Below are 112,227 nucleotides of genomic sequence, written 5' to 3'. Positions count from 1 at the left end.
CGTCAGCACCTCCCGCGCGGACGCCCGCGCGGCGACCACCACCACCTCGTGAGGTCGCAGCCATGACCACGCACCGTCTCACCGCGTCCAGCCCGGCCACCCGGCGCACCGTCGGGGACCTGCTGACCGCCCACCGGGCCGAGACCGCGACCGCCCACCGGGCGAGCGCCGACACGATCGAGTGGTGCCGGTCCGGCCGGTTCGCGGGTGACCTGCTCGCCGACACCCCGACCCGACCGGTCCCGGCCGCCCCGGCGCCCGCCGACACCGCGCCCATCGACACCGCGCCCATCGACACCGCCGACCTCGCGCCCGTCGCCCCCACACCCGTCGTCCCCACGCCCGCCGACACCGCCGATCCCGCGGCCGCTGACGACACCGAAGCGGCCGAACCCGTGGTGCGGTCCCGGCGCGGCCTGCGGCGCGTGCTCTCCGGCGTCGCGCTCGCCGTGGTCACCGCCGCGGCGATCGCGACCGGGGTCGGCGTGGTGGTGTTCAAGGTCGGCTTCGCCACCGTCCTGTCCCCCAGCATGGAACCGGGCCTGCACCCCGGCGACCTGCTGCTCACCCGCGCCGAGCCCACCGCCGACCTGGAGGTGGGCGACGTCGTCGTGCTGCCCAGGCCGGACGCGCCGGGCGAGCGCTACTCCCACCGGGTGGTCGCGGTGCGCTGGAGCGACGGCGACCCCGTGGTGACCACCAAGGGCGACAACAACACCGCCGCCGACCCGCAGCCGCTGCGCATCACCTCCGACACCGTGCCGGTCGCCTTCGGGCACGTGCCGCGGGTGGGCGGGGTGGCGCTCGCCGGGCAGCGGCCGTGGGTGCGCGTCGCGCTCATCGTCCTGGTCGGGCTGGCCCTGTTCGAGGCGCTGCGGCGCGCGATCCTGCGGAGGGCGGCGTGAACCTCGGGACCCAGGTCGAGACCACCGCGCTCTCGGTGGCGGACCCGGCGCGCACCGGCACAATGTGCAGGGTGAGCGGGACGGCGAAGGTGCTGGTCGTCGAGGACACCCCCGACATCAGCGAGGTGATCGAGCTGGCGCTGACCGGGGCGCGGCTCGACGTGCTGGCGGTCGACGACGGCCACCGCGCGCTCGCCGCCGCGCTCGACTGGTCACCCGACGTGGTGGTGCTCGACCTCAACATCCCCGGCCCGGACGGGTTCGAGGTCTGCCGCAGGCTGCGCCAGTTCTCCGCCGCGTACGTGCTCATGCTCACCGCCCGCGCGGACGAGGTGGACAAGCTGGTGGGCCTGTCGGTGGGCGCCGACGACTACCTGACCAAGCCGTTCTCCCCGCGCGAGCTGGTGGCGCGGGTGCAGGCGATGCTGCGCAGGCCGCGCGCGCTCGCGGGCACCGCCCCCGCCGAGCCGCTGCCCGCCACCACCCGCGACGTCGGGCCGGTGCGCCTGGACCTCGACGCCCGCGAGGTCACCGTCTCCGGCCGCCCGGTCGCGCTGACCAGGATCGAGTACGACCTGCTGGTGGCGCTGACCGAGAACACCCGCCAGGTGCGCACCCGCGACCAGCTGCGCGAGCGGGTCTGGGGCGGGTCGTGGCTGGCCGACGACCACGCCGTCGACGTGCACATGTCGAACCTGCGGCGCAAGCTGACCGCGGCGGGCGCCACCGGCGTCATCGCCACCGTGCGCGGCGTCGGCTACCGCGTGAGCCCGGGGAGGCCCGCGTGACGAGGGTGCTGGTGGTCGACGACGACGAGGACGTGGTGGAGGTGCTGTCGCTGAGCCTGAGCGCCTGCCGCGGCTGGACCGTGCGCACCGAGACGTCCGGGAGCGCGGCGCTGGCGGCGTGCGCGGCCTTCGCCCCGCACGCGGTGCTGCTGGACGTGGAGATGCCGGTGCTCGACGGGCCCGCGGTGCTGGCCAGGCTGCGCGCCGACCCGCTGACCCGGGAGCTGCCGGTCGTGTTCGTCACCGGCGCCGTCGAACCGGGCCTGGCGGTGCGGCTGCGCGCGCTGGGCGCCGCGGCGGTGCTGCCCAAGCCGTTCGACCCGCTGCGCATCGGTGACGAGGTGGCGCTGGCCCTGGGCTGGTAGCCGCTCACCACCAGGGCTTGTCCTGCTCGGGCCCGCGCACCGGGAGCACGACCACGAACTCCGTGCCGCCCCCGGCGGCGGGCGCGGCCACCACGCTGCCGCCGTGCGCGTCGACGATGCCGCGGGTGATCGCCAGGCCGAGGCCCGCGCCGCCGCGGGTGCGCTGCTCGGGCACGTCGTACTGCACGAACGGCTCGAAGATCTCCTGCAACCGCTCCAGCGGCACGCCCGGCCCCTGGTCGCGCACCACCACCACGGCGTGCTCGCCCTCCAGGCGGCACGACAGGTCGACCCGCCCGCCCGCCGGGGACACCTTCACCGCGTTCGCCAGCAGGTTCGTGACCACCTGCACCAGCCGGTCGGCGTCGCCGCGGACCGCCAGCTCCGCGGGCCAGTCCCGGGTGAGCCGCACGTCGGCGGCGCGCGACACCTGCTCGACGGCGTGCACCGCCTGCTCCAGCACCTCCGGCAGGGCCACCTCGGCCACCTTGAGCCGCATCGTGCCGCGCTGCATCAGGTGCACGTCGAGCACGTCGTCGGCCAGCCGGATCAGCCGGTCGGTGTTCTTGGCCGCGATGCCCACCAACCGCTCCAGCTGCGGCGGCAGCTCCCCGAACCGGCGCGACATGGCCAGCTCCAGCGACCCGTGGATGGAGGTGAGCGGGGTGCGCAGCTCGTGGCTGACCACGGAGACGAAGTCCCGGCGGCTGCGCGCGGTGTCGCGCTCCCACCGGGTCGCCTGCACGACCGTGCACTCCAGCTCCACCCACGCGGCCAGGTCGCGCAGCTGCGCGCGCTGGGCCACGGTCAGCTCCCGGGGCCTGCGGTCGACCACGCACAGCGTCCCGATGAGGTGCCCGGACGGCGCCGCGACCGGCTGGCCCGCGTAGAACCGGATGTGCGGCTCGCCCACCACCTGCGGGTTGTCGGCGAAGCGCGGGTCGCGCGTGGCGTCGGGCACCTCGAACAGGGTGTGGTCGGCCGCGGCGATGGCGTGCGAGCAGAAGGACACGCTGCGGTGGGTCTCGGTGGCGTCGAGGCCGATGCACGACTTGAACCACTGCCGGTCCACGTCGACCAGCGACACCAGCGCGATCGGCACGTCCATCAACCGCTGCGCCACCCGGGTGATGCGGTCGAACCGCTCCTCGCGCGGCGTGTCCAGCAGCCGCAGCGCGCGCACCGCGGCGACCCGCTGGATCTCCGAGTCCCAGCCCTCGCTGCCCACGTCCCCGTACCCCCGACCCTGCGCCCAGCCCCTCCTGCCCCGAGTATTGACCGCGTTGACCTGCGCTTACGTGCGCGGGACCGGAGAAATCCCCGATCGGGTGACCCCGCCGGGGCGGGCGGCGCGGGGCCCCGGCCGACACGCCGCGCCCGCCGACCCGGTGATCGCGGGCGGGTGAACTAGTGTTCTAATGCGCGTTCACCACGTGTCCTTGAGAGGGAGTCGATCGTGTCCACCGAGACCGGTGTCGAGACCGTGACCACCACCGCAGCGCCCGCCCCCGCGGCGGCGCCCGCGCCCGCCGCCGAGGCCACCCCCGCGCCCGCCGCGACCCCCGCCGCCGCGCCCGCGCCCGCCGACCAGGCCGAGGACAAGCCCGCCCCGGCCAAGAAGAAGGCGCCGCGCGCGGCGAGCACCGCGAAGAAGACCCGCACGGTCGAGCTGACCCTGACCGTCACCGGCACCGCCGAGGGCGAGTGGCAGGCCGAGCTGACCCAGGGCGGCAAGCGCGTCCTGCAGGGCATCGAGGTGCCCGCGGCCGCGGTGTCGCGCGCCGCCGCCGAGCTGCACGAGGACATCTCCAAGGCCATCGAGTCGGTGCTCGACACCGCCCGCGAGCAGCACCGCGCGCGGATGGCCGAGCTGGAGGCGGAGCTGGCCAAGGTGAAGGCCGCCCTGTCGGACCTGCAGGAGGGCTGAGCCCCGCCCCGCCGCCCGCCCCCGCGGGGTGGGCGGCGGGTCCGCCCGGTCAGCGGCCGGAGAAGGTGGCCTTGCCCGGTCCGTCGGTGAGGAACGAGCGCACGCCGCCGCGCAGGTCCTCGGTGTCGAACAGGGCGCTGGCGATCCGGGTGACGTGCGCGTTGGCCTCGGCCACCCCGCCCGCCTCGTAGTGCCGCAGGACCTCCTTCGTGGCCGCGTGCGCCTTGGTCGGCCCGTCGGCCAGCCGCTCGGCGTAGGCGAGCGCGGCGCCCGCGAAGCCCTCGTCGGGCAGCACCCGGTTCACCACGCCCCAGCGCTCCAGCTCGGCGGCCGGGTAGCGGTCGCCGGTCATGACGAACTCCTTGGCCCGCCCCACCCCGGCGCGCGCGGCGAGCCGCTGGGTGCCGCCCATCGTGGGGGTGAGCCCGATGACGTTCTCCACCAGCCCGAACTTCGCCCGCTCGGCGGCGAGCAGGATGTCGCAGGCGACGGCGATCTCGAAGCCCCAGGTGAGGCAGAGCGCGTGCGCGGCGAACACCGTCGGGCAGGGCAGCGCGGCGATCCGCTCCGGCAGGTCCAGCATCTCGTCGAACAGCCGCTGGGCCTGCTCCCGGCTGCCCTGGGCGTCGAACAGCGACACGTCCACCCCGCCGGTGACGACCTTGCCGCGGGCCTGCAGCAGCACCGCCCGGGGCAGGTCGCGCTCGACCTCGGTGAGCACGGCGGCGATCTCGTCCTGCAGGGCGGCGGTGTAGAGGTTCAGCGGCGGCGAGTCCACCGTCACCACCGCGACCGCGCCGACCCGCTCCAGCTCAACACCCACGTCGCACTCCCAGCCTCGTCGCCATCGGGACCAGGCCATTCTGCTGCCCGCGCCCGCCGGTCGCCGGGGCGGCCCGCCGCACTCCAGGCGTCCGCCTAGGTGTGCTCGGCCACCACGTCCGCCTGCCCCGCGCGCGGCGACCCGGCACCGCGGAGCCTGCGGCCACCGGCCCGGGACCGCCGCCTAGACTGCTGAGCCGCGTGACGACCAGGGGACGGGAATGGCAGCGATCAGTGGCGGGGCGGTCCAGGACGACCCGACCGGGGGGCTCCCCGGCATCGATCCGCAGCGGTTGGCCGCGTGCCTGGCCGTGCTCGCGGAGGTCGACGGGCTGCCCACCGAGCACCCGGACGCGGTGGCGGTGCGGCGGGCGACCGCGGGGATCTACAAGTCCGTGCGCAAGCGCCGCAAGGCCGCCAAGCGCGCCGCGGTGACCGAGGCGGACCGGCAGGTCACCGAGGCGACCGCCACCGGGTCGCCGCAGCGCATCGACGACGAGACCCAGGGCATCCCGCTGGTCTCCTCGGTGCCGGGCGCCACCGCGGGCACCCTGCTGCGCGCCCGCTCCTGCTACACCTGCAAGCGCCGCTTCCACGTCGTCGACGCCTTCTACCACCAGCTCTGCCCGGAGTGCGCGGAGCTGAACCGGTCGCGCCGCGACGCCAGCACCGACCTCACCGGCAGGCGCGCCCTGCTGACCGGCGGCCGGGCCAAGATCGGCATGTACATCGCGCTGCGCCTGCTGCGCGACGGCGCGCACACCACCATCACCACCCGCTTCCCCAACGACGCCGTGCGCCGGTTCGCGGGCATGCCGGACGCGCACGAGTGGCTGCACCGGCTGCGGGTGGTCGGCGTCGACCTGCGCGACCCGGCCCAGGTCGTCGACCTGGCCGACGCAGTGGCCGCGGCGGGGCCGCTGGACATCCTGGTCAACAACGCCGCGCAGACCGTGCGCCGCTCCCCCGGCGCCTACGCCCTGCTCGCCGAGGCGGAGTCCGCCCCGCTGCCCGCGGGCCCGCGCCCGGAGGTCACCAGCCTGGGCCGCACCTCCGACGCCCACCCGAAGGCGCTCGCGGGCGCCTTCCACCTCGACGCGGACGCGGCCACGGCGCTGGCGCTCACGGCGGGCTCCGCCTCGCCGGAGCGGGTCGCGGCGGGCACGGCGATCGACGCGGGCGGGCTGGTGCCGGACCTGCACGACAGCAACAGCTGGGTGCAGCGGGTGCACGAGGTGGACCCGGTGGAGCTGCTGGAGGTCCAGCTGTGCAACCAGACCGCGCCGTTCATCCTCATCTCCCGGCTGCGCCGGTCGATGGCCTCGGCCGCCGCCCGCCGCAAGTACGTGGTGAACGTCTCGGCCATGGAGGGCCAGTTCTCCCGCGCCTACAAGGGACCCGGCCACCCGCACACCAACATGGCCAAGGCCGCGCTGAACATGCTCACCCGCACCAGCGCCGCGGAGATGCTCTCCGACGGCATCCTGATGACCGCCGTCGACACCGGGTGGATCACCGACGAGCGCCCGCACCCCACCAAGGTCCGGCTGGCGGCGGAGGGCTTCCACGCCCCGCTGGACCTGGTCGACGGCGCGGCCAGGGTGTACGACCCGATCGTGCGCGGTGAGGCGGGCGAGGACCTGCACGGCGTCTTCCTGAAGGACTACGCACCGTCACCCTGGTGAGCCGGGGGAACCAACCCGTCACGCGTGCGTCTCTCTGCTCGACAGCTCAGCAGGAGCACGGCAGACAGGGGTGGGTTCGATGGGCAGCAGCGCCTTACGCAGATGGTTGGTGGTCCCGGCGGGTGCGGTCCTCGCCCTGAGCGCGACGGCGTGCACCACCGTGCAAGCGAGCCAGGGGCAACCCGCCCCACCCAGCCAGGCACCGAGCGTGACCACCTCGGCACCCGTCGCGTCGACGGCGCCCACCGAGCGGACCGCCGAACCGGACGACTCCAAGCCCACCACGACCACCACCAAGAAGGCGGGCGGCGGTGGCGGCGGCGCCACCACGACGACGACCGCCAAGCAGGCGACCCCCGCGGCCAAGGTGGAGAGCCTGTCGGTGGTGAAGAAGCCCTCCTGCCCCGTCCAGGGCACCCAGGACGCCCCGTTCTCCTCCCCCGGCGAGCCCGTCGTGATCGCCTGGAAGGTCACCGGCGCACCGGGCGCGGCCATCGCCGTCGACAACCCCTCGGTCTACGGCGGCTACGGCAGCGACTACCCCGCCTCCGGCCAGCTGGAGCTGTCCTTCCCCTGCGAGGGGACCTCCGGCAGCACCACGCACACCTACACCGTGTGGCCGCAGGGCGCGAAGTCCTCCCCCAAGACCATCACCGTCTCCGCCCGGAACAACCCCTGAGCAGGAGTGAACCCCGCCCCACCGGGTACCTCCCGGGGGCGAGGGAAGGAACGAACATGCGCGGTTACGTCGTCGAGGGAGTGCTGACCGGGGCTGGGGCCGTCTGCACCCTCTCCCTCGGCCTGCAGAACGACACGACCCTGTGGCTGGTCGTGGGGATGCTCCTGGCCGGGGTCTCCCTGGCCTGCTTCCTGGCCACCATCCGCAACCACTTCCGCCGCCCCGCCGCGGCGCCCCCCGAACCCACTCCCCTGCGGCCGCGGCGCAAGCTCGGCACCCGCCGGGGCCTGCGCCTGGACCCCGACACCCCGCACCGGCCGCTGCACCGCCGCCTGGCGCACTTCCGCAAGGCGGGCTGACCCGGCCCGGGTCCCGCGCGCCCGCGTCAGCGGGGCAGCTTCACCACGGTCACGAAGAACTCGTCGATCTTGCGGATGACCTCGATGAACCGGTCGAAGTCCACCGGCTTGGTGACGTAGGCGTTGGCGTGCAGCTCGTAGCTGCGCAGGATGTCCTCCTCGGCCTCCGAGGTGGTCAGGACCACGACGGGGATGCTGCGGAGGGTGGCGTCGGCCTTGACGTCGGCCAGCACCTGCCTGCCGTCGAAGCGGGGCAGGTTGAGGTCGAGCAGGATCAGGTCCGGGCGGGGCGCGTCGCTGTACTGGCCCTCGCGGCGCAGGAACTGCACGGCCTGCTCGCCGTCGCGCACCACGTGCAGGGTGTTGCGGATCTTGTAGTGCTCGAACGCCTCGCGGGTCATCAGCACGTCGCCGTCGTCGTCCTCCACCAGGAGCACGTCGATGATCTTCATACCGGTGGGGTCGGTCACGGCGTCTCGGCTTCCTGTGGTGGCGGGGTGGTCCAGCGCGGTCCGCGGGCCAGCGTAGCGCCCGGGCCCGCTCAGCCGCGGGGCGCGGCGGCGCCCGGCGCGTCGCCGTCGACGCGGCTGACCAGCAGGGCGGCCACGTCGTCGACGAGGTCGCCCTGGTTGAGCGCGCGGGCCCGCTGGATCAGGTCGTCGAGCAGGGTGGCGCGCCAGTCCGGGCCCCCCTCGGCCAGTTCCCCCACCAGCTCGACCAGCCGGTCGACGCCCAGCCGCTCGGCCGTCTCGCCCATCCGGCCCTCGATCAGGCCGTCGGTGTAGAGCACCACCGACCACCGCTCCCCCAGCTCCACCGTCGCCGAGGCCCACGTCGCCGTCGCCCGCACGCCCAGCGGCACGCCCGTGGGGGCCGACAGCAGCCCGGGGCCCGCGGGGGTGAGCACGACCGGCGGCGGGTGCCCGGCCAGGCGCAGCTCGGCCGTGCGCCGGTCGGGGGCCACCGACAGCACGCACACCGTGGCGAACAGGCCGTCGAGGTGGCGCTCGTGCAGCAGGACGCGCTGCATGGTGGAGAGCACCTCGTCCAGCGGCCTGCCGGCCAGCACCAGGGCGCGCCAGGCCACGCGCAGGTGGACCCCCAGCGCCGCCTCGTCCGGGCCGTGCCCGCAGACGTCGCCGATCATCACGTGCACGGTGCCGTCCTCGACCTGGACGACGTCGTAGAAGTCCCCGCCGAGCTGCATCCGCTGCCTGCCCGGCCGGTACTGCGGCACCACCCGCAACCGGTCGTCGGACAGCACCGGCGAGGGCAGCAGGCCGCGCTCCAGGCGGGCCTTCTCCGCGGCGTAGACGCGCTCCTCGTGCAGCTGGCGCTGGATCTCCTCGGAGCGCACGCGCTCGACGGCGTAGCGGATCACCCTGGTGAGCAGGTCGCCGTCGACCTGGCCCTTGACCAGGTAGTCCTGGGCGCCCGCGGCCACCGCGGCGATGCCCTGCTGCTCGTCGGCCAGCCCGGTGAGCACGACCACCGCCACCTCGCCTCCGCCCGCGGCCTCCAGCTGCCGGACCGCCTCCAGCCCGCTGGCGTCGGGCAGGCCCAGGTCGAGCAGCACGCAATCCTGGCCCGCCAGCAGCCGCACGGCCTCGCGCACGGTCTGCGCCCTGGTCAGCCGGATGGGCGCCGCGACCTCGGCCAGCAGGGCCTCCACCAGCAGGGCGTCCCCGGCGTCGTCCTCGACCAGGAGCACCCTGACCAGGTCCTGGGTGGCCAGGACAGCATCCATATCCACCTGCTCCAGCCGGGCGACGCCGTGGTCCTGGCGTCTGCGTGCCCGCGATCGTAACGGGACCACCACCGCCGCACGGTGACCACTCCGCGCGCCGGAACAGCGCGCGTGGTCCGCGTCGGGATTGGGTACCTCCGAACACGGGTACCGTGAGAGAAGCGGACAAAAAGGAGGCTGCCGATGGCAGGCGTGCTGAACCGGATCAAGGCGTGGGTGCGCAGCCCGCAGGGCCGCACGATGGTCGACAAGGCGAAGCGGGCCGCCAGCGACCCGCGCAACCAGGCGAAGGCCAAGGCGGCCGTCGCGAAGCTGCGCGGGCGCGGTCGCGCCCACTGACCCAAGACCCCGACAGCGGTGGGCGCCCAGTGGCGCCCACCGCTGTCGTCGTTGCGGGACAAGGCCGTTCGGCCGCGCCGCGCGGCGGGCATCGGGCCCAGCCCCCGCTGGGCCCGATGGCCCACCGCCCGGCATGGGTTGGCGGACAGCGGAAGCCGGTCCGGGGAACCCGACCCCGAACCGGCTTCTCGTGCTGTTCCAGCGCTGTCAGTCTGTTCCAGCCCTGTCAATCCTCTGGGCTGTGTCAGTCCCCTGGGCCGTCAGTCTCCTGCGCCGTCAGTCTCAAGGATGCGGCGCACGTGGTCGAGCGTGGCGTCGAGCCCCTGCTCCACCTCGTCGCCGCCGTGCGGCGTGGTCAGTTCCAGCCGCACCAGCGAGCGGTCCTGCTGGGCGGTGACGTCGAGCCTGCCGCGGTAGTCGCTGTCGTCCTCCGAACCCCACTCGACGCGGTTGGCGGTGCGGTCGACGCGGAACCACGCCTCCCCCGCCACCTCCTTGCCGTTGACGTCCGCGCTGACCTGCACGGCGTCCGGGTTCGCCTGCCCGCCGACTGGCCGGGCGGAGTCCAGGCGGTCGAAGTACTCGGGCAGGTTCCCGACGTCGGACAGGTAGTTGAAGACGCGGTCGGCACCCGCCTTGAGCGTGATGGACCTGGTGTACGTGGGCATGCGTCGTCCCTCCGTGCCTCGCGGGCGGTCGTCTCCTGCAAGCCCGCGGTCGCGCGTGGTCGCCCGGTGGCGGAGCGCGGCCGCGGTGGGCTCAGCCGTCGACGTCCGCCGGGGTCTTCTCGTGGTGGGCCTTGCCGTGCGTGCGGCGCTCCTCCTTCATCCCCGCCTCGTGCAGGTGCCTGCGACCGCCGGTGAGCCGGTCGCGCACCTCGCGCTCCAGGGAGCGGAACGGCTCGTAGTACTCGTCGTCGTAGTCCTCGACGACCTGGAACGTCCACCGTCCCGGAAGGACGTTGCGGCCGACCAGCTCCTCGCGCAGCCGCTTCGCCACGTCCTCGTGGCCCGCCGCGGCCAGCTCGTCGACCGCCTCGCCCAGCGCGAGGTCGGCCGAGCCGGTGAGCTGGTGGAAGGAGTAGAGGTGGCCGCGGGCGCGCTCCACCGTCTCCAGGGCTTCGGTCACCTTGCCCACGGCGCTGATCGTGCGCTCGTCGGGCTCGTTCCGCTCAAGGGGTTGTGCGCTCACCGCCGCTGGTTACCCGCGCGGGCCGCGCGCACACACTCAGGCGCGGCGGTCGAGCAGGCCCCGGGCGCGCAGCAGCGCGGCGGACGCGCCGTCGACGTCGGCGGCCGCGATCCGGGCGCGCGCGTCGGCCACGGCCTCGGCGGCAGGCAGCACCAGGCAGGTGTCCCCGGTGGCGGCCGTCCTGGCGAGCGCGCCGAGCAGGTCGTCGGCCACCCGCGCGTCGGCGGGGTCGAGGGCCAGGGCGGTGAGCGCCGCCTCGACCGCGCGGCGCAGGTCGAGCCCCGGCGAGGGGAGGCCGGGCAGGGGGATCCGGTCCAGCTGACGTGTCATGGGTCACTCCTCGGGTTTCCCTGAGCCTGCCCGGTCGGCCCGGCGAAACCGAGTGTTCACAACGCCTACCACCCAAGAGGGTGACACATCGCGGCGCTGTCCGGAAAGCGCGAACGCCTCCTGCCCCGACCCTGAGGTGATCGGGACAGGAGGCGTTCGCCCCCGGGGTCGCCCCCGGGTCAGCAGGCGTCGCCGCCGCGCGGCACGGGCAGCAGCGCGGGGGCGTCGTGCAGGCCGTCGTCGGCGGCGGTCAGCGCGGCCTTGGCGGCCACGAGGTCGCCGCGGTCGAGGGCGTCGACCGCGCGCCGCACGGCGGTCACCTGCGGGACGAGCATGCAGGTCTCCCCCGCGGCGGCGGTCCAGGCGAGGCCCACCACGAGCGCGGTGCGGGCGTCACCGTCCAGGTCGGACAGCGCGGCGCGCACCGCCGCGCGCAGCCTGCGGCCGGGCGGGGTGGGGGCCACGCGCGGCAGCGGGGCGCGGCGCACGGGGGTGATGCCGGGCTGCACGGCCAGGTTCGGGCTGGTGGGGGTCGCGGGCAAGGGGGCGCCAGTGGTGAGCACGGTGACCTCGATTCTCCGGCGGGCGGTTCCGGGCAGGCGCGAGTACCACGTCTCTCGACAAGTGAAACACGGATTTTCCCGGGCTGTCCGCGCGGGTGAACACGTGTTCGACCGCGGTGTAACATCCCGGACATGCCCCAGGCGCTCCAGGCCTCCCTCTGGGACGGTGTCGACCCCCCGGCCCTGGGCCCGCTCGTCCCCGACCGCGCGCACTTGGACGCGACCGCGTGGGTGGACGTGCTCCCCGGCTGGCTCACCGGCGCCGACGACCTCTACCAGCAGCTCGCCGACGAGGTGCCGTGGCGGGCCGAGCGCAGGCAGATGTACGACTCGGTGGTCGACGTGCCGCGCCTGCTCAGCTTCTACCGCGCGGGCGCGGCGCTGCCGCACCCCGTCCTGGCCGAGGCCAAGCAGCGCCTGTCGGCGCACTACGGCGAGGAGTTCACCACCGCGGGCTTCTGCTTCTACCGCGACGGCGGCGACAGCGTGGCCTGGCACGGCGACGACAAGGGCCGGGGCTCGCACACCGACACCCACGTGGCGATCCTGTCGCTGGGCTCCCCCCGCCCGCTGCTGCTGCGCCCCCGCGGCGGCGGTCCCACCACCCGCTACCCCCTCGGCCACGGCGACCTGCTGGTGATGGGCGGCGCCTGCCAGCGCACCTGGGAGCACGCCATCCCCAAGACCGCCAGACCGGTCGGCGGCCGCATCAGCATCCAGTTCCGCCCGCACGACGTCCTCTGACGCGCAGGCGGTTCCGCCGGTCCACCGATCAGAGCAGGCTCACCGACCCCGCGGCCCCCTCGGCGTGGTGGACCGCTCGGCGGGTCCGCGCGGCACCTGCGGAACGCGCCCGGGACCGCGCCCTCGACACCCGCCACCTCTGTCGCTATCTTGATACCGGATAGCGACTTGCGAACTCCAAGAGCAGGAGCACACGTGGACGCCGGTGATGTGGGTCGACTCCTCTTCGGCCGCCCCAGCAGGTTGCGGCTGGCCCTCTGGATCCACCAGCACGCCGGGCCGCGGTTCTTCCAGTCCGAGCCGCCCAAGACGGTGATCGCGCAGAGCGCCTGCGGGGTGGAGCTGACCAGGTTGGTCGACCTCGGGATGCTCACCGAGCACCGCGAGCCCGCCAACCGGCGCGTCTACTACGAGCGCACCCGCAGCCCGCTGTGGTCGATCATCACCGCGGCCTCAAAGGTCGTCGACCCCGTCGACAAGTAGTCGACGGGGTCGAGCGAGCGCCGGGTCACCGGGTGGGCGGGGCGCTCCCGTCGCCCGGGCCCGCGCCACCGGGACCACCCGCCCCGGGACCGCCCGCGCCGCCGGGGCCACCCGCCCCGGGGCCACCCGCCCCGGGGCCACCCGCGCCGCCGGGGCCGCCCTGCCGGGTGAGGCGGTCGCCCTCGGTGATCGACTCCGCGGTGGCGGTGTCCCCCTTCTCGGTGGCGATGATGGTGACCCGCTTGCCGGTCTCCACGGCGGACTTCACCGTGGCCGCGTCGATCGCGTAGGTCTTGGTGTAGCCGTCCGCGCTCTTGGCGGTGATCGAGGTGTCGCTGACCGCGGTGACCTCGCCGGTCTGCACCAGCTTCGTCTCGTAGCCGCCGCTGCCGTCCGAGGTCACGAACTCGCCGTGCAGCGCGCCCATCAGCCCGCCCATCGCACCACCGCGGGCGCCGCCCGGGAAGCCGCCGGGCCCGCCCGCCATGCCGCCGCGACCACCCTGGCCGTCGGCGCTGGCGTTGCCCGCCGCGTACACCGCGAAGCCACCGGCGGTGGCCACGCCCACGGCGACGGCGGTGGCCGCGGCCGTCTTCTTCCACGACCAGCGGGGAGCGCTGCGCTGCTCCGGGGCGGGCGCGCCCCAGGTCGCGGTCTGCTCCGGCGCGGCCTGCGCCGCGGCGGGCTGGGCCGTGGTGGGCTGCTCCGGCGCGGGCTGGCCGGGCTGTCCGGACTGGTCCGACATCGTTCCTCCTGGATCCACCGCAGGGCCCCGTGCCCTCGGTTCCGCCCAGCGTGGCCGCGTTCCCTGTGCGCAGGCTGTGCGGAGCACCAGAGGTCGCTATGTCCGGTGCCGTCGCGGGCCGCCCGCGCGCACAGGTGCTACACAGGGACCGCACAGCGCAGTCCGAACCGCCCGCCCGAGGATGGGAGCATGTCCGTGAACGCCGCCTCCCGCCCCGACCTCCGCAGGCCCGACGGCCTGCCCGTGCGCGTGCTGGTCGTCGACGACGAGCCCACGCTGGCCGAGCTGGTGACCCTCGCCCTGCGCTACGAGGGCTGGGACGTGCGCAGCGCCCTCGACGGCGCCACCGCGGTGCGCACCGCCCGGGAGTTCAAGCCGGACGCGGTGGTGCTCGACGTCATGCTGCCCGACTTCGACGGCCTGGAGGTGCTGCGCAGGCTGCGGGCGGAGTCCGACGCGCTGCCGGTGCTGTTCCTCACCGCCAAGGACTCAGTGGAGGACCGGATCGCGGGCCTGACCGCGGGCGGCGACGACTACGTGACCAAGCCGTTCAGCGTCGAGGAGGTCGTGCTGCGGCTGCGGGCGTTGATGCGGCGCACCGGGGTGACCGAGACCGGCAGCGACGCCACCCTGGTCGTCGGTGACCTCACGCTGGACGAGGACACCCGCGAGGTGCACCGGGGCGGGCAGGAGATCACCCTGACCGCCACCGAGTTCGAGCTGCTGCGCTTCCTCATGCGCAACCCGCGCCGGGTGCTGAGCAAGACCCAGATCCTCGACCGGGTGTGGAACTACGACTTCGGCGGCCAGGCCAACATCGTCGAGCTCTACATCTCCTACCTGCGCAAGAAGGTCGACGCGGGCCGCGAACCGATGATCCACACCATGCGGGGGGCCGGCTATGTCCTCAAGCCCGCCGGATGAGCCCATCGTCGGCGAGCTGAGCCCGCGCAGGCGGGCGGAGCTGCGCGAGCGGCTGCGCGCCCGCCCGGTGTCGCTGCGCACCCGGCTCATCGCCGAGCAACTGGTGCTGCTGGCCCTGGTGTGCCTGGTGATCGGCGTGGTGACCCTGCTGGGCCTGCGCGCCTACCTGGTGCGCAACCTGGAGGAGCAGCTGCGCGACGCGAGCGCGCGGGCGACCATGTTCGTCCAGCGCGGCAACCCCGCCAACCCGCTGCCGCTGCCGCCGGGCCCGCGCGAGCACCCCGGCACCGACGCCCCCGGCCAGGGCCCCGACACCCTCAACGCCACCATCCAGGACGGCGACGTCGCCATCGCCCGCAGGCTCACCAGCACCGGCGACAGCGAGGCGCTGCCCACCGACCTCGACGCGGTGCTGCTGGGGCTGCCGGTCGACGGCACCGCCCACGACCGCGAGCTGGGCGGGCTGGGCGACTACCTGCTCCTCGCCTCCCGCACCGAGCGCGGCGACCTCACGGTGATCACCGGCCTGCCCCTGCGCGGGCTCGACAACACCCTGTGGACCACCGCCCTGCTGCTGGGCGGCATCGCCCTCATCGGCCTCACCACCGCGGGCGTGGCGGGCACCCTCATCGTCCGCCGCACCCTGCGCCCCCTCGACCGCATGGCCGCCACCGCCCAGCGCGTCTCGGAGCTGGAGCTCGACCGCGGCGAGGTCGCCCTCTCCGTCCGCGTCCCCCGCGCCGACACCGACGAGCACACCGAGGTCGGCCAGGTGGGCGCCGCCCTCAACCGGATGCTGGGCCACATCGGCAACGCCCTGGCCGTCCGCCACGCCAGCGAGACCCGCGTCCGCCAGTTCGTCGCCGACGCCAGCCACGAGCTGCGCACCCCCCTGGCCGCCATCTCCGGCTACGCCGAACTCGCCCGCCGCCGCCAGGACGACCTCCCCCCGGACGTCGCCCACGCCCTGAGCCGCGTCGGCTCGGAGTCCCAGCGCATGACCACCCTCGTCGAGGACCTCCTCCTCCTCGCCCGCCTCGACTCGGGCCGTCCCCTGCTCCTGGAGACGGTCGACCTGTCCCTGCTGGTCATCAACGCCGTCAGCGACGCCAAGGCGGCGGGCCCCGACCACCGCTGGCACCTGGACCTGCCCGCCGAACCCGTCCACGCCGTGGGCGACCAGGCCCGGCTGCACCAGGTCCTGACCAACCTCCTGGCCAACGGGCGCACCCACACCCCGCCGGGGACGACGGTGACCGCGGGGGTGCGCCAAGAGGGGGATTCCGCGGTGCTGACCGTGGTGGACGACGGACCTGGGATCCCCGCGGAGCTGCTGCCGGAGGTGTTCGAGCGGTTCGCGCGGGGGGATGGGTCCCGGAACCGGGCCGCGGGGAGCACGGGGCTGGGGTTGGCGATCGTGGCCGCTGTGGTGCAGGCGCACTCGGGGACGGTGCGGGTGGAGAGCGTGCCCGGGCGGACGGAGTTCACGGTCCGGCTGCCGGCCGCTGCCGGGTGAGTGCGCTCGGCTCCGTGCTTGTTCGCGGCATTCTGGCGGGTGTGAAAAGCCTTTGGGGAAGTAGTGGCGTCGGGGGGACTATGGGTGAACCGCATCAGCGAGCCATCAGGTCATTCAAGCGAGGTTTGGCGCGATGGCGCAGCCTGCCCGAGCAGAGCTACTACTCGCCCATGGTGCTCGAACCTCACGAACGCACGGCCCTCAGCGACGTAGTTCACGCCACTGCTGTCGAAACTCTGCTTTGGATTCGCGGCTTTGATCGGGCTGCACGGGGACAGGACGGCATCGACCCTCTGTCCGGCTATGTGCGACCGGATTGGATGCGGGCCGCAACTTATGTCGCAAGCAAAGGTGTGCACCGCTTGGTCGACCTGTCGATGGTTGAACAAATTGCTACACCCTTCGCACCGCTGGGTGTCCGCCCCTATGCGGGGGTTGTCATGATCGCGCAATATCGCTGGTTGGATGACCCCGCCCAACTCCCCACCCCACGACCCCAAGACATATCCGAGCAAACAGCATTCTTAACATTTTGGGCCGGTCGATTCCTGTCGCAAACTCTTGCTGAAGTGGAACAGTGGATTGAGCAGTGGATCGAATAGTTGCACCCGGACTCCGCTCTCGCTTCTATAGCGTGAGCCCCTAAGGAAGGACTGTGATGACCACACGACAGCGTGCCGGGGCCACCGGCAAACCGCCCGCCACTGGCGCGACCGGGCTGGCCGTCACCTGGCGCAACAAGCGCTTCACGCTCCCCACCGCCGAGGCGTTCCCCTTGGAGGCGCTGGAGGCTGAGGAAGAGGGCAAGCATCTGACCGCGCTGCGGTACATCCTCGGTGATGAGCAGTACGCGGCGTGGCGGGTGCTGGCGTCCACCACGGCCGACGCCGAGGAATTCTCCACCCGCGTCATGAAGGAGCTGGGGGAAACCGCTGACCGTCGCCCAGCTATTGGGCGACGACATCACCGCCGAGGCCCTGGAGGTCGACCTGCTCGCAGGTGGGGTGGACCTGCTCGACCTGTACCGGGGCGGACTGTCCTACCGGCGACTGTGCGCCCTGGTGACCCACCTGCCCGATGACGCTGCCGTGTGGAGCGCCCACCGGCCCGGTGGCAGGTACAGCACCGTCGAGCTGCTGCTGGTCGCGTTGGAGCGGCGGATCACGGTCTTGTAGGCCACCGTGGCTGCTGCGCTCGGACAGCCGGTTCCCGATGAGCATCTGGCCGGGCCGCTCGACCATGGCAGGGCGGACGAGGAACCCGAGTTCCAGGTGCGGTCGCTGCGGGAGATCGCAGCGTGGATGCGTGGTTAGGGTTCCTCGGAGACGACGGACGGGCGGGTGCCGGTGGCCAGGAACTCGTGCAGGCCCCGGCGCACGGTCTCGATGGGGACCTCGGAGTCGGCGGGGACGTCGCTGAGACTGCCCATGTAGACGTACTCGACGGTGGTGGCCGGATCGCCATCACCGATGGTGCGCCCCGCGTCGTGTGCGTGGTAGTGGATGAAGCCCTTGTCCTGTCCGAGCCCCACTTCGAGCACAGGGTAGCCCTCGTTGCCCAGGATGCCGACCTGGATCATGGCCGGACAGCGGTGGGCGACGGTGTCGGCGCGCACCCGCTCGATGAGCGCGTCGAGTTCGGCGGCGGTCCGCATGGGGATCACCGGGTCGCCCTCGTCGTAGGCGTCACGGCTGTCCTGGTCGTACCAGACGCCTAGCTCGGCCACTTCTTCCCTCCAGTGAAGACCTCGTGGTAGCCGGGACCGTATACGGTCAGGGTGCACCCGGCGGGCAGGATGACCGGCAGTAGCTTCCGGCAGCCCATGAACCCCTCGCACGCCCGATTGTTGATCACCAGGGTGACCTCGCGGGTGCCGGTCTTGGCCATGCGCTTGGCAACCTTCATCTCGACGTGGTGGATGGTGACCAGCGTCCCGCGCGGGTTCAGCCCGGCCTGCGTCAGCAGCTCTGTGACCTCGGCCGACTCGGCGTCGTCCCCGCTGATGACCACCTCGCCGGTCGGGTCACCCAGGATTCTGCCGTGGGTCTAGCGACCCTCCGGATTCGGCTTGGGGACCTTCGGCGGCAAATCGTCCAGCACATCCTGCACCTGCGGCGGCGGGGGCGGACGCCCTGGCTCGCGCCGCGCCGCGGCGGGTGACCTCGCGCCGCTGGCTCGGCGCTGTTCGATCGCAGTCGGGGGCGGTTGAGGCCCGCCCACAACGCGGGCCAAGTAGTCCTCCACGAGCGCCCGCGCCCGCTGGAGCAGCCCGTGCACCTCGGTCAGGGTCCGCGCCGCGTTGCTCAACTGGGCGACCGCCTGGCCTGCTTCAGCCTGGGTCGACCCCGCCACCGCCGCTGACAAAGCCTGGTGGGCTTCATCCAGCCGACCCGCTGCCTCGACCAGCGCGGCCGGCGGCACTCGGTCGAGCACCGCGCGCACGGCGGCGGCCGCGACCCGCCATCAGGGCTGGTGCCCCGTGGCGACTGTCGGGCATGCCTACCTCAAAGTGCTCCGCAGCCTCAAAGGGCTCGGGCAGCACCTGCGCGACCAGATCCGCGCCGCCGAGGCTGGCGCCCCAGCGGTGTCGCTGACCACGCAGGTGCAGACCGCGCTGCTGCGCGAGCAGTTGCGTGCTGCCGCCCGTGAGGGTGACCAGACCACGCCGGGGGTCCGGCGGCAGCCAGAAAGGCGAGCGCAGCGGTGAGGATGAATGCGTTTAGGCGCCGCGCCCGGTCTTCTGCTGAAGGGCGTCGATGCGCTCGCTGGCCTGCGCCTTGGTGAGGTCGTCGGGGACCTCCTCACCCGCCTCCTGGGCGAGGGTGTGCAGGTAGGAGCGCTGGGGACCGGTCATGGGTTCGTCGCCGGTGACCCAGTCTTCGGTGGGCTTGTCCGGGGTCGGGTCGGTCATCGGTGCTCCTCGTCTCGAACGCCTGTTCGTCCAGGTGGGACAACGCTAGCCCGGGTGGCGGTGGGGCGCACGACGAGCAGCGGGGGCCGAGGGGGCGAATACTGGCGCCAATGGAGACGATCCCGCCCCACGTGTTCGTGATCTTCGGTGCCACCGGGGACCTCGCCAAGCGCAAGCTGTTCCCCGGGCTGTTGCGGTTGCACCGGGAGGGGCTGCTGCCCGAGTTCGCCGTCGTCGGGTCGGGGCGGCACTCGCCGGGCACGGACGAGGAGTTCCGGGCGAAGCTGGGGTTGGCGGACGAGCCGGGGTGGGCGGAGTTCGCCCAGCGGGTCACGTTCCAGACCTCGTCGGCGGAGGACGGCGCGGACCTGGCCGAGGTGGTGGCCCGCAAGCGCAAGGAGTTGGGTGAGGACTCGCGCACCCTGCTCTACCTGTCGGTGCCGCCGGGGACGATGCAGCCGATGGTGGCCATGCTGGGCCACACCGGGTTGGCCCAGGACGCGCGGTTGGTGCTGGAGAAGCCGTTCGGCAGCGACCTGGGGTCCGCGCGCGAGCTGAACGCCGCCCTGCACGAGGTGTTCGACGAGGACGACCTGTTCCGCATCGACCACTTCCTCGGCAAGGAGGCGGTGCAGAACATCCTGGTGTTCCGCTTCGCCAACGGCCTGCTGGAGCCGGTGTGGCGGCAGGGGCACATCGCCTACGTGCAGATCGACGTGCCGGAGGAGATCGGCATCGAGGGCCGGGCGAGCTTCATGGAGGCCACCGGCACCTTCCGGGACATGGTGTCCACGCACCTGTGCCAGCTGCTGGGGTTCCTGGCGCTGGAGCCGCCCACGGAGATCTCCGCCGAGGCGCTGCGCGCGGAGAAGCTCAAGCTCTACCGGTCGCTGCGGCCGCTGGACCCCGGCAAGGTCGTCTTCGGCCAGTACGAGGGCTACCGGGACGAGGAGGGCGTGGCCGACGACTCCGACGTGGAGACGTTCGTGGCGCTGGAGGCCCGGGTCGACAACTGGCGGTGGAAGGGCGTGCCGTTCTACCTGCGCACCGGCAAGGCGATGGCGCAGAGCCGCCGGGTGATCACCGTCGGGTTCACCGAGCCGCCGCTGTCGATGTTCCCCGGCGAGGTCGCGGGCTGCCCGAGCGAGCTGGTGTTCGAGCTGACCGAGGAGCCGCAGCTGGCGCTGCGCATCCGGGCGAAGGTGCCCGGCCCGACGATGGAGATCGGCTCGGCGCGGATGGACCTGGACTTCGGTGAGGCGTTCGAGGGCAGCCGACCGCTGGAGGCCTACGAGCGGCTGCTGCTGGACGTGCTGCGCGGGGACCAGACCCTGTTCTCCGGTGCCGCGGAGATCGAGCGGTTGTGGGAGGTGTGCGAGCCGGTGCTGGCGGACAGGCCCGCCCCGCACCCCTACGCCAAGGGCGGGTGGGGGCCGCAGGAGGCGCTGGACCTGCCCGGGGAGCTGGGCTGGCGGGTCCAGCGCGGATGAGCCGCTCCCCCATCGCCGAGCACGGGATCATCGGGGACCTGCGCACGGCGGCCCTGGTGAGCACCCGGGGCGTGGTGGACTGGTTCTGCGCCCCGCGCTTCGACTCCCCCAGCGTCTTCGCCGCCCTGCTCGACGACGAGCGGGGCGGCGGCTGGGCGATCGAGCCGACGTGCGAGGTGGTGACCAGGCACCAGTTCTACTTCCCCGACACCAACATCCTCATCACCCGGTTCCTCACCGAGGACGGCATCGTCGAGGTGCAGGACTACATGCCGATCCTGCGCCCGCACGACCCCGACCACCGCCAGCGCCTGGTGCGCCGGGTGGTGAACGTGCGCGGGGACGTGCGGGTGCGGGTCCGGGTGCAGCCGCGGCCGGACTACGGGCGCACCACGCCGCGGGCCACCGGGGACCGCAGGCGGGTGCGGTTCGACTCCGCGGGCCTGCGGCTGGAGCTGAACTCCACCGTCGACCTCGACGTCGACGACGGCGTGGCCACCGCGGAGTTCTCCCTCGCCGGGCAGGACGCGGCGCTGTTCGTGCTGACCGTGGGCGACGGCGAGGACGGGTGCTCGCAGGACTGGTTCGACGCTACTGTGCGGTTCTGGCGGGACTGGCTGTCGCAGTCGCGGTACACCGGGCGGTGGCGGGAGATGGTGCACCGCTCGGCGCTGACGCTCAAGCTGCTCACCCACGAGCCCACCGGCGCGGTGATCGCCGCGCCGACCCTGGGCTTGCCCGAGCAGCTGGGCGGCGAGCGCAACTGGGACTACCGGTACGTGTGGCTGCGCGACGCGGCGTTCACCCTGTACGCGCTGCTGCGGCTGGGGTTCACCGACGAGGCGGAGGCGTTCACCGGCTGGCTCACCGACCGGGTGACCGACGACCACGACGGGTCGCTGGGCCCGCTGCGGGTGATGTACACGATCGATGGGGACAGCGACCTCGACGAGGTGGAGCTGGACCACCTGTCCGGTTACGGCGGGTCGCGGCCGGTGCGGGTGGGCAACGCCGCCGCCGGCCAGCTCCAGCTCGACGTCTACGGCGAGATCATCGACTCGATCTACCTGTTCGACAAGTACGGCGAGGGCATCTCGCACGACTCGTGGTCGAGCCTGTGCGTGCTGCTGGACTGGCTGATGGACAACTGGGACCGCCCCGACCACGGCATCTGGGAGTCGCGCGGCGGCCCGAAGCAGCACACCTTCTCCCGGGTGATGTGCTGGGTCGCCGTCGAGCGCATGGTCCGCGTCGCCCGCCGCCGCGGCCTGCCCGCCGACCTCACCCGCTGGACCACCGTCCGCGACGAGATCTACGCGCAGGTCATGGACCGCGCCTGGACCGGCGAGGCCTTCGCGGGCGTCCTCGACGACGGCGAGCTCGACGCCGCGGTGCTGCTCATGCCGATGGTCAAGTTCTGCTCCCCCACCGACCCCCGCTTCCTGTCCACCCTGGACACCATCGACGCGAACCTCGTCGTCGACGACAGCCTGGTCTTCCGCTACGACCGCGCCGACGGCCTCGACGGCGACGAGGGCACCTTCTCCCTGTGCTCCTTCTGGTGGGTCGAGGCCCTCGCCCGCACCGGCCAGCACGACCGCGCCCGCCTGGCCATGGAGAAGATGTTCACCTACGCCAACCACCTCGGCCTCTACGCCGAGGAGATCGCCCTCACCGGTGAGCAGCTGGGCAACTTCCCCCAGGCCTTCACCCACCTGTCCCTCATCAGCGCCGCCACCAACCTCGACCGCTTCTACTCCTGACCCGGGTCGGGCACGGTGTGGAGCAGGTCCTCGGGGGCGGAGAGCCGCCAGGCCTCGAAGACCAGTTCGGTGAGCTCGTCCTCCTCGACGCCGTCGAGGAGGACGACGACCCAGCCGAAGCCGCCCCAGGTGAACTGCTCCTCGAAGACGTGGGGGCGTTCGGCGACGAGGGCCTTCTGCTCGGAGATGAGCTGCTTGAGCCCAACGGTCTGGGTGCGGGGCCAGTAGTAGGCGAAGCGGTTGCCGCGGACGGTGAGGGTGCTGTGCCGCTCGCCGTCGGAGCGCGTGACCTCCGCCAGCGACTCGGTGATCCGGAAGAACTGCTCGTTGGTCGCCATCCCGCCCCCTGTCTTCGGGGGGCAGCTTAGAGGTCGGGGGCTCAGTCCTCGGCCGCACCCGCAGGGCGGCGTCGGGGGCGCAGGCGTGCAGGGCCCGGCCGGGGGAATCCCGGCCGGGCCGCACCCGGTCCTGGCTTACGGCACGGCGACGCGGCCGGGGGCAGCGGCGTTGTCGGCGGCCGCCTGGCTGCGCTGCGCGGTGGTCACGCACACGTCGTCACCGGGGAACGCCTCGCGCCACACGTACCCGGAGACGCAGGTGTGCGGACCGTAGGCGCCGTTGGTCCACCGGCTGGCCGCGGCGCTGTTGTCCGCGGAGACCTGGCTGCGGGTGGCGGGGGTGACGCAGACGTAGTCGCTGAGGTCCGCCTCCCGCCACGTGTAGCCGCTGACGCAGGTGTTGGGGCCGAAGACCAGGCGCGCCGGGTTCACCCGGGAGGCGTGCGCGGCGTTGTCGCTGGACGCCTGGGTGCGCTGCGCGGTGGTCACGCACACGTCGTCACCGGAGAAGGCCTCGCGCCACACGTACCCGGAGACGCAGGTGTGCGGGCCGTAGGCGCCGTTGGTCCACCGGCTCGCCGCGACGCTGTTGTCGTAGGCGACCTGGCTGCGGGTCGCGGGGGTGACGCAGACCTTGTCGGTGGAGCGGGCCTCGCGCCAGACGTAGCCGGACACGCAGCGGGTGGTGATGTCGGAGGTGATGGTCACCGCGGCACCGGTGGCGGTCTTCGCGCCGAGGGTGATGGTGACCCCGTTGGCGCTCAACGACTGCACGGGCGCGCGGCCCGCGGCCGGGGTGGCGCGCAGCAGGTACGGGGTGCCGCCGCGGACCTCGTGGATCAGCACGATGTCGGCCGGGATGCCCGCGCTCCAGCCGGTCTTCCGGCGGTACTCGACGGTGTAGTAGTTGTGCAGGTCGTTGGGGTTGAACGGGATCCGCACGACCAGCGGCCCGGAGCCCGCACCGGGGGTCTCCAGCGGGGCCAGGGTCACCGTGCGCGACCCGACGCCGTCGGCGCCGAGGGTCAGCACCCGGTTCGAGGGCAGCCAGCCGAGCTTGTCGCGGAAGTAGCCGTTGAGGCCGACCGCGCTGGTGCCGAAGTTGGTGGTGCCGAAGGCGTGGATGTTCATCGCAGACATCTGGTCCCACGGGTCGTCGTACTCGCCGGGCTGCGACCACGAGGCGTTCTGGTAGGTGGTGTCGTTGGAGAACGAGTGCCCGAGGCCGTAGCCGTGCAGCATCTCGTGCGCGGCGAACCCGACGTTCCAGGCGCCCGGGTCGAGCAGGACGCGCCCGCCCGCGGCACCGGAGTCGACGTAGTCGTTGAGGATCGCGACGGTGCGGTGGCCCGAGGGCACGGCGTAGCCGTTCGCGGCCGCGGTGTCCACGCAGTCCTGGATGCGCTGGCCGCGGCTCTTGCCCTGCTCCTGGGCCAGGGTGAACGCCATGGTGTACCAGCCGCGCACCACCGACCCGGTGAGGGTGACCTTGCCCGCGGACTGGTCGGCGAAGTAGTCGGCGACGCCGCCGAGCCCGGCGCCGTCCTGGGTGAGGAAGTTGCGGAAGAACGCCGGGGCCTGCGGTTCGGCGGCGCGGTCGGAGAACTTGCAGAGCAGCACCGACCAGCCGGTCTGGCCGCGCACCGGCACGGCTTGCGCGGGCGGGGTCAGCACGCCGAACGCCAGCAGGGCGGCGAAGAGCGCGATGAGCGCGGCGCGGGTTCTGGGCACGGGGAAACCTTTCTGCGGCAGGGTGAATACCGCGTCGACGGGGGACGCGGTGCGGTGGTCCGGGGGTGGCCCACCTCGCCTCGTCCACCGGTCAGGGGCCGGTGCGGGCGGGTGTTCCGATTTCCACGAGGTAGGTCGGCGCTTTCCCCGCGGACGTTTCGGGGCGGTTTCCGGGCCGAAGGTCCCGAGTCCGGATAAGCCGATAATCTCCTTTCCCCCCGCGATGCCGGTGACCTGCGGTCTCCGCCGGGGCGCCGGAGCGGGCGCGGCGGGCAGGACCACCCGATCGGCGGTGCGCGGTGCGTCACACCCCGTTCACGGATCGCACAGCTCGCTCACAGGCAACCCACACCGACCACCCAGCGCGGCCCAGCACCGTCATCGCCATGACCCTCGTCGCCGACCGCACCGCGCCCACCGACGACCCCGGTGGCGCCCCCGAGAGACCCGCCCGACCCCGGCCCGGGCTCCACCGGGTCGGGCTCGCGGTGCTGCTGGTCGGCACCGGCGTGCTCTACCTGTGGGACCTGGGCGCCTCCGGGTGGGCGAACGCCTACTACTCGGCCGCCGCGCAGGCGGGCGGGCAGAGCTGGTCCGCCTGGTTCTTCGGCGCCACCGACGCCGCGGGCGGCATCACCGTGGACAAGACCCCCGCCGCCACCTGGCTCATGGGCCTGTCCGTGCGCGTGTTCGGGCTCAGCTCGTGGAGCGTGCTGGTGCCGCAGGCGCTGTGCGGGGTCGCCGCCGTGGCCGTCCTGCACGCCGCCGTCAAGCGCACCTCCGGCCCGGCGGCGGGCCTGGTGGCGGGCGCGGTGCTGGCGCTGACGCCGGTGGCGGCGCTGATGTTCCGGTTCAACAACCCCGACGCGCTGCTGGTGCTGCTGCTGACCGCGGCCGCCTACTGCGTGCTGCGTGCGCTGGAGGGCGCGAGCCCGGCGTGGCTGGCGTTGGCCGGGGCCGCGGTCGGGTTCGCGTTCCTGGCGAAGATGCTGCAGGCGTTCCTGGTGCTTCCCGCGTTCGGGCTGGTCTACCTGGTCGCGGCGCCGACCGGGCTGGGCAAGCGGCTCGCGCACCTGGGCGGGGCGCTGGGCGCGGTGGTCGTCGCGGGCGGCTGGTGGGTGGCCGTCGTCGAGCTGGTGCCCGCGAGCGCCCGCCCCTACATCGGCGGCTCGCAGGAGAACTCGGTGCTGGAGCTGGCCCTGGGCTACAACGGGATCGGGCGGCTCAACGGCGACGAGGTGGGCAGCGTCGGCGGTGGCGCCGGCTGGGGCACCCCGGGCCTGACCCGCCTGTTCGGCACCGAGATGGGCTCGGAGATCGCCTGGCTGCTGCCCGCCGCGCTGCTGGCGCTGGTGGGCGGGCTGTGGCTGACCCGGCGGGCCCCGCGCACCGACCGCACCCGCGCGGCGCTGGTCGTCTGGGGCGGCTGGCTGGTCGTCACCGGCCTGGTCTTCAGCCTGATGAGCGGCATCATCCACCCGTACTACGCGGTGGCGCTGGCCCCGGCGGTGGCCGCGCTGGTGGGCATCGGCGCGGTGGGGTGCTGGCGCAACCGGCACGACCACGCCTCGGTGGGCCTGCTCGCGGCCGGGGTGGCGATCACCGCCGTGGAGTGCTCGCTGCTGCTGGCCAGGGAGCCGGACTGGCTGCCGTGGCTGCGGCCGGTAGTGCTGTTCGGCGGGCTGCTGGCGGCGGCGCTGATCGTGCTGCTGCCGGTGCTGCCCCGGCTCGCCGCCCGGGGGGTAGGGGTGCTGGCCCTCGTGCTGGCCCTGGCCGCCCCCGGCGCCTACTCCGTCGCCACGGCCGCGGTGGCGCACTCCGGCGCGCTGCCCTCGGTGGGCCCGGCCGGGCAGGGCTTCGGCGGTGGTCCCGGCGGCGGGTTCGGCGGGGGCCGCGGCGGCGGCATGGGCGGCCTGCTCGGCGCGCCCACCCCCAGCGAGGCGGTGGTGACCGCCCTGCGCACCGGCTCCGAGGGCTACGAGTGGGCCGCGGCGGTGATCGGCTCCAACAACGCCGCCGGGTACCAGCTCGCCGTGGACCTGCCCGTGTTCGCCCTCGGCGGCTTCAACGGCACCGACCCCGCCCCCACCTTGGAGCAGTTCCAGCGGATGGTGGCCGACGGGCGGGTGCACTACTACATCGCGGCCACCTTCATGCAGGGCAGCTCCGGCAGCGACGACGCCCACGAGATCGCCGACTGGGTGCAGCGCAGCTTCACCGCCACCGACGTCGACGGCGTCACCCTCTACGACCTGTCGGCCGGGGCGTGATCCCGGTCATGACGGGCGAGGACACAGGTTCCGCACAGCTTCGGCACACCGACCACCCAGCGGCCCACCGGAGGCTCCCCACCATGAGCGCGACCACCACCCCCATCCCGCAGCAGGGCGCGGGCCGCGGGCCCGTGCGGGTCCAGGGCCCCGCCCCCGTCCTCGACGTCGTCGTGCCCGTGTTCAACGAGGAGGTCGACCTGGAGCCCTGCGTCCGCAGGCTGCACGCGCACCTGGGCGCGCAGTTCCCGTACCCGTTCCGGATCACCGTGGCCGACAACGCCTCCACCGACCGGACCCCCGAGGTGGCCGCCGCGCTGGCCGCGGAGCTGCCCGAGGTGCGGTCGGTGCGGCTGGAGCAGAAGGGCCGGGGCCTGGCGCTGCACACCACCTGGCTCGGCTCCGACGCCGAGGTGCTGGCCTACATGGACGTGGACCTGTCCACCGACCTGGCCGCGCTGCACCCGCTGGTGGCGCCGCTGATCTCCGGGCACTCCGACGTGGCCATCGGCTCCCGGCTGGCCCGCGGCGCCAGGGTGGTGCGCGGGCCCAAGCGCGAGTTCATCTCCCGCTCCTACAACGTGCTGCTGCGCTCGACGCTGCGCGTGCGGTTCTCCGACGCCCAGTGCGGGTTCAAGGCCATCCGCGCCGACGTGGCCAGGGCGCTGCTGCCGCACGTGGCCGACACCGGCTGGTTCTTCGACACCGAGCTGCTGGTGCTGGCCCAGCGCGCCGGGCTGCGCATCCACGAGGTGCCGGTGGACTGGGTGGACGACCCGGACAGCCGGGTCGACATCGTCGCCACCGCCCTGGCCGACCTGCGCGGCATCGTGCGGGTGGGCCGCGGGCTGGCCACCGGCGCCATCCCCATCACCCGGCTGCGCGAGCAGCTCTCCCGCGGCGCGATCGACCTCGACCCACCGGGCGTGCCGCCGCGGCTGCTGCGCCAGCTGGTGCGCTTCGCCGCGATCGGCGTGCTCAGCACCGCCGCCTACCTGGTGCTCTACGTGCTGCTGCGCGGCGGGATCGGCCCGCAGCCCGCCAACTTCATCGCCCTGCTGGTCACCGCCGTGGCCAACACCGCGGCGAACCGGCGGCTCACCTTCGGCGTGCGCGGGACCGAGGGCGCCGCCCGCCACCAGTTCCAGGGCCTGCTCGTCTTCGCCCTGGGCCTGGGCCTGACCAGCGGGTCGCTGGCGCTGCTGCACGGGCTCACCGAACCGGGCCGCGGCCTGGAGGTCGTCGTCCTGGTGGCGGCGAACCTCACCGCGACTATCCTGCGGTTCCTGCTGCTGCGCGGCTGGGTCTTCCGCCGCACCGACCAGTCCGCCCTCGAGGAGACCGGCACCGCGGTGCCGAGTGTGGAGAGCGCTCGATGACCACCTCGACGGCCTCGACGACCCCGGCCGCCGCCCCGGTGGCGGGCTCCCCCACCGCCCCGGTCGCGCCCACCGCCACCACCGCCGCGGTGGCGGGCCGGGCCCGGTGGGAGCGGCCCGCGCTGGCCGCCCTGCTGGTGGTCACCGGCGCGCTGTACCTGTGGGACCTCAGCGCCTCGGGCTGGGCCAACGACTTCTACGCCGCCGCCGCGCAAGCGGGCACCCAGTCGTGGAAGGCGCTGTTCTTCGGTTCGCTGGACGCGGGCAACGTCATCACCGTCGACAAGCCGCCCGCCGCGCTGTGGCTGATGGCTTTGTCCGGGCGGCTGCTCGGGTTCTCCTCGTTCAGCATGCTGCTGCCGCAGGCGCTGCTGGGCATCGGCTCGGTGTGGCTGGTGCACAGCGCGGTGCGCCGCTGGTCGGGTCCGGTGGCCGGGCTGCTGGCCGGGGCCGCGCTGGCGCTGACGCCGGTGGCCGCGCTGATGTTCAAGTTCAACAACCCCGACGCGCTGCTGGTGTTCCTGATGGTGCTGGGCGCGTACTCCACCGTGCGCGCCACGGAGGCGGCGAGCTGGAGGTGGCTGGCGCTGGCGGGGGTGGCCATCGGCTTCGCCTTCCTCGCCAAGACGCTCCAGGCGTTCCTGGTGCTGCCCGCGTTCGGGCTGGTGTACCTGTTCGCGGCGCCCGCGGCGCTGGGGAAGCGGGTGGTGCACCTGCTGGGCGCGGTGGTGGCGCTGGTGGTCTCGGCGGGCTGGTTCGTCGTGGTGACCGACCTGTGGCCGGTCTCGTCGCGGCCCTACATCGGCGGGTCCACCGACAACAGCGAGCTGGACCTCGCACTGGGCTACAACGGCCTGGGCCGGATCTTCGGCGGCGACGGCAACCGCGCGGGGGGCGGCGTGGGCGGTGGCGCCTTCGGCGGGGAGGCGGGCCTGGGCCGCATGTTCGGCAGCGCCTTCGGCTCCGAGGTGTCCTGGCTGCTGCCCGGCGCCCTCGTGGTGCTGGTGGCCGGGTTGTGGTTCACCCGGCGCGCGCCGCGCACCGACCGCACCCGCGCGGGCCTGGTCCTCTGGGGCGGGTGGACGGTGGTGACGGCGCTGGTGTTCAGCTACATGCAAGGCACCATCCACCCGTACTACACCGTGGCGTTGGCACCGGGCATCGCCGCACTGGTGGGCATCGGCGGCCGCGAGCTGTGGCGGGGCCGGGAGAACCTGGGCGCCCGCGTGGTGCTGGGGCTGGCCGTCGCGGTGACCGCGGGGTGGGGCTTCGTGCTGCTCGACCGGGTGCCGGACTGGCTGCCGTGGCTGCGCTGGGTGGTCGCAGTGCTCGGCGTGCTGACCGCGACCGCGCTCATCATGGGCGTGCACCGGTTCCGCCGGGCCGCGCTGCCGGTCGCGGTGGCCGCGCTGCTGGCCACCCTCGGCGCCACCTCGGCCTACGCGGTGGCCACGGCGACCACCGGGCACAGCGGGTCCATCCCGACCTCCGGCCCGACCGGGGCGGGCGGCACCGGCCGGGGCTTCGGCGGCCCCGGCGGCGGCCTGCAGGTCGACCCGGAGCTGGTGGCGGCCCTGCGGGCCACCACGGGCACGTGGGCCGCGGCCAGCACCGGGTCGATGGGGGCGGGCAGCCTGCAGCTGGCCAGCGGGCGGCCGGTGATCGCCATCGGCGGCTTCAACGGCGGCGACCCCGCCCCCACCCTGGCGCAGTTCCAGCGGTACGTGGCCGAGGGCCAGGTGCGCTACTACGTGCCGGGCGGCCGCGGTGGTGGCCCCGGCGGTGGCGGCGGCGACGTCGGCACCTGGGTGGAGGCCAACTTCGAGCAGGTCACGATCGGCGGGGAGCTGGTCTACGACCTCAGCAGGCCGCTGGGGTGAGGACTTTGGACCCCTGGGACAGCGGCGCCGGGCCCGCGTAGGCTCCGGGCATCTCGGTTCCGACGCCGCTGGGAGGGTGCCCGCCATGCGCACAGGCCTCCTCGCGCGGGGTGGTGGCGGCCATCGCTGAGCCGCACCAGCCGCACCAGCCGCCCGACGCGCTCCTCCCCGACCGGCCCACCCGTCCCCGGCTGCCCGGCCACGCCGACCTCACCACGCGCCCGGACTTCGAGGCGCTGCTGTCGGTGCTGTGCTCCCGGGCGGCCGGGGACGTCCACCTGGACCTGGGCGAGCTGGACTTCATCGACGTGTCCGGGGTGATCTCGCTGCTGCGCGCGGCGGCGACCCTGCCCGAGGGCAGCCACCTGGTGCTCAGCAACCCGCCAGAGGCCATGCGGCGCATCCTGGAGGTGCTCAACCCCGGCCCGGACCCCGGCATCCGGCTGGCCTAGGGCCTGTCCCCGGGAACCCAGTTGCCGTGGAAGCCCTCGGGCACCCGGACCGGCAGGTGCACGGTGGCCACCGGCTCCAGGGTGGCGGCGTCGAGCAGGGCCAGGTCGGTGCGGTCGGCGGCGGGGTCGGTCACGAACCCCATGAGCACGCCGTCGTCCTCGGCCGCGCCGGGGGTGCGCGGCTGGAAGGTGAACTCCCCGATGGCCGCGCCGGGGAAGTGCCTGCGGAGCTGGCTCCCGGACTGGAAGTCGTGCTTGAGCAGGGTGTCGGCGCGCCCGCCGGAGCCGAAGGAGATGCTGTAGCCGTAGCGGTGCCTGCGCCCGGTCAGCCGCTCGTCGACCCGGGGGAACTCCTGCGGCCGGTCGTCCACGGTGGACTGGGTGACCTTGCCGGAGGCGGTGTCGAACGTCCACTGGTCGAGCACCGGCGGGCCCTCGGTCGGGCCGTGGCGGTCGGTGTCGAAGGTGCGGTCGTGGCGCACGACGTCGAGCACCACCGAGTCGCCGGAGTCGTAGGCGTTCAGCGCGTGGTACACGTAGGACGGTGCGACGTCGAACCAGCGCACGTCCGACGCCCCGCCCTCGCGCGGCAGCAGCCCCACGCGCGCCGGGTAGCGCGGGTTCCACCGGTAGGGCAGGCCCGCGTTGCCCGCGGCCGCGCCGGACATCGCCATGGCGACCGGGTTGGGCAGCCGGACGCGGCCGATGAGGGCGGAGAGCACGAGCCGGGCGGGGGCGCGCAGCGCCCGGGGCACGCTGGCCTGGACCGCCGTCGCCGGGTCGAAGGTGACCGGCAGGTCGTAGAGGACCACGTACTTCTCGGTGAGGGAGAAGTTGTGCATCATCGGGCTGCCGCCGACGGGGATGTCCAGCTCGCGGCGGACGCGGCCGTCGGCGCCGACGACGGTGTAGCGCACCCGGTCGCCCCAGCCGAAGAAGTACGACACCGCGTGCAGCTCGCCCGTGGCGGGGTCGCGCAGCGGGTGCGCGGTGTAGCCGCCGCGCAGGGTGCCGTCGAAGTCGCAGATGCCGGTGGTGGCCAGCTCGTCGTCCAGCTCGTAGTTGGCCACACCGCCCTCGACCAGGGCGAGGGTGCGGCCGCGGTGGCCGATGACGTTGGTGTTGGCGCCGAGCCCGCCGAGGGTGCCGCGGGCCGGGCGCGGGCCGCCGTCGGCCTCGGTGCGCACCCAGCGGTTGCGGTACCACTCGGCCTTGCCGCCGCGCAGCCGCACGCCGTGCACCATGCCGTCGCCCATGAACCAGTGGTAGGCCTCCGGGTCGACCTCGGCGGCGGGGTTGGGGCCGTTGCGCAGGTAGCGGCCGTCGAGGTGGTCGGGGATGGTGCCGGTGACCGCGAGGTCGACCTCGGTGCGCTCGGTGTGCACGGGCGCGTAGGTGCCCTGCAGGTAGGGGTTGCCCACGGCGTCTCCTCTCCAGGGGCATAACCTTGTTATCCCCTCCTGTATAACCGAGTTATGCCACACTGGCAAGCATGGCGGAGGCACGGGAGAGGTTGGTGGCCGCGGCGCTGCGCCTGCTGGCCGACGGCGGGCCGGACGCGGTGCAGGCGCGCAAGGTGGCCGCGGAGGTGGGCGCGTCGACCATGGCCGTCTACACCCACTTCGGCAACATGGGCAGGCTGGTCGACGCCATCGCCGCGGCCGGGTTCGGCCTGCTCGGCGACCGGCTCGCGGCCGTGCCGCGCACCGAAGACCCGGTGGCGGACCTGGCCGCGCTCGGCCTGGCCTACCGGGCGCACGCCCAGGAGAACCCCGACCTCTACCGGGTGATGTTCGGCGTCACCGCCATCGGCGGGCACCGCCCGCGCACCGCCGACCCCACCGCGGGCGGCGACCCCGGCGGCGTCGCGCTGCGCGCCTTCACCCACCTCGTCGACGCGGTGGCGGCGGTGGTCGATGCGGGGCTGGTGCGGCGGGTGGACCCTGCGCAGCTGGCCGCGCAGCTGTGGAGCGCGCTGCACGGGTTCGTGCTGCTGGAGATCGCGGGCTTCCACGGCGACGACGGCGTGGAGCGGGTGCTCGCGCCGATGACGGTCAACCTGCTGGCGGGCGCGGGCTACGACGCGGCGGCGGGCGGCGGGTGGCCGGGGGTCAGCGGGCCCCCAGCATCGCCATGACCAGCTCGGCGTAGCGCTCGCCCAGCGTGCCGGGGTCCGGTTTGGACTCCGGGGTGTACCAGCGCGCCACGTCCACGCACAGCGACAGGATCGCGCGCGCCGCGGTCGGGGTGTCCGGCGCGGTGAACACCCCCGCCGCGGCGCCCTCAGCGATGAGGTCGCGCACCGCCCGCTCGGTGCGGCGGCGCAGGTCGGCCACCACGTCGAAGTCCGCGGGGCGCAGGGCGTGCAGCTCGTACTGCACGATCCGCGCGACCCGGTGCCGGGTGGCGTGCCAGGTGGTGAACCGGGCGACGAGCACGCGCATCCTGGCCGCGGCGTCGCCGGGGCCCGCCGCGGCGGTCTCCACCATCGCCAGCGCGCGCTCGTGCCCGGTGCGGCTGATCGCGAACAGCACCGCGGCCTTGGACGGGAAGTGCACGTAGAGCGCGGCGGGCGACATGCCCGCCGCGGTGGCGATGTCGCGGGTGGTGGTGGCGTGGAAGCCGCGGTCGGCGAAGGCGTCGACCGCGGCCGCCATCAGCCGCTTGGCCGCGTCCGGGCGGACGTCGGGCCACAGGTCCTGCGGATCGGTCATCACCCCGCCAAGCCGACCAGCGCGGCGAGCCTGGTCCGGTGCGCGCCGGGCGCGCCCAGGGCGATCTCGTCGGCCTTGGCGCGCTTGAGGAACAGGTGCACGGGGTGCTCCCAGGTCATGCCGATGCCGCCGTGCAGCTGCACGGCCTCCTCGGCGGCGTGCACGGCCACGCCCGCGCACAGCGCCTGCGCGGTCAGCACCAGCACCTCCAGGTCCTCGGCACCGGTGGCCAGCGCGTCCGCGGCGGCGCGGGCGGCCGCGCGGGCGAGCGCGATCTCCTGCCACAGGTCGGCCAGGCGGTGCTTGAGCGCCTGGAACGACCCGAGCGGGCGGCCGAACTGGTAGCGCTCCTTGAGGTAGGCCACGGTGGTGTCCAGGCACCACTCCGCGACGCCGACCTGCTCGGAGGCCAGGATCCCGGCGCCCGCGAGCAGCGCCGCCCTGGTGGCCGCGGCCCCCGACCCGGCGAGCCGGACCCCGGGCGCGGCGGACAGCTCCACATCGGACAGCGGGCGGGTCAGGTCCAGCGGCACCACCGGGCGCACGACCGCGTCGGACGCCTCCACCGCGTACAAGGCGTCCCCGGCGGGCACCAGCAGCACCTCCGCCGCGCCCGCGTCGGCCACCGAGCGCACCGAGCCGGTGAGCGCGTCGCCGTCCGCGGCCACCGCGGGCAGCGGGCCGTCGTGGAACGCCGAGAGCGGCACCACCAGCGCGGCGGTGGCGCCCTCGGCGAGCCTGGTCAGCAGGGCCGCGGTGCGCGGGTCGTCCTGCTGGTCGCGCAGGTGCAGCAGCGCGGCGGTCGCGAGCACGGCCGAGCCCAGGAACGGCACCGGCGCGACCGCCCGGCCCAGCTCCTCGGCCACCACGGCCACCTCGCGGAAGCCCGCGCCCTGGCCGCCGACGTCCTCGGGCACCGGCAGCGAGGCGGCGCCGACGTCCACGGCGAGCGTGCGCCACAGGTCCAGGTCCAGCGGCCGCTCGCCCACCACCCGGGCGAGCACCGCGGCCGGGTCGGCGCGGTCGGCCAGCAGCGCGCGCACCGAGGCGCGCAGGTCGACCTCGACGTCGCTGTAGAGCAGGTCGGGGTCGCTCATCGGGGCAGGTCCTTCCACGGCAGGTCCTTGTCGACCCTGGGCTCGGACGGCAGGCCCAGGACGCGCTCGGCGATGATGTTGCGCAGCACCTCCGAGGTGCCGCCCTCGATGGAGTTGCCCTTGGCGCGCAGGTACCGGTAGCCGGCGTCGCGGCCGAGGAAGTCGACCAGCTCCGGGCGGACCATCGTCCAGTCCCCGTAGCGCAGCCCGTCCTCGGCCAGGAACTCCACCTCGAAGCCCGACAGCGCCTGGCTGAGCCGGGCGAAGGCGAGCTTCATGGCCGAGCCCTCCGGCCCCGGCGCGCCGTGCGCGAGCTGCTGGCGCAGCCGGATGCCCGCCAGCCGCAGCGCCTCGGACTCCACCCACAGCCGGGTGAGCCGGTCCCGGGCCTCGGCGGTGTGCCGCTCGGGGTGCGCGCGCCAGGTGTCCGCGACCACGCCGATCATGCCGCCCTCGCGGGGCACAGCGCGGCTGCCGATGGCGACGCGCTCGTTCATCAGCGTGGTCTGGGCGACCTTCCAGCCGTCGCCGACCGCGCCGAGCCGGTGCGCGTCGGGGATCCGGGCGTCGGTGAGGAAGACCTCGTTGAACTCGGCCTCGCCGGTGATCTGGCGCAGCGGGCGCACCTCGACCCCGGGGTCGGTCATGTCGCACAGGAAGTAGGTCATGCCCCGGTGCTTGGGCACGTCCGGGTCGGTGCGGGCGACCAGGATGGCCCAGCGCGCGGTGTGCGCGGTGGAGGTCCACACCTTCTGCCCGGTGACCACCCAGTCGTCGCCGTCGCGGCGGGCGCGGGTGCCCAGCGCGGCGAGGTCGGAGCCCGCGCCGGGCTCGGAGAACAGCTGGCACCACACCTCCTCGCCGGTCCACAGCGGGCGCAGGAAGCGCTGCTTCTGCTCGTCGGTGCCGAAGGCGAGGATGGTCGGGGCGGCCATGCCCAGGCCGATGCCGATCCGTCGCGGGTTGTTGTCCGGGGCGCCCGCCTCGGCCAGCTCCTCGTCCACGACCGCCTGCAGCGCCCGGGGCGCGCCGAGCCCGCCGAGGCCGACGGGGAAGTTCACCCACGCCAACCCCGCCGCCCAGCGGGCCTCCAGGAAGGCCCGCCGGTCGGTGGTGGCGGGGTCGTGCTCCCGGAGCAGGTCGGCGACGAGGTCGCGGACCTGCCCCGGGGTGGTCGGTGCGCTCACGGCGCCCCCTCCGGCTTCGGGACGAGCAGGACGACGGCCTCCGCGACGCACGCGGGCTTGTCCTGCCCCTCGATCTCGACGGTGTTGCGCAGCACGACCTGGATGCCCTGCTTGCCCGGGGTCACCTCGGCGACCTCCGAGCCCATCCGCACGCGCGACCCCACCCGCACCGGCTGGGGGAAGCGCACCTTGTTCAGGCCGTAGTTGACGCCCATGAGGAAGCCCTCGAACCGGTACACGGTGGCGCCGAGCATCGGCAGCAGCGACAGGGTGAGGTACCCGTGCGCCACCGTCCCGCCGAAGGGCCCGCGGGCGGCGCGCTCGGCGTCGATGTGGATCCACTGGTGGTCGCCGGTGGCGTCGGCGAACTCGTCCACCCGCGCCTGGGTGATCTCCACCCACTCGCCGTGCCCGAGGTGCGTGCCGACCGCGCCCGCGAGGGAGTCCGGACCGCTGAAGACGTGCATCGTCAGTCCCTCGGTCCGCCCGCGACGTAGATGACCTGGCCGGAGACGAAGCCCGCCTCCTCCGAGCACAGGAACGACGCGGTGGCGGCGATGTCGTCGGGGTTGCCCACCCGGCCGACCGGGATCATCGCCGCGGCGCCCTTCTTGAAGTCCTCGAACGGCACGCCGACGCGGGCGGCGGTGGCGGCGGTCATCTCGGTCTCGATGAACCCGGGGGCGATCGCGTTGGCGGTGACCCCGTAGCGGCCCAGCTCGATCGCGACGGTCTTGGTGAAGCCCTGCAGGCCCGCCTTGGCCGTGGCGTAGTTGGCCTGGCCGCGGTTGCCCAGCGCGGAGGTGCTGGACAGGTTCACGATCCGGCCGTACTTCTGCTCGGTCTGGTGCTTCTGCACCTCGCGGGTCATGAGGAACGTGCCGCGCAGGTGCACGGCCATCACGGTGTCCCAGTCGCTGTCGGTCATCTTGAACAGCAGGTTGTCGCGCAGCACCCCGGCGTTGTTCACCAGCACGGTCGGCGGCCCCAGCTTCTCGGCCACCTCCGCGACCGCGGCCTTGACCTGCTCGGCGTCGCTGACGTCGGCCCCGACCCCCAGCGCCGTGCCGCCCGCGGCCTCGATCGCCGAGACGGTCGCCTCGGTGCTCGCCGCGTCCAGGTCGATGACGCCGACGGCGAACCCGTCCCGGGCGAGGCGCTGGGCGACGGCGGCCCCGATCCCTCGGGCGGCGCCGGTCACGATGGCGGTGCGGGACTGCGACACAGGAGTCCTCCAGGTGGTTGCGCGACAGCGACTAAGCAAGCGCTTAGGAAGCTACTCGCGCGCCGCCCGGCTGTCCACAGCTCGGAGGACCGGACACCGCTCCCCCACCGCCCGGCCTACAGTCGGGGGGTGGCGACCTTCGGCGAACTGATCCCCGGCTCCAAGCTGCGCAAGGTGACCGACGAGGACGCGGGCACCGGCGAGCGGGCCGACCCCGGTGGACCGCTCGACCTCGATTCCGGCGTGGTGTTCCTGCGACCACGCGCGGATCGACCCACGGAATCGGACGAAACCGACTCGGCGGGATCGGATTAGGAGATTATCCGACATCCGGCGAACTAGGCGTCGGTTTTTGTCACGCCGTCATCACCGGGCTGGGGCGGGTTTTTGGTGGGCACGCCGAAAACGCGCAGGGTGGCCTCGACGAAGGAGTCCTCCAGCTGCGGCAGGGCCGCGGCGCCGCGCTGGCGCAGGCAGGTCCTGATCGCGTCGGCGATGCCGCCGATGAGCACGTCGAGCACCGCGTCGTCCACGTCGGCGACGGGGGTGCCCTGCGCGCGGGCGTAGGCGTGGGTGGCCCGGAAGAGCAGGGCGAACTGGTCGCGGCCCTGCATGACCTTGTCCACCATGTCCCCGCCCGCGCGCAGGGTCTCGATGTGCACCGCCCAGCTCGCCTCCGGCGCCGAGGCCAGGACCTTGAGGTAGGCGCGGATGCCCGAGCGCAGCCGGACCCGCCAGTCCTGGCCGGACACGGCCGTCTCCGCCGCCCCGATGGCCTTGACCACGTCGGCGACACCGTGGTCGATGGCGGCCAGGAAGCACTCCACCTTGCCGGAGAAGTGCTCGTAGAAGGTGCGCCGGGAGACGCTGGCGCGCTCGACGAGGTCGCCGATCGTCATCTCCGGGTAGCCCTTGTGCGCCGCGGTCCACAGCGCCGCGTTGAGCAGCCTGCCCCGCTGCGAGGCCCTGACCTGCTCCGGGTCGAGGCGGTGCCTGCCGCTGGGCAGCGGACCGCCCCCGTCGGGCAGGTCGTCGAACGTCGGCGGCGAGGGTGGCGAGCTCACCGGTCCAGCCTACCGGTAGTGCCGTTGTCACCAGGCGCGCAAACCGCGACAGCCCGTTTGGGAAGCGGTGACGAAGCCATTCACCGCTCAATTCCGGCCTTGTGCGCGCGAAGATCGGTACCGTAGCGTTTCAGACGTCAAGGCCCCTTTTTTCGATGCCGCGACAACTCCCGTTGGCGCGTTGTGTCGATTCCCACGAAAACGGAGGACAACGAATGTCCGAAGTCCAACGACGACGGCCGGGGCGGCTGCGCACGGCCGTCGCCGCCGTCGCCGTCGCGGCGGGCGCTGCCGCGGGCACCTGGGCCGTGGTGCCCGCGGCCGAGGCCCTGCCGGTGGAGACGGTCCCGCCCATCGGGGCGGACTCCGGCCGCTTCGCGCTGCCGATCAACTGCGAGATCACCCTGCCCGACTTCGGCGGCATCAAGGTCCTCGACCTGCCGACCACCGTCGACATCCAGGGCGTCGCACCCACCCAGCTGCGCCCCGGCCAGCAGTTCTACCTCACCGAGGGCAAGGGCGGGATGGTCTTCCCCTCCTGGCTGCCCAGCCTGGCGGGCGTGGTCGGCATCACCAAGGTCGACGCCAACCTGGTCGAGATGAACATCGGCGCGAAGGGCGCCAGCCCCTCGAAGATCAACATCTCGCCCGCGGGCGGCCTGCTGCTGCGCGACATCCCGTTGCAGTTCGGCAAGGACCTCGACGTCCGGGTGCCGGTCGACGGCGGCACCTTCCCCGACATCGGCCCCTACACCGCGCCCGCGGACGGCGTGGTGACCCTCCAGTTCGACAGCGCGCTGGTCGACATCACCCTCAAGGCCGACTGGGGCCTGCGCCTGGCGGTCAAGGCCAAGTGCCTGCCGGTGGCGGGCAACGCCCTGCTGTCGATGGCCGTCGGCGGCGAGCCCGGCGGCGAGCCGGTGGCCTTCCACGGCGTGCCGATGGACCAGTTCCAGCCGGTCGCGGCCAACAACCAGGTCGGCATCATCAACTCCCCCTACAAGTGCACCGTCCTGGGCGCCCCGTTCGACGTGGGCATCGCGGTCGGCGCCAACACCCCGCTGTCGGTGAAGAACGGCGGGTCGATCACCTTCACCAACGCCTCCGGCGCCCTGGTGGTGCCCAAGGCCACGGTGGACCAGCTCATCGCGGCGGGCTTCCGGAAGGTCTCCGGCAAGGTCAACGCCCTCAACCTCCAGGCGACCGGCGGCTCCCCGAAGCAGCTCAACGTGCTCGGCCAGGGCTTCCCCATCCCGGAGACCGCGCTGGTGGCGGGCAAGGACATCATCGTCCCGCTCCCGCCGAGCGGCACCCTGACCGCGGGCCCGTGGAAGCCGGACCTGCTGTCGTCCCACGTGAAGATCTCGCTCGGCACCGCCGACGCCGACCTGGTCTTCGACGGCGGCCAGCCCACCAAGGCCAGCTGCGCCGTCCCCTCCCCCGAGGTCATCCTCCTCGACGCCCCGGTCACGAACTGACCCGGCGCTGACGTCCCCGCCCGCCACCGGCACCCGGTGGCGGGCGGGTCCCCTCGTCCCACATCGTGGACGGGGATTAACCGCGGCGCGCCCCGGTGTTGGCAGGGGTGACCGGCGGGCCCACCCGCCCGCCTCATCCGAGGAGCGTGTTGGACGTGAAGATCGGCATCATCGGCGCCGGGAACATCGGTGGGGCCCTGACCAGGGGGCTGACCCGGCTGGGCCACGAGGTCCGGATCGCCAACTCCCGCGGGCCCGAGACCCTGGCGGACCTGGCGGCCGAGACCGGCGCCACCGCCGTGCCCGCCACCGAGGCGGCCGAGGGCGCGGAGGTCGTCGTCGTGACGATCCCCCAGAAGAGCATCCCGGACCTGCCCGCGGGCATCCTCGACGGCGCCGCGCCCGGCGCGGTCGTCATCGACACCGGCAACTACTACCCCCAGCAGCGCGACGGCCGCATCGACGCGATCGAGGCGGGCACCACCGAGAGCCGCTGGGTCGCCGACCACCTCGGCGCCCCGAACCTGGTCAAGGCGTTCAACGGCATCGCCGCCCTGCACCTGCAGGACAACGGGACCCCCAAGGGCACCGCCGACCGCATCGCCCTGCCCATCGCAGGCGACGACCCCGCCGCCAAGCAGAAGGTCGCCGACCTCATCGACGCCCTCGGCTTCGACCCGGTGGACGCGGGCACCCTGGACGAGTCCTGGCGCCAGCAGCCCGGGACCCCCGGCTACGGCCAGGACTTCCCGGCCGACCGCCTCAAGGCGGCCCTGGAGGAGGCCTCCCCGGAGCGCACCGCGGAGTGGAAGGCCTGACCCCGCGCCCGAACCCCGGTGTCCACGTCGGACTCGTCCGCTGTGGACACCGGGGGCGCGCGCCGCACGATCCCCGCGTTTCGCGGTCCGTCACCCTCGTTCCCATCACCGGCGTCCAGCGCCCCTCGACTGAGCGCTCGGCAGGGCATCAGCCGTAGGCCAGGTGGCGGATGTCGTACCGGGTGGTCCGCGTGTCGCCCTCCACGGTCAGCCAGACCGGGTCGTCGAAGGGGACACTGGCGACCACCACGATCACCGGGTCGCCGTCGGGGACCGTGCGGGGGTCGATGGCGCGGGAGCCGCCCGCGGTGTCGATGGTGATGCGCTCGGCGTGGTCGTCGGACTCCTCCCGGACCACCCGGATGACGACGAGCTCGTGGCCCTCCGGCGCGATGACGTCCCAGTCGGTCTCCATGTCGAGCTGGGCGGCGGCCTCCGCGGGCAACGTCCGCACCACCGCCACCGACGTGACCCTGCCCTCGACCGGCGGCGCGGTGAACCGGCCCCGGTCGGCCGGGACCGGGTCACCCACCTGACCGAGGCCGACGACCGTGTTGACGCGCAGCAGCGAGGCCGACGCCTCGTAGCTCTGCCTGCACCCCGCCAACGCCGACAGCGCCAGCAGCACGGCCGACCACGCCGGCGCGCGTTCACCCCCGAGCTTGAGCTTCATGGCACGAGCATCCCGCACGCCCGGCGGGAAGGGGCCCGATCCCGCGAGCAGGCGCCGAGGTCGGGGACGGACACGCGCCGTGGCGGCTCAGCCCAGGACGAGCTGGGCGTGCATCTCCCACACCAGGATCTCCGCGCCCTCGGGCCCCGCGGTCACCCGCTGCCCGCCGGTGGCGGTCATCCGCGCCGCGTCGCCGGTCGACAGGGGGCCGGAGCCCTCCAGCGACACCGAGCCCACGGGCACGAACAGGTGCAGGAACGGCGCCTCGGGCAGGGTGACCTCCCCACCGGGGGCGAGCCGCGCCGCGTAGAGGGCGGCGTGCTTCTGCCCGATGCGGATCGCCGCCTCACCCTCGTGCCGCGCCATCCCCGACGCGACGGGGACGAGGTTGCCCGCGAGCAGCTCGGCGTCGATCTCCAGCTGCTCGTACCCCGGCTTGGTGCCGGACTCGTCGGGCACCACCCACATCTGGATGAAGTGCACGGGCTCCCGGTGCTCGGGCTCGCCGGACAGCCGCCAGGAGTCGTTCTTCTCCGAGTGCAGGATCCCGGTGCCCGCGCTCATCCGCTGGGCCAGGCCCGGGTAGATGATGCCGTTGTGCCCCTCGGAGTCCTGGTGGACCAGGGCGCCGCGCAGCACCCAGGTGACGATCTCCATGTCCCGGTGCGGGTGGGTCTCGAACCCCGCCCCCGGCGTCACCACGTCGTCGTTGTTCACCAGCAGCAGCCCGTGGTGGGTGTTGGCCGGGTCGTGGTGGTGGCCGAAGGAGAACGAGTGCTTGGAGTCCAGCCAGCTGATCTTCGTCGCGTACCGGTCCCCCGCCGTGCGGATGTCCACGCCCGTGCTCATCGCGCCCACTCCCCTGGATCCATATCGTCAAGCTCTCAACTACCTGACGGCAACACTAGCCCCATGTAGTTGCAGTGTCAACGACAGGGGTCCTCCGCCGGGTGCCCGCCAGGCGGTCAGACCGCCTCGACCGGGACGCCCGCGGCGGTGAAGCCCGCGAGGGTGGTGGGGTCGGCGCCGGTGTCGGTGATGAGGAGGTCGACGGCGGTCGGCGGGCAGATGCGGGCGAAGGCGTTGGCGCCGATCTTGGTGCTGTCGGCGGTGATGACCACGCGGCGGGAGCGGGCGGCCATGAGGCGGTTGACGGTGGCCTCGCCCTCGTGGTGGGCGTAGGCGCCGAGGCGGGGGTCGATGGCGTCGACGCCGAGGAACAGCAGGTCGAGGGTCAGCTCCTCGATGATGAAGGCCGAGAGCGGGCCGGTGAGCTCGAAGGACTGGGGGCGGGCGACGCCGCCGGTGACGACGATCTTGACGTGCGGGCGGACGGCGAGCTCGTTGGCGATGTTGAGCGCGTTGGTGACGACGGTGAAGGCCGGTTCGCCCGGGGTGGTGGCGGCCGGGCGGACGGCCAGCGCCCTGGCGATCTCGGTGGTGGTGGTGCCGCCGTTGAGGCCGACCACCATGCCCTTGGCCACCAGGGCGGCCGCGGCCTTGCCGATGCGCTCCTTCTGCGAGGTGTTGCGCGCGGTCTTGTAGCGCAGGGGCAGGTCGTAGGCGGTGTTGTTGGCCACCGCCCCGCCCCGGGTCCTGGTGAGCAGCTGCTGCTCGGCCAGGTGGTCGAGGTCGCGGCGGATGGTGGCGGCGGAGACGGCGAGCTCGGCGGCGAGGTCGTCGACGTCGACCTTGCCGCGGGTGCCGAGCAGGTCGAGCAGGGTGCTCAGGCGCTCGTAGCGGTCCACCGACGCTCCCCTCCGTGGTCGTGGCGACCGGGGCAGTATCGCGCACTCTTGGCTTCGCGTGCGAGATCACGCAGTATTCACCGCGTCCACGAACACGTTCACGCGATCGCGGGAGGCCGGATGGACCAGCGGGCGGTGGTGGCGGTCGACATCGGCGGCACGGCGGTGAAGGCCGCGCTGGTGTCGGCCGAGCTGGTGGCGCTGCGCGAGCTGCGCAGGCCCAGCGAGCGCGCGGGCGGGGCGGTGGCCCTGGCGCCGGTGGCCGCGATGATCACCGAACTGGCCGCCGACGCCGAGGTCGTCGGGGTCGGGGTGGTGGTGCCGGGCATCGTCGACGACGCCGCGGGGGTGGTCCGGGCGGCGGTCAACCTGGGCTGGGTGGACCTGCCGCTGCGCGCCGAGCTGGCCGCGGCGGTGGGGCTGCCGCTGCGGGTGGGCCACGACGTGCGCGCGGGCGGGCTGGCGGAGTTCACCGTGGGCGCCGCGGCCGGGGTGGCCAACGCCTTCTTCACCGCCATCGGCACCGGCATCGCCGCCGCGGCCAAGGTCGACGGGCACCTGCTGGCGGGCGGCGGGTACGCGGGCGAGTTCGGGCACATCGTCGTGGACCAGGCGGGGGACGTGTGCGGGTGCGGCACGGTGGGCTGCCTGGAGACCCTGGCCGCCGCCCCGGCGCTGCCCCGCCGCTACCGGGCGCTGACCGGCGTCGAGCGCACCGCGCAGGAGATCGCGGGCTTGGTGGGCGCCGACCCGGCGGCCACCCTGGTGTGGGAGGACGCCGTGCGGGCGCTGGGCACGGCACTGCACACCGCGGTGACCCTGTTCGGCCCCGAGGTCGTCGTCCTCGGCGGCGGGCTGTCGGAGGCGGGCGCGGCGCTGGTCGACCCGGTGGCCGCCGACCTGGACCGGCGGCTGTCCTTCCAGCGCAGGCCGCGGGTGGTGCGCGCGGCGCTGGGCCAGCAGGCGGGCCGGGCGGGCGCGGCGCTGATGGCGTGGGAGGCGGCGGGCATCACGCCAGCGGCCGCACTGTGAGCACCTGCTCGGCGCGGCCCACCGGCCCGCGCAGGTCGTGCAGGGTCGTGCTGGTCAGCCCCTGCCCGGTCGCGCCGAACACGACCGAGGTGTCGAACCCGACCCACTCCCCCTCCGGCTGGCGGAACAGGTGGACGGTGAGGTCGAGGTTCGGGAACGCCCACTTGGCCGGGTGCTCCCGCACGGCGATCCCGTTGGCCGTGTCCACCAGCCCGAGGAACCGGGCCACCGGGCTGACCCGCTCGCCCCGCACGAGCGCGGTCGGGGTGCGCAGCCAGGCGACCACGCGCCCCGGCTCGGGCCCGGACACCACGCGCAGGTCGACGCCCTCGATGTAGCCGCCGGGCCACAGCTCGGTGATCGGGTGCGGGGGCAGGTCGTGCGGGGGCGGCAGGGCCGGGCCCGCCCCACCCGCGACCGCCGCCGTGTCCGAGGTGGACAACCGCCAGACGCGGGCCACCGCCACCGACCGCCCCGCGGCGGAGGCCGTCGCCTCCACCAGCTCCACCGTGCGGCCCGGCCGCAGCACGCGGACCGCCACCTCGAACTCGGCCATCCCGATGACCCCGAGGATGTCCACCGACACCCGCGAGACGACCTTGTCCGACGGCGCGCCCCGGTCGACCGCGTGCGCCAGCAGGCCGATCAGCGGGCTGATGTGCTGCTCGGCGGTGTTCCACGCCCCTCCCGTGTGGACGGTGGGGAGGAACGTGGTGTCACCCGTTCGCACGAAGTAGGAGTCCGCTGCGGTCATGCGGCCACCCTAACCCCGGCGCGGGTGCGCCCCCCGGCTCACACCAGGGGGAGCATCGACGGCCGCCACACGCCGTCGTGGGCCAGGGCGGCGTCCCGGCGCTCGACCGGGACCTCGCCGTAGGTCGTCGTCCGCTGGCGCGCGGGGCGCCCCGCGGCGGCGGCCAGGGCTTCGAGGTCGGCGATGGTCTTGTAGCTGCCGTTGTCGCTGCCCGCCATGCGGCTGATGGTCTCCTCCATGAGCGTGCCGCCGAGGTCGTTGACGCCGCCGTTGAGCACGTCCACGACGCCCTCGTCGCCCAGCTTCACCCAGCTGGTCTGGATGTTGTCGATGCGCCCGTGCAGCAGGACGCGGGCGAGGGCGTGGACGGCGCGGTTCTCCAGCTGGGTGGGCCCCGGGCGGGCGATGCCCGCCAGGTAGAGGGGGGCGTTGGTGTGGACGAAGGGCAGCAGGACGAACTCGGTGAAGCCGCCGGTGCGGTCCTGCAAGCGGGCCAGCAGCTTGAGGTGGGCGACCCAGTGGGCGGGGGTGTCGACGTGGCCGTACATCATCGTGGAGGTGGTGGGGATGCCGAGGTCGTGCGCGGTGGTCACCACGTCGACCCACGCGGCGGTGGGCAGCTTGCCCTTGGTCAGCACCCAGCGGACCTCGTCGTCGAGGATCTCCGCGGCGGTGCCGGGCAGCGAGTCCACCCCGGACTCCTTGGCCGCGGTGAGCCAGTCCCGGGTGGACAGGTTCGCCCGGCCCGCGCCGTTGACGACCTCCATCGGGGAGAAGGCGTGCACGTGCAGGCCGGGCGCGCGCTTCTTCACCTCGGCGGCGATGTCGAAGTAGGCGGTGCCGGGCAGGTCGGGGTGGATGCCGCCCTGCATGCACACCTCGGTGGCGCCGACCGACCAGGCCTGGTCGGCGCGCTGGCCCACCTGCTCCAGCGACAGGGTGTAGGCGTCGGCGTCGGTGCGGCGCTGGGCGAAGGCGCAGAAGCGGCAGCCGGTGTAGCAGACGTTGGTGAAGTTGATGTTGCGGGTGACCACGTAGGTGACCTCGTCGCCGACCGCGTCGCGGCGCAGGCCGTCGGCCAGGGCGGCCAGGGCGGTGATCTCCGCGCCGGGCCCCGCCGAGAGCAGCACCAGGGCGTCGGCGTCGGACAGCCCCGCCGGGTCGGCCTCGGCGTGGCGCAGGGCGGTCAGGAACTCCGGGCGGGCCGCGCCACCGGTGCCCCGGAGCGGGCCGGTGCCGGTGGGCACCTGGGTGCGCAGCTCGTCCCAGTCGCCGTAGACGGAGTCGAAGTCGTCGCGCCGGTCGCCGGTGCGGCCGTCGGTGTCGATGGTGGTGTTGAGGTCGGTGCGGCCGCTGGCCACCAGCGGCACCTCGGGCTCCTGCCACGGGCGGCCCACCACGGGCGCGTCCGCGACCGCGAGGCCGGTGGCCGGGTCGGCCAGGGCGTCGACGTGCGGGCGCAGCCGGGGGTCGAGCCACGGCTCGCCCTTGAGCACGTACTCGGGGTAGATCGTCAGCCGCTCGGCCAACCGGTAGCCCGCGGCTGCGGTCTGCTCGGCCAGCGCGTCGAGCTGCGGCCAGGGGCGCTCGGGGTTGACGTGGTCGGGGGTCAGCGGCGACACCCCGCCCCAGTCGTCGATGCCTGCGCGCACCAGCAGGTCGAACTCGCCGCCGATGAGGTTCGGCGGGGCCTGGATGCGCACCTTCGGCCCGAGCAGCACCCGCGCCACCGCCACGGTCGCGGCCAGTTCCTCGGCCTCGGCGTCGGGCGTGGCGCGCATCGCGGTGTCCGGCTTCGCGCGGAAGTTCTGCACGATGACCTCCTGGACGCCGCCGTACTGGCGCGCCACCCCCCGGATGGCGAACAGCGACTCCACCCGGTCGGCCACCGTCTCCCCGATGCCGATGAGGATGCCGGTGGTGAACGGCACCGCCGAGCGGCCCGCGTCCTCCAGCACCCGCAGCCGCACCGCGGGTTCCTTGTCCGGGGAGCCGTAGTGCGGGCCGCCCGGCTTGGCCCAGAGGTCGGTGGCGGTGGTCTCCAGCATCATCCCCATCGACGGCGCGACGGGCTTGAGCCGCTGGAGGTCCGACCAGGACAGCACGCCGGGGTTGAGGTGCGGCAGCAGCCCGGTCTCCTCCAGCACGCGGATCGCCATGGCGCGAACGTAGGACAGGGTGTCCGGGTAGCCCGCGGCCTCCAGCCAGTCGCGCGCGGCCTCCCAGCGGTCCTCGGGCCGGTCCCCGAGGGTGAACAGCGCTTCCTTGCACCCCGCTGCGGCGCCCTGCCTGGCGATCTCCAGCACCTCGTCCGGGCTGAGGAACGGGGCGGGCAGCCTGCCGGGGACGGTGGCGAACGTGCAGTAGTGGCAGCGGTCGCGGCACAGCCGGGTGAGCGGGATGAACACCTTCTTGGAGTAGGTGATCACCCCGGGGCGGCCCGCGGCCTCCAGCCCGGCGTCGCGCACCCGGCCCGCGGTGGCCAGCAGGTCGTCGAGGTGGGCGCCGCGGGCGTGCAGCAGCACCTCGGCCTCGGTGCGGTCGACGCTCACCCCGTCCCGGGCGCGGCGCAGGGCTCGGCGGAGCGCGGACTCGCTGGGGGTGGTGGTGCTCATCCCCCCAGGCTAGTCATGGCGGAGGGTGGGGCCGCGCGGCCGCGGTGGTGATCTCGTCCACCGGGAGGTGCCCTCGGGTTGGGAATAAGCAGGGGCCCCGGTGGCGGTCCACCGGGGCCCCGACGTCGAACAGGTGCTCAGCCGGGCAGGGTCTCCGCGAGCGCCTTGCGGGCCCGCTTCTGCGCCTTGGCCGCGGCCTTCGCCGCAGACTTCTGCGCCTGGCCGACCGCCTTCTGGGCCTTGTCCGCCGCGCTGCCGACCTGGCTGCCGACCTGCTTGGGCGCCCGGGTCACCGCCTCGGTCACCGACTCGGTGGTGTCCGCGGTCCACGCGCCGAAGTCCTGGGCCGTGCGGCCGAGCTTGCGGCCCGCCCGCTTGGCCCGCCACGCCACCGAGGGCTTGCCCGCGGTGTCGGCGGAGGCGAGCAGCAGCCCGCCCAGCAGGCTGATGTTCTTGAAGAAGTGGATCTGCTGCTCCTGGCGCCGCTGCGGGTCCTTCTCCTCCCAGAACCGGTGGCCCGCCACCGTGGTGGGGACCAGGCTGCCGGACAGCAGCAGCGCCGCCAGCCGGGGGAACTTGCCCAGCGCGAGCAGCACGCCCGCGCCCACCTTGACCGCCCCGTCCACCTTGACCAGGGTCAGCGCGTCGGTCGGCACCTGCTCGGGCAGCTTGGGGCCGACCTTGTCCAGCGCGTCGGTCAGCAGCGGCTTGGTCATCTCCACGTGCGCCTCGGGGTGGCGCAGCGCGGCGATGCCCCCGCTGATGAAGATGCCCGCCAGCATCGGCCGCGCGATCCTGCGCAGGATCATCGGAGCCGCCTCCTCTCTGTCGTCGGTCCAGGTCTGTCGTCGGTCCAGGTCTGTCGTCGGTCCGGGTCTGTCGGTCGTCCGTCCCGGTCGATCGCCACTTCCCGGCCGGTTTCCCCGGTCGACCGTCGCCGGTCGACCGGGGCTGGTCGATCGGCTAGTCGATCCGGTCCTTGGTCCGCTCGACCAGCTCCTGGACGTGCTCCAGGCTCCCGCACCCGGCCTCGATGCGCTCGTCGCGCACGGTCGCGAACCGCTCCCCCAGCTCCGCGCGCCGCTGGTCGGGCACCGACTCCCTGGCGTCGTTGAGGATCGTCCGCTCCTCCTCGTCGACGTGGTGGTTGATGTCCTTGACCAGCTCCTCGAGCTTGTCCTCCCACTCGTCGGAGGCGGTGTCGGACACCCGCATCAGCGCCAGCAGCGCCACGTGCCCCTCGGCGTGCTCCTCGGCCCCGTGCTCGACCTCGTGGTCGTCGACCCCCTTGAACCGCCGCAGCGCGGGGTACACCTCGGACTCCTCGGCCTCGGCGTGCCCGACCAGCAGGTGCGCCAGCTCCGCCAGCAGCGCCCCCCGGTCGTTGCCGCGGTCCCGCAGGCCCCGGAACAGGTCCTCGAACCGCCGGTGGTCAGCGAGGATCAGGTCGACGACGTCGGTGTTGGTGGTGGTCGGCATGTGGTGGGCCTTCCGTGCTCGGGTTACGCCCCGGGAACTACCCCGGCGCACCCCAGGTCAACCCTGACCGGTACACCGGACGGGCGTACCCGTCCCCAGCAGCGGAGCGGAGGTGGCGGGGCAGGTCAGGTGCCGATCCCGACGCGGTCGGTCCTCCCCGACGAAGACGACCAGAGCCTCGGGCTGCCCGGACCCGGTCGGGTCCGGGCAGCCCGGGGTCACTCGGAGCCTGCCTCGATGTCGCCCTCGACCTCCAGGTAGAGCTGCTGGAGCTGGGCGAGGGTGGCGGGGTCGGGTTCGGCCCACATCTTGCGTTCGGCGGCTTCCAGGAGGCGTTCGGCGATGCCGTGCAGGGCCCAGGGGTTGGACTCGGTGAGGAACTTGCGGTTCTCCGGGTCCAGGGCGTAGGTCTGGGCGAGCTTGTCGTACATCCAGTCCGCGACGACGCCGGTGGTGGCGTCGTAGCCGAACAGGTAGTCGACGGTGGCGGCGAGCTCGAAGGCGCCCTTGTAGCCGTGCCTGCGCATGGCCTCGATCCAGCGGGGGTTGACCACGCGGGAGCGGAAGACGCGGTTGGTCTCCTCCGACAGCGAGCGGGTGCGCACGGCCTCGGGGCGGGTGCTGTCCCCGATGTAGGCGGCCGGGGCCTTGCCGGTGAGCGCGCGCACCGTGGCGATCATGCCGCCGTGGTACTGGAAGTAGTCGTCGGAGTCGGCGATGTCGTGCTCGCGGGTGTCGACGTTCTTGGCCGCCACGGTGATCCGCTTGTAGGCCGACTCCATGTCCTCGCGGGCGGCGACGCCGTCGAGGTCGCGGCCGTAGGCGAACCCGCCCCACACCGCGTAGACCTCAGCCAGGTCCTTGTCGTCGCGCCAGTTGTGCGAGTCGATCAGCGGCAGCAGGCCCGCGCCGTACGCGCCGGGCTTGGAGCCGAAGATGCGGGCGGTGGCCCGGCGCTCGCCCTTGGTGGACTCGGCGCGGACGTGGGCGCGCACGTAGTTGTCCTCGTCGGCCTCGTCCAGCCCGGCGATGAGCCGCACCGCGTCGTCGAGCAGGTACACCACGTGCGGGAAGGCGTCGCGGAAGAACCCGGAGATGCGCACGGTGACGTCGATGCGCGGGCGGCCCAGCTCCGCCAGCGGGATGACCTCCAGGGCGCTGACCCGCCGCGAGGCCTCGTCCCACACCGGGCGGGCGCCCATCAGGGCCAGCACCTCGGCGATGTCGTCGCCCGCGGTGCGCATGGCCGAGGTGCCCCACACCGACAGCCCGACCGAGCGCGGCCACTCGCCGGTGTCCTTGCGGTAGCGCTCGACCAGCGAGTCGGCCATCGCGGACCCGGTCTCCCAGGCCAGCCTGCTCGGCACCGCCTTGGGGTCGACGGAGTAGAAGTTGCGGCCCGTGGGCAGCACGTTGACCAGGCCGCGCAGCGGCGACCCGCTCGGGCCTGCCGGGACGTACCCGCCCGCCAGCGCGTGCAGCACGTTGTCGATCTCGTCGGTGGTCTTGGCCAGCCGGGGCACCACCTCCACGCAGGCGAAGGTCAACACCTCGGCCACCGCCGGGTCGTCGGTGACCTCGGTGACCCGCGCGGCGTCCCAGCCGCGCTCCTCCATGGCCTGCACCAGGGCGAGGGCGCGCGCGTCGATCTCGTCGGTGCGGGTGCGGGACGCGGAGCCGTCCTCGGCCAGGCCCAGCGCCTCGCGCAGGCCGGGCAGCGCGGCGGCCTGCCCGCCCCACATCTGCCGGGCGCGCAGCATCGAGTTGACCAGGTTGACCCTGGCCTCGCCCTCGGGCGCCAGGCCCAGGGTGTGCAGGCCGTCGCGGATCTGCACGTCCTTGATCTCGCACAGCCAGCCGTCGACGTGCAGCAGGAAGTCGTCGAACTCCGCGTCGTGCGGGCGGTCGTCGAGGCCGAGGTCGTGGTCGAGCTTGGCGGCCTGGATGAGCGTCCAGATCTGCGCGCGGATGGCGGGCAGCTTGGCCGGGTCCATCGCGGCGATGTTGGAGTGCTCGTCGAGCAGCTGCTCCAGCCGGGCGATGTCGCCGTAGCTCTCCGCGCGGGCCATCGGCGGGACCAGGTGGTCGACGAGGGTGGCGTGCGCGCGGCGCTTGGCCTGGGTGCCCTCGCCCGGGTCGTTGACCAGGAACGGGTACACCAGCGGCAGGTCGCCCAGGGCGGCGTCGGGCCCGCAGGAGGCGGACAGGCCCAGGTTCTTGCCCGGCAGCCACTCCATGTTGCCGTGCTTGCCCAGGTGCACCACCGCGTGGGCGCCGAAGGTGCGCCGGACCCACTGGTAGGCGGCGAGGTAGTGGTGGCTGGGCGGCAGGTCCGGGTCGTGGTAGATCGCGACCGGGTTCTCCCCGAAGCCGCGCGGCGGCTGGACGATCAGCACGACGTTGCCCGCGCGCAGGGCGGCGAGCACGATCTCGCCCTCGGGGTCGGCGGAGCGGTCGACGAACAGCGACCCGGGGGCCGGGCCCCAGTGCTCCTCCATCGCCTCCCGCAGGTCGGCGGGCAGGGTGTCGAAGAACTCCCGGTACTGGGCGGCGGAGATGCGCACGGGGTTGCCCGCCAGCTTCTCCTCGGTGAGCCAGTCCTCGTCCTGGCCGCCCGCCTCGATCAGGGCGTGGATGAGCGCGTCGCCGTCGCCCGCGGCGATGCCGGGCAGGGCGTCGGGGCCCTCGGCGGGGCCGACGTCGTAGCCGCTGTCGCGCAGGGCGGTGAGCAGCCGGATGGCCGAGGCGGGCGAGTCGAGGCCGACGGCGTTGCCGATGCGCGCGTGCTTGGTCGGGTACGCCGAGAGCATCAGCGCGACCTTCTTCTCCGCCGGGGGCACGTGCCGCAGCCGGGCGTGCGCGACGGCGATCCCGGCCACCCGCAGGGCGCGCTCGGGGTCGGGCACGTACACCGACAGGCCGTCGGCGTCGAGCTCCTTGAACGAGAACGGCACGGTGATCAGGCGCCCGTCGAACTCCGGCACCGCGACCTGGGTGGCGGTGTCCAGCGGGGACAGGCCGTCGTCGGACTCCGCCCAGGCCTCCCGCGACCAGGTGAGCGCGAGGCCCTGCAGGATCGGGATGTCCAGGTCGGCCAGCGCGCCGACGTCCCAGGCGCCGTCGTCGCCCCCGGCGGAGGCGGCGGCGGGCAGCGTGCCGCCCGCCGCGAGCACGGTGACGACCAGGGCGTCGAGGGAGCCCAGCACCTCCAGCAGCTCGGCCGGGGCGGTGCGCAGCGAGGCGCAGTAGACCGGCACGGCCTGCCCGCCCCGCGCCTCCACGGCGTCGGCGAGGGCGGCGATGAAGCCGGTGTTGCCCGCGAGGTGGTGGGCCCGGTAGTAGAGGATGCCGACCCGCGGGCCCTCGGTGCGGGTGGGGGTCCAGTCCAGGCGGCCCCACGCCGACAGCTCGGCCGGGGGCTGGAAGCCGTGGCCGGTCAGCAGCAGCGTGTCGGACAGGAAGTGGGCCAGCTCACGCAGGTTGTCCGGGCCGCCGAAGGCCAGGTAGCGGTGCGCCTCGGAGACCACGCCGCCGGGGGCGGTGGAGCACTCCATCAGCTCGGCGTCGGGGGCCTGCTCGCCGCCGAGCACCACCACCGGGCGCCTGCCCGCGAGCAGCGCGTCGAGGCCCTGCTCCCAGGCGCGGCGGCCGCCGAGCAGCCGCACGACGACGACGTCGACGCCGTCGAGCAGGCCGGGCAGGTCGTCGACGTGCAGGCGGGCCGGGTTGGCCAGCCGGTAGTCCGCGCCGGACGCGCGGGCGGAGAGCAGGTCGGTGTCCGAGGTGGACAGCAGCAGGATCATGGGTCCCTTCCTGGGGTCCGCGCCCCGGGGTCGGTGGGCGACGGCCGGAGTTCCTGGCTCCCCGGGTCCGCGCGGCGGCCCGGGTGACAGTGGCGGGACCGCGCCGGTCTCGCACCGGCTTCCTCCACCTGCCATCGCTGTGTCCCGCTCACCTTATATTCGACGGGTGGCCATCCCCCAGCGCCGATCGGGCGCCGACGCCTGCCCCGGTGCGCTCGACACGCACGCGGCGGCCGACGGCGGCCTGGCCAGGGTGCGCGTGCCCGGCGGCCTGCTGCGCCCGCGGCAGCTGCGCGCGGTGGCCGCGGCGGCCGCGGAGCTGGGCACCCCGGTGCTGGAGCTGACCTCGCGGGCGAACCTGCAGGTGCGCGGCCTGGGGCCGGGCGGGGCGGCGGAGCTGGGCGAGCGGCTGGCCGCGGTGGGGCTGCTGCCCTCGGCCACGCACGAGAAGGTGCGCAACGTGCTGGCCTCGCCGCTGGGCGACCGGCGCGGGGTGGCGGAGCTGGACGCGGCGCTGTGCGCCGACCCGGCCCTGGCCGAGCTGCCGGGGCGCTTCCTCGTGGCCGTCGACGACGGCTCGGGCGACGTGGCGTGGGCGGGCGCGGACGTGGCCGCGCTGCCGGTCGACGGGCGGGTGGCGCTGCTGCTCGGCGGGGCCGACCACGGCGTGCGGGTGGCCCCCGACCAGGTCGTCCCCGCGATCCTGACGGCGGCTCGGGCGTTCCTGGAGCTGCGCGGGCAGCAGTGGCGGATCGCGGAGCTGGGGCCCGGGGTGGCCGAGATCGCGGCGCGCCTGGGCGCTGGTCCGGAGCGGGTTCCGCGCGGCGCCGCGCGCACGGCCGGTCCGATCGGCGCCGTGCGGCTGGGCGGCGGGGCACCCGGGTTCGGCGTGGCCGTGCCGCTGGGCAGGCTGACCCCCGAGCAGGCCGAGCAGCTGGCCCGTCGCGAGTACGCGGTGCTGACGCCGTGGCGCGGCGTGGTCGTGCCGGGCGGCGCCGAGGGCCTGGCGGACGTGGGCCTCATCACCACCGCCGACGACCCCGGGCTGGGCGTGACCTCGTGCACCGGGCTGCCCGGGTGTGGGAAAGCGCACGCGGACGTGCAGTCGCAGGCCCGGCGGCTGAGGGTGGGTGGGCGCGCCGTGCACTGGTCGGGCTGCGACCGGCGGTGCGGGCGGCCCGCGGGCGGCGCGGTCGACGTCGTGGCCGGGCCCGGCGGGTACCTGGTGGACGGCGTGGCCGTGGCCGCCGAGGACGTCGTCGGCGCCGTGGCGGCGGTGCGGTGACCCCGGTGGACCCGGTGGCGGTGGACCCGGTGGCGGTGAACGCGGTGGCAATGACGCTGAGCGCAGTGGGAAGGACGCGGTGAGCGAGTACATCAAGGACGGGGCGGAGATCTACCGGCGGTCGTTCGCGACCATCCGGGCCGAGGCGGACCTGGGCGGGCTGCCCGAGGACGTGGCCAGGGTGGTGGTCCGGATGATCCACGCCTGCGGCATGACCGACCTGGTGGGCGACGTCGCCTACCACCCCGAGGTGGTCTCGTCGGCCCGCGCGGCGCTGCTGGCCGGGCACCCGGTCCTCTGCGACGCCCACATGGTCGCCTCCGGCATCACCCGCCGCAGGCTGCCCGCCGACAACGACGTGCTGTGCACCCTGTCGGACCCGCGCGTGCCCGGCTTGGCCGAGGAGATCGGCAACACCCGCAGCGCGGCGGCGCTGGAGCTGTGGCGCGACCACCTCAACGGGGCCGTGGTGGCCATCGGCAACGCGCCGACCGCGCTGTTCCGGCTGCTGGAGCTGATCGACGCGGGCGCGGGCCGCCCGGCGGCCGTGCTGGGCCTGCCGGTCGGGTTCATCGGCGCCGCGGAGTCCAAGGACGCGCTGGCCGAGCACGGCGGCGGCATCCCGTACCTGGTGGTGCGCGGGCGGCGCGGCGGCTCGGCGATGGCCGTGGCCGCGGTCAACGCGATCGCGAGCGAGCAGGAATGAGCGGCACCCTCTACGGCGTCGGGCTGGGCCCCGGCGACCCCGAGCTGGTCACGGTCAAGGCCGCCCGGCTGATCTCCGGCGCCGACGTCATCGCCTACCACTCCGCCCGCCACGGCCGCTCCATCGCGCGCGGGGTCGCCGAGCCCTACCTGCGCGCGGGCCAGATCGAGGAGCAGCTGGTCTACCCGCTGACGGTCGAGTCCACCGACCACCCCGGCGGGTACGCGGGCGCGATGGCCGACTTCTACGAGTCCGCCGCCGCCCGGCTGGCCGCGCACCTGGACGCGGGCCGCGACGTGGTCGTGCTCGCCGAGGGCGACCCGCTGTTCTACGGCTCCTACATGCACATGCACAAGCGCCTCTGCGGCCGCTACCCCACCGAGGTCGTGCCGGGGGTGACCTCGATCAGCGGCGCCGCCGCGGTGCTGGGCGTGCCGCTGGTCGAGGGCGAGGAGGTGCTGACGGTGCTGCCGGGCACCCTCTCCGCCGAGGCGCTGACCGCCCAGCTCGCGGCGACGGACTCGGCGGCGGTGCTCAAGCTCGGGCGCAACTTCGAGAAGGTGCGCGGGGCGCTGGAGGCCGCGGGCAAGCTCGACCGGGCCCTCTACGTCGAGCGCGCCACCTGGGAGCAGGGCCGCACCGCGCCGCTGGCCGAGGTGGACCCCGGGTCGGTGCCGTACTTCTCGCTGGCGCTGCTGCCCAGCCCGGTCAACGACGGCGTGGCGGCGGGGGTGTCCCCGCACGTGGCCGCGGAGGTGGCCGAGGGGGCGGTGACCGTGGTGGGCACGGGCCCGGCGGGCAGGCCGTGGCTCACCCCGGAGGTGCAGGAGGCGCTGGCCGTCGCCGACGACCTGGTGGGCTACAAGACCTACCTGGCGCGGGTGCCGGTCAACCCCCGCCAGCGCAGGCACGCCTCGGACAACCAGGTGGAGGCCGAGCGCGCCGCGTTCGCCCTCGACCTGGCCAAGCGCGGGCGGCGGGTGGTCGTGGTGTCCTCCGGCGACCCGGGGGTGTTCGCCATGGCCGCGGCGGTGGTGGAGGTCGCCGCCGACCCGCAGTGGAAGGACGTGCCGGTGCGGGTGCTGCCGGGGGTGACCGCGGCGCAGGCGGTGGCCAGCCGGGTCGGGGCGCCGCTGGGGCACGACTTCGCCACCCTCTCGCTGTCCGACCGGCTCAAGCCGTGGGAGGTCATCGTCCGGCGGTTGGCCGCGGTGGCGGGCGCCGACCTGGCGATCGCGATCTACAACCCCAAGTCCAAGGCCCGGCCCTGGCAGTTGGGCGAGGCGCGCGAGGTGCTGCTGCGCCACCGCTCCCCCGACACCCCGGTGGTCGTCGGCCGCGACGTGGGCGGGCCGGAGGAGTCCGTGCGGGTGGTGCGCCTGGCCGACCTGGACCCGGAGACCGTGGACATGCGGTGCCTGCTGCTGGTCGGCTCGTCGCAGACCCGCGTCGTCGAGCGCGGCGACGGCACCACCGCCGTCTACACCCCGCGCACCTACCCGGGGGCCTGACCGGTCAGCGAACGAGGCCGTCGACCAGCCGGTCGAGGCCCCAGAGGTACTGCTCGACGGTGTTGTAGGTGGCGATGACGGCCGCCGAGGCGGCGGTGCGCGGGAAGTGCTCGGCCGGGATGGCCGCGGCCGCCGCGCGCCGCGCGCCGGGGTCGGCGCCCTGGTCGGCCGCCTCCAGGGCGATGGCGCCGAGCAGGTAGACCATGACCGCGTAGCTGGCCCTGGCCGCGTCCGGGCCGGTCACGCCCGCCTCGGCCAGGGCGTCGAGCAGCAGTTCGCCGAAGCGCAGGGCCTCGGGCCCGTCCAGCGGCGCCGACATGATCATCGCGGCCGCCCCGGGGTGGGCGAGCAGCCCCGCGCGCACGGCGACGGCCATCGCGCGCACCCGGTCGCGCCAGGGCGCGTCGCCGGTGAGCGCCGGGTTCGCGTGCCTGCCCACCAGCCGGTCGACCACCGCCCGCAGCACGGCGGCCTTGTCCGGGAAGTACGTGTAGAGCGCGTTCGGCGCCACCCCCGCCGCCGCCGCGATGCGCCGCATCGACAGCGCCTCGGCCCCGCCGTCGTCGAGCAGGCCCAGCGCGGCGTCGGTGATCACCTCCGCGGACAGCGTGCGGCGCGGCCCGGGTCGTCCCGGCATCCAGCGGCTCCTCGTTCGGTTCCCGGCCCAGGGGGCTTGACGGTGGACAGCGTACAGGATTAACTCTGCACACCGTACAGATTGTACGGCGTTCAGAGATGGAGCGAGACCATGCGCGACCGCGCCCTCGGGGTCCTGATGATCGGCGGGGCGGTGGCGGCCAACGCCGCCTTCGCCGTCCTCGGCCCGCTGTTCGACTACCCGGACGTCCTCGGCAGACCGGCGCCGGAGGTGCTGGACCGGTTCCACGGGCGGCCGGTGCCGATCGCCGCCGCGTTCCTGCTCCTGGCCGCGGGCGCCGGGCTGCTCGCCCCGATCGCGCTGCGCCTGCGCGCCCACGCGCGCCGGGGGCGGGCGGTGGCGGCGGTCGGGGTGGCCGCCGCGGCGGTGCAGGTGGTCGGGCTGCTGCGGTGGCCGCTGGTGGTGCCGTTCCTCGACCGCGACGACGTGGGCACCTTCCGCGCCCTGCACGCCGCGCTCGGCACGGCGCTGGGCGAGACGGCCGGGTACCTGCTGACGGCGGCGTGGACCGCGCTCGTCGTCGCCGGGCTCGGGTCGCGGATGCCGGGCGGACCGCTCACCCGGGCGCTCGCGGTCGCGTCCGCGCCGATGGTCGCCGCGGGCGCGCTGGCGCCGCTGGGGGTCCCCGGCGTCGACGAGGTCAATTTCGCCGGATACGTCCTGTGGAGCCTGTGGCTCATTGCGTGCGGGACGTTTTTCATCATCGGCGCACGAAAATCGAATCAGGAACAAGCCGGTTCCCACACCCCCCGGACACCCGCCGCGACAGCGCATCCGAGCATGTAAACCGCCCTGTCCGGTGGGCTGGCAACCAACCGTGGGAACTTTCGGGAAACACCCACCACCACTTGCCCCACCCCGGTCGGACGTGGTTTTGTTTCGCCTGCGGAACTCTCGGAACAGCGAATCCGGCCGGGCGGGTCGGAATAGCGCATCCGGCGTATCACCGCCGATACCCAGGAAGGTCGTTCCCCCATGAAGGTCAACAAGAAGGTGTTGGCGGGCGCCTCCGCCGCCACCGCGGGCGCGCTGGTCGCGACCGGTCTGCTGCTCGGCGGCGGGACCAGCTCGGCGACCCCGGTGTCGCTCACGCTGAACTACAGCTGCCCGTTCCCGCTGATCGGCAACCAGACGATCAAGACGGTCATCAACACCGACCTGCCCACCACCATCGCCGTGGGCCAGCCGACCGGCACCTTCGACATCAAGGCGATCACGACGGTGCCCGACACCGCCACCCAGGGCCTGGTCCTGGTCGGCGCCGCCACCGTCGAGGGCAGCGCGAAGGCCGCCGCGACCGTGGCCGCCCCCGGCATCACCCTGCCGGTGCAGGTGCCGATCTCCGTGCCGAAGTCGCCGGTCCCGGCCTCGGGCGCGTTCGACCTCACCGCCACCGGCTCCACCCCGTCGCTGACCTTCAGCAACCCGGGCACGGCCACCATCACCATCGGTGCGCTGAACCTGACCCTGTCGCCGAAGCGCGCCGACGGCACCGAGACCGGCCTGGGCACCTTCGACTCGGCCTGCACCCTGCTGCCGAACCAGAACACCACCCTGGCGACGTTCACCATCACGACGCCGGAGACGACGACCACCACCACCACGACCACCACCACCGAGCCCACCACCACGACGACGGAACCGACGACCACCACGACGGAACCGACGACGACCACCACCGAGCCCACGACCACCACCACCGAGCCCACCACGACGACGACGGAACCGACGACCACCACGACGGAACCGACGACGACGACCACGGAGCCGACGACCACCACGACGGAGCCGACCACCACCACCACGGAGCCGACGACCACCACCACGGTCCCGACCACCACCACCACGGAGCCGACGACCACCACCACGGTCCCGACCACCACCACGACCGAGCCCACGACCACCACCACGGTCCCGACGACCACGACCACGACGCCCAACCCGGGCACCAAGGTCGACTTCAAGGTCTCCGGCTCGTCGAAGCTGGTCCAGCTCAACGGCACCGTCCCGCTGCAGGGCTCGTTCGCGGCGACCGCCGACCTGGCGAAGGGCACCTACACCGGTGACCTCTCGCTGAAGTCCACCAGCGGCAAGTTCCGCATCTTCGGCTTCATCCCGGTGGGCGCCACGGTCGCCTTCGACCCGGTGGGCCAGTCCTCGGGCACGGTGTCGCAGACCGCGGTGACCTTCAACAGCAAGCTCAACGTCAAGCTGACCAAGGTCTCGATCTTCGGCTTCCCGGTCTACCAGGGCGACAGCTGCAAGACCAAGACCCCCTCGGACATCCAGCTCAAGTCCAGCGGCAAGTTCGACGTGACCAAGGGCGGCAAGCTCAAGGGCAAGTACGCCCTGTCCGAGACCGTCAAGTGCGGCCCGCTGAGCCCCATCATCGGCGCCTTCGTCGAGAGCTCGGGCAACACCATCGACATCGACCTGACCCCGGCCAAGAAGTAACGCCGCTCAGCGACGGTCGACCGCTCGGCAGAGCGCAGCACCACCGGCAGGCCCCTCCCGCACCGGGAGGGGCCTGCCTGCCGTTCACGGCCTGCGCGCCGCGGCGGGCACCGGGACGCCCCTGCTCACCAGGTCGGCGGTGAACCGCCTGGCCAGTGCGTCGCTGGGCGCCGGGTCGAGCACCACGACCTGCCGGGTGAGCCGGGGGCGCAGCGGCCGCACGGCGACGCGCGCGGCGGGCGGCAGCGCCGTGGTCGGGACGAGCGCGACGCCCAGGCCCGCGTGCGCGAGGTGCACCGCCGTGGTGGCCGAGCGGGTGCGGGTGACGGCGGTGAGAGTGGTGCCGTGCGCGGCCGCCGCCTCGTCCAGCCACGCCGCCAGCCCGTTGTCGGGGTGGAAGTGCACGACGTCGAGCCCGTCGAGGTCCGCCCAGGCCAGCGCCGGGCCGGGGTCGAGGTCGGGTGGCAGCACCGCGACGACCTCCTCCTCCCCCACCACCGTGACGCGGCCGTCGAAGCGCTCCGGCCGCGGCGCCAGCCCCAGGTCGGCCTCCTGGGCGGTGAGCAGGTCGGCCACCGCCCGCGCGCCCCGGCACTCCACCACCGACAGCGCCACGCCCGGCCGCGCGAGCCGCCACGCGCGCAGGACCGGCGCCAGCAGCGGGGCGACCATCGTCTCCGCGCACGCCACCCGCAGCCCGCCGCCCGCGCCCTCGGCCACCGCGCGGCCCAGGGCCACCGAGCGCCGCGCCGCGGCCAGGGCGACCCGGGCTTGCTCGACGACGGCCACGCCCGCCGCGGTGGCCCGCACCCCGCGCGGCAGCCGCTCCACCAGCGGCGCGCCCACCTCCCGCTCCAGCGCCGCCAACTGGTGCGACAAGGCGGGCTGCGACAGGTGCAGCGCCGCCGCGGCGGCGGTCACCGACCCCCGGTCCACCGCTTCGACCAGGCATTCCAGCGCGCGCAACGTCGGCATTCGCAGAACTTATCGCAATCCGAGAAAGCATGGATCTCATGGAGGGATGATCCCGGGCTCCCCCGGCGCTGCACGGGAAGAGCGGCAACCGCCGCGCACAGTGAACTCCGAACAGCGGACAGAGGAACAACGGACATGGGCACCCTGGTGGACAAGCACATCCTGATCGTGGGCGGCAGCTCCGGCATCGCGGCGCGGGTCGCCGAGGACGCCGCGGCGGCGGGTGCGCACGTGGTCGTGGCGGGCCGCGACCCGTCGCGCATCAGCGCGGGCGGGGTCACCACGGCCCGGGTGGACCTGACCGACGAGGCGTCGATCGCGGCGCTGGCCGCCACCCTGGAGCGGGTCGACCACCTGGTCGTCGCGGGCGCCGCGCACGCCAACGGGCCGGTCGCGGGCCTCGACCGCGACGCCGTGCACCGCGCGTTCGACGTCAAGGTCATCGGGCCGGTGCTGCTGGTCAAGCACCTGGGCGCGAAGCTGGCCGCGGGCGGGTCGGTGGTGCTGTTCTCCGGTGTCGCCGCGAGCCGCCCGGCACCGGGGCTGTCGATGATGGCGGTGACGAACGCGGCCGTGTCGACCCTGGTCGCCGCGCTGGCGCTGGAACTGGCGCCGGTGCGGGTGAACGCGGTGTCCCCGGGCATCGTCGACTCCGGCGCCTGGGACGCACGGCCGGACAAGGACGACTTCCTGGCGGGCGTGGCGGGGTCGCTGCCCGCGGGCAGGGTGGGCACCACCGCCGACGTGTCGGCCGCGGTGCTCGCGCTGCTCACCAACGGGTTCATCACCGGGACGACCGTGCACGTCGACGGCGGCGGCTCGCTCGTCTGAGCCCGGTTCGGCGCCGCTCGGAGTGGCGGGGCCCCGGTGTGGGTACAGGGGACTCGTGCGATCGTTCTCCTGCCCCGAGTGCGGCAACGTCCTGTTCTTCGAGAACTCCTCCTGCGTGGTGTGCGGGACCGAGGTGGGGTACCTGCGGTCGGCCCGCGCCATGGTCCGCGCCGCGGCCCGGTGCGCCAACGCCGAGCTCGCCGGGTGCAACTGGGTGCCCGCCGCCGACGGCGAGCTGTGCGGGTGCTGCGCGCTGACCAGGACCAGGCCCGCCGACAGCGACCCGGCGGGCCTGGCCACCTTCGCCACCGCCGAGGCGGCCAAGCGGCGGCTGCTGCACCAGCTCGACGACCTCGGGCTCGACAGCGGCGGGGTCACCTTCGACCTGCTGTCGAGCTCGGAGTCGCCGGTGACCACCGGCCACGCGACCGGGGTGATCACCCTGGACGTGGCCGAGGGCGACGACGCCCACCGCGAGCAGCTGCGCGCCCAGCTCGACGAGCCGTACCGGACCGTGCTCGGCCACTTCCGGCACGAGATCGGGCACTACTTCTGGGAGCAGCTGGTGCGCGACGACCCGGACGCCTTCCGCGAGCTGTTCGGCGACGAGCGCGCCGACTACCAGGAGGCGCTCAAGGAGCACTACGCGGGCCCGCCGCCGGAGGGCTGGCAGGAGGACTACGTCAGCACCTACGCCACCGCGCACCCGTGGGAGGACTGGGCGGAGACCTTCGCCCACCTGCTGCACATCCGCGACACCGTGCAGACGGCCGCGGCGTTCGGCGTGCTGGTGGCGGGCACGCCGATCGCCCCGCACCCCGACACCCCGGTCGACGCGCTGCCCCGCGACCACCTGCCGTTCACCGAGCTGATCGACACCTGGGTGCCGCTGTCGCGGGCGGCCAACCAGCTCAACCGCAGCATGGGCAAGGACGACCTGTACCCGTTCGTGCTCTCCCCCGCGGTGCTCACCAAGCTGTCCTTCGTCGACGGCCTGGTGCGCTCAGGGCAGGACCGAGAGCAGGGCTGACGCCGGGTCGCGGTGCGGCGGGCCTGCGGGCCACCACGTGCCCGCCCGGTCGCGGTAGGGGTGCCAGCGGCCGTCGCGGTCCAGGCGCAGCTGGTGCGGGCCCGCCGTCCACCGGTTGTGCCGCACCAGGGCTTCGGGCGCTTCGCCCTCGTCCCAGGTGGCGGCCAGGGCTTCGCGCGCGTGGGCCAGCACGGCCGGGTCCGGGGTCCACGGCTCGGCCAGCACGGCCAGCCCGGCGGGCCCGCCCGCCCGCCACGCGGCCACGGCCCGGTCGAGCCCGGGGCGGTCGGGGACGCGCGCCCGCGGGTGGGTGGCGGCGAAGCGCACCGCGTCGGCCCACTCGTCGAGCACCGGGGTGTCGGGGTCGGCCAGCAGCTCGCGGGCGCGCAGGGCGGCGTCGAGGGCCAGCATCTCCAGCACCTGCGGCTCCACCCCGGGGGCGGGCGGGATCGAGGGCACCTCGGGTGGGCCGTCGGGCAGCGGCGGCGGGTCGGGCAGGGGCACCGGGGCCGCGGCGAACGCCGCCGCGGCCGGGTCGCCCGCGGCCTCCCGCGCGGGGGCGCGCAGGGGCTCCAGCAGCTCGTCCCGGTCGCGGCCGCGCAGGAGCAGCAGCACGAACGGGTCGGCGTCGAGCAGCCAGGCGGTCTGGTAGGCCAGCGCGGCGGCGTGCCTGCACGGCAGCTCGAAGCCGGGGCACGGGCAGTCCGGGTCGAGGTCGCCGACCTCGGGCAGCAGCCGCACGCCCGCGTCCGCCGCGGCGGCCACCAGCGCGGGGGGCACGTCGCCGTCGAGCAGCGCGGCCAGGTGCCCGACCTCGGCGCCGACCTGCCGGAGGAACCGGTCCCACTCCGCGCCCGACAGCGGTTCCAGCAGCACGGCGGTGTGGTAGGAGGTGTCGTCCTCGTAGTCGCGCACCACCGCGGACAGCCGCCCGCGCGAGGCGGTGATGGCGCCGACGTAGCCCGCGCGGGCGTAGCGGCGGCCCTGCCGCAGCTGCGCCTCGTCGAGCGCGGTGTCCTCCAGCGCCTTCACCCACGCCCGGCCCCACCAGGAGCGGGCGAAGGACCCGGCGCCGCGGGCGGGCGGGAACGCCGGGAAGCCGCGGGCGGCCGGGGTCACCGACCGCCCCGCAGCTCGACCAGGTCGGCCAGCTCCGCGTCGGTCAGCTCGGTCAGCGCGGCCTCCCCGCCGCTGAGCACGGCGTCGGCGAGGTCGCGCTTGCCCCGCAGCAGCTGCGCGATCCGGTCCTCCACCGTGCCCTCGGCCACCAGCCGGTGCACCTGCACCGGGCGGGTCTGCCCGATCCGGTAGGCCCGGTCGGTCGCCTGGTCCTCCACAGCCGGGTTCCACCACCGGTCGTAGTGCACGACGTGGTCGGCGCGGGTGAGGTTGAGCCCGGTGCCCGCGGCTTTCAGCGAGAGCAGGAAGACCGGGAACTCCCCCGCGTCGAAGGCGCGCACCAGCTCCTCGCGCCGCGGCACGGGCGTGCCGCCGTGCAGGAAGCCGGTGCGCACGCCCCGGTCGGCCAGGTGCCGCTCCAGCAGCCTGCCCATCCGCACGTACTGGGTGAACACCAGCACGGCGCCGTCCTCGGCCAGGATGGTGCCCAGCAGCTCGTCGAGCAGCTCCAGCTTCCCCGAGCGGCCCGCCAGCGCGCCCTGCGGCTCGCGCAGGTACTGCGCCGGGTGGTTGCACACCTGCTTGAGCGCGGTGAGCAGCCGCATCACCAGGCCGCGGCGGGCCATGCCGTCGGCGACGCGGATGCGGTCCATCGCCTCGCCCACCGCGGCCCGGTAGAGCGCCGCCTGCTCGTGGGTCAGCGCCACCGGCCGGTCGGTCTCGGTCTTGGGCGGCAACTCGGGGGCGATGCCCGGGTCGGACTTGCGGCGGCGCAGCAGGAACGGGCGGACCAGGGCGGCCAGCCGCGCGGCGGCGGCCTCGTCGCGGTCGGCCTCGATCGGCTTGGCCCAGCGGGCGCGGAAGCCCGCGGCCGTCCCCAGCAGGCCGGGGGTGGTCCAGTCCAGCACCGCCCACAGCTCGGACAGGGTGTTCTCCACCGGGGTGCCGGTGAGCGCGACGCGCGCGCCGGAGCGGATCGCGCGCAGCGCCTTGGCGGTGCCCGACGCCGGGTTCTTCACGTGCTGGGCCTCGTCCGCGACCACCAGCCCCCACGCGTGCCCGGCCAGCCGGTCGGCGTCCTGGCGCAGGGTGCCGTAGGTGGTGAGCACGAAGCCGTCGTCCGCGCCGTCGAGGGTGCGGCCGGGGCCGTGGAAGCGGCGCACGGGGGTGCCGGGGGCGAAGCAGGTGACCTCGCGCTTCCAGTTGCCCAGCAGCGACGCCGGGCACACCACCAGCGTCGGCCCCGGGTGGGTGGGCGCGCGGTGCAGGTGCAGGGCGATGAGCGTGACGGTCTTGCCCAGGCCCATGTCGTCGGCCAGGCACGCGCCCAACCCCAGCCCGGTCATCCTGGCCAGCCAGCGCAGCCCGCGCAGCTGGTAGTCGCGCAGGGTCGCCGCCAGCGCCCGCGGCGCCTCGACGACCTCGGTGCCGGAGTCCGGGTCCTGGATGCGGGCGCGCAGCCCGGCCAACCAGTCGTCGGCCTCCACCTCGACCCGCTCGCCGCCGACCTCGGCGGTGCCGGTCAGCGCCGCGCCCAGCGCCTCGATCGCGCTCAGCGGCTCGCGCCCGCGCGCCCGGCGGGCCAGGTCCGGGTCGACCAGCACCCACTCGTCGCGCAGCCGCACCACCGGCCGCCGCGCCTCGGCCAGCCGGTCCAGCTCGGCCGGGGTGAGCGGGTCGCCGCCGAGGGCCAGCCGCCAGTCCACGGCGAACAGCCCGCCGCCCGCGAACACCGACCCCGCCGCGGTGGTCGGCCCGGCCCGGCCGACGACGGCCCGCGCGCCCAGCGACCGCACCAGCTCGCGCGGCCAGTGCACCGGCACGCCCGCGGCGGCCAGCCGGGGCGCGGCGGCGAACAGCTCGGTGACCTCCCCGTCGTCGAGCACCAGCCGGTCGGGCGCGGACCGGGCGAGCAGCCGCTCCAGCGCGGGCCAGGCGCGCGCCGCCCGGCGCAGCGCCCGGACCAGCTCCAGGCGGGCGTCGGCGCCCAGCCGGTGCCCCGCGCCCGCCCACAGCTGCTCGGCGTCGACGACCACCGCCGGGTCCGCGAGCGAGTGGGCCTGCACGACGGCGTGGAAGGCCGCGCCCGCGTAGTCGCCGCCGGGCACCTCCACCCGCAGCGACGCGCGCACCCCCGAGTCCAGGCCCGCGGACAGCTCGTCGGACCACGGCCGCAGCTGGGGCACCCGGTTCGGCGCGCGGGAGGCGAACAGCGGGCCACCGGCGGCCAGCGGGGCGGCGGCGGAGCGCGGGGCACCGTCGGCGACGGCGTCGACGAACGCGCGCACCAGCCCGAGCGGGTCGGCCAGCGTTCCGGGGGCACCCGGGACGGGCTCGGCGCGGGCGGTGGCGGGCATCGCCGCGGCCAGCTCGCGCAGCCGGGCGGCGTCCGCGGCGTCGAGCGGCCCGGCCCGCCAGGTGTCGAACCCGCCCGGGGAGACCCCCGGCACGACGCGGCCGCGGGCGACCAGCTGGAGGGCGACGACGACCACCGCGCCCCAGAACGCGGCGGCGGGGTCGCTGCCCGGGGTGCGGCGGGCCCGGCTGAGCACCGGGACGGCCTCGGCCACCGGCAGGGTCAGCACCGGCACCGCGCGCTCGACGACGACGCCGTCGACCGGGGTCAGGATGGTCAGCTCACCGGTGGGGTCCGCGGGCAGGTCGCCGTGGAAGGCGACGGTCCCCTCCCGGTGCGGGTCGGCGGGCCGGAAGACCGGTGTGCACCGGGCCAGACCAGCGGCGGTGCCGGGTGCGATCGTGCCCATGCTCTCCCTGGGACAACCCCGGGTGCCCGGGGCGCGGTGCAGAGGAGGACCACCCTACCCGCGGGTCATCGGCTGAACTCCACCTCGTCGTCCACCGGGCCGTAGCGCAGCGTGCGCACGTCGGCGGGGTAGTTCTGGCGCAGCCGCCACGGGGCGCGGGCGGCCTGGGCGGGCAGCCGGGACTCGGCGCGCTTGACGTACCCGGCCTGCAGGTCGAGGAACGGCACGCGCTCGACCGAGGCGTCGGGCTCCTTGGGCGTGACCACCCGCAGGCCCTCGGCGTCCATGTGCGCGAGGAGCCTGCACACGTACTGGGCGGTGAGGTCGACCTTGAGCGTCCAGGAGGCGTTGGTGTAGCCGATCGCCAGCGCCGCGTTGGGCACGCCGCCGAGCATCATGCCCTTGTAGGCGACGTGGTCGGCCGGGTCGACCTTCTCCCCGTCCACCGACAGCGCCATCCCGCCGAGCATGAGCACGTCCAGGCCGGTGGCGGTGACCACGACGTCGGCGTCGAGGGTCGCGCCGGACTCCAGCTCGATGCCGGTCTCGGTGAAGGTGGCGATCCGGTCGGTGGCGATGGAGGCGGTGCCCTTGCGCAGCGCGCGGAACAGGTCGCCGTCGGGGACGAAGCACACGCGCTGGTCCCACGGGTCGTACTTGGGCTTGAAGTGCTTGTCGACCTCGTAGCCCGCGGGCAGCCTGCGCACGGCGTCCTTGCGCAGCAGGTCCTTCACCAGCTCGGGGCGACGCCTGCTGAGCTGGTAGAACAGGGTCGCGGTGAGCACGTTCTTCCAGCGGATCACCGGGTAGGCCACGCGCGCGGGCAGCCACTTGCGCAGCGCGTCGGCGATGGGGTCGCGGGCGCCCAGGGTGAGCACGTAGCTCGGGGAGCGCTGGAGCATGGTGACGTGCTCGGCGGTGCCCGCCATGGACGGCACCAGCGTCACGGCGGTGGCGCCGCTGCCGATCACCACGACCTTCTTGCCGGTGTAGTCCAGGTCCTCCGGCCACAGCTGCGGGTGCACCACGGTGCCGCCGAAGCGCTCGATGCCGGGGAACTCGGGGGTGTAGCCGTGCTCGTAGCGGTAGTAGCCGGTGCAGGCGAGCAGGAACGAGCAGGTGAAGACGGCGACCTCGCCGGTGTCGGAGCGCTCGGCGGTGACCGTCCAGCGGGCGTCGGGGGTCGACCACTCCGCGCTGACGACGCGGTGGTGGAAGCGGATCCGCTCGGTGATGCCCTCCTCGCGCGCGGTCTCGGCGATGTAGTCGCGGATGGCGGCGCCGTCGGAGATCGACTTGGGCCGCGTCCAGGGCTTGTGGGCGTAGCCGAGGGTGAACATGTCCGAGTCCGAGCGCACGCCGGGGTAGCGGAACAGGTCCCAGGTGCCGCCGAGGGCGCCGCGGGCCTCCAGGATGGTGAACGTCTTGCCCGGCAGCCGCCTGCGCAGGTGGCTCGCGACCCCGACACCGGACAACCCGGCGCCGACGATCAGGACGTCAACGTGCTCGGCGGCCATGGCCGGTCCCCTTCCGCGCGGATCACTGGGGCCAACCTACCACCGTTAACTTACCGGGAGTAGGGTCAGGCCCCGCCCGCGTCCCGCCACCGCGCGGCGTAGCGGGCCTCGCGCTCGGGGTCGCGGGCCTCCTTGCGCTCCTCGCGCAGCCTGGCCGCGGTGCCGGGGGCGAAGCCGTAGCGGGCGACCAACCCCTCCACGCTCTCGATCGAGTAGGACAGCGCGTAGTACATGCCGACGATCAGGCCGAGGGCGCCGCAGGCCAGGGCGAGGCCGATCGGGGCGTCGAGCGCCAGCAGCAGCACCAGGGTGATCAGGACCGTGGCGGGCAGGACGGCGCGCAGCAGCACGCGCAGGGCGAACCGCGCGAGCCAGGTGCGGTCGGTGGCGGTGCGCAGCACGTAGTCGGCGTGGCGCCGCGGCATCCGGCCGCCCACCGCGTACCAGAGGCGCGCGCCCAGACCGGGCTGGGCGGGCTGATCAGACTGGGTGGGTTGGGCGGGCTGGGTCATGACGGCTCCTGTCTCGCGGCGGCGATGACGCGGGTGAGGGCGGCGTGCAGGGATTCGAGGTCCGCGACGGGCATGCCGAGGGTGGCCACGACCTGCGGGGGGATCTCCAGCGCGCGCTCGCGCAGCGCCCGCCCCGCGTCGGTGAGGGTGACCGCCAGCGCCCGCTCGTCGTCGCGGTCGCGGTCGCGGCGCAGGTACCCGGCCGCCTCCAGCCGCTTGAGCAGCGGGGTGAGGGTGCCGGGGTCGAGGGCGAGCATCCCGGACAGCTCCTTGCCGGTGAGCGGGGAGCGCCCCCACAGCGCCAGCATGACCAGGTACTGCGGGTGGGTCAGCCCCATCGGTTCCAGCAGCGGCCGGTAGATCGCGACCACGCTGCGCGCCGCGATGGACAGCGCGAAGCAGACCTGCCGCTCCAGCGCCAGGGGGTCCTCGCCCAGGTCCGGTTCGCCCACGACCACTCCTTTGGTATGCCAATGATTAGCGTACCAAGTATCGGGGCGGACCCGGGCTCCGTGTGACGGACGTCCAAGGGGGACGGGTCAGTGCTCGGTGAGCTCCGTGCGCGAGCGGACCTCGTCGTCGCGGAAGATGTGGAAGGCGTGCTCGTCCTCGGTGAGGACCTTGAGGAAGCCGGGGCTGACGTCGAAGACGTAGTAGTCCCGGGTGCCCTCGGTGGTGGTCTCGATCCGCTCCAGCGGCACCCACGGCGTCGACACGGCCGCGGCGCAGGCGAGGGCGGCGGTGGCCGCGAGCAGGCGGGAGCGCTGGAGGACGAACTCCACGGCCTTGCCCACGCGCGGGTGCGAGCGACCGCGCTGGACCAGCGGGATGAGCACGGCCAGCACGGCGATGCCGATGAGCAGGCCCCAGCTGTGGAAGGTCCGCACGTGCGCGACGATCAGCGACACGAGCACCACCGACAGCAGCGCCGAGCCCACCCACTGCGCCCGCTCCTCAGGGTGAGCCCGTCCGGTGAGCTTGGCGAACACCGTGAACGGCAGGATCGCCACCAGCAGCACGCTGCTGACGACCTCGTTGGCCATGAACGTGCCGAGGAAGATCGCCGGGGCGTCCTCGAAGTCGAGGGTGTGCAGCAGCGCGAACGCCGTGTGCCAGTCGTAGTGGGCCACCGCCAGGAGGCGGAGCAGGACGAACAGCGCGGCGACGCCGGTCAGCGTGCCCGCCCAGCCGCGGACGGACCGCTGACCGACCTCGTCGCCCTGCTCGCCCTGCCCCACCCCTGCGTGCCCGTGCACCGCGCCCCTCCCCGCCCTGGCGCCCGCGGGTCGGCGGGCGCTCGCGGGTCAGCAAAGCAGACGGGCGCGGGGTCAGCTCGCCCGGACCTCGTAGGCGCAGCCGGGCTGGCCCGCGCTGTGCAGCAGCCTGCGCCCGTACGAGAACTCCGGGCACAGGCAGGCGCCGAAGACCTCGTCGTCGGCGGTCTCGAACTCGGCGGCGCGCTGGGTGGGGATGGTGGGGATGGAGTCATCCATCGGGGGACCTCCTACCGGGGTGCTGGTCCGCCAGCATGGCGTCTTGTCCGGTTAGGTGCCCCGTGCGCGGGGTGGTCAACCACCCCGGTCGGCGGAATTGCGGCACGCCCGCGCGGCCGCGCCGGGTGTGAAGGTCCCCACGAACGCGCCCGGGGGGCGCACACCCGGCCGTACCGGTGGTACGTCCCTCTGAACCGATCAACGAGAGGAGCGTCCCGGTGTCGGATGCTTGGCTGAGGGTGCTGTCTGCCGCAGGGGTGGCAGTCGTCGTCTTCGCTGTCTTCCTGGTCGCGGAACGCTTGTTGCGCAAGGGCTTCCGCCGGATCGGCGGGCGTTCGCCGCTGCTGGCGGAGCTGGCCGAGCACGCCTCGCGGCCGCTGCGGGTGTTCGCGGCGCTGGTGATCCTGCGCGCCACCGTGTTCGTGGCGCTGCCCCGGGGGGCGTGGACCGACCCCGCGGAGCACGCGATGACCCTGGCGCTGATCGCGAGCGGGGCGTGGTTGCTCACGGGTGTCCTGCTGTCGGTGGAGCAGACGGTGCTCTCGCGGCTGCGGGTGGACGAGCGCGACAACCGGCACGCGCGCCGCGTGCAGACCCAGATCACCCTGGTGCGCCGGGTGACGGTCGCGGGCGTCGCCGTGCTCGCCCTGGGCGCGATGCTGATGACCTTCCCGGGCGCGCGGGCCGCAGGGGCGAGCCTGCTCGCGTCGGCGGGCGTCATCGGCGCGATCGCCGCGCTGGCCGCGCAGTCGCTGCTGGGCAACGTCTTCGCCGGGTTGCAGATCGCGTTCAGCGACGCCATCCGGCTCGACGACGTGGTGATCGTCGAGGGCGAGTGGGGCCGCATCGAGGACATCACGCTGACCTACCTGGTGGTGCACATCTGGGACGACCGCAGGCTGGTCATCCCGACCTCGCACTTCATGTCCAACCCGTTCGAGAACTGGACCCGCCGGGAGGCCGCGCTGCTGGGCACGGTGGAGGTCGACGTGGACTGGGCGATGCCGGTGGAGGAGATGCGCGCGGAGCTGCGGGCCATCCTCGACAGCACCGACCTGTGGGACGGCCGCACCTGCGTGCTCCAGGTGACCGACGCGGTGAACACCCTGGTGCGGGTGCGCGCGCTGGTCAGCGCCGCCGACGCGCCCACCCTGTTCGACCTGCGCTGCCTGGTGCGCGAGCGGCTGGTGGCCTGGGCGCGCTCGCAGCACCCGTACGCGCTGCCCCGGCTGCGCTCGGAGCGGGTGAGCAGCGGCCACCGCCCCCGGCAGGAGGGCGCCGTGGCCACCGAGCACACCGAGCCCGACCAGGACGCGCGCCTGTTCGGCGACAGCCCGGACGGCCGCGTCCGAGAGCACGCCTTCACCGGCCGGGAGCGCTGACCCGGCCGTTACCCACCCGTTGTCGACTTCCGCGGCCCGGCGGTGTCGGATCCCCGGTGGGGGCTCCGACCTGCTGGCGACGGAGGAACGGAACGGGAGGACCCGGATGCGTGTCGACAAGCTCTCGGTGCCGGGCGCGGTGCTGCACCACGAGGTGCGCGGCAGCGGCCCGCTGGTGCTGCTGATCTGCGGCGGGATCTACGACGCGGCCGGGTTCGCCCCGCTCGCGGACGCGCTGGCGCGGCGGTACGCGGTGGTGACCTACGACCGGCGGGGCAACTCGCGCAGCCCGCTCGACGGGCCGCCCGCCGTGCAGGACGTGGCCGAGCACGCCGCGGACGCGCACCGGCTGATCAGCCACTTCGGCGGGCCGGCGTTCGTGTTCGGCAACAGCAGCGGGGCGCAGATCGGGCTGGCGCTGGCCGCCCGGCACCCCGAGGCCGTGCGGGTGCTGGCCGCGCACGAGCCGCCGCTGTTCTCGCTGCTGCCGGACGCGGCGAAGTGGCGGTCGGTGATCGACGACGTGGGCGAGGCGTACCGGGCGGGCGGTGCCGGGGCGGCGATGGGCGTGCTCGGCGCGGCCCTCGGCGGTGGCGAGGAGGACCCCGGGCCGCAGGACCCGGAGATGCTCGCCCGCATCCCCGCCAACCTCGACACCTTCGCCGGGTACGAGGTGCCCGGCTTCGGCCGCGCCCCGGTCGACCTGGACCTGGGCGTCCCGGTCGTGCCCCTGGTGGGCGCGGCCTCGGCCGGGGAGCCCGCGCACGAGGCCACCCTCGCGCTCGCCCGCCACCTGGGCGTCGAGCCCAGGACCGTGCCCGGCGGCCACGGCGGCTTCGGGCCGCACGCCGCCGCCTTCGCCACCGCGCTCACCCAGGCCTTCGAGGAGTCCCGATGACCGTCACCGCCCGCCTCGCGATCTCCCTCGACGGCTTCGCCGCGGGCTTGGAGCAGGGCATCGACAACCCGATGGGCATCGGGGGCCTGCGCAACCACACCTGGGCCTTCGGCGACGTGCACCCGGTGGACGCCGCCGTCCTCGCGGAGGCGAAGGCGGGCATCGGCGCCTACGTCATGGGGCGCAACATGTTCGACGGCCACCGCGGCCCGTGGGACCTGTCGTGGCGCGGCTGGTGGGGCGAGGAGCCGCCCTACCACTGCCCGGTCTTCGTGCTCACCCACCACGCCCGCGACCCGCTGCCGATGGCGGGCGGGACCACCTTCCACTTCGTCACCGAGGGGCCGGAGGTGGCGCTGGAGCTGGCCAAGGAGGCCGCGGGCGACCAGCGGGTCGACATCGCGGGCGGGCCGTCGACCGTGCGCCACTACCTCGCCGCCGGGGAGATCGACGAACTGCTGGTGCACCAGGCCCCCGTCGTCCTGGGCGCGGGCGAACCGCTGTTCGCCGGGGTGGACGTGGAACTGGTGCCGCTGCGGGTCGCCCAGTCGCCCAAGGTCACCCACATCACCTACAGGGCCAGGTAGCACCACGGCGCGCGGCCCCGGGGGCCCGTCCCGGGGCCGCGCGCTCACAGACGCCGCACAGCCGCGCCACACCCCGCGTCCAGGCGTGAGCCCCAGAGTTCACGCCATGACAGCGACAACCGCGGCCCGGACCGGGGCCGACCCCATCGACACCCAGGCCCGCACCGTGGTGCTGGACGTCGTCATCCCCGTCCACAACGAGGAGCGCGACCTGGAGCGCAGCGTGCGCGCGCTGCACCGCCACCTCGCGCGCACCCTCCCCTACGACTTCCGCGTCACCATCGCGGACAACGCCTCCACCGACGCCACCCCGCTGGTCGCCCGTCGGCTGGCCGCCGAGTTCGCGGAGGTCGAGGTCGCGACGCTGCGGGAGAAGGGCCGGGGCCGCGCGCTCAAGGCGGTCTGGACCGCCTCCGACGCGCCCGTGCTCGCCTACATGGACGTCGACCTGTCCACCGACCTGGCCGCGCTGGACGCGCTCATCGCCCCGCTGCTGTCCGGGCACTCGGAGCTGTCCACCGGCTCCCGCCTCGCCCGCGGCGCGCGGGTGGTGCGCGGCGCCAAGCGCGAGTTCCTCTCCCGCTCGTACAACCGGCTCCTGCGGGTGGCGCTGCACGCGGAGTTCTCCGACGCGCAGTGCGGGTTCAAGGCCATCCGCGCCGACGCCGCCGCCCGCCTGCTGCCGGTGGTGGAGGACACCGCCTGGTTCTTCGACACCGAACTGCTGATCCTCGCCCAGCGCTCTGGCATGCGCGTCTACGAGGTGCCCGTCGACTGGACCGAGGACCCCGACTCCAGCGTCGACGTCCTCGCCACCGCGCTGGCCGACCTGCGCGGGGTGGCCAGGATGCGCCGCTCGCACCGCCACGGCGTGCCGCGGGTCGCCGACCCGACCGCCCTGCCCGCCGTCCACGCGGCCTGACCCCACCCCTTCCCGAGAGGAACGAGCACCGACATGACCACCCTGCTGTCCCGGCTGGAGCCGGGGGCCCGCCACCGCGCGGCCGACCACGCTCCCCCGGTGCCGCGCCGGCGGCGCGTGCTGCGCGGACCGGCCTCGGACCCCTCCTGGGCCCGCCCCGCGCTGCTGGTCCTGCTGGCGATGACCGCCGTGCTCTACACCTGGAACCTCACCGCGTCCGGTTACGGCAACGAGTTCTACGCCGCCGCGGTGCAGGCGGGCACGCAGAGCTGGAAGGCGTGGCTGTTCGGCTCGCTCGACTCCGGCAACGCCATCACCGTCGACAAGCCGCCCGCCGCGCTGTGGGTGGCCACGGCGTTCGCCAGGGTTCTCGGCTTCTCCAGCTTCTCGGTGCTGCTCCCCCAGGCGCTGATGGGCGTGGCCGCCGTCGGCCTGCTGCACGCCACCGTCAAGCGGGTCAGCGGCCCGGCGGCGGGGCTGGTGGCGGGCGCCGCCCTGGCGCTCACCCCGGTGGCGGTGCTGATGTTCCGCTTCAACAACCCGGACGCGCTGCTGGTCCTGCTGATGGTCGCCGCGGCCTACTGCGTCACCCGCGCCACGGAGAAGGCAAGCGGCACGTGGCTGGCGCTCGCCGGGGTGGCGATCGGGTTCGCCTTCCTCACCAAGATGATGCAGGGCTTCCTCGTGCTGCCCGCCTTCGCGCTGGTCTACCTGGTCGCCGCCCCCACCTCGGTCGGCAAGCGCTTGGCACACCTGGCCGGGGCGCTGGCCGCCGTGATCGCCGCCGCGGGCTGGTACATCGCCCTGGTGGAGCTGTGGCCCGCGAGCAGCCGCCCGTACATCGGCGGGTCCACGACGAACAGCCTGCTGGAACTGGCGCTGGGCTACAACGGCCTCGGCCGCATCCTCGGCGGTGAGGGCAACGGGGGCGGTGGGGGCGGCACCGGCTTCGGCGGCAGCACCGGCCTGTTCCGGATGTTCGGCTCCGCCTTCGGCAGCGAGGTCTCCTGGCTGCTCCCGGCCGCCCTGGTCGGCCTCGTGGCGGGCCTGTGGCTGACCCGCCGCGCGCCCCGCACCGACCGCACCCGCGCCGCGCTGCTGCTGTGGGGTGGCTGGCTGCTGGTCACCGCGCTGGTCTTCAGCTTCATGAGCGGCACCACCCACCCCTACTACGCCGTCGCCCTGGCGCCGGCCATCGCCGCCCTCGTCGGCATCGCGGGCCGCGAGCTCTGGCGCGGCCGCGGGTCGGCCACCGCCCGCCACTGGCTGGCGGGCATGGTCGCGGTGACCGCGGTGTGGAGCTACGTGCTCCTGGCCCGCGACGCCGACTACCTGCCGTGGCTCAAGTTCGTGGTCGTCGCGGTGGGCCTGGTGGTCACCACGGTCCTGGTGGTCGGCTTCGCCACCACCCGCCGCGCGGCGGTGGTCCTGGTCGCCGCCTCGGTGCTGACCGCGGGGCTGGGCACGGCCGCCTACGCGGTCACCACGTCCTCGGTCGCCCACGGCGGCTCCATCCCCACCTCCGGCCCGTCCTCGGCGGGCGGCACGGGCCCGGGAGCGGGCGGGTCCACCCAGGGCGACCCGCTCAGCGCGCTGCTGGCCACGACCACGACGAGGTGGGCGGCGGCGGTGTCGGGGTCGCAGACCGCCGCGGGCCTGGAGATCGCCGGCGGCAGGGCCGTGATCGCGATCGGCGGGTGGAGCGGCACCGACGACGCCCCCACGCTCGCGCAGTTCCAGGCGGCCGTGGCGAACGGCGAGATCACCTACTACGTCGCGGGCGGCGGCAGGGGCGGGGGTGGCCTGGGCGGGGGCTCCACCGGCACCGAGATCGCCACCTGGGTGCAGGAGAACTTCACCGCCTCGACCGTCGGCAACTACACCGTGTACGACCTGACCGCCTGACAGCCTGACCACCTGATAGGGCGGACGGCGGGGCGCCCGGCACCGAGCCGGGCGCCCCGCTCCTCGTCCTGCCCGGTGGGCGTTCAGGCCCGGCGCCGGGCCAACCCACCGGTCACACACCATCGTGTGGATGAGCGCGCGCCCGGGTCCGCCGCGGTGGTAGCTGTTGTCCCGCCAGGACAGTGGGAGGCTCGGGGTGACGATGGACATCCGCGGTGGGGACATCCGCGTGTGCGGGATCGGAGACGAGGCAGCGGATTCCGCGGCCCAGCAGGTCGCCGCGCACAAGCAGCTCGGCCTGGACGGCATCGAGCTGCGGTCGGTGGGCGGCAGGCGGGTGCACGAGCTGTCCGACCCCGAGGTCGACCGGCTCGTCGACCTCCTCGACGGCCTGCGCGTGCCGGTGGTCGACACCCCGCTCGGGGACTGGTCCACCAGCATCGGCACCGACGCGGCCGCCGACGCGCACGTCCTGGGCCGGTCCGCGCGGGTCGCGCGCAGGCTGGGCTGCCGGTACCTGCGGATCATGTCCTACCCCAACGACGGGCGCTCGGAGCACGACTGGCGGGCGGCCGTCGTCACCCGCGTGCGGTTGCTGGCGGGCATCGCCGAGGGCCTGGGGGTGACCCTGCTGCACGAGAACTGCGCGGGCTGGGCGGGCCGGAGCGCGCGGCGCGCGCTCGACCTGCTCGCCGAGGTGGACAGCCCGGCGCTGCGGCTGCTGTTCGACACCGGCAACGGCGTGGCGCACGGGTACCCGGGCCTGCCGTTCCTGCGCGAGGTGCTGCCCCACGTCGAGCACGTGCACGTCAAGGACGGGCGGCGGCAGGCGGGCGCGGCCGTGTTCTGCGCGCCGGGGTCCGGCACCGCGCAGGTGGCCGAGTGCGTGGGGCTGCTGCTCGACTCCGGCTACCGGGGGTGGTTCAGCCTGGAGCCGCACGTCGGGGTGGCCCCGCACCTCGGCGTGGCCGACGACCCGGTGCGCCGGGCGCGGGCCTACGCGGACTGCGTGCACTCCTTCCGGTCGCTGGTGGCCGGTGTCCCCGCGGCGGCGGGGTGACGGCGCGGTGACGGTGCTGCGGCGGGTGGACCTGGACTGGCTGCTGGAGCTGGTGTCGATCCCGACGGTCTCGCCGCTGGAGGGCGGGGACCTGGCGGGGTTCGAGCGGGCGCAGAGCGCGTTCGCGGGCGGCGCGGCCGAGCGGGGCTTCGGGCTGCGGCGGTGGGACAGCCCGCCGGTGGCGGAGCTGGACCGGCCGGACGTGCCCGGGGCGGTGCGGGAGGTGGCCGCGGGCGACCCGGCCGGGTTCCTCGCCGCGCAGCCGTGCCTGGTCGTGGGGCTGGGGCGGCCGCGGCCCACCGAGCGGCGGCTGGTGCTGAACTTCCACATGGACACCGTCGGCCCGCACGTGCCGCCGCGGCTGGAGGGCCGGGTGCTGCACGGGCGCGGGGCGGTGGACGACAAGGGGCCCGGGGTCGCGGCGCTGGTGGGGGTGCGGCGCGCGTTCGACGAGGACCCCGGGCTGGCCGACTGGATCGAGGTGCTGGTGGCGTCGGTGCCCGGCGAGGAGGGCGGCGCGGCCGGGGTGCTGGGCACGCGGTGGCTGGTGGAGACCGGGTGCGTCGGCAGGCTGATGGTGTTCGCGGAACCGACCGGTGGCCGGGTGCTCGACGCGTGCAGCGCCACCATGACCCCGGTCGTCACCGTCGCGGGCACCGGCAGCACCGACGACCGGCCCGCGGACGGGCACAACGCCACCATCGCGCTCGGGCTGCTGGCCACCCTGCTCGCGGAGCGGCTGGGGCCGCGGGCCGAGCGCGCGGGGGCGAGGGTGTGCGTGGCGGGCGTGCACACCGGCCGGGCGCACAACCGCGTCTACGGCACGGGCGCGCTCAAGCTCAACATCGCCTACCACGACCACGCCACCGCCGCGGCCCTCGCCGAGCAGGTGGAGCGGGTGGTGGCCGGGGCGGGGGCGGAGCTGGCCGACCGCTTCGGCGACAACCCGCTGGTGGCCAGGCTGGTGGCGGACTGGTCGCGGGTGGTGCGGCTGAGCTGGGTCAAGCGCGGGCTGCCGCCGCTGGCCAACCGCGACCCGGTGATGGAGGCGGTGCTGGCCGAGGCCGGGCTGGTCCGCCACGACGGGGTGGCCGACGGGACGGCGTTCACCTGCGACGCCATCTGGGCGCCGGGCCGCGACCGGTACGTGGTGGCCTGCGGGCCGGGTCAGCTCGACCGCGACGGCGCGCACACCCCGAACGAGCACGTCCGCCTCGACGACCTCGACGACTACGCCGACCGGGTGCGCGCGCTGGTGCGCGCGTTCGGCGCGCACGTCCGGCGCGAGGGCGCGGCGGTGGACGGCGGCACCCCGGGGGCGCGGCGGTGAAGGTCGGCCTGATCGGTCTGGGCACCATCTCGCGGTACTTCCTCGACGCCATCGCCGCCGACGACCGCACCACCCTGGCCGCGGTCTGCGACCTCGACCCCGACCGGCTGGTCGAGCCCGCCGCCGCGGGCGTGGCGACCTTCACCGACACCCACGAGCTGCTGGACTCCGGCCTGGTCAGCGCCGTCGTGCTCACCCTGCCCAACGACCTGCACGCCGAGGTGGCCAGGGCGGCGCTGGCGCGGGGCATCGCGGTGTGCTGCGAGAAGCCGCTGACCACCGACCCCGCCGACGCCCGGTCGCTGGTGGACGCGGCGCGCGCGGGCGGGGCGGTGCTGTTCACCGCCTTCCACCGCCGCTACAACGACAACCTGCGCGCGCTCGCCCAGGCGCTGCCCCCGCGCGAGGAGATCGCCCGGGTCACCGCCCGCTACCACGAGGACATCACCGAGCACACCGGCGGCGAGGGCTGGTACCTCGACCCGGCGCGCTGCGGCGGCGGCTGCCTGGCCGACAACGGGCCGAACGCCCTCGACGCCGTGCGCCTGCTGCTGGGCGACCTCGCGCTGGTCGACGCCACCGTCGGCGACGTGCGCGCGGGGGCCGAGCACTGCGCGGAGCTGGACCTGGACGCGGGCGGGGTGCCGGTGCGGGTGGAGCTGGACTGGGCGCTGCCCGCCGGGGAGGTCAAGGACGTCACCGTGCACCTGCGCGACGGCACCTCCCGCACCGCCGACCTGCTGGCCGGGTTCCCGGGGTTCAAGGCGTCGCTGGCGCACGAGTACCGCGGCGTGCTGGCCGACTTCCGCGCCGCGGTGGGGTCCGGCCGCACCGGGGACCCCGGTCCCGCGCTGGTGGAGCTGGTCGCGGCGGCCTACCGGGTGGCGCGGGCCAAGGAGGGGCGGCCGCGGATGCGCCGCAAGGCCGACGCGCGGGCGCGGATGGTGACCCTGATGTTCCACTCCCGCGACGACCGGGGGATGGTGCTGTCGCCGTGGGACTCCCGGTGCGTGCCCGCCGGGCACGTGCACGAGCTGGTGACCACCACCGACCGGCCGCGGGCGGCGGGCGACCGGGTGGACGCGGTGGGCTTCCTCGGCTTCGCGGCGTTCCCCGAGCCGACCGTGCTGCACCGCGGCGACGAGGTCTGGACCGATGGCGGCAGGCGGGTCGGCGTGGTCGCCGGGTTCGACGAGTGCCACGCCCCCAACCACCTGAACGTGCTGATCAGCTCGGACGCCGTGCTCACCGCGGGCGAGCTGGACCTGGGCATCGGGCACACCCTCCACTTCAGACCCGCGGCGGGCTGAGCGGGCCCGCGCCACGCCGAGCGGGGGCGGTTCCTGTTTGGGCGTCCGTCGTTCGTGTCATTCTTGAGGCGTGGTGGGTGCTGAGAGTGGGGACCGGCTTGTCGCCGGGCGGTACCGGCTGTCCAAGCAGCTGGGCGCGGGCGGCATGGGCGTGGTGTGGCAGGCCTACGACGAGCGCCTGCACCGCACGGTCGCGGTCAAGCAGCTGACCGTGCCCCCGTCGCTCACGGCGCCGGAGGTCGACGAGGTCACCCGCCGCGCGGTGCGCGAGGGCCGGATCGCGGCGAAGCTCCAGCACACCTCCTCGATCACCGTCTTCGACGTGGTCGAGGACGAGGGCACGCCGTACCTGGTGATGGAGCACGTGCCGTCGACGAACCTGTCGGTGGTGCTGCGCGAGCAGGGCACGCTGCCGCTGGACGAGGTCGCCGCCATCGGCGCGCAGGTGGCCGCCGCGCTCGCCGCCGCGCACGACGTGGGCGTGGTGCACCGCGACGTCAAGCCGGGCAACGTGCTGCTCGGCCACGACAACACCGTCAAGATCACCGACTTCGGCATCTCCCGGCTGGTCGAGGACGTCACCGGCACGACCACCACGAACATCGCGGGCACCCCCGCCTACCTGTCCCCCGAGGTCGCCCAGGGCGGGTCGGCCACCTTCGCCTCGGACGTGTTCTCCCTGGGCGCGACCCTCTACGCCGCCGTGGAGGGCCACTCGCCCTACGGCGCACAGGAGAACACGATGGCGGTGCTGCACCGCGCCGCGTCCGGCCGGGTCGACCCGCCGCGCAACGCGGGGCCGATGACAGACCTGCTGCTGGGCATGCTGGCCACCGACCCCGCGGCCCGGCCCACGATGGCCAAGGTGCGCGACGTGCTCACCAGCCGCGACTGGGCCGCCGCCGACGTCCCGACGCAGATCGCCCCGCCGCTGCGCACCGCCCAGTTCACCCCGGCGGAGCCGGTCCCGGAGCCGACGAAGCTGACCCCGGCGGCCACCACGGCGCTGCCCCCGGTGCGCGAGCCGGAGCCGGACGGCGGTGACAAGGACGGCGACGGGAACAACCGCAAGACGGGGGTGCTCATCGGCGCCGCGGCGCTGGTGGTGGCGCTCGCCATCGCGGTGATCGTCGTCGTGCTCAACCGCGACTCCGGCACCGAACCGGTCGCGGCCCCGCCCACCGACTACGTCACCGAGACCGCCCCGGCCACCACCACCGGGGGCGAGGCCAGCCAGGCCCCCGCTCCCCCGGCGCCGCCCACCACGACGACGACCACGACCACCCCGCCCCCGTCGTCGACCGCCCCGCCGAGCACGTCGGCCCCGGCGGGCGCCCCGGCCGACAGCCCGGAGGCCCGCGTCGCGGCCATCACCGACTACTACGCGGTGATGCCCGGCGGCACCGAGGTCAACTGGAACCGCCTGACCAGCCGCTACCAGGCCCGCACGGCGGGCGGGTACGCCTCCTACCAGCGGTTCTGGAGCGGCTTCCGGTCGGTGTCGGCCTCCGGCGTCGTCGCCAGCGGCCCCAACACCGTCGACGCCACGATCACCTACACCCGCACCAACGGCGCCACCAGCAACGAGCGCACCCGGTTCACCCTGGTGGCCGAGTCCGGGGTGTGGAAGATCGACAACAGCTCCGTCATCGGCTCGGCCTGACCCGACTCGCGCGTGCGGGCCGTGGACGGCCCGCTGCCCGGTGTCTCGGGCCGTCCGCGCGGGCCGGGTCGGGTTGGTGGTCAGCCTGCCGCGGGGGGCTGGACCGTCGACGACCAGACCTCGAAGTGGCGGCGCATCGCCGCGCGGGCGGCGTCGGGGTCGCGGGCCTCGACGGCGTCGACGACCTCGTGGTGCACGGTGTCGACGACGCGGGTCTGGCCCGGTTCCACCGGCAGGTGCTCGGTGGCCGCGCGCCGCCGCTCGACCACCTCCGAGCGCATGGCGTGGCGCAGCCCGTCGAGCACGATGGTGAAGATCGGGTTGTCGACCACCCGGTAGAGCGTGCGGTGGAACTCCAGGTCGGCCTCCAGCGCCTGCGCCTCGTCGCCCGCCGCGCTGGCCTCGACCATGGTGTCGACCAGCGCGCGCAGACCCGCGACCTGCTCGGGGGTGGCGGTGCGGGCGGCCGACTCGGCCACCGAGAGCTCGATCAGCTCGCGGGCGGAGCGGAACTGGCCGGTGCTGAGGTGCCCGAGCTGGGTGGACAGGTCGAAGTAGAGCTGGATGAAACCGCCGTCGGGCACCCGCAGGTAGGAGCCGCGGCCCTGGGTGCGCTCCAGGAAGCCGAGCATCTCCAGCACGGTGAGCTGCTCGCGCAGCACACCCCTGGTCAGCTCCAGCGACGCCACCAGCTCGCGCTCGGTGGGCAGCCGCAGCCGCCCGGTGCCGGGCTCGCGGGTGGCCTGCTCGGCCAGCCGGTGCGCCAGGTGCGCCAGGTCGACCGCCATCCGCCCACCTCCTCGTGCGCGCGGTCCGGCCGGGTCGGCCCGGCCAAGGCGCGAACCTACGCCCCGCCCGCCCGTCCGGCAACATTGGTCCGATCTTTCACCCGTCACCCTGGGTGAGCAACCGGACGACCTCGGCGACCCCGGTGGCGACCGGTCCGGCCGCGGGCTCCGGTCGGCGCACCACGACGACGGGGACGCCCAGCTCACGGGCGGCGTCGAGCTTGGCGGAGGTGAGCGGCCCACCGCTGTCCTTGGTCACCAGGACCTCGATGGCGTGCGCGCGCATCAGCGCCAGCTCCCCCTCCGGCGTGTACGGACCGCGATCGAGCAGCAGCTCGTGGCGGGCGGGCAGCGGCGGGTCCGGCGGGTCGACGCAGCGCACCAGGAACCACTGCGGGCAGGCGGCGAAGGCGGGCAGCCCCTGGCGGCCGGTGGTGAGGAAGACCCGGCCGCCGAGGTCGGGCAGCGCGGCCGCGGCGGCGGGCAGGTCGTCCACCCAGTGCCAGGTGTCGCCCGCGCGCTCGGCCCACCCGGGGCGGCGCAGCACCACCAGCGGCACCCCGGACAGGTCGCTGGCGCGGGCGGCGGAGGCGCTGATCCGCTCCGCGAACGGGTGGGTGGCGTCCACCACGGCGTCGTAGCCCTCGGCGCGCAGGTGCTCGGCCAGCTTCTCCGGCCCGCCGAACCCGCCCACCCGCACCTCCCCCACGGGCAGCCGCGGCCGCTGCACCCGGCCCGCCAGCGAGGACACCACGCGCACACCGGCCCCGTCCAGGGCGGCGGCCAGCTCGCGGGCCTCGGCGGTGCCGCCGAGCACGAGCACCTTCACCGGCGGTCCCGGTCCACCGAGTACAGGTGGCTCTCGCAGTAGCCGTCGGGGTTGAGCACGCGCCCGACGATGATCACGGCGGTGCGCTTGACGCCCGCGTCCGCGACCTGCTGGGCGATGTCCGCGAGCGTGCCGCGCAGGACGACCTCGTCGGCGCGGGAGGCGTAGGCCACGACCGCGACCGGGCAGGTGGCGCCGTAGTTGGGCACCAGCTCCGCGACGACCTCGGTGATCCGCTGCACGGCCAGGTGCAGCACCATCGTCGCCCGGGACGCGCCGAGGGTGGCCAGGTCCTCCCCGGCGGGCATCGGCGTCGCGCGGGCGGAGGTGCGGGTGAGCACCACGGTCTGCCCCACCGCGGGCACGGTCAGCTCGGTCTTGAGGCTGGCTGCCGCGGCGGCGAAGGCCGGGACGCCGGGGACGACCTCGTAGGGCACCCCGGCGGCGTCGAGGCGGCGCATCTGCTCGTGCACGGCGCTGAACACCGACGGGTCGCCGGAGTGCAGCCGCGCCACGTCGTGCCCGGCGGCGTGCGCGGCGACCAGCTCCGCGACGATCTCGTCCAGGGTGAGGTCGGCGGTGTCGACCACGCGGGCGCCCGGCGGGCACAGCTCCAGCAGCTCGACCGGCACCAGCGCGCCCGCGTACAGGCACACCGGCGCGCTGGACACGACCCGCTGCCCGCGCACGGTGATCAGGTCGGCCGCGCCCGGCCCGGCACCGATGAAGTGGACGGTCACTGGTCCTCCCCGCTCTCGGGCCCCGCGGGCTTGACCGCGACCCACTGGGTGATCGGCATGGCCTGGCGCCAGCCGGTGAAGCCGCCGATCGGGGCGGCCCTGGCCACCGACAGCCTGGTCAGCGCGCCGCCGACCGCCGCGTGCCAGCGCGCCACCAGCGCCTCGGACTCCAGGGTCACGGCGTTGACGACGACCCGCCCGCCCGGGCGCAGGGCGTCCCAGCACGCGTCCACCACGCCGTCGACCGTCACGCCCCCGCCGACGAACACCGCGTCGGGGGTGGGCAGGTCGGCCAGCGCGGCCGGGGCGGCGCCGCGCACCAGCCGCAGCTCGGGCACCCCCAGCGCGGCGGCGTTGCGCTCCACCCGGTCGGCGCGGTCGGCGCGCGGCTCGACGGCGATGGCCCGGCAGGTGGGGTCCACGCGCGACCACTCGATGCCCACGCTGCCCGAGCCGGCGCCGACGTCCCAGAGCAGCTGCCCGGGTTCGGGCGCCAGCGAGGACACCGTCAGCGCCCGCACCTCGCGCTTGGTGATCTGGCCGTCGTGCTCGTAGACGTCGTCGGGCAGGCCGGGCACCGCGGGCAGCAGGCGGGCGCCGGGGTCGGCCACGCACTCGACGGCGATGACGTTGAGCGGGCTGACCCGCCCCGCCCAGGTCGCCGCGGTGGCGCGCAGCACGTCCTCGTCCGGTGAGCCGAGGTCGGACAGCACGGTCATCGGGCTGGCGCCGAAGCCGCGCGCGGTGACCAGCTCCGCGACCGCGGCGGGCGTGGCCTCCCCCTCGCTGAGCACCAGGACGCGGCTGCCCGGGTGCAGCGCCGAGTGCAGCCGCTCCACTGGGCGCGCCACGGTGCTCACCACGGTCACGCGGTCGAGGGCCCAGCCCATCCTGGCGCACGCCAGCGACGCCGAGGACGGGTGCGGGAGCACGTGCACGGCCGTGTGCCGGGCCAGCGTCGCGCCGATGCCGAAGAACATCGGGTCGCCGCTGGCCAGCACGCACAGCCGCTTGTCGGCGTGCGCGGCGAGCAGCGGCGCCACCGCGGGCAGCAGCGGCGTCGGCCACGCCACCCGCTCGGCGGCGCACGCCGCGGGGAGCAGGTCGAGCTGGCGGGTCGACCCGACCACGACCTCCGCCGCCGCCAACGCCCGCCGCGCCACCGGGGCGAGACCCGCCCAGCCGTCCGCGCCGACGCCCACCACTGTCACCACGCCGACAGACGCTAGGCGGTCTTCCGCCGAAAGCACCACCCGCCCCCTCGTCCCCACGGCCGCCGGAGGGGCGGTGGTGCACCCGGGCACCACGCTGGGCGCGCGTCCCTGACCGCGCCCCGGCGGACGCCCGCGCCCGCGGGCGATCAGCGGCGCGGCGCGCAGAGACGCACACCACGCCGCTTGTGACCCGGTGGCGCGGGGTGCGACGATCGCGGGCAGACCAAGCAGGGGAAGCGGGGAAACCGGTGCGAATCCGGTGCGGTCCCGCCACTGTGACCGGGTAGTGCCACCGCCAGGTGTGCCACTGGGGCCGCGTGCCCCGGGAAGGCGGCGGGGGCGCGGTGACCCGGGAGCCAGGAGACCCGCCCCCTGCCACGACCGACCCGGGCGCGGACCCGGAGTGAGGATCACCGCTGGTGACTGCGCACGCCCCCGGCTTCCCCTTCTCCGCCGTCGTCGGCCACGACGACCTGCGGCTGTCCCTGCTGCTGAACTCGGTGCACCCGGGCATCGGCGGCGTGCTGGTGCGGGGCGAGAAGGGCACCGCCAAGTCGACCGTGGTGCGCGCGCTGGCCGCGCTGCTGCCGCCCGTGGCGGTGGTGGCGGGCTGCCGGTTCGGCTGCGACCCGGCCGCCCCCGACCCGCGCTGCCCGGACGGCCCGCACGACGACCCCCGGCCCACCTCCCGCGACGCGCGGCTGGTGGAGCTGCCGGTGGGCGCGACCGAGGACCGGCTGATCGGGTCGCTGGACCTGGAGCGGGCGCTGACCGAGGGAGTGCGGGCCTACCAGCCGGGCCTGCTGGCCGCCGCGCACCGCGGGGTGCTCTACGTCGACGAGGTCAACCTGCTGCACGACCACCTGGTCGACCTGCTGCTCGACGCCGCGGCCATGGGTCGCGCGCACGTCGAGCGGGAGGGCGTGTCGGTGGCGCACGCGGCGTCGTTCCTGCTGGTGGGCACGATGAACCCGGAGGAGGGCGAGCTGCGCCCGCAGCTGCTCGACCGGTTCGGGCTCACCGTGGAGGTGCGGGCCTCCCGCGACGTGGACACCCGGACCGAGGTGGTGCGCAGGCGGTTGGCGTTCGAGGCCGACCCGGCGGGCTTCGCCGAGGGCTGGCGCGCCGCCGACGCGGAGCTGGCGCAGCGGATCGCCACCGCCCGCGCGGTGCTGCCGAAGGTCGTGCTGCCTGACCGGGAGCTGCGCCGGATCGCGGCGCTGTGCGCGTCGTTCGACGTGGACGGGATGCGCGCGGACCTGGTGGTCGCCCGCGCCGCGAGCGCGCACGCGGCGTGGCGCGGCGCCGAGGCCGTCGCCGAGGAGGACGTGGTCGTGGCCGCCCGGCTCGCGCTGCCGCACCGGCGCCGCCGCGACCCGTTCGACGAGCCGGGGCTCGACGAGCAGCAGCTGGAGCAGGCGTTGCAGGACGCCGCCGACGCGGCGGGCCCCGACCCCGACGACGACCCCGGTCCCGGTGGCGGCGCCCCGCACGACTCCCCCGACCTGCCCGACAACCCCGACGCCCCCGACAACCCCGACAGCACAGCCGGTGGCCCCGACGCCGCAGACCAGCCAGTGCCGCCGCAGCCCGCGGCGGGCACGCCGACGGACGACGCCGACGCCCGCGCCCAGGGGCCCGGCCAGCGGGCGGCCACCCCGGACGCGCCCTTCCGGGCCCGGCTGTTGCAGGTGGACGGTGTGGGCGAGGGCGCGCCCGGCCGCCGGTCGCGCTCGCGCGCGGGGTCCGGCCGCGCGCTGCGCGCCGCCGCGGGCCAGGGCACCGGCATCCACCTCGTCGGCACGCTCACGGCCGCGGCGCCGTTCCAGCGCGCCCGGGGGCGCAGCGGTCCCGGCCTGGTGGTGCGCCCCGGCGACGTCCGCAGGGCCGTGCGCGAGGGCCGCGAGTCCAACCTGGTGCTGTTCGCGGTGGACGCGTCCGGGTCGATGGCCGCGCGCAAGCGCATGTCCGCGGTCACCGGCGCGGTGATCTCGCTGCTGCGCGACGCCTACCAGCGCCGGGACAAGGTGGGCCTGGTGACCTTCCGCGGCGCGGGCGCCGAGGTGGCGCTGCCGCCGACGTCGTCGGTGGAGGCGGCGGTGGCGCGCCTGCGCGACCTGCGCACCGGCGGGCGCACCCCGCTCGGCGACGGGCTGCTGCGGGCGCGCGAGGTGCTGCGCGTGGAGCGCCTGCGCGACCCGCGCCGCCGGGCGCTGCTGGTGGTCGTCACCGACGGCCGGGCGACCGTGCCGGTGCGCCGCGGCGGCGACGCGGTGGCCGACGCGCTGCGCGCCGGGGGCCTGCTGGCCGCCGACGGGGTGGCCGCGGTGGTCGTCGACTGCGAGTCCGGGCCGGTGCGCCTGGGCCTGGCCGCGAAGGTGACCGCCGCGCTCGGCGGCACCCCGCTGCGCCTGGAGGAACTGTCCGCCGACAGCGTGGCCGGGGTCGTCCGGGCCGCGCGCGCCGCCTGAGGGGGTCGTCGTGCCGCAGGGCAAGCCCACCGCCGTGCCCCAGGACGGGCTCACCACCCGCCAGCGCCGCAACCGGCCGCTGCTGCTGGTGCACACCGGGGAGATGAAGGGCAAGTCCACCGCCGCGTTCGGCCTGGCGCTGCGCGGGTGGAACCAGGGCTGGTCGACCGCGGTCTTCCAGTTCGTCAAGTCCGCCAAGTGGAAGGTCGGCGAGGAGAACGCGCTGCTGGCCCTGGGCCGGCTGCACGAGCAGACCGGCGAGGGCGGCCCGGTGCAGTGGCACAAGATGGGCGCGGGCTGGTCGTGGTCGCGCAAGCAGGGGGAGGAGGCCGACCACGCCGAGGCCGCGCGCGAGGGGTGGGCGGAGATCCGCAGGCGGCTGCGCGCCGAGGAGCACGACGTCTACGTCCTCGACGAGTTCACCTACCCGCTCAAGTGGGGCTGGCTCGATGTCGACGAGGTGGTGGCCGAGCTGCGCGACCGGCCGGGCCACCAGCACGTGGTGATCACCGGCCGGGACGCCCCGGCCGCCCTGGTCGAGGCCGCCGACCTGGTGGTGGAGATGACCAAGGTCAAGCACCCGATGGACACCGGGGCCAAGGGCCAGCGGGGCATCGAGTGGTAGCCAGGCTCGTCGTCGCCGCCCCCGGGTCCGGCAGCGGCAAGACGACCATCGCCACCGGCCTGGTGGCCGCGCTGCGCCGCCGCGGGCACGTGGTGGCCCCGTTCAAGGTGGGCCCGGACTACATCGACCCCGGCTACCACACCCTCGCCGCGGGCAGGCCGGGCCGCAACCTCGACCCGGTGCTGGTGGGCGAGCACCGGGTGGCGCCGCTGTTCCGGCACGGCGCGCGCGGGGCGGACCTGGCCGTGGTGGAGGGCGTGATGGGCCTGTTCGACGGGCGCATCGGCCACCAGGTCGACGCGGGCGGGTTCGGCTCCACCGCGCACGTCGCCGGGCTGCTCGACGCGCCGGTGCTGCTGGTCGTGGACTGCCGGGGGCAGAGCACGAGCGTGGCCGCGCTGCTGCACGGCTTCCGCTCCTACCGCCCCGGCGTGCGGATCGCGGGCGTGGTGCTCAACCAGGTCGGGTCGGACCGGCACGAGCAGGTGCTGCGCGAGGCGTGCGCGGACGTGGGCCTGCCGGTGCTGGGCGCGGTGCGCCGCGCGGTGGAGGTCGACGTGCCGTCCCGGCACCTGGGGCTGGTGCCCGCGGCCGAGCACGGCGACCCGGCGGTGCGCGCGGTGGCGGCGATGGCCGACCTGGTCGAGGGGTCGGTGGACCTCGCCGCGGTGGTCGACCTGGCGCGCGGCGCGCCGGGGCTGCCCGGCCCGGTGTGGGACCCGGCCGCCGAGGTCACCCCGGTCGCGGGCCGCCCGGTGGTGGCCGTGGCGGGCGGCCCGGCGTTCACCTTCGGCTACGCCGAGCACGTCGAGCTGCTGCGGGCGGCGGGCGCGGACGTGGCCGTCGTCGACCCGTTGCACGACCCCGAGCTGCCGCCGGGCACGTCCGCCCTGGTCCTGCCCGGCGGCTTCCCCGAGGCGCACGCGGAAGCGCTGTCGGCCAACGAACCGCTGCGCGCGGCCGTGGCCGACCTCGCCGCCGCGGGCGCCCCGGTGCACGCCGAGTGCGGCGGCCTGCTCTACCTGGTGTCCAAGTTGGACGGCCAGCCGATGTGCGGGGTGCTGCCCGCCGAGGCGGAGATGACGCCCCGGCTGACCCTGGGCTACCGGGACGCGGTGGCCACGACGGCCACGCCCCTGCACGCCGAGGGCACCCGGGTCGCGGGCCACGAGTTCCACCGCACGCGCACCCTGCCCGGGGCGGGGGCGCCGACGTGGGCGTGGCAGGCGGCCGACGGGACCGCCCACCGGGAGGGCTTCGCGTGGCGCGGCGTGCACGCCTCCTACCTGCACACCCACCCGGCGGGCACGCCGGGGGCGATCAGCCGGTTCGTCGCGGCAGCGCTGCGGCCCGCTCCTTGAGCACCACCAGCGTCTCCTCCTCGTCCAGCGCCGCGGCGGCGGCCTCGTGCCACTCGCGCACGAGGCCGCGCACGTCCTCGGCCTTGGCGATGACGCGCGCCTCCACCGGCGACTCCTGGTAGGCGATGTCCTTGCGGTCGCGGAAGCGCAGCACGGTGAAGTCCTGCGGCATCACCGGCAGCGGCGCGTCGAACCGCAGCAGGCGCAGGTGCAGGGCGGGGTGGCGCTCGGCCATCGAGATCAGGTGCTCCAGCTGCGCCAGCGCCACCTCGGCGGGCGCGGCCGCCACGAGCCGCGCCAGCGCGCCCTCCCCGAGCAGCACCCGGTGCCGCGGCGGGTCGTCGAGGTCGTAGAGCCGGGCCCGCGCCGCGCGCCCGCGCACCCGCTGCTCGACCTCGCCCGCGTCGTCGGAGCCGAACAGGGCCCGCATGTAGGGCTCGGCGTGCAGCAGCCCGGGGAACCGCTCCCCGGTGACCGCCAGGATCTCCTGGGCCTCGGGCTCGCGCTCCAGCAGCTGCTGGAAGGAGGTGGACCGCTCCTCGGCGCGCCGCGGCCGCCGCTTGTACTCCGCTTCCTCCCGCCGCACCTGGGCGAGCACGCGCTGCGCCTCGGGACCGGTCACCGCCAGGGCGCGCAGGACGCGGTCGAGGTCGGCGGAGGTCAGCCGGGTCTCCCCGGACTCCACTTTGTTGATCTTGCTCTGCGTGCAGCTCAACAGCTCCGCGAGCTGGGTCTGGGTCAGCCCCGCCGCCTCGCGGAGCGCGCGGACGTAGCTCCTCGGCGTTGCGGGGGTGACGGGTGCCGGGTTGGCGGGTGCCGGGTAGTCGGATGCCACTGTGGTGTCTGCTTCCGTTTCACTCGATCCAGCGAACGACGCGAAGACTAGCCACGCTGGGCCAGAACGCTCCCCCGCGAATCCCCCGAAGCGGTGAGTGCGATTACGCGGGTTCCCGGAGGAAGCCGACCAGCCGGACCAGCGCGGCGGACGGCAGCAGCAGCACCCCGGCGCTCGGCGCCTTGGAGTCCCGGATGCCGACGCCGGCGCCCACCCGGGGGTTCACCTCCACGCAGTCGAGCTGCCGCCCGCACCCGCGCGCCCGCCGCCAGCCGCCCTCCGGCACGCCGCCCACGGGTCCCGTCACACCGCCCACAAGGTCCCCCAGTCCCCCGACCTGCACCGGAGCCCATCGTGGCACCCGGTCCGACGAGCCGACAACTGCCAGTTATAGGACAACTACTTTCGGTGATAGCATTTATCGGCCGCCCTGCGGCGCACCCGCTCGTGGCAAGGTCGAGGTGTGGGGACGACCGACCAGGGAGGCACCGCTTGACCGCGCTCGACCGGCTGCGTGAGCTGCTCGGCCCCTGCGTCGCCACCGACGCGGCCACCCGCAGGCTGTACGCCTCGGACGCGTCGAACTACCGGGTGGAGCCGCGGGCGGTCGTCCGGGTCGCCTCGGCCGGGCACGCGGCGGAGGTCGTGGGGCGCTGCCACGAACTCGGGCTGCCGGTGACCCCGCGCGGGGCCGGGACGTCGGTGGCGGGCAACGCCATCGGACCCGCGGTCCTGCTCGACCTCACCGCGCTCGACGCCATCACCGCCATCGACCCCGACGCGCGCACCGCGACCGTGCAGCCGGGGGTGGTGCAGGCGAGCCTGCAGGGGGCGGCGCGCCCGCACGGGCTGCTCTACGGCCCGGACCCCTCCACCGCGGACCGGTGCACCCTCGGCGGGATGATCGGCAACAACGCCTGCGGCGCGCACGCCGTGGCGTGGGGCAACACCCGCGACAACACCGAGCGGCTGCGCGTGCTGCGCGCCGACGGGTCGCAGGTGGTGGCCGACCACGGCACCACCGGGGACCCCGACCTCGACCGCCGGCTCAAGGCCGTCATCGCCGCCGACCTCGCCGTGGTGCGCACCGAGCACGGGCGCTTCCCCCGCCAGGCCTCCGGCTACGCACTCGACGCGCTGCTGCCCGAACGCGGGTTCGACGCGGCGCGCTCGCTGGTGGGTTCGGAGGGCACGCTCGGCATCGTGCTCGAAGCCGTCGTGCGGCTCGCGGAGGCGCCGCGCGCCCGGGCGCTGGCGGTGCTCGGCTACCCGGACATGCCCACCGCCGCCGACGCCACGCAGGCGATGGTGGCGCTCGGCCCGTTGGCCGTGGAGGGCATGGACCGGCGCCTGGTCGACGTGGTGGTCTCCCGCAAGGGGCCCAGCGCCGTGCCGGACCTGCCGCGCGGCGCGGGCTGGCTGCTGGTGGAGACCGGCGGGGGCACGCCCGCCGAGGCCCGGGCGGCGGCCGCGGCCGTGCTCGCCGCCTCCGGCGCCCTCGACGGCCGGGTGCTCACCGACGCCACCGAGGTCGCGGGCATGTGGCGGATCCGCAGCGACGGCGTGGGCCTGGCCGGGCGCACCCCGGGGGGCCAGGACGCGTGGCCGGGCTGGGAGGACGCGGCCGTGCCCGCCGACCGCCTCGGCGCCTACCTGCGCGACCTCGACGCCCTGCTGGCCCAGCACCACTACGACGGCCTGCTCTACGGGCACTTCGGCGACGGGTGCGTGCACGGGCGCTTCGACTTCGACCTGCGCACCCCCGGCGGCGCCGCCCGCACGCGGGCCTTCCTGGAGGACGCCGCCGACCTGGTGGCCGCGCACGGCGGCTCGCTGTCCGGGGAGCACGGCGACGGGCGGGCGCGCGGTGAGCTGCTCTCGCGGGTCTACTCGCCGCGGGCGCTGGCCGTGGCCGCGCGGGTCAAGCGCGCGTGGGACCCCGACGGCAGGCTCAACCCCGGCGTCCTCGTCGACCCCGCCCCCGTCGACGCCGACCTGCGCGTCGGCCCGCACCTGCCGGTCCTGGCCACCACGGGGTTCGCGCTCCCGAACGACTCCGGCGACCTGACCCGGGCCGTGCACCGGTGCGTCGGCGTCGGCCGCTGCCGGGCCGACCTGACCGCGTCCGGCGGGGCGATGTGCCCGTCGTTCCTCGCCACCGGGCAGGAGCAGCACTCCACGCGCGGGCGCGCCCGGCTGTTGCAGGACATGGTGGGCGGCGCCCGGCCGGACTGGGCCGACCCGGCCGTGCACGAGGCGTTGGACCTGTGCCTGTCGTGCAAGGCCTGTTCGTCGGACTGTCCGGCCGGTGTGGACATGGCGACGTACAAGTCCGAGGTGCTGCACAACCGCTACCGGGGCAAGCTGCGGCCGATCACCCACTACTCGCTGGGGTGGCTCCCCGTGGCGGCCCGCCTCGCCTCCCGCGTGCCCGCCGTGGCGAACACCCTGCTGCGCAACGACTTCGTGAAGCGCGCCGCGGGCATCGATCCGCGCCGGAACCTGCCCCGCTTCGCCGCCAAGCGGTTCCGCAGGCTGTTCGCGCCCTCCCCCCAGGCGGACAAGCGCGTCCTGCTGTGGGTGGACACGTTCACCGAGTCGTTCACCCCGGAGGTCGGGCTCGCGGCCGTCAAGGTGTTGCAGGCAGCCGGCTACCGCGTCGAGATCACCGGCCGCCAGGTGTGCTGCGGTCTCACGTGGATCTCCACCGGCCAGCTCGACACGGCCCGCAGGCAGCTCCGGCGCACCCTCGACGCGGTGGGACCCGCGCTGGACGCGGGCATCCCCGTCGTCGGCCTCGAACCGTCCTGCACCGCGGTGCTGCGCGGCGACGCCGCCGAACTGCTGCCCGACGACCCCCGCGCCCAGGCCCTCCAGGGCTCCACGCTCACCCTCGCGGAACTGCTCACGAGCACACCCGGTTGGGCACCGCCCGACCTGTCCGATGTGGACCTCGTCGCGCAACCGCACTGCCACCACCGCGCGGTGATGGGCTGGAAGGCGGACGAAGCCCTGCTGCGCACGGCTGGGGCGAAGGTCGAGGCGGTGGGCGGGTGCTGCGGGCTCGCGGGCAACTTCGGCGTCGAGAAGGGCCACCACGACGTGTCGGTGGCCGTGGCGCGGACGGCGCTGCTGCCCGCGCTGCGCGCAGGCTCCCCCGTCCTGGCCGACGGGTTCTCCTGCCGCACCCAGCTCGACGACCTGCGCGGCAAGGAGTCGCTGCACCTGGCGCAGCTGCTCGCGGACCGCCTGCCCTGACACACGCGTCAGGCCCCGCCCTCGACGAGGGCGGGGCCTGACGGGGATCGACTAGCGGGCCTTGGTCAGCCCGCGGTGCAGCAGGGTCGCGAAGGCGATGGCGATGCCCGCCCACAGCACCGCGGAGGTGCCCAGGGACGCGATCCGGAACTCCCACAGCGTCGCCGCAGGGAAGCTCGCGGGCACTTCCTGGATCGTGGGCAGCAGCTTGGCCACCACCGTCATCACCACGGCATAGCCCAGGGCCGCCACCAGCACGGCGGTCCACCCGCCCAGCCGGTCGACGAGCTTGCGGCCCACCACCACCGCCAGCACGGCCAGCACCAGGGACACTGCGATCACCAGGAAGAACAACCCGGTGCGCTGGCCGATGGTGTCGCCGTTGCCCACCGCGGGCGGGTTCGCCGGGTAGGTCAGGAACGGCACCAGGACGACCGAGGTGTACCCGATGCCCAGCAGCGCCACCGCGGTCCCGCGCGGGCTCGCCGGGCCCAGCCGCCCGTAGGCGAAGGCGAACGCCAGGCCGAACAACCCGCCCAGGCCCAAGCCGTAGGCGAGGGTGCCGATGGCCAGGCCCCCGGTGGACTGGAACTCCCGGGAGATGACCTCGTCCCCGTCGTCGCCGTGGGAGTGGCCGGACGCGGTGCCCTCGTCGTGCGAGTGGCCCGCGCCGTCACCGTGGTCGTCGGTGGGCGCCGCCGCGCCCCGCTCCTCGATGGCGATGGCGGCGTCGACGGAGCGCTCCCCGAAGGCCTCGGCGAACCCGAAGGCGAGCACGCCGCCCACCAGGCCCGCGAGCAGCCCCCACACCAGCAGCGAGCGCACGTTCAACACGGCCGGGCGGGGCCCGGCCGTCGTGTCGGTCGTGGTCACCTCAGTGGCAGGGGAAGCCGAGCAGGTGGCGGGCGTCGTGCACCAGCTCGTGCACGTAGGTGCCCTGGAACACCGCCAGCGCGCCCTGCTCGGCGCCGACGAAGTACAGCACGATGAGCGAGAGGATCCCGGCGAACACCGCGTAGGGCAGGATCTGCCGCACGGGGATGCTCACGGGGATGGGGGTGGGGAGAGCGACGGCAGGCGTCGTCATGGGGTGCCTCCTCAGGCTGCACGCGGCCCGACGGGTCGAGGGTGTCGACGGTGGAGGGTCTGACTCCGGCCCCGGGCTGACCCGGGACCGTCACAGTGGCGCGGCCGTGCCGGGTTCACACCGGCTTCCTCATACCATCACGGTCAGTCCGACAACCTATGGGAGCGCCGAGTGCAGTGTCAACGCGCCGTGGCCCACACGGTCCGGCCAGTTCAGGGGGCGTAGGTGAGCACCCGCCTGACGCTGGTCAGCCACGGCGCCACGGCCGCGACCAGGGCCGCGGCGTTCCCGCGCGACGAACCGCTGCTCGACACCGGGCCCGCCGCCGCGGACCTGGGCCGGGTGGCGGTGGCGCTGCGCGGCCCGGAGACCCGGTGCGCGCAGACCGCGGCCGCGCTGGGCCTGGCGGCGATCACCGACAAGCGGTTGCGCGACCTGGACTTCGGCGGCTGGCGCGGGCGCACCCTCGACGACGTGGCCGCGGCCGAGCCGGACGCGGTGACCCAGTGGCTCACCGAGCCCGCCGCCGCCCCGCACGGCGGGGAGTCGGTGGCCGACCTGGTGGTCAGGGTGGGCGGCTGGCTCGACGAGCGGCCCCCGGACCCGGTGCCGGTGGTGGCGGTGACCCACCCGTCGGTGGTGCGGGCGGCGGTCGTGCACGCCCTCGGCGCCGACCCGTCGGCGTACTGGCGCATCGATGTGGTGCCGCTGGCGCGGGCGGTGCTGCGCGGCGGGCCGGGGCGGTGGTCGCTGCGCTGGCTGGCGCCCGCCGCGCAAACGCCTCCCGGGTAGCCGCGCGCGATTCCGCCGGGAATGCGGAATGCCGAAAAGCGCTCACCAACAATGATTCCGAAAGGGCGGAGTCCAACGCCGGCGCAGAGCGGTGACATCGGGCTCGCGACCTTGCGCGCGGGCTCGATCTCCGGGACGCTCAGGCAACCCATCCCGCACGCCGCGGGGTGTTCGCCGCGCGTTCGGCGCGCGGGGGCGTCGAATCCCGCGCCTGCCGGTGCGGGATTTTCGCCGGAGCGGTGGGAGGCCGTGCTGGAGACGGGTGCCGGGAACGCGGCGGCGCCGGGGCGGACCCGGCCCGCGGGCGCGCAGCCGGGTCCGGAACCGGTTGCGGTGTTCAACGACCCGCCCCCCGCCGATGCGCTCCCCGCAGACCCCCGCACCGCAGACCCCGGTACCGCCGAGCCCCGTACCGCGGACCCCGGCGCGACGACCGACCCCGCCGACCCCGCCCCGCCGGGTCTGCTGCGCGACCCGCTGTTCCGCGGCCTGGTCGACCGGGCCGCGGCGGCCGAGCTGTCCCAGGAGCGGATGCGCCAGCTGCTCGACGCGGTGCTGTCGGTGGCCAGCGACCTGTCCCTGCCCGACGTGCTGCGCCGCATCGTGCGGGTGGGCTGCGACCTGGTGGGCGCCCGCTACGGCGCGCTGGGCGTGCTCGGCCCCGACGGCACCCTGGCCGAGCTGATGCACACCGGGCTCGACCCCGAGCAGGCCGCGGCGATCGAGCGGCTGCCGGTGGGCGAGGGCGTGCTCGGCGCGGTCACCCACCACGACGGCCCGCTGCGGCTCGACGAGGTGGCCGCGCACCCGGCGGCCGGGGGCTTCCCGCCGGGGCACCCGCTGGTGCGCTCGTTCCTCGGGGTGCCGATCCGGCTGCGCGAGCAGGTCTACGGCAACCTCTACCTCGGCGAGAAGACCGGCGGGCGCTCGTTCACCGCCGAGGACGAGGACGTGCTGGTCGCGCTCGCGGCCGCGGCGGGCATGGCGGTGACCAACGCCCGCCACTACGACCTGAGCCAGCGCCGCGAGCGGTGGCTGGTGGCCACCACCGAGGTCACCGCCGAGCTGCGCACCGGGGGCCTGGCCGAGGACGAGGGCCTGGCGCTGCTGGCCCGCCGGGCGCGCGAGGTCTCCGGCGCGGAGCTGGCGCTGGTGGCGACCCCGGACGACCCCGAGCACCTGGTGGTGCGGGTGGCCGACGGGCGCTTCGCCGACGAGATGGCCGGGGCCAGGATCACCACCGTCGACAGCCTCACCGGTGACGCGTTCAGCACCGGGCGCACCCGCTCGGTGCGCGAGGTCGCGGAGGCGACCCGCTCCCGCTCGGCGCGCACCTTCGCCACCCTGCCCGACGGGATCGCGGAGCTGGGCCCGGCGGTGCTGGCCCCGATGACCGGCGGGCGGACACCGGTGGGCGTGCTGGTGGTGCTGCGCGCCCGCGGCGCGGCGCCCTTCGACGAGACCGACGCGCGGATGGTGCACGAGTTCGCCAACCAGGCGGCGATGGCGGTGGGCTTCGCCGAGGCCCAGCGCGCCAAGCAGCGGTTGGCGCTGTTCGAGGAGCGCGACCGCATCGCCCGCGACCTGCACGACCTGGTGATCCAGCGGCTGTTCGCGCTGGGGCTGGGGTTGCAGGCGCTCAAGCGCGACCCGGCCGCCGCCGACGCCCCGGAGCGCGTCGGCGGCTTCATCGCCGAGATCGACCAGACCATCCGCGAGCTGCGGCGCAGCATCTTCTCCCTCCAGCAGCCGGTGAACGGGCCCTACAGCCTGCGCGGCGACGTGCTGCGGGTGATCTCCGACGCCACCGTGACCCTGGGCTACGAGCCCACGGTGCGGCTGGAGGGGCCGCTGGACTCGGTGGTGCCCGCCGACATCGCGCTGGACCTCATCGCGACGCTGCGCGAGGCGCTGTCCAACGTGGTGCGGCACGCGGCGGCGGCGGGCGTGCAGGTGACCGTGGCCGTCGACCGCCGCGCGACGCGGCTGGAGCTGGCGGTGCACGACGACGGCCGCGGCCTGCCCGAGGGCCTGTCGCACCGCAGCGGGCTGGCCAACATGGCGCAGCGGGCGACGCGGTGGGCGGGCCGGTGCGCGATCGAGCGCGGGCCCGCCGGGGGGACGAGGGTGGACTGGTCGGTCCCCCTGGGGTGGACGGCCGCCGCGGCGGCCACGCGCGGCCTGGAGGGGCGCCCATGAGCATTTCCGTGTTCGTGCTCGACGACCACGAGGTGGTGCGGCGCGGCCTGCGCCAGCTGCTGGAGGTGGAGCCGGACATCGACGTCGTGGGCGAGGCGGCGAGCGCGGCGCAGGCGATGGCCAGGATCCCGGCGGTGCGCCCGGACGTGGCGATCCTGGACGTGCGGCTGCCCGACGGCGAGGGCGTGACGGTGTGCCGGGAGGTCCGCTCGCTGGTCGACCCGCCGCCCGCGTGCCTGATGCTCACCTCGTTCTCCGACGACGAGGCGCTCTTCGGCGCGATCATGGCGGGCGCGGCGGGCTACATGCTCAAGCAGGTCACCGGCAACGACCTGGTCTCCGCGGTGCGCACGCTGGCGGGCGGCGGCTCGCTGCTGGACGCGGGCGTCACCGCCACCGTGCTCGACCGGTTGCGCGGCCGCGAGGCCGAGGACCCGCGCTACACCTCGCTGAGCCCGCAGGAGCGCAAGATCCTCGACCTGATCGCCGAGGGGATGACCAACCGGCAGATCGCCGCGTCGCTGTACCTGGCGGAGAAGACGGTGAAGAACTACGTCTCCACGCTGCTGCACAAGCTGGGCTTCGACCGCCGCACCGAGGCCGCCGTGTACGCCACCCGGTTGCAGAACTCGCGCCGCTCCTCGGGCTGACGAACCCGTTCCACGCACCCGGTGGCAGTGCCACCGAGCGGGTGAATTCGGCGTTCCGCGCGGCACTCGGGAGCGCGCGCGGAAATGCTCGGAATCATCCGCGCCTGCGCTGTTTCCCCTCACCGCCCGCGCGTTCTCCGCACTCCACCACCAGGGTTCGGCGGTGGGTGGCGACCGGTGGTGCCGATTCGGTGAGAGCCACCCGATCAGGTGGGTGTTTCGCCAGGAAACCACGTCCTACCGCCGGTAACGTCGACCGCGTCCCGCGCTATACGGCTGTCAGGGGAATGCGGGCGGTGAAGGGGTGGTGCGGGTGGCGAACACCTTGGTCCCCCTGCCCGCGCCGTGCCCTCCCGGGCGGGTGCCCAGGGTGTGCGTCGTGGTGGGCGACGCGGTCTCCGCGGTGAAGCTGGCCCCGGTGGTGGTGGCCATGCGCGAGCGCGACCGGGTGCGCCCGCTGGTGCTGGCCTGCGGCACCGGGGCGGCCGGGGCGGTGGCCGCGCTGGCCGAGTTCGGGCTCACCCCCGACCACACCACCGCCCCCGCGCCCGCCGAGGGCGACGGGTCCTGCGCCGCGGCGCTGCTGGCCGACCTCGACGAGGTCTTCGCGGGCCGCGAGCCCGACGCGGTGCTGGTGCAGGGCGACTCCGCCACGGCGTTCAGCGCCGCGATGGCCGCCTTCTACCAGCAGGTGCCGGTGGTGCACCTGGACGCGGGCGTGCGCTCGTTCGACCTGACCGCCCCGTTCCCGCAGGAGGGCCACCGACGGCTCATCGCCCAGGTGTCCTCCCTGCACCTGGCCGCCACCCCGGACGCGGTGGCCAACCTGGCCGAGGAGGCGCACACCGGCCCGAAGGTGCTCACCGTGGGCAGCACCGCCGTCGACGCCGCCCTGGCCGCGCTCGACCGGCACACCGGGCACGCCGACCCGGGGGTGCGCGAGCTGGCCGCGGCCGTCGCCGCCGGGCGGGCCAGGGTGGTGCCGGTGGTGCTCGACCCGGACCGGTGGTCCCGGGAGGCGGCCTCGGCCGTGCTGCGCGGCGTCGGGGACCTCGTGCTGGCCACCCCCGACCTGGAGGTGGTGCTGCCCGCCGCCGGGGAGCTGCGGGAGCGCGCCGAGGACCTGCTCGGGCGGCTGGTGCGGGTCACCATCACCGACCCGCTGCCGCAGCCCGCGCTGCTGGCCCTGCTCTCGGCCGCCGCGGCCGCGGTGACCGACTCGGCCGCGCTGGCCGAGCAGGCGCCCACCTTCGGCGTCCCGGTGCTGGTGGTCGGCGGCGAGCGCGGCGGCTGGGCCGAGCCCGACCGCGCGGGCCACCCGTGGACGGCGGGCCCGGACCGCGCGGTGGTGGCGCGCATCGCGGAGAAGCTGGTGCTCAGCCGGGTGCGCAGGCGGCCGCCGTCGAACCCGTTCGGCGACGGCCGGGCCGCCGCGCGCTGCGAGCAGGCGGTGCAGTGGCTGCTCGGGCTGCGCCCCCGGCCTGGCGAGTTCGCGCCACCCGCCCGGTGAGCGCTGCCCGCCGCGCCCCCGCCACCACCACCGACGCCACCACCACCGACGCCGTCACCGCCGCCGACCAGCACCGCCGCCTCCCCCACCCCACGCCGCGCACCCCGGCGGCCCGCCCTTGACGGGATTCCCGATGTCGACCCATCCTGATTCGACCTCCCCAGCCGAGCTGCTGGTCGTCCCCACCGCCGGAGGCCGCATGACCCTGAACGCGCAGCCGGGCCCCGCGGCCCCGCCGGCGCCGCGCGCCGCCCCGCCGCGGCGCTGGACCGCCGCGCTGGCGCTGGCCGCGCTCGCGGTCAACGTCGGGTTCTTCGGCCCGTTGCAGATCCTGCTGGCCAGGCAGGCGGAGTTCATCGCCGCCGGCGGGTCCAAGGAGTCGGTGCTCGGCGCGGTCGCCGCGGTGGGCGCGCTGTGCTCGATGCTGGCCAACCCGCTGTGGGGCGCGCTGTCGGACCGCACCGCGGGCCGCTGGGGCAAGCGGCTGCCGTGGGTGCTCGGCGGCGCGCTGGCCGGGGCGGCGGGCCTGCTGCTGCTGGCCACCGCCGAGTCGGTGGCGGTGATGGTGCTGGGCTGGTCGGTGGTGCAGATCGCGCTCAACGCCGAGTTCGCCGCGCTGGCCGCGGCCATCCCCGACCAGGTGCCCGAGGAGCGGCGGGGCGCGGTGGGCGGCTGGTTCGGCCTGGCCCAGACCGCGGGCGTGCTCACCGGCACCGGGCTGGCGGTGGGCGGCGGGGCGGCCGCGGGCGGCTCGGTGGTCGGCGGGTACGCCGCGTGCGCGGTGTTCGTGGTGCTGGCCAGCGTGCCGTTCGTGCTGCTGCGCCGCGACACCCACCTGGCCGCGGCCGACCGGCCCGCCTGGAACGCCCGGTCCTTCGCCGCCGGGTTCTGGCCGCGCGGGTTCGGCGCCGACTTCGGCTGGGCGTGGGCCACCCGGTTCCTGATGAACCTGGGCAACGCGCTGTCCCTGCTCTACCTGCTGTACTACCTCAAGGACGAGGTCGGGGTGGCCGACCCCGAGGGCGGGGTGCTGGTGCTCACCGCGACCTACGCGGTGGCGCTGCTGTCGACGGTGGTGCTCGGCGGCGTGTGGTCCGACCGCACCGGCCGCAGGCGGGTGTTCGTCACCGGGTCGGGGCTGGTGATGGCCGCCGCGGCGGCGCTGATGGTGGCCTGGCCGACCTGGCCCGGCGCGGTGATCGCCGCCGCCGTGCTCGGCCTGGGCTTCGGCACCTACACCTCGGTGGACTTCGCCCTGGTCACCCAGGTGCTGCCCGCCGCGGCCGACCGGGGCAAGGACCTCGGGGTGATCAACGTGGCGAACACGCTGCCGCAGGTGCTCTCCCCGGTGCTGGCCGCGCCGATCGTGCGCCACCTGGGCGGCTACGCGGTGCTGTACCTGGTGTCGGCGGGGATCGGCTTGCTCGGCGCAGCCCTGGTCTACAAGATCAAGGGCGTTCGCTAGTCCCCGAGCCCGCCGCCCAGGAGCGCCCCCATGGCCGAGCCGTTCCCCACCTTCCCCGACGGCTTCCTGTGGGGGGTGGCCTCGGCCGCCTACCAGGTGGAGGGCGCGGTCGACGAGGACGGGCGCGGGCGGTCGGTGTGGGACACCTTCTGCGCCGAGCCGGGCCGGGTGCTCGACGGCGCGACCGGCGCGGTGGCCGCCGACCACTACCACCGCTACCGCGAGGACGTCGCCCTGCTGCGCGACCTGGGCGTGGGCGCCTACCGGTTCTCGATCGCCTGGCCCAGGGTGGTGCCCGCGGGCTCGGGGGCGGTGAACCCGGCGGGGCTGGACTTCTACGACCGGCTGGTGGACGAGCTGTGCGCGGCCGGGATCGCCCCGGCGGCCACGCTGTTCCACTGGGACACCCCGCAGGCCCTGGAGGACGCGGGCGGGTGGCTGTCCCGCGGCACCGCGCAGCGGTTCGGTGAGTACGCCGCCGTCGTGGGTGAGCGCCTGGGCGACCGGGTGCGGATGTGGATGCCGCTCAACGAACCCGTGGTCGTGACGATGTTCGGCTACGCGCTGGGCCACCACGCCCCGGGCCGGGCGCTGGGGTTCCAGGCGCTGCCCGCCGCCCACCACCAGCTGCTCGGGCACGGGCTGGCGGTGCAGGCGCTGCGCGCGGCGGGCTGCACCGGCATCGGCATCGCGAGCAACCACGGCCCGGTGTGGCCCGCGTCGGGCTCCGAGGACGACGAGTCGGCGGCGGAGACCTACAGCGCGCTGGTCAACTGGTTGTTCGCGGACCCGGTGCTGCGCGGGGAGTACCCGGCGCCGGAGCTGACGGCGCTGATCCCCGGGCCGGTGGCCGCGGACCTGGCGACGATCGCGCAGCCGCTGGACTGGTTCGGCGTCAACTACTACCGGCCCACCCGCGTCGGCGCGGCGGGGGGCGGCGGTGAGCGGGACGTCGAGGGGGCGATGCTGCCGCCGGGCCTGCCGTTCGAGCCGCGCAGGATCACCGAGTACCCACTGACCGACTTCGGCTGGCCCATTGTCCCGGAGGGCTTGGCCGAGACCGTGCGGATGTTCCGCGAGCGCTACGGCGACGCCCTGCCCCCGCTCTACATCACCGAGAGCGGTTGCTCGTTCCACGACCCGGACCCGGTGGACGGCCGGGTGCCCGACCAGGCCCGCATCGACTACCACGACGCCCACCTGCGCGCCCTGCACCGCGCCATCACCGAGGGCGCCGACGTGCGCGGCTACTTCGCCTGGGCCGCCACGGACAACTTCGAGTGGGCGGCGGGCTACCGCGAGCGGTTCGGCCTGGTCCACGTCGACTACGAGACGCAGCGGCGGACGCCGAAGGACTCCTACCACTGGTACCGCTCGATCATCCAGCGCTGATCGGCGCTACGGCGCCCACGGCGGCGACGCGGGCTCGTTCATCGCCCCGGAGCTGGGCCGGGTCGACACCGCGCACGTCGTGGGCGCCCACCTCACAGCGCGGACGACCAGGAGAACTTGGCGCTGTTGCGGGACTGGGGCAGCAGGGGCACCCCGGGCTACGCGGCCGCGCACGGCACCCACCCGCACACGCTCGCCCCCGCCGTGTCCGACTCGCCCGCGGGCAGCACCTGGCCGACTCGGGTGTGCCGACCGGGGTGGCGGTCTTCCCCGGCGGCAGCACCATCCGGGGCATCGCGGAGAAGCAGAACACCGTCGTGCACTGGTCCGAGTTCACCCGCGGCGGCCACTTCGCCCCGATGGAGGCCCCCGACCTGCTCGTGGCGGACCTGCGCGCCTTCTTCCGGGCGCTGCGCTGAGCGGTCGGGGCAGGGCCGGTCAGGGCACGGGCAGCGACCGGGGCAGGCGCACGACCTGGGCGGCGTAGGCGAGCCCGGCGCCGAAGCCGATCAGCAGGGCCAGGCCGCCGGGTTTGACGTCGCCCTCGGCCAGCAGCCGGTCCAGGGCGAGCGGGATCGAGGCGGCGGAGGTGTTGCCCGCGTCGACGACGTCGCGGGCGACGACCGCGTCCGGCGCGTCGAGCTTGCGCGCCAGGGCCTCGACGATGCGCAGGTTGGCCTGGTGCGGCACGATCGCGTCCAACTGGCGGGGCACCACGCCCGCCTGCTCGCAGGCGCGCAGGGCCACCGGGTGCACCGCGTTGGTGGCCCAGCGGAACACCGCCTGGCCCTGCATGCGCATCACCCCGACGCCGACGGGGATGTCGATGAGCTCGGCCTGGGAGCCGTCGCTGCCCCACACCACCGGGCCGATGTCGGGCTCGTCGGCGGCGACCACCACCGCCGCGCCCGCCCCGTCGCCGAAGATGATGGAGGTGCCCAGGTCGGCGGGGTCCACCCAGGACGTCATCTTCTCCGCGCCGACCACCAGCACGCAGCGCGCCGACCCCGCCCGCACCGCGTCGGCGGCCACCGCCAGCGCGTAGCAGAACCCGGCGCACGCGGCGTTGAGGTCGTAGCCCGCGGCCCCCACCGCCCCGACCCCGTCCGCCACCAGCGCCGCCAGCCCGGTGCGCGGCGACTCGGCCGAGCAGGAGGCGACCACGACCAGGTCCACCGCCGAGCCGTCCACATCGGACCGCTCCAGCGCCCGCGCGCCCGCGGCGACCGCCATCGCCTCCCGGGTCTCGCCCGCGGCGTGGCGACGGGCCACGATCCCGGTGCGCTCGCGCACCCACTCGGCCGTGCGCCCGAACCGCCGCGCGATCTCGGCGCTGCCCACCACCGCCCCCGGGCGGTGCGCCCCGAAGCCCGCGATGCGGGCGCCCGGGGCACCGGAGGACTGGCGGATGCGGCGCGAACTGGGGAGAGGCACGCGGCCACTCTGCGCAATTACCGCCGAGTACCCCTCGCGATGCGACGCACGACACACCGAAAGGATTACCGCAGGTCAGCCGGCACGCGAACTGCTTTCCCCATCAGTAACCGCCCCCGAAGTGCCGGTTCCGAAAGATAACTGCGTATTACTAGCAGTCACACCACCGATGATCGGCACAGCGCGCCCCGACCCGCTCGCACCCGCCCGCACAGCCGACAGCCCGGGTCCCGCCGCGGCGAGGCCCGGGCTGTCGGCTCCGGTCAGACGTTGCGCCGGTACTGCCCGCCCACCTCGAAGAAGGCGGTGGTGATCTGGCCCAGGGTGCAGACCCGGGCGGCGTCCATCAGCACCTCGAACACGTTGCCGTCGGTGGCGGCGACCGCGCGCAGCCGGGCGAGCGCGGCCTCGGCCTCCTCGCGGTGGTCGCGCTGGAAGGCGCGGACCCGGTCCACCTGGGACCGCTTCTCGTCCTCGGTGGCGCGGGCCAGTTCGATCTCGACGACCTCGTCCTCCTCGCCGCGCGGCGGCAGGAAGGTGTTGACGCCGATGAGCGGGAGGCTGCCGTCGTGCTTGCGGTGCTCGTAGAGCATCGACTCGTCCTGGATGCGGCCGCGCTGGTAGCCGGTCTCCATCGCGCCGAGGACGCCGCCGCGGTCGGAGATGCGGTCGAACTCCACCAGCACCGCCTCCTCCACCAGGTCGGTCAGCTCGTCGATGACGAACGAGCCCTGCAGCGGGTTGTCGTTCATCGACAGGCCCCACTCCCGGTTGATGATGAGCTGGATGGCCATGGCGCGGCGCACCGAGGACTCGGTCGGGGTGGTGATGGCCTCGTCGAAGGCGTTGGTGTGCAGGGAGTTGGCGTTGTCGTAGAGCGCGCACAGCGCCTGCAGGGTGGTGCGGATGTCGTTGAAGTTCATCTCCTGGGCGTGCAGCGACCGGCCGGAGGTCTGCACGTGGTACTTGAGCTTCTGCGACCGCTCCCCCGCGCCGTAGCGCTCGCGCATGGCCACCGCCCAGATCCGCCGGGCCACCCGGCCGATCACCGAGTACTCCGCGTCCATGCCGTTGGAGAAGAAGAACGACAGGTTGGGCGCGAAGTCGTCGATGTGCATCCCGCGGGCCAGGTAGGACTCCACGTAGGTGAACCCGTTGGCCAGGGTGAAGGCGAGCTGGCTGATGGGGTTCGCCCCGGCCTCGGCGATGTGGTAGCCCGAGATCGACACCGAGTAGAAGTTGCGGACCCTGTTGCGGATGAACCACTCCTGGATGTCGGCCATCATCCGCAGGCTGAACTCGGTGGAGAAGATGCAGGTGTTCTGGCCCTGGTCCTCCTTGAGGATGTCGGCCTGCACCGTGCCGCGCACGTTGGCCAGCGCCCACGCGGTCAGCTCGGCGCGCTCGTCGGCCGAGGGCTCGCGGCCGTGCTCGGCGGTGAACGCCGCGACCCGCTGGTCGACGGCGGTGTTGAGGAAGTAGGCCAGGATCGTCGGCGCCGGGCCGTTGATCGTCATCGACACCGAGGTGGTGGGCGAGGTCAGGTCGAAGCCGTCGTAGAGCGCCTTCATGTCGTCCAGGGTGGCGATGGAGACCCCGGAGGTGCCGATCTTGCCGTAGACGTCCGGCGGGGTGTCGGGGTCGCGGCCGTAGAGGGTCACCGAGTCGAACGCGGTGGACAGCCGGGTGGCCGGGTTGCCCTCGGACAGCAGCTTGAACCGGCGGTTGGTGCGGAACGCGTCGCCCTCGCCCGCGAACATCCGCGCCGGGTCCTCGCCGTCGCGCTTGAACGGGAACACCCCGGCGGTGAAGGGGAAGTACCCGGGCAGGTTCTCCTTGCGCAGGAACCGCAGCAGCGAGGCGTCGTCGTCGAAGCGCGGCAGCGCCACCCGCGGCACCCGGTTGCCCGACAGCGTCTCCCGCCACAGCGCGGTGCGCAGCTGCTTGTCCCGGATCGTCACCACGAACTCGTCGGCCCGGTACCGCTCGGCCAGCTCGGGCCAGGCGGCGAGCTGCGCGGCGGTGTCGCGGTCGAGGCGGTCGGCGGCCTCCTCGGTGAGCTTGGCGATGTCGTCGGTGCCCGCGCCCGCCCGCTCCAGGGCCTGCCGGGCGCGCGTCAGCGCCGAGTGCTCCGCGACGGCCTCCACCTGCTGCTCGGTGCGCCGGTGGTAGCCGCGGACGGCCTCGGCGATGTCGGACAGGTAGCGGGCGCGCTGGGGCGGCACGACCGTGGCGGCGGTGGTGGAGGTGCGCCCGGTGACGACCGGGAGGGTGCCGTCCGCGAACGGCACGCCCTTGGCCCCGAGCAGGCCGCGCAGCTCCTGGTAGAGGGCGGTGACGCCGTCGTCGTTGAAGGTGGCCGCGGAGGTGCCGAAGACGGGCATGTCCTCCCAGGACCGGCCGAACGCCTCGCGGTTGCGCACGAGCTGGCGGGCGACGTCGCGGCGGGCGTCCTCGGCGCCGCGGCGCTCGAACTTGTTGATCGCCACCACGTCCGCGAAGTCCAGCATGTCGATCTTCTCCAGCTGCGACGCCGCCCCGAACTCCGGGGTCATCACGTACAGCGAGGTGTCGACGAAGGGCACGATGGCCGCGTCGCCCTGGCCGATGCCGGGGGTCTCCACCACCACCAGGTCGTTGCCCGCGGCCTGGCAGGCGGCGATGACCTGGGCGAGCCCGTCGGGCACCTCGGCGCCCGCGGTGCGGGTGGCCAGCGAGCGGAAGAACACCCGGTCGCCGTCGAGGGAGTTCATCCGGATCCGGTCGCCGAGCAGCGCGCCGCCGCCCTTGCGCCGGGTGGGGTCGACGGCGATGACCGCCACCCGCAGCTTGTCCTGCTGGTCGAGCCGCAGCCTGCGCACCAGCTCGTCGGTGAGCGAGGACTTGCCGGACCCGCCGGTGCCGGTGATGCCGAGCACCGGGGCGGTGCGCGGGGCGGCCTCGATGGCCTGGGCCAGCGCCGGGTCCAGGGTGCCCGCCTCGATGGCGGTGATGGTGCGCGCCAGCGCGGCGTGGTCGCCCGCGAGCAGGGCCGCCGGGTCGGGCGCGGGCAGGGTGGCCGGGTCGGTGTCCGCCTCCGCGACCATCAGGTTGATCATCCGGGCCAGGCCGAGCCGCTGGCCGTCGGCCGGGGAGAAGATGCGCGCGACCCCGCGCGAGTGCAGCAGGGCGATCTCGTCGGGGACGATCACCCCGCCCCCGCCGCCGTAGACCTTGATGTGCCCCGCCCCCTGCTCGGCCAGCAGCTCGACCAGGTAGCTGAAGTACTCGACGTGGCCGCCCTGGTAGGCGCTGATGGCCACGCCCTGCACGTCCTCCTGCACGGCGGCGGTGACGACCTCGCGCACCGAGCGGTTGTGCCCGAGGTGCACGACCTCGGCGCCCTGCGACTGCAGGATCCGGCGCATGATGTTGATGGCCGCGTCGTGCCCGTCGAACAGGCTCGCCGCGGTGATGAAGCGCACCGGGTGGGCCGGACGGTGCAGCTCAGCGGACATGGGGACCTCCGGGGGACGAGCGGGGCCGACGGCGCCGTCGGCGGTGTGAATAGTTTGACGTCCTACTATCGGATGGGCAAGCACAGGGGGTGCGACAGGCGTCGTTACCCGTCGGTAGCCCCGGTACGACCCGACCGTAGCGACGCGCGCCGGGCCCGGGAACCGCCCGCGCGACCGCGTTCGCCCACGTCGACGGCGCCCGCGGCGCCCGTGCCTGGTCAGAGCCCAATAAACCCTCGGAATATCGGATCTCCGAGTGATGTACGCCATGCGGACGCGCGCCCGGCTGCCCGGTGGCGCCCGGCCCCCCGGCAGGGGTCGTCAGCGCTACCATGCCCTCTCGTCCAGGGGCGCCGACGAGGCCGCCGAGCACCGCGGCGCCCGCCGCCGACACCGCCTCCGGGAGCAGCAGATGAGCGCACACGACTGGCTCTGCGAGGCGGTCGGGCTGGCCGAGCGCAACGTGGCGGCGGGCGGCGGCCCGTTCGGGGCGCTGGTGGTCCGCGGCGGCGAGGTCGTGGCCACCGGGGTCAACCGGGTCACCCCCGACCTCGACCCCACCGCGCACGCCGAGGTGGTGGCCATCCGCGCGGCCTGCCGGGCGCTGGGCGACTTCAAGCTCACCGGCTGCGTGCTGGTGAGCAGCTGCGAGCCGTGCCCGCTGTGCCTGTCCGCGGCGCTGTGGGCCAGGGTGGACTCGGTGCTCTACGCCGCCGACCGGCACGACGCCGAGGCGGCGGGCTTCGACGACCGGGTGTTCTACGACGTGTTCGGCCTGCCCCGCGAGCGCTGGCCGCTGGCGGTCGCCCACCAGCGCACCGGCACCGAGGCGGGCCCGTTCAGCGCGTGGCAGGGCAAGACCGACCGCACCGACTACTGAATCTGATCCAACCCGCCACCCGCCCCCGCGTCCCCGCCCGGCAGCGTCCCCGACCGACCACCACGGCCGCCTGCACCCCGCGAGGTAGACCGGCACCGTCCCCGACCTGGCACCACGGCCGCCTGCACCCCGCGAGGCAGCCCGGCACAACGACAACCGGGCTGGCGCAGCCCCTGTGGTGGAACTGCGCTGGGCGGGGGTGCTACCGGGTGGCGACGCCGGTGTGCTCGGTGACCCAGCGGCCCCCGCTGACCCGGTAGACCGACAGCACCGGGTCCTCGATGTCGCCGAACTCGTCGAAGGAGATGCGGCCGGTGATGCCGTCCGCGGAGTGCCTGCCGATGGCCTGCACGACGTCCGCGCGCTTGGCGGTCGACCAGTCGCCGCCGCGCAGCGCCGCGGCGGTGCTCTCGATGATCACGTTGGTGGCGTCGTAGGCGAAGGGGCCGTACACGGTGTACGCCTCGCGGTAGTCCGCGTCCGCATACGCCTCAACGAACTCCCGCGCCCCGGACAGCTCCTCCGCGGGCGCCCCGACCGAGGTGGCCAGGTCGCCGTCGCGGCCGCCCAGCTCGACGTACTGGGTGTCGAAGTCGCCGTCGCCGCCGACGAGCGGGACGCCGAGCCCGGCCAGCTGCTTCGACAGCGGGCCGCCCTGCGGGTACTGGCCGCCGAAGTACACCGCCTGCGGCCGGGCGGCGCCCACGACCCGCACCACCTCGGTGAAGTCGGTGTCCCGGTCGGACACCCGCTGCTCCGCCACGACGGTGATGCCCAGCGCCTTGGCGCGGGCGGTGAAGGTGGTCGCGAGCCCGACGCCGTAGGTGAGCCCGTCGTCGACGACCGCGACGCTGCGGATGCCGCGCGAGGCGAGGTGCTCGGCGGCGAAGGGACCCTGCAGCGAGTCGACGCCGACCACGCGGAAGTAGTTGGGGAACCGCCTGCTGAGCCCCGAGGCGTCGTGGGTCACCGCGTCGGCGGTGTTGGCGGGCGACACCTGCGCGATGCCCTTGGCGGCCAGCACGGGCGCGGTGGCCATCGCCACCGACGAGTTCAGCGTGCCGACGACGCCGACCACGGCGGTGTCCCCGGCCAGCGCGGTGGCGGCTCGGGCCCCGACCTCCGGGGTCGCCTGGTCGTCCTGGGCCTTGAGCGCCAGCCGGTACCCCGGCACCGCGCAGCGCTGGTTGGCCTGCTCGACCGCCAGCCCGGCCGAGTTCTTGATGCCCAGCCCCAGCGCGGACAGATCACCCGACAGCGGCGCGATGAGCCCGACCGAGAGGGTGCCGCGGCTGGTGTCGCACGTCCCCGCCGCCTGCACCGCGGGCGCCTCGGCCGAGCTCGACGGCGACCCGCCGCCCGCCAGCCCGGTGGGCGCCTGCCCGTCGAACAGCTTGGGCACGAACACGAAGCCCGCCACCACGAGCACCACCGCCGCCGCGGCGACCGGGATGACCCACTTCGGCAAGCCCGTGCGCGGCGGCACCGCGGTGGGCTGCGGGCCGGTGGGGTAGGTCGGCGGCGAGAACGTCCTGGGGGCGTGCGCCAGCGCCGTCTCCGCCTCGTGCACCGCGGTGGGCTGGTCGAGGTGGACGGTGCCCACCTCCTGCGGACCGGTGCCGGTCCGCGCAGGGCCGGTCTGTCCAGCACCGGTCTGCCCAGGGCCGGTGCCGGTGTGCGCGCGGGCCTGCTCCGGCCCAGACAGCAGGGGCGCGGTCCACCCGCCCGACAGCTGGGCGAGCGCGTCCCGGGCCTCCTGGGCGAACGCCCCGGCCGAGGCCGGGCGCTGGGCGGGGTCCTTGGCCATGCCCCGGGCGATCACCGGGCCGAGCGGGCCGGGCAGCACCGGCGCCGGGACGTAGCAGTGGGCGTGCATCATGGCCAGCGCCCCGTCACCGGGGAAGGGCTTGCGCCCGGTCAGGCACTCGAACAGCACGCAGGCCAGCGCGTAGACGTCGACCCCGTGGTCGACCTCGCCGGTGGTGAACCGCTCGGGAGCCATGTAGTCCAGCGTGCCGATCGCGGAGCCGGTGCTGGTGAGCATGGAGCGGTCGGTGGGGTCGAGGCTGCGGGCGATGCCGAAGTCACCGAGGTAGGCGCGCTCGGGCGGGCCGGGCTCGACCAGGACGTTGGCGGGCTTGACGTCGCGGTGCAGCAGGCCCTGCGCCTTGGCCGCGTCCAGCGCCGCCGCCACCTGCGAGACCACCGCGACCGCGCGGGCGGGCGCCAGCGGGCCGCCGGTGCGCAGCAGCTCGGCCAGGTCGGGGCCCGGGATGAGCCGCATGTCGAGGAACATCCGGCCGTCGACCTCGCCGAAGCGGTGGATGGCCACGACCTCGGGCGCCGACAGCTTGGCCGCGGCGCGCGCCTCGCGGCGGAACCGCTCGCGGAAGTCCGCGTCGCCGGACAGCGCGGCGGGCAGCACCTTGAGCGCGACGTGGCGCTCCAGCTCGGTGTCGAACGCGCGGTAGACGATGCCCATCCCGCCGCGCCCGAGTTCCGCGTCGAGCCGGTAGGTGCCGAATGTCGCTGCCATGCCGCCCTGGTTCCGCCGTGGACTTCCGTCAGCGGGTCAATCGGCGGTGGTCCTGGTTTCGTATCAGCGCGCCACCGGAAGGTTCACGCCCGCGCTACCGCACGAGCAGGAACACGACGCCCCCGAAGACCGGGCCCACCAGCGCCCCGACCACAACCTGCGCGGCGGTGTGGTCGCCCAGCACCACCCGCGACCACGCGACAGCCACCAGCAGCACGAGCAGCAGCAGCGCCCACGGGCCGTAGAGCAGGGTCGTCATCGCCACCGCTCCCCCGGCGACCGCGGTGTGCAGGGAGACCTTCCAGCGGCGGGTGATGAGGATGCACACCACCAGGGTCACCACCATCGCCAGCGACAGGGCGAGCACGTCGCGCGGGGCGCCGCCGACCACGAGGATGCCCACCCCCACCAGGGTCGAGGCGAGCCCGAACAGCAGCGGGACGGCGCGGTGCTCCCGGTCGCGGACGTGGTGGGTGTCCCAGCGGCCGCGCCGCGCACCCCGGACGATGAACACCATCGGGATCGCGCTGGAGAACAGCGCCACCTCCAACCCCCAGAGCAGGGTCAGCCCGGGGTGGTGCCCGGTGGCCGCCCAAGCCACGGCCAGCGGCAGCAGCAGGACGACGACGGCCGGGGCGAAGACCTCGCTGATCGCGCGCGCCACCCGCAGCTTGGCCGGTGCGGTGCTGGCCGGTGCGGTGCTGGTCGCAGTGGTGCTCACCGCCTGATGATGGCAGCACCCCCGGTCCGCTCGGAACCGCCCAATCCGGTGCGGGCGGGGCGCCGAATCCCCTTCGGCCCGACCCGCGGTGCGCGGGGCGGGCCGGAGCACCAGCACCGATGGAGGGAGCCCGAGGTGGCCCGATCGACACCAGTCGCAACCACGTTGGCCCAGGTCGCCGAGCGGGTGCTGGGCGCGCCCCTGCCCATCCGGCTGCGCGCCTGGGACGGCAGCGAGGCCGGGCCCGCCGGGGGGCCGGTGGGTGTCGTGCGCAGCCGCCGCGGCCTGCGCAGGCTGCTGTGGGACCCGAACGAGCTGGGCCTGGCCCGCGCCTACGTCACCGGTGACCTCGACGTCGAGGGCGACCTGTACGCCGCGCTGGCGCTGTTCTGGGCGTTGCAGCGGGAGGCCAAGCTGAGCGCGCCGCGCCTGTCGCTCAAGGAGAAGGTGCGGATGTTCGGCACCGCGGCCCGGTTGGGCGTGCTCGGGCGCAGGCCCGCCATCCCCGCCGCGGAGGCGGTGCTCAGCGGCGAGGAGCACAGCAAGGCCCGCGACCGCGACGCCATCGCCCACCACTACGACCTGTCGAACGAGTTCTACCGCCGCGTGCTCGACCCGCAGATGGCGTACTCGTGCGCGTACTGGACCTCCCGCGAGCCCGGCTACACCGTCGAGGACGCCCAGCGCGACAAGCTCGACCTGGTGTGCACCAAGCTGGGCCTGCGCCCCGGCATGCGGATGCTCGACGTGGGCTGCGGCTGGGGGTCGCTGTCGGTGCACGCGGCGAAGTACTACGGGGTGGAGGTCCTGGGCATCACCCTGTCCAAGGAGCAGCGGCAGTTCATCCTCGACCGGCTCGACCGCGAGGGCCTGGCCGACCGCGTGGAGGTGCGGTTGCAGGACTACCGCGACCTCGACGAGGAGGTCGACGGGCAGTTCGACGCCATCGGCACCCTGGAGATGGGTGAGCACGTCGGCGCGGGCAACTACCCCGTCTACGCCGCCACCCTGCACCGCATGCTCAAGCCCGAGGGCCGCCTGCTGCTCCAGCAGATGTCCCGGGGCGCCACCGCGCAGGGCGGCGGGGCCTTCATCGAGACCTACATCGCCCCGGACATGAACATGCGCCCGGTGGGCCAGACCATCGACTTCCTGGAGGACGCGGGCCTGGAGGTCCGCGACGTGGAGTCCATCCGCGAGCACTACCTGTGGACGGTGCAGGCGTGGGCCGAGGAGCTGGAGTCGAAGTGGGACGAGCTCGTCGGCATCGTCGGTGAGGAGCAGGCCCGCATCTGGCGCCTCTACCTCGTCGGCGGCGGCCTGGCCTTCGCCGAGAACCGGATGGGCGTCAACCAGGTCCTCGCCGTGCGCCCCACCCCCGCGGGTTCCTCCGGTCTGCCCCGCACCCGCGCGGAACTGCTCGCCCACAAGCCGGTGTCGGAAGAGCCCGCCACCCCCTGACCCCCCGGGGTCGACGCCCTGGTAAGCCAGTGCGGGTCACACCCGCCCCCAACACCCCTGGAGACACCCGTGAACGTCGGGGACAAGGTCGCAGACTTCACCCTCAAGGACGAGACCGGCGCCGACCGGTCCCTGAGCGGCTTCCTGGCCACCGGCCCGGTCGTGCTGTTCTTCTACCCCGCCGCGATGACCGGCGGCTGCACCGCGGAGAGCTGCCACTTCCGCGACCTCGCCACCGAGTTCGCCGAGGTCGGCGCCCACCGCGTCGGCATCAGCCCCGACTCGGTGGACAAGCAGGCGCAGTTCTCGTCGATCAACTCCTTCGACTACCCCCTGCTGTCCGACCCAGACGGCACCGTGGCCACCCAGTTCGGCGTGCGCCGCAAGTTCGGCCCCCTGCTGACCAAGCGCAAGACCTTCGTCATCGACACCGACTTCACGGTGCTGGAGACGGTCAAGAGCGAGCTGCGCATGGCCGTGCACGCCGACAAGGCGCTGGAGGCCCTGCGCGCTCGGCGCAGCGCCGCCTGATCCGCCGATCCCCTGCCGCGTGGTG

108 protein-coding genes, 1 pseudogene and 2 riboswitches (1 of these 111 running past the window's edge) are annotated in these 112,227 nt (G+C 74.7%); of the genes and pseudogenes, 58 read left to right on the top strand and 51 right to left on the bottom strand.

The annotated features are described in order from the left end of the window. The 4 genes in view from BJP25_RS08490 to BJP25_RS08475 are tightly spaced (at most 10 nt apart) and all read left to right on the top strand, a layout consistent with a single transcriptional unit that may run on beyond the window. On the top strand, positions 1-52 hold the 3' portion of the coding sequence (locus BJP25_RS08490) for a hypothetical protein (RefSeq protein ID WP_075974269.1). 500 nt of this gene lie to the left of the window's left edge; only the last 52 of its 552 coding nucleotides appear in the window; its start codon lies beyond the left edge, outside the window; it ends in the stop codon at positions 50-52. Positions 53-62: 10 nt separating this feature from the next. Further along, entirely contained in the window at positions 63-905 is an 843-nt protein-coding gene (locus BJP25_RS08485; RefSeq protein ID WP_075974268.1) for a signal peptidase I, read from the top strand. Next, a complete protein-coding gene (locus tag BJP25_RS08480; protein WP_233157972.1) occupies positions 902-1,693 on the top strand; it encodes a response regulator transcription factor in 792 nt (263 codons plus the stop codon). Before BJP25_RS08485 ends, BJP25_RS08480 begins: the two co-directional genes overlap by 4 nt. Then, positions 1,690-2,058, top strand: a complete 369-nt coding sequence (locus BJP25_RS08475; RefSeq protein ID WP_075974267.1) for a response regulator — start codon at positions 1,690-1,692, stop codon at positions 2,056-2,058. The genes BJP25_RS08480 and BJP25_RS08475 overlap by 4 nt, the downstream gene beginning before the upstream one ends. Positions 2,059-2,062: 4 nt before the next feature. Here BJP25_RS08475 and BJP25_RS08470 read toward each other — a convergent pair whose 3' ends face one another. After that, positions 2,063-3,286 carry a GAF domain-containing sensor histidine kinase gene (locus BJP25_RS08470; protein WP_075974266.1) on the bottom strand — a complete coding sequence of 408 codons (1,224 nt, stop codon included), beginning with the start codon at positions 3,284-3,286 and terminating at the stop codon, positions 2,063-2,065. A gap of 225 nt (positions 3,287-3,511) precedes the next feature. Between BJP25_RS08470 and BJP25_RS08465 the strand changes: the two genes are divergently transcribed. Further along, the gene (locus BJP25_RS08465) at positions 3,512-3,985 is read left to right on the top strand and encodes a DUF6319 family protein (RefSeq protein WP_075974265.1); all 474 of its coding nucleotides are present in this window, start codon (positions 3,512-3,514) and stop codon (positions 3,983-3,985) included. A 49-nt stretch (positions 3,986-4,034) separates the two neighbouring features. Here BJP25_RS08465 and BJP25_RS08460 read toward each other — a convergent pair whose 3' ends face one another. Beyond that, on the bottom strand, positions 4,035-4,808 hold the full coding sequence (locus BJP25_RS08460; RefSeq protein ID WP_408607120.1) for an enoyl-CoA hydratase/isomerase family protein: 774 nt from the start codon (positions 4,806-4,808) through the stop codon (positions 4,035-4,037). A gap of 220 nt (positions 4,809-5,028) precedes the next feature. Between BJP25_RS08460 and BJP25_RS08455 the strand changes: the two genes are divergently transcribed. From BJP25_RS08455 to BJP25_RS08445, 3 genes are all read left to right on the top strand, one after another. Further along, on the top strand, positions 5,029-6,492 hold the full coding sequence (locus BJP25_RS08455) for an SDR family NAD(P)-dependent oxidoreductase (RefSeq protein ID WP_075974263.1): 1,464 nt from the start codon (positions 5,029-5,031) through the stop codon (positions 6,490-6,492). Positions 6,493-6,700: 208 nt separating this feature from the next. After that, positions 6,701-7,171: a hypothetical protein gene (locus BJP25_RS08450; RefSeq protein ID WP_143218950.1), complete on the top strand. Its 471-nt coding sequence runs from the start codon at positions 6,701-6,703 to the stop codon at positions 7,169-7,171. A gap of 56 nt (positions 7,172-7,227) precedes the next feature. Continuing rightward, on the top strand, positions 7,228-7,530 hold the full coding sequence (locus BJP25_RS08445; RefSeq protein WP_075974261.1) for a hypothetical protein: 303 nt from the start codon (positions 7,228-7,230) through the stop codon (positions 7,528-7,530). Positions 7,531-7,556: 26 nt separating this feature from the next. Here the strand turns inward: BJP25_RS08445 and BJP25_RS08440 are convergent, their stop codons facing one another. Next, a complete protein-coding gene (locus BJP25_RS08440; RefSeq protein ID WP_198943398.1) occupies positions 7,557-7,982 on the bottom strand; it encodes a response regulator in 426 nt (141 codons plus the stop codon). A gap of 89 nt (positions 7,983-8,071) precedes the next feature. Next, entirely contained in the window at positions 8,072-9,277 is a 1,206-nt protein-coding gene (locus BJP25_RS08435; protein WP_075974259.1) for a PP2C family protein-serine/threonine phosphatase, read from the bottom strand. Between the two features lie 183 nt (positions 9,278-9,460). Here BJP25_RS08435 and BJP25_RS34555 point away from each other — a divergent pair, with 183 nt between their 5' ends. Next, the gene (locus BJP25_RS34555) at positions 9,461-9,616 is read left to right on the top strand and encodes a hypothetical protein (protein WP_198943393.1); all 156 of its coding nucleotides are present in this window, start codon (positions 9,461-9,463) and stop codon (positions 9,614-9,616) included. A 260-nt stretch (positions 9,617-9,876) separates the two neighbouring features. On the opposite strand, the gene BJP25_RS08430 is transcribed toward BJP25_RS34555, so the two are convergent. The 4 genes from BJP25_RS08430 to BJP25_RS08415 all read right to left on the bottom strand — a co-directional run bounded on the left by BJP25_RS08430 (position 9,877) and on the right by BJP25_RS08415 (position 11,700). Next, positions 9,877-10,284: an SRPBCC family protein gene (locus BJP25_RS08430; protein ID WP_075974258.1), complete on the bottom strand. Its 408-nt coding sequence runs from the start codon at positions 10,282-10,284 to the stop codon at positions 9,877-9,879. 91 nt (positions 10,285-10,375) lie between these two features. Further along, positions 10,376-10,807: a hypothetical protein gene (locus tag BJP25_RS08425; RefSeq protein WP_075974257.1), complete on the bottom strand. Its 432-nt coding sequence runs from the start codon at positions 10,805-10,807 to the stop codon at positions 10,376-10,378. Positions 10,808-10,843: 36 nt separating this feature from the next. Next, positions 10,844-11,137, bottom strand: coding sequence for a hypothetical protein (locus tag BJP25_RS08420; RefSeq protein WP_075974256.1), 294 nt, complete (start codon positions 11,135-11,137; stop codon positions 10,844-10,846). Between the two features lie 179 nt (positions 11,138-11,316). Next, positions 11,317-11,700, bottom strand: a complete 384-nt coding sequence (locus BJP25_RS08415; protein WP_075974255.1) for a hypothetical protein — start codon at positions 11,698-11,700, stop codon at positions 11,317-11,319. A 132-nt stretch (positions 11,701-11,832) separates the two neighbouring features. Between BJP25_RS08415 and BJP25_RS08410 the strand changes: the two genes are divergently transcribed. Both BJP25_RS08410 and BJP25_RS08405 read left to right on the top strand, forming a co-directional pair. Beyond that, positions 11,833-12,444, top strand: coding sequence for an alpha-ketoglutarate-dependent dioxygenase AlkB family protein (locus BJP25_RS08410; RefSeq protein WP_075974254.1), 612 nt, complete (start codon positions 11,833-11,835; stop codon positions 12,442-12,444). A 195-nt stretch (positions 12,445-12,639) separates the two neighbouring features. Beyond that, on the top strand, positions 12,640-12,927 hold the full coding sequence (locus BJP25_RS08405; RefSeq protein WP_035279700.1) for a hypothetical protein: 288 nt from the start codon (positions 12,640-12,642) through the stop codon (positions 12,925-12,927). 25 nt (positions 12,928-12,952) lie between these two features. Here BJP25_RS08405 and BJP25_RS34550 read toward each other — a convergent pair whose 3' ends face one another. Then, positions 12,953-13,672, bottom strand: coding sequence for a hypothetical protein (locus tag BJP25_RS34550; protein ID WP_075974253.1), 720 nt, complete (start codon positions 13,670-13,672; stop codon positions 12,953-12,955). Positions 13,673-13,861: 189 nt separating this feature from the next. Between BJP25_RS34550 and BJP25_RS08395 the strand changes: the two genes are divergently transcribed. The 4 genes from BJP25_RS08395 (at position 13,862) to BJP25_RS34040 (ending at position 17,287) form a co-directional block, all read left to right on the top strand. Beyond that, the gene (locus BJP25_RS08395) at positions 13,862-14,596 is read left to right on the top strand and encodes a response regulator transcription factor (RefSeq protein WP_075974252.1); all 735 of its coding nucleotides are present in this window, start codon (positions 13,862-13,864) and stop codon (positions 14,594-14,596) included. Further along, positions 14,574-16,112, top strand: a complete 1,539-nt coding sequence (locus BJP25_RS08390; protein ID WP_084793795.1) for a sensor histidine kinase — start codon at positions 14,574-14,576, stop codon at positions 16,110-16,112. Before BJP25_RS08395 ends, BJP25_RS08390 begins: the two co-directional genes overlap by 23 nt. Before the next feature lie 170 nt (positions 16,113-16,282). Continuing rightward, positions 16,283-16,714, top strand: coding sequence for a hypothetical protein (locus BJP25_RS33150; RefSeq protein ID WP_143218949.1), 432 nt, complete (start codon positions 16,283-16,285; stop codon positions 16,712-16,714). A gap of 348 nt (positions 16,715-17,062) precedes the next feature. After that, positions 17,063-17,287 carry a hypothetical protein gene (locus tag BJP25_RS34040; protein ID WP_158075619.1) on the top strand — a complete coding sequence of 75 codons (225 nt, stop codon included), beginning with the start codon at positions 17,063-17,065 and terminating at the stop codon, positions 17,285-17,287. A 134-nt stretch (positions 17,288-17,421) separates the two neighbouring features. On the opposite strand, the gene BJP25_RS08380 is transcribed toward BJP25_RS34040, so the two are convergent. From BJP25_RS08380 to BJP25_RS08370, 3 genes are read right to left on the bottom strand one after another with little or no spacing between them, the layout of a single operon-like run. Further along, entirely contained in the window at positions 17,422-17,838 is a 417-nt protein-coding gene (locus tag BJP25_RS08380; RefSeq protein WP_075974251.1) for an Imm1 family immunity protein, read from the bottom strand. After that, complete coding sequence (locus tag BJP25_RS08375) at positions 17,826-18,143, bottom strand: DddA-like double-stranded DNA deaminase toxin (protein WP_269844529.1); 318 nt, start codon at positions 18,141-18,143, stop codon at positions 17,826-17,828. Before BJP25_RS08375 ends, BJP25_RS08380 begins: the two co-directional genes overlap by 13 nt. A 15-nt stretch (positions 18,144-18,158) precedes the next feature. Then, positions 18,159-18,554 carry a hypothetical protein gene (locus BJP25_RS08370; RefSeq protein ID WP_075974249.1) on the bottom strand — a complete coding sequence of 132 codons (396 nt, stop codon included), beginning with the start codon at positions 18,552-18,554 and terminating at the stop codon, positions 18,159-18,161. 37 nt (positions 18,555-18,591) lie between these two features. On the opposite strand from BJP25_RS08370, the gene BJP25_RS08365 reads away from it, so the two are divergent. Then, positions 18,592-18,819, top strand: coding sequence for a hypothetical protein (locus BJP25_RS08365; RefSeq protein WP_075974248.1), 228 nt, complete (start codon positions 18,592-18,594; stop codon positions 18,817-18,819). 12 nt (positions 18,820-18,831) lie between these two features. Here the strand turns inward: BJP25_RS08365 and BJP25_RS08360 are convergent, their stop codons facing one another. Then, on the bottom strand, positions 18,832-19,023 hold the full coding sequence (locus BJP25_RS08360) for a DUF3072 domain-containing protein (RefSeq protein WP_075974247.1): 192 nt from the start codon (positions 19,021-19,023) through the stop codon (positions 18,832-18,834). Positions 19,024-19,133: 110 nt separating this feature from the next. Between BJP25_RS08360 and zwf the strand changes: the two genes are divergently transcribed. Both zwf and BJP25_RS08350 read left to right on the top strand, forming a co-directional pair. Continuing rightward, positions 19,134-20,513: a glucose-6-phosphate dehydrogenase gene (gene zwf / locus BJP25_RS08355; protein WP_075974246.1), complete on the top strand. Its 1,380-nt coding sequence runs from the start codon at positions 19,134-19,136 to the stop codon at positions 20,511-20,513. After that, complete coding sequence (locus BJP25_RS08350) at positions 20,510-22,276, top strand: glycoside hydrolase family 15 protein (RefSeq protein ID WP_075974245.1); 1,767 nt, start codon at positions 20,510-20,512, stop codon at positions 22,274-22,276. The genes zwf and BJP25_RS08350 overlap by 4 nt, the downstream gene beginning before the upstream one ends. Here BJP25_RS08350 and BJP25_RS08345 read toward each other — a convergent pair. Together BJP25_RS08345 and BJP25_RS08340 are read right to left on the bottom strand one after the other, a co-directional pair. Continuing rightward, on the bottom strand, positions 22,267-22,614 hold the full coding sequence (locus tag BJP25_RS08345) for an MmcQ/YjbR family DNA-binding protein (RefSeq protein ID WP_075974244.1): 348 nt from the start codon (positions 22,612-22,614) through the stop codon (positions 22,267-22,269). The genes BJP25_RS08350 and BJP25_RS08345 overlap by 10 nt on opposite strands. Before the next feature lie 135 nt (positions 22,615-22,749). Beyond that, positions 22,750-24,345, bottom strand: a complete 1,596-nt coding sequence (locus BJP25_RS08340) for a hypothetical protein (protein ID WP_075974243.1) — start codon at positions 24,343-24,345, stop codon at positions 22,750-22,752. Positions 24,346-24,731: 386 nt separating this feature from the next. On the opposite strand from BJP25_RS08340, the gene BJP25_RS08335 reads away from it, so the two are divergent. The 4 genes from BJP25_RS08335 to BJP25_RS08320 all read left to right on the top strand — a co-directional run bounded on the left by BJP25_RS08335 (position 24,732) and on the right by BJP25_RS08320 (position 30,326). After that, positions 24,732-26,615, top strand: a complete 1,884-nt coding sequence (locus tag BJP25_RS08335; protein WP_084793793.1) for an ArnT family glycosyltransferase — start codon at positions 24,732-24,734, stop codon at positions 26,613-26,615. Between the two features lie 83 nt (positions 26,616-26,698). After that, positions 26,699-27,994, top strand: a complete 1,296-nt coding sequence (locus tag BJP25_RS08330) for a bifunctional glycosyltransferase family 2/GtrA family protein (protein WP_075974242.1) — start codon at positions 26,699-26,701, stop codon at positions 27,992-27,994. After that, positions 27,991-29,874 (top strand): glycosyltransferase family 39 protein, encoded by a 1,884-nt coding sequence (locus tag BJP25_RS08325; protein ID WP_075974241.1) that lies wholly within the window; start codon positions 27,991-27,993, stop codon positions 29,872-29,874. Before BJP25_RS08330 ends, BJP25_RS08325 begins: the two co-directional genes overlap by 4 nt. A gap of 113 nt (positions 29,875-29,987) precedes the next feature. After that, positions 29,988-30,326, top strand: a complete 339-nt coding sequence (locus tag BJP25_RS08320; protein ID WP_158075618.1) for an STAS domain-containing protein — start codon at positions 29,988-29,990, stop codon at positions 30,324-30,326. Here the strand turns inward: BJP25_RS08320 and BJP25_RS08315 are convergent. Continuing rightward, on the bottom strand, positions 30,323-31,747 hold the full coding sequence (locus BJP25_RS08315) for a carotenoid oxygenase family protein (RefSeq protein ID WP_075974239.1): 1,425 nt from the start codon (positions 31,745-31,747) through the stop codon (positions 30,323-30,325). The two genes, BJP25_RS08320 and BJP25_RS08315, sit on opposite strands and share 4 nt — an antisense overlap. A 71-nt stretch (positions 31,748-31,818) precedes the next feature. On the opposite strand from BJP25_RS08315, the gene BJP25_RS08310 reads away from it, so the two are divergent. Next, complete coding sequence (locus BJP25_RS08310) at positions 31,819-32,463, top strand: TetR/AcrR family transcriptional regulator (protein WP_075974238.1); 645 nt, start codon at positions 31,819-31,821, stop codon at positions 32,461-32,463. Here the strand turns inward: BJP25_RS08310 and BJP25_RS08305 are convergent. The 5 genes from BJP25_RS08305 to fabG are packed head-to-tail and all read right to left on the bottom strand — an operon-like array spanning position 32,438 to position 36,549. Continuing rightward, the gene (locus tag BJP25_RS08305) at positions 32,438-33,040 is read right to left on the bottom strand and encodes a TetR/AcrR family transcriptional regulator (RefSeq protein ID WP_075974237.1); all 603 of its coding nucleotides are present in this window, start codon (positions 33,038-33,040) and stop codon (positions 32,438-32,440) included. The two genes, BJP25_RS08310 and BJP25_RS08305, sit on opposite strands and share 26 nt — an antisense overlap. Further along, positions 33,040-34,137, bottom strand: coding sequence for an acyl-CoA dehydrogenase family protein (locus tag BJP25_RS08300; RefSeq protein ID WP_075974236.1), 1,098 nt, complete (start codon positions 34,135-34,137; stop codon positions 33,040-33,042). The genes BJP25_RS08305 and BJP25_RS08300 overlap by 1 nt, the downstream gene beginning before the upstream one ends. Further along, complete coding sequence (locus tag BJP25_RS08295) at positions 34,134-35,324, bottom strand: acyl-CoA dehydrogenase family protein (RefSeq protein WP_075974235.1); 1,191 nt, start codon at positions 35,322-35,324, stop codon at positions 34,134-34,136. The genes BJP25_RS08300 and BJP25_RS08295 overlap by 4 nt, the downstream gene beginning before the upstream one ends. Next, entirely contained in the window at positions 35,321-35,791 is a 471-nt protein-coding gene (locus tag BJP25_RS08290; RefSeq protein WP_075974234.1) for a MaoC family dehydratase, read from the bottom strand. Before BJP25_RS08290 ends, BJP25_RS08295 begins: the two co-directional genes overlap by 4 nt. 2 nt (positions 35,792-35,793) lie before the next feature. Beyond that, positions 35,794-36,549, bottom strand: a complete 756-nt coding sequence (fabG, locus tag BJP25_RS08285) for a 3-oxoacyl-ACP reductase FabG (protein ID WP_075974233.1) — start codon at positions 36,547-36,549, stop codon at positions 35,794-35,796. Between the two features lie 129 nt (positions 36,550-36,678). Here fabG and BJP25_RS08280 point away from each other — a divergent pair, with 129 nt between their 5' ends. Beyond that, entirely contained in the window at positions 36,679-36,864 is a 186-nt protein-coding gene (locus BJP25_RS08280; protein ID WP_075974232.1) for a hypothetical protein, read from the top strand. A gap of 23 nt (positions 36,865-36,887) precedes the next feature. On the opposite strand, the gene BJP25_RS08275 is transcribed toward BJP25_RS08280, so the two are convergent. Continuing rightward, on the bottom strand, positions 36,888-37,613 hold the full coding sequence (locus BJP25_RS08275; RefSeq protein ID WP_075974231.1) for a TetR/AcrR family transcriptional regulator: 726 nt from the start codon (positions 37,611-37,613) through the stop codon (positions 36,888-36,890). Between the two features lie 215 nt (positions 37,614-37,828). On the opposite strand from BJP25_RS08275, the gene BJP25_RS08270 reads away from it, so the two are divergent. Beyond that, positions 37,829-39,091 (top strand): hypothetical protein, encoded by a 1,263-nt coding sequence (locus tag BJP25_RS08270; protein WP_075974230.1) that lies wholly within the window; start codon positions 37,829-37,831, stop codon positions 39,089-39,091. Positions 39,092-39,246: 155 nt separating this feature from the next. Next, entirely contained in the window at positions 39,247-39,909 is a 663-nt protein-coding gene (locus BJP25_RS08265) for an NADPH-dependent F420 reductase (RefSeq protein ID WP_075974229.1), read from the top strand. A gap of 148 nt (positions 39,910-40,057) precedes the next feature. On the opposite strand, the gene BJP25_RS08260 is transcribed toward BJP25_RS08265, so the two are convergent. From BJP25_RS08260 to BJP25_RS08250, 3 genes are all read right to left on the bottom strand, one after another. Then, complete coding sequence (locus BJP25_RS08260) at positions 40,058-40,582, bottom strand: hypothetical protein (protein WP_075974228.1); 525 nt, start codon at positions 40,580-40,582, stop codon at positions 40,058-40,060. Between the two features lie 87 nt (positions 40,583-40,669). After that, entirely contained in the window at positions 40,670-41,431 is a 762-nt protein-coding gene (locus BJP25_RS08255) for a pirin family protein (protein WP_075974227.1), read from the bottom strand. A 116-nt stretch (positions 41,432-41,547) separates the two neighbouring features. Next, positions 41,548-42,330 (bottom strand): DeoR/GlpR family DNA-binding transcription regulator, encoded by a 783-nt coding sequence (locus tag BJP25_RS08250; RefSeq protein ID WP_075974226.1) that lies wholly within the window; start codon positions 42,328-42,330, stop codon positions 41,548-41,550. Between the two features lie 120 nt (positions 42,331-42,450). Here BJP25_RS08250 and BJP25_RS08245 point away from each other — a divergent pair, with 120 nt between their 5' ends. Then, the gene (locus tag BJP25_RS08245; protein WP_075974225.1) at positions 42,451-43,362 is read left to right on the top strand and encodes an ROK family protein; all 912 of its coding nucleotides are present in this window, start codon (positions 42,451-42,453) and stop codon (positions 43,360-43,362) included. Here BJP25_RS08245 and BJP25_RS08240 read toward each other — a convergent pair. From BJP25_RS08240 to cobN, 5 genes are all read right to left on the bottom strand, one after another. Beyond that, entirely contained in the window at positions 43,340-44,116 is a 777-nt protein-coding gene (locus BJP25_RS08240) for a thioesterase family protein (RefSeq protein WP_075974224.1), read from the bottom strand. The two genes, BJP25_RS08245 and BJP25_RS08240, sit on opposite strands and share 23 nt — an antisense overlap. Before the next feature lie 38 nt (positions 44,117-44,154). Beyond that, positions 44,155-46,731 (bottom strand): bifunctional FO biosynthesis protein CofGH, encoded by a 2,577-nt coding sequence (locus tag BJP25_RS08235; RefSeq protein ID WP_075974223.1) that lies wholly within the window; start codon positions 46,729-46,731, stop codon positions 44,155-44,157. A 137-nt stretch (positions 46,732-46,868) separates the two neighbouring features. Continuing rightward, positions 46,869-47,540, bottom strand: coding sequence for a DoxX family membrane protein (locus BJP25_RS08230; protein ID WP_075974222.1), 672 nt, complete (start codon positions 47,538-47,540; stop codon positions 46,869-46,871). Between the two features lie 154 nt (positions 47,541-47,694). Beyond that, entirely contained in the window at positions 47,695-48,210 is a 516-nt protein-coding gene (locus BJP25_RS08225; protein ID WP_075974221.1) for a hemerythrin domain-containing protein, read from the bottom strand. 218 nt (positions 48,211-48,428) lie between these two features. Next, a complete protein-coding gene (cobN, locus tag BJP25_RS08220) occupies positions 48,429-52,013 on the bottom strand; it encodes a cobaltochelatase subunit CobN (protein ID WP_075974220.1) in 3,585 nt (1,194 codons plus the stop codon). A gap of 48 nt (positions 52,014-52,061) precedes the next feature. Further along, a riboswitch (cobalamin riboswitch) is annotated at positions 52,062-52,137 on the bottom strand. 42 nt (positions 52,138-52,179) lie between these two features. Between cobN and BJP25_RS08215 the strand changes: the two genes are divergently transcribed. The 3 genes from BJP25_RS08215 (at position 52,180) to BJP25_RS08205 (ending at position 55,515) form a co-directional block, all read left to right on the top strand. After that, positions 52,180-53,298 carry a hypothetical protein gene (locus BJP25_RS08215; RefSeq protein WP_084793791.1) on the top strand — a complete coding sequence of 373 codons (1,119 nt, stop codon included), beginning with the start codon at positions 52,180-52,182 and terminating at the stop codon, positions 53,296-53,298. A 79-nt stretch (positions 53,299-53,377) separates the two neighbouring features. After that, a complete protein-coding gene (locus BJP25_RS08210) occupies positions 53,378-54,004 on the top strand; it encodes a precorrin-8X methylmutase (RefSeq protein ID WP_075974219.1) in 627 nt (208 codons plus the stop codon). Then, a complete protein-coding gene (locus BJP25_RS08205; RefSeq protein ID WP_075974218.1) occupies positions 54,001-55,515 on the top strand; it encodes a precorrin-2 C(20)-methyltransferase in 1,515 nt (504 codons plus the stop codon). Before BJP25_RS08210 ends, BJP25_RS08205 begins: the two co-directional genes overlap by 4 nt. A gap of 4 nt (positions 55,516-55,519) precedes the next feature. On the opposite strand, the gene BJP25_RS08200 is transcribed toward BJP25_RS08205, so the two are convergent. Next, positions 55,520-56,152, bottom strand: coding sequence for a TetR/AcrR family transcriptional regulator (locus tag BJP25_RS08200; RefSeq protein ID WP_075974217.1), 633 nt, complete (start codon positions 56,150-56,152; stop codon positions 55,520-55,522). Between the two features lie 111 nt (positions 56,153-56,263). Between BJP25_RS08200 and BJP25_RS08195 the strand changes: the two genes are divergently transcribed. Together BJP25_RS08195 and BJP25_RS34545 are read left to right on the top strand one after the other, a co-directional pair. Continuing rightward, positions 56,264-56,959, top strand: coding sequence for a DUF4386 family protein (locus BJP25_RS08195; RefSeq protein ID WP_075974216.1), 696 nt, complete (start codon positions 56,264-56,266; stop codon positions 56,957-56,959). Between the two features lie 189 nt (positions 56,960-57,148). Continuing rightward, positions 57,149-58,627, top strand: coding sequence for a DUF6801 domain-containing protein (locus tag BJP25_RS34545; RefSeq protein WP_075974215.1), 1,479 nt, complete (start codon positions 57,149-57,151; stop codon positions 58,625-58,627). An 84-nt stretch (positions 58,628-58,711) separates the two neighbouring features. Here BJP25_RS34545 and BJP25_RS08185 read toward each other — a convergent pair whose 3' ends face one another. Next, positions 58,712-59,602: a LysR family transcriptional regulator gene (locus tag BJP25_RS08185; protein ID WP_075974214.1), complete on the bottom strand. Its 891-nt coding sequence runs from the start codon at positions 59,600-59,602 to the stop codon at positions 58,712-58,714. Positions 59,603-59,737: 135 nt separating this feature from the next. Here BJP25_RS08185 and BJP25_RS08180 point away from each other — a divergent pair, with 135 nt between their 5' ends. Next, positions 59,738-60,433, top strand: a complete 696-nt coding sequence (locus BJP25_RS08180; protein WP_075974213.1) for an SDR family oxidoreductase — start codon at positions 59,738-59,740, stop codon at positions 60,431-60,433. 55 nt (positions 60,434-60,488) lie between these two features. Beyond that, on the top strand, positions 60,489-61,463 hold the full coding sequence (locus tag BJP25_RS08175) for a zinc-binding metallopeptidase family protein (protein WP_075974212.1): 975 nt from the start codon (positions 60,489-60,491) through the stop codon (positions 61,461-61,463). Here the strand turns inward: BJP25_RS08175 and BJP25_RS08170 are convergent. From BJP25_RS08170 to BJP25_RS34035, 7 genes are all read right to left on the bottom strand, one after another. Beyond that, positions 61,437-62,582 carry an SWIM zinc finger family protein gene (locus BJP25_RS08170; RefSeq protein ID WP_075974211.1) on the bottom strand — a complete coding sequence of 382 codons (1,146 nt, stop codon included), beginning with the start codon at positions 62,580-62,582 and terminating at the stop codon, positions 61,437-61,439. The two genes, BJP25_RS08175 and BJP25_RS08170, sit on opposite strands and share 27 nt — an antisense overlap. After that, a complete protein-coding gene (locus tag BJP25_RS08165; RefSeq protein ID WP_075974210.1) occupies positions 62,579-65,347 on the bottom strand; it encodes a DEAD/DEAH box helicase in 2,769 nt (922 codons plus the stop codon). The genes BJP25_RS08170 and BJP25_RS08165 overlap by 4 nt, the downstream gene beginning before the upstream one ends. Before the next feature lie 65 nt (positions 65,348-65,412). After that, on the bottom strand, positions 65,413-66,864 hold the full coding sequence (locus BJP25_RS08160) for a flavin-containing monooxygenase (protein WP_075974209.1): 1,452 nt from the start codon (positions 66,862-66,864) through the stop codon (positions 65,413-65,415). A gap of 65 nt (positions 66,865-66,929) precedes the next feature. Further along, on the bottom strand, positions 66,930-67,376 hold the full coding sequence (locus tag BJP25_RS08155; RefSeq protein ID WP_075974208.1) for a DUF5313 family protein: 447 nt from the start codon (positions 67,374-67,376) through the stop codon (positions 66,930-66,932). Then, a complete protein-coding gene (locus BJP25_RS08150) occupies positions 67,373-67,828 on the bottom strand; it encodes a MarR family winged helix-turn-helix transcriptional regulator (protein WP_198943392.1) in 456 nt (151 codons plus the stop codon). Before BJP25_RS08150 ends, BJP25_RS08155 begins: the two co-directional genes overlap by 4 nt. Before the next feature lie 87 nt (positions 67,829-67,915). Next, positions 67,916-68,632 carry a hypothetical protein gene (locus BJP25_RS08145; protein ID WP_233157970.1) on the bottom strand — a complete coding sequence of 239 codons (717 nt, stop codon included), beginning with the start codon at positions 68,630-68,632 and terminating at the stop codon, positions 67,916-67,918. Positions 68,633-68,704: 72 nt separating this feature from the next. Then, entirely contained in the window at positions 68,705-68,869 is a 165-nt protein-coding gene (locus tag BJP25_RS34035; protein ID WP_158075617.1) for a hypothetical protein, read from the bottom strand. A gap of 218 nt (positions 68,870-69,087) precedes the next feature. Here BJP25_RS34035 and BJP25_RS08140 point away from each other — a divergent pair, with 218 nt between their 5' ends. From BJP25_RS08140 to BJP25_RS08100, 9 genes and pseudogenes are all read left to right on the top strand, one after another. Further along, complete coding sequence (locus BJP25_RS08140) at positions 69,088-70,251, top strand: mechanosensitive ion channel family protein (RefSeq protein WP_075974207.1); 1,164 nt, start codon at positions 69,088-69,090, stop codon at positions 70,249-70,251. 106 nt (positions 70,252-70,357) lie between these two features. After that, complete coding sequence (locus BJP25_RS08135) at positions 70,358-71,149, top strand: alpha/beta fold hydrolase (protein ID WP_075974206.1); 792 nt, start codon at positions 70,358-70,360, stop codon at positions 71,147-71,149. Further along, positions 71,146-71,736 carry a dihydrofolate reductase family protein gene (locus BJP25_RS08130; RefSeq protein ID WP_075974205.1) on the top strand — a complete coding sequence of 197 codons (591 nt, stop codon included), beginning with the start codon at positions 71,146-71,148 and terminating at the stop codon, positions 71,734-71,736. Before BJP25_RS08135 ends, BJP25_RS08130 begins: the two co-directional genes overlap by 4 nt. Positions 71,737-71,842: 106 nt before the next feature. Then, positions 71,843-72,595 (top strand): annotated as a pseudogene (locus BJP25_RS08125) (dolichyl-phosphate beta-glucosyltransferase); the annotation flags it as partial. Positions 72,596-72,691: 96 nt separating this feature from the next. Beyond that, on the top strand, positions 72,692-74,563 hold the full coding sequence (locus BJP25_RS08120; RefSeq protein WP_075974204.1) for a glycosyltransferase family 39 protein: 1,872 nt from the start codon (positions 72,692-72,694) through the stop codon (positions 74,561-74,563). Between the two features lie 202 nt (positions 74,564-74,765). Continuing rightward, positions 74,766-75,623, top strand: a complete 858-nt coding sequence (locus BJP25_RS08115) for a sugar phosphate isomerase/epimerase family protein (protein ID WP_075974203.1) — start codon at positions 74,766-74,768, stop codon at positions 75,621-75,623. Between the two features lie 7 nt (positions 75,624-75,630). After that, positions 75,631-76,953: a M20 family metallopeptidase gene (locus BJP25_RS08110; protein WP_075974296.1), complete on the top strand. Its 1,323-nt coding sequence runs from the start codon at positions 75,631-75,633 to the stop codon at positions 76,951-76,953. Next, positions 76,950-78,263 carry a Gfo/Idh/MocA family protein gene (locus BJP25_RS08105; protein ID WP_075974202.1) on the top strand — a complete coding sequence of 438 codons (1,314 nt, stop codon included), beginning with the start codon at positions 76,950-76,952 and terminating at the stop codon, positions 78,261-78,263. The genes BJP25_RS08110 and BJP25_RS08105 overlap by 4 nt, the downstream gene beginning before the upstream one ends. 73 nt (positions 78,264-78,336) lie before the next feature. Beyond that, complete coding sequence (locus BJP25_RS08100; RefSeq protein WP_075974201.1) at positions 78,337-79,926, top strand: serine/threonine-protein kinase; 1,590 nt, start codon at positions 78,337-78,339, stop codon at positions 79,924-79,926. An 80-nt stretch (positions 79,927-80,006) separates the two neighbouring features. Here BJP25_RS08100 and BJP25_RS08095 read toward each other — a convergent pair whose 3' ends face one another. From BJP25_RS08095 to cbiE, 4 genes are all read right to left on the bottom strand, one after another. After that, complete coding sequence (locus BJP25_RS08095) at positions 80,007-80,714, bottom strand: FadR/GntR family transcriptional regulator (RefSeq protein ID WP_075974200.1); 708 nt, start codon at positions 80,712-80,714, stop codon at positions 80,007-80,009. A gap of 97 nt (positions 80,715-80,811) precedes the next feature. After that, entirely contained in the window at positions 80,812-81,543 is a 732-nt protein-coding gene (locus BJP25_RS08090) for a cobalt-precorrin-6A reductase (protein WP_084793788.1), read from the bottom strand. Continuing rightward, the gene (gene cobM, locus BJP25_RS08085) at positions 81,540-82,283 is read right to left on the bottom strand and encodes a precorrin-4 C(11)-methyltransferase (RefSeq protein ID WP_075974199.1); all 744 of its coding nucleotides are present in this window, start codon (positions 82,281-82,283) and stop codon (positions 81,540-81,542) included. The genes BJP25_RS08090 and cobM overlap by 4 nt, the downstream gene beginning before the upstream one ends. Next, entirely contained in the window at positions 82,280-83,497 is a 1,218-nt protein-coding gene (gene cbiE / locus BJP25_RS08080; protein WP_233157969.1) for a precorrin-6y C5,15-methyltransferase (decarboxylating) subunit CbiE, read from the bottom strand. The genes cobM and cbiE overlap by 4 nt, the downstream gene beginning before the upstream one ends. 239 nt (positions 83,498-83,736) lie before the next feature. Further along, positions 83,737-83,863: riboswitch (cobalamin riboswitch) on the top strand. Positions 83,864-83,916: 53 nt separating this feature from the next. Here cbiE and BJP25_RS08075 point away from each other — a divergent pair. From BJP25_RS08075 to BJP25_RS08065, 3 genes are read left to right on the top strand one after another with little or no spacing between them, the layout of a single operon-like run. After that, positions 83,917-85,968: a putative cobaltochelatase gene (locus tag BJP25_RS08075; RefSeq protein WP_075974198.1), complete on the top strand. Its 2,052-nt coding sequence runs from the start codon at positions 83,917-83,919 to the stop codon at positions 85,966-85,968. 10 nt (positions 85,969-85,978) lie between these two features. Further along, the gene (gene cobO / locus BJP25_RS08070; protein ID WP_075974197.1) at positions 85,979-86,593 is read left to right on the top strand and encodes a cob(I)yrinic acid a,c-diamide adenosyltransferase; all 615 of its coding nucleotides are present in this window, start codon (positions 85,979-85,981) and stop codon (positions 86,591-86,593) included. Further along, the gene (locus BJP25_RS08065) at positions 86,587-87,954 is read left to right on the top strand and encodes a cobyrinate a,c-diamide synthase (protein WP_075974196.1); all 1,368 of its coding nucleotides are present in this window, start codon (positions 86,587-86,589) and stop codon (positions 87,952-87,954) included. Before cobO ends, BJP25_RS08065 begins: the two co-directional genes overlap by 7 nt. On the opposite strand, the gene BJP25_RS08060 is transcribed toward BJP25_RS08065, so the two are convergent. Beyond that, complete coding sequence (locus BJP25_RS08060; RefSeq protein WP_075974195.1) at positions 87,914-88,789, bottom strand: Scr1 family TA system antitoxin-like transcriptional regulator; 876 nt, start codon at positions 88,787-88,789, stop codon at positions 87,914-87,916. The genes BJP25_RS08065 and BJP25_RS08060 overlap by 41 nt on opposite strands. A gap of 103 nt (positions 88,790-88,892) precedes the next feature. Beyond that, positions 88,893-89,096, bottom strand: coding sequence for a DUF397 domain-containing protein (locus BJP25_RS08055; protein WP_233157968.1), 204 nt, complete (start codon positions 89,094-89,096; stop codon positions 88,893-88,895). Between the two features lie 185 nt (positions 89,097-89,281). Here BJP25_RS08055 and BJP25_RS08050 point away from each other — a divergent pair, with 185 nt between their 5' ends. Then, a complete protein-coding gene (locus tag BJP25_RS08050) occupies positions 89,282-92,047 on the top strand; it encodes an FAD-binding and (Fe-S)-binding domain-containing protein (protein WP_233157967.1) in 2,766 nt (921 codons plus the stop codon). Between the two features lie 51 nt (positions 92,048-92,098). Here the strand turns inward: BJP25_RS08050 and BJP25_RS08045 are convergent, their stop codons facing one another. Beyond that, the gene (locus BJP25_RS08045; RefSeq protein WP_233157966.1) at positions 92,099-92,920 is read right to left on the bottom strand and encodes a CbtA family protein; all 822 of its coding nucleotides are present in this window, start codon (positions 92,918-92,920) and stop codon (positions 92,099-92,101) included. Position 92,921: 1 nt separating this feature from the next. Beyond that, complete coding sequence (locus BJP25_RS08040; RefSeq protein ID WP_075974193.1) at positions 92,922-93,134, bottom strand: CbtB domain-containing protein; 213 nt, start codon at positions 93,132-93,134, stop codon at positions 92,922-92,924. Positions 93,135-93,359: 225 nt separating this feature from the next. On the opposite strand from BJP25_RS08040, the gene BJP25_RS08035 reads away from it, so the two are divergent. The 8 genes from BJP25_RS08035 to BJP25_RS34535 all read left to right on the top strand — a co-directional run bounded on the left by BJP25_RS08035 (position 93,360) and on the right by BJP25_RS34535 (position 101,561). Further along, positions 93,360-93,926, top strand: a complete 567-nt coding sequence (locus BJP25_RS08035; protein WP_075974192.1) for a histidine phosphatase family protein — start codon at positions 93,360-93,362, stop codon at positions 93,924-93,926. Positions 93,927-94,175: 249 nt separating this feature from the next. Then, positions 94,176-96,125, top strand: coding sequence for a GAF domain-containing protein (locus tag BJP25_RS08030; RefSeq protein WP_233157965.1), 1,950 nt, complete (start codon positions 94,176-94,178; stop codon positions 96,123-96,125). Then, positions 96,122-96,775: a response regulator gene (locus BJP25_RS08025; RefSeq protein WP_075974290.1), complete on the top strand. Its 654-nt coding sequence runs from the start codon at positions 96,122-96,124 to the stop codon at positions 96,773-96,775. The genes BJP25_RS08030 and BJP25_RS08025 overlap by 4 nt, the downstream gene beginning before the upstream one ends. 313 nt (positions 96,776-97,088) lie before the next feature. Continuing rightward, a complete protein-coding gene (locus BJP25_RS08020; RefSeq protein ID WP_143218946.1) occupies positions 97,089-98,285 on the top strand; it encodes a UDP-N-acetylglucosamine 2-epimerase in 1,197 nt (398 codons plus the stop codon). Next, entirely contained in the window at positions 98,282-98,407 is a 126-nt protein-coding gene (locus BJP25_RS36100; protein WP_269844527.1) for a hypothetical protein, read from the top strand. Before BJP25_RS08020 ends, BJP25_RS36100 begins: the two co-directional genes overlap by 4 nt. Before the next feature lie 77 nt (positions 98,408-98,484). Then, a complete protein-coding gene (locus tag BJP25_RS08015; RefSeq protein WP_075974191.1) occupies positions 98,485-99,750 on the top strand; it encodes an MFS transporter in 1,266 nt (421 codons plus the stop codon). A 30-nt stretch (positions 99,751-99,780) separates the two neighbouring features. Then, on the top strand, positions 99,781-101,142 hold the full coding sequence (locus BJP25_RS08010; RefSeq protein WP_075974190.1) for a GH1 family beta-glucosidase: 1,362 nt from the start codon (positions 99,781-99,783) through the stop codon (positions 101,140-101,142). Positions 101,143-101,399: 257 nt separating this feature from the next. Beyond that, positions 101,400-101,561 carry a hypothetical protein gene (locus BJP25_RS34535; RefSeq protein WP_198943390.1) on the top strand — a complete coding sequence of 54 codons (162 nt, stop codon included), beginning with the start codon at positions 101,400-101,402 and terminating at the stop codon, positions 101,559-101,561. A gap of 19 nt (positions 101,562-101,580) precedes the next feature. Here BJP25_RS34535 and BJP25_RS08005 read toward each other — a convergent pair whose 3' ends face one another. Both BJP25_RS08005 and icmF read right to left on the bottom strand, forming a co-directional pair. Further along, on the bottom strand, positions 101,581-102,576 hold the full coding sequence (locus BJP25_RS08005) for a beta-ketoacyl-ACP synthase 3 (protein ID WP_233157964.1): 996 nt from the start codon (positions 102,574-102,576) through the stop codon (positions 101,581-101,583). A 263-nt stretch (positions 102,577-102,839) separates the two neighbouring features. After that, positions 102,840-106,073, bottom strand: coding sequence for a fused isobutyryl-CoA mutase/GTPase IcmF (gene icmF, locus BJP25_RS08000; RefSeq protein WP_075974189.1), 3,234 nt, complete (start codon positions 106,071-106,073; stop codon positions 102,840-102,842). Positions 106,074-106,485: 412 nt separating this feature from the next. On the opposite strand from icmF, the gene BJP25_RS07995 reads away from it, so the two are divergent. Beyond that, positions 106,486-106,953 (top strand): nucleoside deaminase, encoded by a 468-nt coding sequence (locus BJP25_RS07995; RefSeq protein ID WP_075974188.1) that lies wholly within the window; start codon positions 106,486-106,488, stop codon positions 106,951-106,953. A gap of 202 nt (positions 106,954-107,155) precedes the next feature. On the opposite strand, the gene BJP25_RS32065 is transcribed toward BJP25_RS07995, so the two are convergent. Then, complete coding sequence (locus BJP25_RS32065) at positions 107,156-109,489, bottom strand: ABC transporter substrate-binding protein (protein ID WP_084793784.1); 2,334 nt, start codon at positions 109,487-109,489, stop codon at positions 107,156-107,158. 94 nt (positions 109,490-109,583) lie between these two features. Beyond that, positions 109,584-110,210 (bottom strand): hypothetical protein, encoded by a 627-nt coding sequence (locus BJP25_RS07980; RefSeq protein WP_084793783.1) that lies wholly within the window; start codon positions 110,208-110,210, stop codon positions 109,584-109,586. Positions 110,211-110,345: 135 nt separating this feature from the next. On the opposite strand from BJP25_RS07980, the gene BJP25_RS07975 reads away from it, so the two are divergent. Together BJP25_RS07975 and BJP25_RS07970 are read left to right on the top strand one after the other, a co-directional pair. Beyond that, positions 110,346-111,671: an SAM-dependent methyltransferase gene (locus BJP25_RS07975; protein ID WP_075974187.1), complete on the top strand. Its 1,326-nt coding sequence runs from the start codon at positions 110,346-110,348 to the stop codon at positions 111,669-111,671. Between the two features lie 69 nt (positions 111,672-111,740). Then, positions 111,741-112,202 carry a peroxiredoxin gene (locus BJP25_RS07970; RefSeq protein WP_075974186.1) on the top strand — a complete coding sequence of 154 codons (462 nt, stop codon included), beginning with the start codon at positions 111,741-111,743 and terminating at the stop codon, positions 112,200-112,202. Positions 112,203-112,227 lie beyond the last annotated feature (25 nt).

Source organism: Actinokineospora bangkokensis (assembly GCF_001940455.1).
Taxonomy (GTDB): domain Bacteria; phylum Actinomycetota; class Actinomycetes; order Mycobacteriales; family Pseudonocardiaceae; genus Actinokineospora; species Actinokineospora bangkokensis.
The sequence above is the reverse complement of the archived record's forward strand: the minus strand, read 5'-3'. Positions and strand labels throughout refer to the sequence as shown.

What these genes read in the sequence shown, in the direction of transcription:
- BJP25_RS08330 (WP_075974242.1), top strand. Translation starts at nt 26,699, where the DNA reads ATGAGCGCGACCACCACCCCCATCCCGCAGCAGGGCGCGGGCCGCGGG.
- icmF (WP_075974189.1), bottom strand. Translation starts at nt 106,073, where the DNA reads ATGTCCGCTGAGCTGCACCGTCCGGCCCACCCGGTGCGCTTCATCACC.
- BJP25_RS08390 (WP_084793795.1), top strand. Translation starts at nt 14,574, where the DNA reads ATGTCCTCAAGCCCGCCGGATGAGCCCATCGTCGGCGAGCTGAGCCCG.
- BJP25_RS08255 (WP_075974227.1), bottom strand. Translation starts at nt 41,431, where the DNA reads ATGAGCACGGGCGTGGACATCCGCACGGCGGGGGACCGGTACGCGACG.
- BJP25_RS34555 (WP_198943393.1), top strand. Translation starts at nt 9,461, where the DNA reads ATGGCAGGCGTGCTGAACCGGATCAAGGCGTGGGTGCGCAGCCCGCAG.
- BJP25_RS08015 (WP_075974191.1), top strand. Translation starts at nt 98,485, where the DNA reads ATGACCCTGAACGCGCAGCCGGGCCCCGCGGCCCCGCCGGCGCCGCGC.
- BJP25_RS34035 (WP_158075617.1), bottom strand. Translation starts at nt 68,869, where the DNA reads ATGGATGACTCCATCCCCACCATCCCCACCCAGCGCGCCGCCGAGTTC.
- BJP25_RS08325 (WP_075974241.1), top strand. Translation starts at nt 27,991, where the DNA reads ATGACCACCTCGACGGCCTCGACGACCCCGGCCGCCGCCCCGGTGGCG.
- BJP25_RS08290 (WP_075974234.1), bottom strand. Translation starts at nt 35,791, where the DNA reads ATGCACGTCTTCAGCGGTCCGGACTCCCTCGCGGGCGCGGTCGGCACG.
- BJP25_RS08435 (WP_075974259.1), bottom strand. Translation starts at nt 9,277, where the DNA reads ATGGATGCTGTCCTGGCCACCCAGGACCTGGTCAGGGTGCTCCTGGTC.
- BJP25_RS08270 (WP_075974230.1), top strand. Translation starts at nt 37,829, where the DNA reads ATGTCCGAAGTCCAACGACGACGGCCGGGGCGGCTGCGCACGGCCGTC.
- BJP25_RS08130 (WP_075974205.1), top strand. Translation starts at nt 71,146, where the DNA reads ATGACCGTCACCGCCCGCCTCGCGATCTCCCTCGACGGCTTCGCCGCG.
- BJP25_RS07995 (WP_075974188.1), top strand. Translation starts at nt 106,486, where the DNA reads ATGAGCGCACACGACTGGCTCTGCGAGGCGGTCGGGCTGGCCGAGCGC.
- zwf (WP_075974246.1), top strand. Translation starts at nt 19,134, where the DNA reads ATGGAGACGATCCCGCCCCACGTGTTCGTGATCTTCGGTGCCACCGGG.
- BJP25_RS08440 (WP_198943398.1), bottom strand. Translation starts at nt 7,982, where the DNA reads ATGAAGATCATCGACGTGCTCCTGGTGGAGGACGACGACGGCGACGTG.
- BJP25_RS08120 (WP_075974204.1), top strand. Translation starts at nt 72,692, where the DNA reads ATGACCACCCTGCTGTCCCGGCTGGAGCCGGGGGCCCGCCACCGCGCG.
- BJP25_RS08205 (WP_075974218.1), top strand. Translation starts at nt 54,001, where the DNA reads ATGAGCGGCACCCTCTACGGCGTCGGGCTGGGCCCCGGCGACCCCGAG.
- BJP25_RS08335 (WP_084793793.1), top strand. Translation starts at nt 24,732, where the DNA reads ATGACCCTCGTCGCCGACCGCACCGCGCCCACCGACGACCCCGGTGGC.
- BJP25_RS08240 (WP_075974224.1), bottom strand. Translation starts at nt 44,116, where the DNA reads ATGACCGCAGCGGACTCCTACTTCGTGCGAACGGGTGACACCACGTTC.
- BJP25_RS08185 (WP_075974214.1), bottom strand. Translation starts at nt 59,602, where the DNA reads ATGCCGACGTTGCGCGCGCTGGAATGCCTGGTCGAAGCGGTGGACCGG.
- BJP25_RS08260 (WP_075974228.1), bottom strand. Translation starts at nt 40,582, where the DNA reads ATGAAGCTCAAGCTCGGGGGTGAACGCGCGCCGGCGTGGTCGGCCGTG.
- BJP25_RS08095 (WP_075974200.1), bottom strand. Translation starts at nt 80,714, where the DNA reads ATGGCGGTCGACCTGGCGCACCTGGCGCACCGGCTGGCCGAGCAGGCC.
- BJP25_RS08245 (WP_075974225.1), top strand. Translation starts at nt 42,451, where the DNA reads ATGGACCAGCGGGCGGTGGTGGCGGTCGACATCGGCGGCACGGCGGTG.
- BJP25_RS08350 (WP_075974245.1), top strand. Translation starts at nt 20,510, where the DNA reads ATGAGCCGCTCCCCCATCGCCGAGCACGGGATCATCGGGGACCTGCGC.
- BJP25_RS08040 (WP_075974193.1), bottom strand. Translation starts at nt 93,134, where the DNA reads ATGACGACGCCTGCCGTCGCTCTCCCCACCCCCATCCCCGTGAGCATC.
- BJP25_RS08160 (WP_075974209.1), bottom strand. Translation starts at nt 66,864, where the DNA reads ATGGCCGCCGAGCACGTTGACGTCCTGATCGTCGGCGCCGGGTTGTCC.
- BJP25_RS08420 (WP_075974256.1), bottom strand. Translation starts at nt 11,137, where the DNA reads ATGACACGTCAGCTGGACCGGATCCCCCTGCCCGGCCTCCCCTCGCCG.
- BJP25_RS08310 (WP_075974238.1), top strand. Translation starts at nt 31,819, where the DNA reads ATGGCGGAGGCACGGGAGAGGTTGGTGGCCGCGGCGCTGCGCCTGCTG.
- BJP25_RS08430 (WP_075974258.1), bottom strand. Translation starts at nt 10,284, where the DNA reads ATGCCCACGTACACCAGGTCCATCACGCTCAAGGCGGGTGCCGACCGC.
- BJP25_RS08135 (WP_075974206.1), top strand. Translation starts at nt 70,358, where the DNA reads ATGCGTGTCGACAAGCTCTCGGTGCCGGGCGCGGTGCTGCACCACGAG.
- BJP25_RS08455 (WP_075974263.1), top strand. Translation starts at nt 5,029, where the DNA reads ATGGCAGCGATCAGTGGCGGGGCGGTCCAGGACGACCCGACCGGGGGG.
- BJP25_RS08180 (WP_075974213.1), top strand. Translation starts at nt 59,738, where the DNA reads ATGGGCACCCTGGTGGACAAGCACATCCTGATCGTGGGCGGCAGCTCC.
- BJP25_RS08305 (WP_075974237.1), bottom strand. Translation starts at nt 33,040, where the DNA reads ATGACCGATCCGCAGGACCTGTGGCCCGACGTCCGCCCGGACGCGGCC.
- BJP25_RS08395 (WP_075974252.1), top strand. Translation starts at nt 13,862, where the DNA reads ATGTCCGTGAACGCCGCCTCCCGCCCCGACCTCCGCAGGCCCGACGGC.
- BJP25_RS08485 (WP_075974268.1), top strand. Translation starts at nt 63, where the DNA reads ATGACCACGCACCGTCTCACCGCGTCCAGCCCGGCCACCCGGCGCACC.
- BJP25_RS32065 (WP_084793784.1), bottom strand. Translation starts at nt 109,489, where the DNA reads ATGGCAGCGACATTCGGCACCTACCGGCTCGACGCGGAACTCGGGCGC.
- cobN (WP_075974220.1), bottom strand. Translation starts at nt 52,013, where the DNA reads ATGATCCTGCTGCTGTCCACCTCGGACACCGACCTGCTCTCCGCCCGC.
- BJP25_RS08410 (WP_075974254.1), top strand. Translation starts at nt 11,833, where the DNA reads ATGCCCCAGGCGCTCCAGGCCTCCCTCTGGGACGGTGTCGACCCCCCG.
- BJP25_RS08025 (WP_075974290.1), top strand. Translation starts at nt 96,122, where the DNA reads ATGAGCATTTCCGTGTTCGTGCTCGACGACCACGAGGTGGTGCGGCGC.
- BJP25_RS33150 (WP_143218949.1), top strand. Translation starts at nt 16,283, where the DNA reads ATGGTGCTCGAACCTCACGAACGCACGGCCCTCAGCGACGTAGTTCAC.
- BJP25_RS08010 (WP_075974190.1), top strand. Translation starts at nt 99,781, where the DNA reads ATGGCCGAGCCGTTCCCCACCTTCCCCGACGGCTTCCTGTGGGGGGTG.
- BJP25_RS08195 (WP_075974216.1), top strand. Translation starts at nt 56,264, where the DNA reads ATGCGCGACCGCGCCCTCGGGGTCCTGATGATCGGCGGGGCGGTGGCG.
- BJP25_RS08300 (WP_075974236.1), bottom strand. Translation starts at nt 34,137, where the DNA reads ATGAGCGACCCCGACCTGCTCTACAGCGACGTCGAGGTCGACCTGCGC.
- BJP25_RS08165 (WP_075974210.1), bottom strand. Translation starts at nt 65,347, where the DNA reads ATGGGCACGATCGCACCCGGCACCGCCGCTGGTCTGGCCCGGTGCACA.
- BJP25_RS08345 (WP_075974244.1), bottom strand. Translation starts at nt 22,614, where the DNA reads ATGGCGACCAACGAGCAGTTCTTCCGGATCACCGAGTCGCTGGCGGAG.
- BJP25_RS08155 (WP_075974208.1), bottom strand. Translation starts at nt 67,376, where the DNA reads ATGACCCAGCCCGCCCAACCCACCCAGTCTGATCAGCCCGCCCAGCCC.
- BJP25_RS34545 (WP_075974215.1), top strand. Translation starts at nt 57,149, where the DNA reads ATGAAGGTCAACAAGAAGGTGTTGGCGGGCGCCTCCGCCGCCACCGCG.
- BJP25_RS08225 (WP_075974221.1), bottom strand. Translation starts at nt 48,210, where the DNA reads ATGCCGACCACCACCAACACCGACGTCGTCGACCTGATCCTCGCTGAC.
- BJP25_RS08235 (WP_075974223.1), bottom strand. Translation starts at nt 46,731, where the DNA reads ATGAGCACCACCACCCCCAGCGAGTCCGCGCTCCGCCGAGCCCTGCGC.
- BJP25_RS34550 (WP_075974253.1), bottom strand. Translation starts at nt 13,672, where the DNA reads ATGTCGGACCAGTCCGGACAGCCCGGCCAGCCCGCGCCGGAGCAGCCC.
- BJP25_RS08360 (WP_075974247.1), bottom strand. Translation starts at nt 19,023, where the DNA reads ATGACCGACCCGACCCCGGACAAGCCCACCGAAGACTGGGTCACCGGC.
- BJP25_RS08445 (WP_075974261.1), top strand. Translation starts at nt 7,228, where the DNA reads ATGCGCGGTTACGTCGTCGAGGGAGTGCTGACCGGGGCTGGGGCCGTC.
- BJP25_RS08230 (WP_075974222.1), bottom strand. Translation starts at nt 47,540, where the DNA reads ATGATCCTGCGCAGGATCGCGCGGCCGATGCTGGCGGGCATCTTCATC.
- BJP25_RS08200 (WP_075974217.1), bottom strand. Translation starts at nt 56,152, where the DNA reads ATGCCGGGACGACCCGGGCCGCGCCGCACGCTGTCCGCGGAGGTGATC.
- BJP25_RS08115 (WP_075974203.1), top strand. Translation starts at nt 74,766, where the DNA reads ATGGACATCCGCGGTGGGGACATCCGCGTGTGCGGGATCGGAGACGAG.